The sequence below is a fragment of the Levyella massiliensis genome, assembly GCF_000308275.2.
Taxonomy (GTDB): Bacteria; Bacillota; Clostridia; order Tissierellales; family Peptoniphilaceae; genus Murdochiella; species Murdochiella massiliensis_A.
This window is the reverse complement of record NZ_HG529491.1, coordinates 236,819-350,316: the sequence shown is the minus strand read 5'-3', so window position 1 is coordinate 350,316 and position 113,498 is coordinate 236,819. Positions and strand designations below refer to the sequence as shown.

At 47.5% G+C, this 113,498-nt stretch carries 115 protein-coding genes and 4 pseudogenes (2 of these 119 running past the window's edge); 63 read left to right on the top strand and 56 right to left on the bottom strand.

Going from position 1 to position 113,498, the window contains the following annotated elements; translation table 11 throughout:
* The 9 genes from BN98_RS06550 to dnaA form a co-directional block, all read right to left on the bottom strand.
* Positions 1–529, bottom strand: partial view of a SigB/SigF/SigG family RNA polymerase sigma factor gene (locus BN98_RS06550; RefSeq protein WP_019190667.1) — the 5' portion only. Its footprint begins 278 nt before the window's first position; the window shows 529 of its 807 coding nt (coding positions 1–529); the start codon lies at positions 527–529; the stop codon falls past the left edge of the window.
* An 11-nt stretch (positions 530–540) separates the two neighbouring features.
* Complete coding sequence (locus tag BN98_RS06545) at positions 541–876, bottom strand: ATP-binding protein (protein WP_019190666.1); 336 nt, start codon at positions 874–876, stop codon at positions 541–543.
* Position 877: 1 nt separating this feature from the next.
* Positions 878–1,186, bottom strand: a complete 309-nt coding sequence (locus tag BN98_RS06540; RefSeq protein ID WP_019190665.1) for an STAS domain-containing protein — start codon at positions 1,184–1,186, stop codon at positions 878–880.
* 10 nt (positions 1,187–1,196) lie between these two features.
* Positions 1,197–3,647 (bottom strand): DNA gyrase subunit A, encoded by a 2,451-nt coding sequence (gene gyrA / locus BN98_RS06535; RefSeq protein ID WP_019190664.1) that lies wholly within the window; start codon positions 3,645–3,647, stop codon positions 1,197–1,199.
* Positions 3,648–3,699: 52 nt separating this feature from the next.
* Positions 3,700–5,631: a DNA topoisomerase (ATP-hydrolyzing) subunit B gene (gene gyrB / locus BN98_RS06530; protein ID WP_019190663.1), complete on the bottom strand. Its 1,932-nt coding sequence runs from the start codon at positions 5,629–5,631 to the stop codon at positions 3,700–3,702.
* A gap of 23 nt (positions 5,632–5,654) precedes the next feature.
* Positions 5,655–6,746: a DNA replication/repair protein RecF gene (gene recF / locus BN98_RS06525; protein WP_019190662.1), complete on the bottom strand. Its 1,092-nt coding sequence runs from the start codon at positions 6,744–6,746 to the stop codon at positions 5,655–5,657.
* Between the two features lie 10 nt (positions 6,747–6,756).
* On the bottom strand, positions 6,757–6,972 hold the full coding sequence (locus BN98_RS06520) for an RNA-binding S4 domain-containing protein (RefSeq protein ID WP_019190661.1): 216 nt from the start codon (positions 6,970–6,972) through the stop codon (positions 6,757–6,759).
* 9 nt (positions 6,973–6,981) lie between these two features.
* Complete coding sequence (dnaN, locus tag BN98_RS06515) at positions 6,982–8,091, bottom strand: DNA polymerase III subunit beta (RefSeq protein ID WP_019190660.1); 1,110 nt, start codon at positions 8,089–8,091, stop codon at positions 6,982–6,984.
* A 164-nt stretch (positions 8,092–8,255) separates the two neighbouring features.
* A complete protein-coding gene (gene dnaA, locus BN98_RS06510; protein WP_195891111.1) occupies positions 8,256–9,716 on the bottom strand; it encodes a chromosomal replication initiator protein DnaA in 1,461 nt (486 codons plus the stop codon).
* A gap of 467 nt (positions 9,717–10,183) precedes the next feature.
* Here dnaA and rpmH point away from each other — a divergent pair, with 467 nt between their 5' ends.
* The 13 genes from rpmH to pta all read left to right on the top strand — a co-directional run bounded on the left by rpmH (position 10,184) and on the right by pta (position 22,561).
* A complete protein-coding gene (gene rpmH, locus BN98_RS06505; RefSeq protein ID WP_019190658.1) occupies positions 10,184–10,318 on the top strand; it encodes a 50S ribosomal protein L34 in 135 nt (44 codons plus the stop codon).
* A 50-nt stretch (positions 10,319–10,368) separates the two neighbouring features.
* Positions 10,369–10,797: a ribonuclease P protein component gene (gene rnpA / locus BN98_RS06500; protein WP_019190657.1), complete on the top strand. Its 429-nt coding sequence runs from the start codon at positions 10,369–10,371 to the stop codon at positions 10,795–10,797.
* Positions 10,794–11,009 (top strand): membrane protein insertion efficiency factor YidD, encoded by a 216-nt coding sequence (gene yidD / locus BN98_RS06495; RefSeq protein ID WP_019190656.1) that lies wholly within the window; start codon positions 10,794–10,796, stop codon positions 11,007–11,009. Before rnpA ends, yidD begins: the two co-directional genes overlap by 4 nt.
* Before the next feature lie 115 nt (positions 11,010–11,124).
* Positions 11,125–11,859, top strand: a complete 735-nt coding sequence (locus BN98_RS06490) for a YidC/Oxa1 family membrane protein insertase (protein ID WP_019190655.1) — start codon at positions 11,125–11,127, stop codon at positions 11,857–11,859.
* Entirely contained in the window at positions 11,856–12,929 is a 1,074-nt protein-coding gene (jag, locus tag BN98_RS08015) for an RNA-binding cell elongation regulator Jag/EloR (protein ID WP_019190654.1), read from the top strand. The genes BN98_RS06490 and jag overlap by 4 nt, the downstream gene beginning before the upstream one ends.
* A 35-nt stretch (positions 12,930–12,964) precedes the next feature.
* On the top strand, positions 12,965–14,383 hold the full coding sequence (gene mnmE / locus BN98_RS06475) for a tRNA uridine-5-carboxymethylaminomethyl(34) synthesis GTPase MnmE (RefSeq protein ID WP_019190653.1): 1,419 nt from the start codon (positions 12,965–12,967) through the stop codon (positions 14,381–14,383).
* A gap of 40 nt (positions 14,384–14,423) precedes the next feature.
* Positions 14,424–16,355, top strand: a complete 1,932-nt coding sequence (gene mnmG / locus BN98_RS06470; protein ID WP_019190652.1) for a tRNA uridine-5-carboxymethylaminomethyl(34) synthesis enzyme MnmG — start codon at positions 14,424–14,426, stop codon at positions 16,353–16,355.
* The gene (gene rsmG / locus BN98_RS06465; protein WP_019190651.1) at positions 16,348–17,076 is read left to right on the top strand and encodes a 16S rRNA (guanine(527)-N(7))-methyltransferase RsmG; all 729 of its coding nucleotides are present in this window, start codon (positions 16,348–16,350) and stop codon (positions 17,074–17,076) included. The genes mnmG and rsmG overlap by 8 nt, the downstream gene beginning before the upstream one ends.
* 253 nt (positions 17,077–17,329) lie before the next feature.
* Complete coding sequence (locus tag BN98_RS06460) at positions 17,330–18,571, top strand: CinA family nicotinamide mononucleotide deamidase-related protein (RefSeq protein ID WP_019190650.1); 1,242 nt, start codon at positions 17,330–17,332, stop codon at positions 18,569–18,571.
* A gap of 7 nt (positions 18,572–18,578) precedes the next feature.
* Positions 18,579–19,373, top strand: a complete 795-nt coding sequence (locus BN98_RS06455; protein ID WP_019190649.1) for a ParA family protein — start codon at positions 18,579–18,581, stop codon at positions 19,371–19,373.
* Positions 19,374–19,375: 2 nt separating this feature from the next.
* Positions 19,376–20,296: a ParB/RepB/Spo0J family partition protein gene (locus BN98_RS06450; RefSeq protein WP_040942769.1), complete on the top strand. Its 921-nt coding sequence runs from the start codon at positions 19,376–19,378 to the stop codon at positions 20,294–20,296.
* Between the two features lie 12 nt (positions 20,297–20,308).
* Positions 20,309–21,448, top strand: a complete 1,140-nt coding sequence (locus tag BN98_RS08010; protein ID WP_019190647.1) for a DUF4446 family protein — start codon at positions 20,309–20,311, stop codon at positions 21,446–21,448.
* A gap of 135 nt (positions 21,449–21,583) precedes the next feature.
* Complete coding sequence (pta, locus tag BN98_RS06440) at positions 21,584–22,561, top strand: phosphate acetyltransferase (protein WP_019190646.1); 978 nt, start codon at positions 21,584–21,586, stop codon at positions 22,559–22,561.
* 130 nt (positions 22,562–22,691) lie between these two features.
* Here pta and BN98_RS08220 read toward each other — a convergent pair whose 3' ends face one another.
* The gene (locus BN98_RS08220) at positions 22,692–22,883 is read right to left on the bottom strand and encodes a DUF4368 domain-containing protein (protein WP_277352327.1); all 192 of its coding nucleotides are present in this window, start codon (positions 22,881–22,883) and stop codon (positions 22,692–22,694) included.
* Positions 22,884–22,996: 113 nt separating this feature from the next.
* Positions 22,997–23,398: a hypothetical protein gene (locus tag BN98_RS06435; protein ID WP_019190645.1), complete on the bottom strand. Its 402-nt coding sequence runs from the start codon at positions 23,396–23,398 to the stop codon at positions 22,997–22,999.
* Positions 23,399–23,635: 237 nt separating this feature from the next.
* Here BN98_RS06435 and BN98_RS06430 point away from each other — a divergent pair, with 237 nt between their 5' ends.
* The 8 genes and pseudogenes from BN98_RS06430 (at position 23,636) to BN98_RS06395 (ending at position 31,749) form a co-directional block, all read left to right on the top strand.
* Positions 23,636–23,848: a helix-turn-helix domain-containing protein gene (locus BN98_RS06430; RefSeq protein ID WP_019190644.1), complete on the top strand. Its 213-nt coding sequence runs from the start codon at positions 23,636–23,638 to the stop codon at positions 23,846–23,848.
* Positions 23,849–23,886: 38 nt separating this feature from the next.
* Positions 23,887–24,558, top strand: a pseudogene (locus BN98_RS06425) (type I restriction-modification system subunit M); the annotation flags it as partial.
* A gap of 263 nt (positions 24,559–24,821) precedes the next feature.
* Positions 24,822–25,460: a TetR/AcrR family transcriptional regulator gene (locus BN98_RS06420; protein WP_019190642.1), complete on the top strand. Its 639-nt coding sequence runs from the start codon at positions 24,822–24,824 to the stop codon at positions 25,458–25,460.
* A 74-nt stretch (positions 25,461–25,534) separates the two neighbouring features.
* Positions 25,535–27,280 carry an ABC transporter ATP-binding protein gene (locus tag BN98_RS06415; protein WP_019190641.1) on the top strand — a complete coding sequence of 582 codons (1,746 nt, stop codon included), beginning with the start codon at positions 25,535–25,537 and terminating at the stop codon, positions 27,278–27,280.
* Between the two features lies 1 nt (position 27,281).
* Positions 27,282–29,012, top strand: coding sequence for an ABC transporter ATP-binding protein (locus tag BN98_RS06410; protein WP_019190640.1), 1,731 nt, complete (start codon positions 27,282–27,284; stop codon positions 29,010–29,012).
* 21 nt (positions 29,013–29,033) lie between these two features.
* The gene (locus tag BN98_RS06405) at positions 29,034–29,615 is read left to right on the top strand and encodes an MptD family putative ECF transporter S component (protein ID WP_019134606.1); all 582 of its coding nucleotides are present in this window, start codon (positions 29,034–29,036) and stop codon (positions 29,613–29,615) included.
* Positions 29,615–30,313, top strand: coding sequence for an energy-coupling factor transporter transmembrane component T family protein (locus BN98_RS06400; RefSeq protein ID WP_019190639.1), 699 nt, complete (start codon positions 29,615–29,617; stop codon positions 30,311–30,313). The genes BN98_RS06405 and BN98_RS06400 overlap by 1 nt, the downstream gene beginning before the upstream one ends.
* The gene (locus tag BN98_RS06395; protein WP_040942768.1) at positions 30,301–31,749 is read left to right on the top strand and encodes an ABC transporter ATP-binding protein; all 1,449 of its coding nucleotides are present in this window, start codon (positions 30,301–30,303) and stop codon (positions 31,747–31,749) included. Before BN98_RS06400 ends, BN98_RS06395 begins: the two co-directional genes overlap by 13 nt.
* On the opposite strand, the gene BN98_RS06390 is transcribed toward BN98_RS06395, so the two are convergent.
* From BN98_RS06390 to BN98_RS06235, 32 genes are all read right to left on the bottom strand, one after another.
* Positions 31,718–33,337, bottom strand: a complete 1,620-nt coding sequence (locus BN98_RS06390; protein WP_338045869.1) for a recombinase family protein — start codon at positions 33,335–33,337, stop codon at positions 31,718–31,720. The two genes, BN98_RS06395 and BN98_RS06390, sit on opposite strands and share 32 nt — an antisense overlap.
* Complete coding sequence (locus tag BN98_RS06385; protein WP_019190637.1) at positions 33,322–35,088, bottom strand: recombinase family protein; 1,767 nt, start codon at positions 35,086–35,088, stop codon at positions 33,322–33,324. The genes BN98_RS06390 and BN98_RS06385 overlap by 16 nt, the downstream gene beginning before the upstream one ends.
* Positions 35,089–35,116: 28 nt before the next feature.
* Entirely contained in the window at positions 35,117–35,299 is a 183-nt protein-coding gene (locus BN98_RS06380; RefSeq protein ID WP_019190636.1) for an SHOCT domain-containing protein, read from the bottom strand.
* Positions 35,289–35,696, bottom strand: coding sequence for a helix-turn-helix domain-containing protein (locus BN98_RS06375; RefSeq protein WP_019190635.1), 408 nt, complete (start codon positions 35,694–35,696; stop codon positions 35,289–35,291). The genes BN98_RS06380 and BN98_RS06375 overlap by 11 nt, the downstream gene beginning before the upstream one ends.
* Before the next feature lie 199 nt (positions 35,697–35,895).
* Positions 35,896–36,816 (bottom strand): GH25 family lysozyme, encoded by a 921-nt coding sequence (locus BN98_RS06370; protein ID WP_019190634.1) that lies wholly within the window; start codon positions 36,814–36,816, stop codon positions 35,896–35,898.
* 2 nt (positions 36,817–36,818) lie between these two features.
* Complete coding sequence (locus BN98_RS06365) at positions 36,819–37,232, bottom strand: phage holin family protein (RefSeq protein WP_019133546.1); 414 nt, start codon at positions 37,230–37,232, stop codon at positions 36,819–36,821.
* Positions 37,233–37,680: 448 nt separating this feature from the next.
* Positions 37,681–38,217 (bottom strand): hypothetical protein, encoded by a 537-nt coding sequence (locus BN98_RS06355; protein ID WP_040942766.1) that lies wholly within the window; start codon positions 38,215–38,217, stop codon positions 37,681–37,683.
* A complete protein-coding gene (locus tag BN98_RS06350) occupies positions 38,189–38,425 on the bottom strand; it encodes a hypothetical protein (RefSeq protein WP_019190632.1) in 237 nt (78 codons plus the stop codon). The genes BN98_RS06355 and BN98_RS06350 overlap by 29 nt, the downstream gene beginning before the upstream one ends.
* A complete protein-coding gene (locus tag BN98_RS06345) occupies positions 38,425–38,658 on the bottom strand; it encodes a hypothetical protein (protein ID WP_019190631.1) in 234 nt (77 codons plus the stop codon). The genes BN98_RS06350 and BN98_RS06345 overlap by 1 nt, the downstream gene beginning before the upstream one ends.
* 14 nt (positions 38,659–38,672) lie before the next feature.
* Positions 38,673–40,670: a phage tail spike protein gene (locus BN98_RS06340; protein ID WP_019190630.1), complete on the bottom strand. Its 1,998-nt coding sequence runs from the start codon at positions 40,668–40,670 to the stop codon at positions 38,673–38,675.
* Positions 40,670–41,410, bottom strand: coding sequence for a hypothetical protein (locus BN98_RS06335; protein WP_019190629.1), 741 nt, complete (start codon positions 41,408–41,410; stop codon positions 40,670–40,672). Before BN98_RS06335 ends, BN98_RS06340 begins: the two co-directional genes overlap by 1 nt.
* Entirely contained in the window at positions 41,407–44,325 is a 2,919-nt protein-coding gene (locus tag BN98_RS06330; protein ID WP_019190628.1) for a phage tail tape measure protein, read from the bottom strand. The genes BN98_RS06335 and BN98_RS06330 overlap by 4 nt, the downstream gene beginning before the upstream one ends.
* Before the next feature lie 43 nt (positions 44,326–44,368).
* Positions 44,369–44,533, bottom strand: coding sequence for a hypothetical protein (locus BN98_RS08390; protein WP_019190627.1), 165 nt, complete (start codon positions 44,531–44,533; stop codon positions 44,369–44,371).
* Positions 44,534–44,547: 14 nt separating this feature from the next.
* On the bottom strand, positions 44,548–44,904 hold the full coding sequence (locus BN98_RS06325; protein WP_019190626.1) for a hypothetical protein: 357 nt from the start codon (positions 44,902–44,904) through the stop codon (positions 44,548–44,550).
* A gap of 2 nt (positions 44,905–44,906) precedes the next feature.
* Positions 44,907–45,506: a major tail protein gene (locus tag BN98_RS06320; RefSeq protein ID WP_019190625.1), complete on the bottom strand. Its 600-nt coding sequence runs from the start codon at positions 45,504–45,506 to the stop codon at positions 44,907–44,909.
* 6 nt (positions 45,507–45,512) lie between these two features.
* Positions 45,513–45,830 (bottom strand): hypothetical protein, encoded by a 318-nt coding sequence (locus tag BN98_RS06315; protein ID WP_019190624.1) that lies wholly within the window; start codon positions 45,828–45,830, stop codon positions 45,513–45,515.
* Positions 45,823–46,206: an HK97 gp10 family phage protein gene (locus BN98_RS06310; RefSeq protein ID WP_019190623.1), complete on the bottom strand. Its 384-nt coding sequence runs from the start codon at positions 46,204–46,206 to the stop codon at positions 45,823–45,825. Before BN98_RS06310 ends, BN98_RS06315 begins: the two co-directional genes overlap by 8 nt.
* Positions 46,206–46,538, bottom strand: a complete 333-nt coding sequence (locus BN98_RS06305) for a phage head closure protein (protein WP_019190622.1) — start codon at positions 46,536–46,538, stop codon at positions 46,206–46,208. Before BN98_RS06305 ends, BN98_RS06310 begins: the two co-directional genes overlap by 1 nt.
* 1 nt (position 46,539) lies before the next feature.
* The gene (locus tag BN98_RS06300; RefSeq protein WP_002563688.1) at positions 46,540–46,803 is read right to left on the bottom strand and encodes a head-tail connector protein; all 264 of its coding nucleotides are present in this window, start codon (positions 46,801–46,803) and stop codon (positions 46,540–46,542) included.
* 75 nt (positions 46,804–46,878) lie between these two features.
* On the bottom strand, positions 46,879–48,069 hold the full coding sequence (locus BN98_RS06295) for a phage major capsid protein (protein ID WP_019190621.1): 1,191 nt from the start codon (positions 48,067–48,069) through the stop codon (positions 46,879–46,881).
* A gap of 14 nt (positions 48,070–48,083) precedes the next feature.
* The gene (locus BN98_RS06290; RefSeq protein WP_019190620.1) at positions 48,084–48,911 is read right to left on the bottom strand and encodes a head maturation protease, ClpP-related; all 828 of its coding nucleotides are present in this window, start codon (positions 48,909–48,911) and stop codon (positions 48,084–48,086) included.
* Entirely contained in the window at positions 48,847–50,157 is a 1,311-nt protein-coding gene (locus BN98_RS06285; protein ID WP_019190619.1) for a phage portal protein, read from the bottom strand. The genes BN98_RS06290 and BN98_RS06285 overlap by 65 nt, the downstream gene beginning before the upstream one ends.
* A 14-nt stretch (positions 50,158–50,171) precedes the next feature.
* Positions 50,172–51,773, bottom strand: a complete 1,602-nt coding sequence (locus BN98_RS06280; protein WP_019190618.1) for a terminase large subunit — start codon at positions 51,771–51,773, stop codon at positions 50,172–50,174.
* Between the two features lie 134 nt (positions 51,774–51,907).
* Positions 51,908–52,189 (bottom strand): Nmad4 family putative nucleotide modification protein, encoded by a 282-nt coding sequence (locus BN98_RS06275; RefSeq protein ID WP_019190617.1) that lies wholly within the window; start codon positions 52,187–52,189, stop codon positions 51,908–51,910.
* 5 nt (positions 52,190–52,194) lie between these two features.
* Positions 52,195–52,560 carry a DUF7698 family protein gene (locus BN98_RS06270; RefSeq protein WP_019190616.1) on the bottom strand — a complete coding sequence of 122 codons (366 nt, stop codon included), beginning with the start codon at positions 52,558–52,560 and terminating at the stop codon, positions 52,195–52,197.
* A 132-nt stretch (positions 52,561–52,692) separates the two neighbouring features.
* The gene (locus tag BN98_RS06265) at positions 52,693–52,869 is read right to left on the bottom strand and encodes a DUF5049 domain-containing protein (protein WP_019190615.1); all 177 of its coding nucleotides are present in this window, start codon (positions 52,867–52,869) and stop codon (positions 52,693–52,695) included.
* Complete coding sequence (locus BN98_RS06260; protein WP_019190614.1) at positions 52,854–53,090, bottom strand: DUF4314 domain-containing protein; 237 nt, start codon at positions 53,088–53,090, stop codon at positions 52,854–52,856. The genes BN98_RS06265 and BN98_RS06260 overlap by 16 nt, the downstream gene beginning before the upstream one ends.
* Positions 53,087–53,731 carry a hypothetical protein gene (locus BN98_RS06255; RefSeq protein WP_019190613.1) on the bottom strand — a complete coding sequence of 215 codons (645 nt, stop codon included), beginning with the start codon at positions 53,729–53,731 and terminating at the stop codon, positions 53,087–53,089. Before BN98_RS06255 ends, BN98_RS06260 begins: the two co-directional genes overlap by 4 nt.
* Before the next feature lie 70 nt (positions 53,732–53,801).
* Entirely contained in the window at positions 53,802–55,301 is a 1,500-nt protein-coding gene (locus tag BN98_RS06250) for a DNA cytosine methyltransferase (RefSeq protein WP_019190612.1), read from the bottom strand.
* Positions 55,294–56,556, bottom strand: a complete 1,263-nt coding sequence (locus tag BN98_RS06245; protein ID WP_019190611.1) for a site-specific DNA-methyltransferase — start codon at positions 56,554–56,556, stop codon at positions 55,294–55,296. Before BN98_RS06245 ends, BN98_RS06250 begins: the two co-directional genes overlap by 8 nt.
* The gene (locus BN98_RS06240) at positions 56,557–57,339 is read right to left on the bottom strand and encodes an S-adenosylmethionine synthetase N-terminal domain-containing protein (protein ID WP_040942765.1); all 783 of its coding nucleotides are present in this window, start codon (positions 57,337–57,339) and stop codon (positions 56,557–56,559) included.
* Positions 57,340–57,348: 9 nt separating this feature from the next.
* Positions 57,349–57,924: a hypothetical protein gene (locus BN98_RS06235; RefSeq protein WP_019190608.1), complete on the bottom strand. Its 576-nt coding sequence runs from the start codon at positions 57,922–57,924 to the stop codon at positions 57,349–57,351.
* Between the two features lie 199 nt (positions 57,925–58,123).
* Between BN98_RS06235 and BN98_RS06230 the strand changes: the two genes are divergently transcribed.
* Positions 58,124–58,420, top strand: coding sequence for a type II toxin-antitoxin system RelB/DinJ family antitoxin (locus BN98_RS06230; RefSeq protein WP_019190607.1), 297 nt, complete (start codon positions 58,124–58,126; stop codon positions 58,418–58,420).
* The gene (locus BN98_RS06225; protein WP_019190606.1) at positions 58,420–58,752 is read left to right on the top strand and encodes a type II toxin-antitoxin system RelE/ParE family toxin; all 333 of its coding nucleotides are present in this window, start codon (positions 58,420–58,422) and stop codon (positions 58,750–58,752) included. The genes BN98_RS06230 and BN98_RS06225 overlap by 1 nt, the downstream gene beginning before the upstream one ends.
* Positions 58,753–58,764: 12 nt before the next feature.
* Here the strand turns inward: BN98_RS06225 and BN98_RS06220 are convergent, their stop codons facing one another.
* From BN98_RS06220 to BN98_RS06185, 8 genes and pseudogenes are all read right to left on the bottom strand, one after another.
* Positions 58,765–59,142 (bottom strand): HNH endonuclease, encoded by a 378-nt coding sequence (locus BN98_RS06220; protein WP_019190605.1) that lies wholly within the window; start codon positions 59,140–59,142, stop codon positions 58,765–58,767.
* Positions 59,143–59,279: 137 nt separating this feature from the next.
* Positions 59,280–59,714, bottom strand: a complete 435-nt coding sequence (locus BN98_RS06215; RefSeq protein WP_019190604.1) for a DUF1492 domain-containing protein — start codon at positions 59,712–59,714, stop codon at positions 59,280–59,282.
* A gap of 71 nt (positions 59,715–59,785) precedes the next feature.
* Positions 59,786–61,156 carry a DEAD/DEAH box helicase gene (locus tag BN98_RS06210; protein WP_019190603.1) on the bottom strand — a complete coding sequence of 457 codons (1,371 nt, stop codon included), beginning with the start codon at positions 61,154–61,156 and terminating at the stop codon, positions 59,786–59,788.
* Positions 61,153–61,440, bottom strand: coding sequence for a VRR-NUC domain-containing protein (locus BN98_RS06205; RefSeq protein ID WP_026420941.1), 288 nt, complete (start codon positions 61,438–61,440; stop codon positions 61,153–61,155). The genes BN98_RS06210 and BN98_RS06205 overlap by 4 nt, the downstream gene beginning before the upstream one ends.
* A 262-nt stretch (positions 61,441–61,702) precedes the next feature.
* Positions 61,703–63,907: a phage/plasmid primase, P4 family gene (locus tag BN98_RS06200; protein ID WP_019190601.1), complete on the bottom strand. Its 2,205-nt coding sequence runs from the start codon at positions 63,905–63,907 to the stop codon at positions 61,703–61,705.
* Positions 63,904–64,305: a DUF7768 domain-containing protein gene (locus BN98_RS06195; RefSeq protein ID WP_019190600.1), complete on the bottom strand. Its 402-nt coding sequence runs from the start codon at positions 64,303–64,305 to the stop codon at positions 63,904–63,906. Before BN98_RS06195 ends, BN98_RS06200 begins: the two co-directional genes overlap by 4 nt.
* Positions 64,305–64,976, bottom strand: coding sequence for a Rha family transcriptional regulator (locus tag BN98_RS06190; protein ID WP_019190599.1), 672 nt, complete (start codon positions 64,974–64,976; stop codon positions 64,305–64,307). The genes BN98_RS06195 and BN98_RS06190 overlap by 1 nt, the downstream gene beginning before the upstream one ends.
* Before the next feature lie 269 nt (positions 64,977–65,245).
* Positions 65,246–66,508, bottom strand: a pseudogene (locus BN98_RS06185) (DNA polymerase); the annotation flags it as partial.
* A 122-nt stretch (positions 66,509–66,630) separates the two neighbouring features.
* Here BN98_RS06185 and BN98_RS06180 point away from each other — a divergent pair.
* Entirely contained in the window at positions 66,631–67,896 is a 1,266-nt protein-coding gene (locus BN98_RS06180) for a hypothetical protein (protein WP_019190597.1), read from the top strand.
* An 18-nt stretch (positions 67,897–67,914) separates the two neighbouring features.
* Here BN98_RS06180 and ahpF read toward each other — a convergent pair whose 3' ends face one another.
* Both ahpF and ahpC read right to left on the bottom strand, forming a co-directional pair.
* Complete coding sequence (ahpF, locus tag BN98_RS06175) at positions 67,915–69,432, bottom strand: alkyl hydroperoxide reductase subunit F (RefSeq protein ID WP_019190596.1); 1,518 nt, start codon at positions 69,430–69,432, stop codon at positions 67,915–67,917.
* Positions 69,432–70,001: an alkyl hydroperoxide reductase subunit C gene (gene ahpC, locus BN98_RS06170; protein ID WP_019190595.1), complete on the bottom strand. Its 570-nt coding sequence runs from the start codon at positions 69,999–70,001 to the stop codon at positions 69,432–69,434. The genes ahpF and ahpC overlap by 1 nt, the downstream gene beginning before the upstream one ends.
* A gap of 273 nt (positions 70,002–70,274) precedes the next feature.
* On the opposite strand from ahpC, the gene BN98_RS06165 reads away from it, so the two are divergent.
* The 25 genes and pseudogenes from BN98_RS06165 to BN98_RS06060 all read left to right on the top strand — a co-directional run.
* Positions 70,275–71,855, top strand: coding sequence for an ABC transporter substrate-binding protein (locus BN98_RS06165; RefSeq protein ID WP_019190594.1), 1,581 nt, complete (start codon positions 70,275–70,277; stop codon positions 71,853–71,855).
* Positions 71,856–71,882: 27 nt separating this feature from the next.
* The gene (locus BN98_RS06160) at positions 71,883–72,827 is read left to right on the top strand and encodes an ABC transporter permease (RefSeq protein ID WP_242826684.1); all 945 of its coding nucleotides are present in this window, start codon (positions 71,883–71,885) and stop codon (positions 72,825–72,827) included.
* Entirely contained in the window at positions 72,806–73,633 is an 828-nt protein-coding gene (locus BN98_RS06155) for an ABC transporter permease (protein WP_019190592.1), read from the top strand. Before BN98_RS06160 ends, BN98_RS06155 begins: the two co-directional genes overlap by 22 nt.
* Positions 73,626–75,134, top strand: a complete 1,509-nt coding sequence (locus tag BN98_RS06150; RefSeq protein WP_019190591.1) for an ABC transporter ATP-binding protein — start codon at positions 73,626–73,628, stop codon at positions 75,132–75,134. Before BN98_RS06155 ends, BN98_RS06150 begins: the two co-directional genes overlap by 8 nt.
* A 14-nt stretch (positions 75,135–75,148) precedes the next feature.
* Complete coding sequence (locus tag BN98_RS06145; protein ID WP_052332326.1) at positions 75,149–76,753, top strand: ABC transporter ATP-binding protein; 1,605 nt, start codon at positions 75,149–75,151, stop codon at positions 76,751–76,753.
* 23 nt (positions 76,754–76,776) lie between these two features.
* Positions 76,777–76,935 (top strand): ABC transporter ATP-binding protein/permease, encoded by a 159-nt coding sequence (locus tag BN98_RS08330; protein WP_019190590.1) that lies wholly within the window; start codon positions 76,777–76,779, stop codon positions 76,933–76,935.
* Positions 76,913–78,658, top strand: coding sequence for an ABC transporter ATP-binding protein (locus BN98_RS06140; protein WP_019190589.1), 1,746 nt, complete (start codon positions 76,913–76,915; stop codon positions 78,656–78,658). Before BN98_RS08330 ends, BN98_RS06140 begins: the two co-directional genes overlap by 23 nt.
* Positions 78,646–78,834 carry a hypothetical protein gene (locus tag BN98_RS06135; RefSeq protein ID WP_019190588.1) on the top strand — a complete coding sequence of 63 codons (189 nt, stop codon included), beginning with the start codon at positions 78,646–78,648 and terminating at the stop codon, positions 78,832–78,834. The genes BN98_RS06140 and BN98_RS06135 overlap by 13 nt, the downstream gene beginning before the upstream one ends.
* A gap of 123 nt (positions 78,835–78,957) precedes the next feature.
* The gene (locus tag BN98_RS06130; RefSeq protein ID WP_019190587.1) at positions 78,958–80,058 is read left to right on the top strand and encodes an MBL fold metallo-hydrolase; all 1,101 of its coding nucleotides are present in this window, start codon (positions 78,958–78,960) and stop codon (positions 80,056–80,058) included.
* Between the two features lie 22 nt (positions 80,059–80,080).
* Positions 80,081–81,088 carry an HsdM family class I SAM-dependent methyltransferase gene (locus BN98_RS06125; protein ID WP_019190586.1) on the top strand — a complete coding sequence of 336 codons (1,008 nt, stop codon included), beginning with the start codon at positions 80,081–80,083 and terminating at the stop codon, positions 81,086–81,088.
* Positions 81,082–82,551, top strand: coding sequence for a restriction endonuclease subunit S domain-containing protein (locus BN98_RS06120; protein ID WP_019190585.1), 1,470 nt, complete (start codon positions 81,082–81,084; stop codon positions 82,549–82,551). Before BN98_RS06125 ends, BN98_RS06120 begins: the two co-directional genes overlap by 7 nt.
* Positions 82,552–82,585: 34 nt before the next feature.
* Entirely contained in the window at positions 82,586–83,467 is an 882-nt protein-coding gene (locus BN98_RS06115; protein ID WP_019190584.1) for an MBL fold metallo-hydrolase, read from the top strand.
* Positions 83,464–83,958: a hypothetical protein gene (locus BN98_RS06110; protein ID WP_019190583.1), complete on the top strand. Its 495-nt coding sequence runs from the start codon at positions 83,464–83,466 to the stop codon at positions 83,956–83,958. The genes BN98_RS06115 and BN98_RS06110 overlap by 4 nt, the downstream gene beginning before the upstream one ends.
* Positions 83,959–83,971: 13 nt before the next feature.
* The gene (locus BN98_RS06105) at positions 83,972–84,637 is read left to right on the top strand and encodes a class I SAM-dependent methyltransferase (protein ID WP_019190582.1); all 666 of its coding nucleotides are present in this window, start codon (positions 83,972–83,974) and stop codon (positions 84,635–84,637) included.
* Between the two features lie 2 nt (positions 84,638–84,639).
* Positions 84,640–85,383, top strand: a complete 744-nt coding sequence (locus BN98_RS06100; RefSeq protein ID WP_019190581.1) for an alpha/beta hydrolase — start codon at positions 84,640–84,642, stop codon at positions 85,381–85,383.
* A gap of 15 nt (positions 85,384–85,398) precedes the next feature.
* Positions 85,399–85,905, top strand: coding sequence for a hypothetical protein (locus BN98_RS06095; protein ID WP_019190580.1), 507 nt, complete (start codon positions 85,399–85,401; stop codon positions 85,903–85,905).
* A gap of 549 nt (positions 85,906–86,454) precedes the next feature.
* Positions 86,455–86,925 (top strand): replication initiator protein A, encoded by a 471-nt coding sequence (locus BN98_RS06090; protein WP_019190579.1) that lies wholly within the window; start codon positions 86,455–86,457, stop codon positions 86,923–86,925.
* Between the two features lie 132 nt (positions 86,926–87,057).
* The gene (locus BN98_RS08210) at positions 87,058–87,249 is read left to right on the top strand and encodes a hypothetical protein (RefSeq protein WP_084765325.1); all 192 of its coding nucleotides are present in this window, start codon (positions 87,058–87,060) and stop codon (positions 87,247–87,249) included.
* 187 nt (positions 87,250–87,436) lie between these two features.
* A complete protein-coding gene (gene kdpA / locus BN98_RS06085) occupies positions 87,437–89,251 on the top strand; it encodes a potassium-transporting ATPase subunit KdpA (RefSeq protein WP_019190577.1) in 1,815 nt (604 codons plus the stop codon).
* 15 nt (positions 89,252–89,266) lie between these two features.
* Positions 89,267–91,336, top strand: a complete 2,070-nt coding sequence (kdpB, locus tag BN98_RS06080; RefSeq protein WP_019190576.1) for a potassium-transporting ATPase subunit KdpB — start codon at positions 89,267–89,269, stop codon at positions 91,334–91,336.
* Between the two features lie 14 nt (positions 91,337–91,350).
* The gene (locus BN98_RS08320) at positions 91,351–91,494 is read left to right on the top strand and encodes a hypothetical protein (protein ID WP_019190575.1); all 144 of its coding nucleotides are present in this window, start codon (positions 91,351–91,353) and stop codon (positions 91,492–91,494) included.
* 13 nt (positions 91,495–91,507) lie between these two features.
* Positions 91,508–92,110, top strand: a complete 603-nt coding sequence (gene kdpC / locus BN98_RS06075; protein ID WP_019190574.1) for a potassium-transporting ATPase subunit KdpC — start codon at positions 91,508–91,510, stop codon at positions 92,108–92,110.
* 40 nt (positions 92,111–92,150) lie between these two features.
* A pseudogene (locus BN98_RS06070) lies at positions 92,151–94,843 on the top strand (ATP-binding protein).
* Positions 94,836–95,537, top strand: coding sequence for a response regulator (locus BN98_RS06065; RefSeq protein ID WP_019190573.1), 702 nt, complete (start codon positions 94,836–94,838; stop codon positions 95,535–95,537). Before BN98_RS06070 ends, BN98_RS06065 begins: the two are co-directional and overlap by 8 nt.
* A 56-nt stretch (positions 95,538–95,593) precedes the next feature.
* Positions 95,594–95,922, top strand: a pseudogene (locus BN98_RS06060) (type I restriction endonuclease subunit R, EcoR124 family); the annotation flags it as partial.
* A gap of 197 nt (positions 95,923–96,119) precedes the next feature.
* Here the strand turns inward: BN98_RS06060 and BN98_RS06055 are convergent.
* Entirely contained in the window at positions 96,120–97,574 is a 1,455-nt protein-coding gene (locus tag BN98_RS06055; protein WP_019190572.1) for a nicotinate phosphoribosyltransferase, read from the bottom strand.
* 205 nt (positions 97,575–97,779) lie between these two features.
* On the opposite strand from BN98_RS06055, the gene BN98_RS06050 reads away from it, so the two are divergent.
* The 10 genes from BN98_RS06050 (at position 97,780) to BN98_RS06005 (ending at position 108,026) form a co-directional block, all read left to right on the top strand.
* Complete coding sequence (locus tag BN98_RS06050) at positions 97,780–98,436, top strand: HAD family hydrolase (RefSeq protein ID WP_019190571.1); 657 nt, start codon at positions 97,780–97,782, stop codon at positions 98,434–98,436.
* 79 nt (positions 98,437–98,515) lie between these two features.
* Positions 98,516–98,950 carry a DUF1622 domain-containing protein gene (locus BN98_RS06045; protein ID WP_019190570.1) on the top strand — a complete coding sequence of 145 codons (435 nt, stop codon included), beginning with the start codon at positions 98,516–98,518 and terminating at the stop codon, positions 98,948–98,950.
* Entirely contained in the window at positions 98,937–99,245 is a 309-nt protein-coding gene (gene trxA, locus BN98_RS06040) for a thioredoxin (RefSeq protein WP_019190569.1), read from the top strand. The genes BN98_RS06045 and trxA overlap by 14 nt, the downstream gene beginning before the upstream one ends.
* Entirely contained in the window at positions 99,235–100,125 is an 891-nt protein-coding gene (locus BN98_RS06035; protein ID WP_019190568.1) for an NAD(P)/FAD-dependent oxidoreductase, read from the top strand. Before trxA ends, BN98_RS06035 begins: the two co-directional genes overlap by 11 nt.
* A gap of 177 nt (positions 100,126–100,302) precedes the next feature.
* A complete protein-coding gene (locus BN98_RS06030) occupies positions 100,303–101,172 on the top strand; it encodes a DegV family protein (RefSeq protein WP_019190567.1) in 870 nt (289 codons plus the stop codon).
* A 3-nt stretch (positions 101,173–101,175) separates the two neighbouring features.
* Positions 101,176–103,017, top strand: a complete 1,842-nt coding sequence (locus BN98_RS06025) for a lyase family protein (RefSeq protein WP_019190566.1) — start codon at positions 101,176–101,178, stop codon at positions 103,015–103,017.
* Between the two features lie 186 nt (positions 103,018–103,203).
* Positions 103,204–104,181 (top strand): ATP-binding cassette domain-containing protein, encoded by a 978-nt coding sequence (locus tag BN98_RS06020; RefSeq protein WP_019190565.1) that lies wholly within the window; start codon positions 103,204–103,206, stop codon positions 104,179–104,181.
* Positions 104,178–105,239, top strand: a complete 1,062-nt coding sequence (locus BN98_RS06015) for an extracellular solute-binding protein (protein ID WP_019190564.1) — start codon at positions 104,178–104,180, stop codon at positions 105,237–105,239. Before BN98_RS06020 ends, BN98_RS06015 begins: the two co-directional genes overlap by 4 nt.
* Before the next feature lie 11 nt (positions 105,240–105,250).
* Positions 105,251–106,912 carry an ABC transporter permease gene (locus BN98_RS06010; protein WP_019190563.1) on the top strand — a complete coding sequence of 554 codons (1,662 nt, stop codon included), beginning with the start codon at positions 105,251–105,253 and terminating at the stop codon, positions 106,910–106,912.
* Between the two features lies 1 nt (position 106,913).
* Complete coding sequence (locus BN98_RS06005; protein WP_019190562.1) at positions 106,914–108,026, top strand: MBL fold metallo-hydrolase; 1,113 nt, start codon at positions 106,914–106,916, stop codon at positions 108,024–108,026.
* Between the two features lie 28 nt (positions 108,027–108,054).
* Here the strand turns inward: BN98_RS06005 and BN98_RS06000 are convergent, their stop codons facing one another.
* Both BN98_RS06000 and BN98_RS08315 read right to left on the bottom strand, forming a co-directional pair.
* Positions 108,055–109,110, bottom strand: a complete 1,056-nt coding sequence (locus BN98_RS06000) for a glycosyltransferase family 4 protein (protein WP_019190561.1) — start codon at positions 109,108–109,110, stop codon at positions 108,055–108,057.
* A 184-nt stretch (positions 109,111–109,294) separates the two neighbouring features.
* Positions 109,295–109,753 (bottom strand): hypothetical protein, encoded by a 459-nt coding sequence (locus BN98_RS08315; RefSeq protein ID WP_154654970.1) that lies wholly within the window; start codon positions 109,751–109,753, stop codon positions 109,295–109,297.
* Between the two features lie 80 nt (positions 109,754–109,833).
* On the opposite strand from BN98_RS08315, the gene BN98_RS05995 reads away from it, so the two are divergent.
* The 4 genes from BN98_RS05995 to BN98_RS05980 all read left to right on the top strand — a co-directional run.
* On the top strand, positions 109,834–111,099 hold the full coding sequence (locus BN98_RS05995; RefSeq protein WP_019190560.1) for a Glu/Leu/Phe/Val family dehydrogenase: 1,266 nt from the start codon (positions 109,834–109,836) through the stop codon (positions 111,097–111,099).
* Positions 111,100–111,317: 218 nt separating this feature from the next.
* Positions 111,318–112,355: an SPFH domain-containing protein gene (locus BN98_RS05990; protein ID WP_019190559.1), complete on the top strand. Its 1,038-nt coding sequence runs from the start codon at positions 111,318–111,320 to the stop codon at positions 112,353–112,355.
* Complete coding sequence (locus BN98_RS08005) at positions 112,355–112,678, top strand: type II toxin-antitoxin system antitoxin (protein WP_019190558.1); 324 nt, start codon at positions 112,355–112,357, stop codon at positions 112,676–112,678. Before BN98_RS05990 ends, BN98_RS08005 begins: the two co-directional genes overlap by 1 nt.
* Before the next feature lie 167 nt (positions 112,679–112,845).
* Positions 112,846–113,498, top strand: partial view of an ATP-binding protein gene (locus tag BN98_RS05980; protein ID WP_019190557.1) — the 5' portion only. Its footprint extends 940 nt past the window's final position; the window shows 653 of its 1,593 coding nt (coding positions 1–653); it begins with the start codon at positions 112,846–112,848; its stop codon lies beyond the right edge, outside the window.

Below are 113,498 nucleotides of genomic sequence, written 5' to 3'. Positions count from 1 at the left end.
CCATGCCGGTATCCAACGTCTTATCCAGAGACTGAGGCGCATAGACCTTGGACGCCTCCATAGCCTCCAACACGTCTTCCGCACTCACCCCCAGACGCTCTGCGACCTCATCCACGGTGGGTTGTCTTTGCTGCTCCTGCGCCAACGTCAGACGCACCAAATTCACCTTTTTGGACAACTCCTGGATGCGGCGCGGTACACGGATAACCCAGCCTTTATCTCGAAAATGACGCTTCAGTTCCCCCACGATAGTTGGCGTGGCAAAACTGGAAAAAGCAAACCCCTTGGACACATCGTAGCGATCCACCGCAAAAATTAACCCCAGTGAAGCCACCTGTAGCAAGTCGTCATACTCAATGCCTCGATTGACATATTTTTTAGCCAGAATCTCAGCGATATACAGATGGTCGGTGATGATTTTTTCCCGCAGTTTCGGATCGTGCGTTTCTGCCAGGCGACGAAATTCTTCGCGCTCTTCGTCCAGCCGTTGCTTGCGCGGGTCCTTCGCTTTCGTTCGTTCTTTCGCCATCACAAATCCTCTCAGAGTACTTTAGTTAAAAGCAAACGCCCCGCTTCTACCTCCACGTCATCCAACAGCGTTTCCATAATTTGGTGATGCAAGGTATATCCCTCGTCCTTCGTTTCCTCAATGGTAGCGATGATTTCAATCACCAGACGATCTTCTTTCTCCTCAAAACGAATTAAAATTTCTTCATTCGAGGGCAGAAGATAGTTCACCGCTTCCGAAACACAAACTCGCAGATCATCAATCGCTTCGATATCAAAATGCATCTTTTGTGCAATCGAAGCGGTTACCAAACGCAGCGTCGTGACATATTCCGGGCGAGAAGGAATTTGTAATGCTACCGCCTTCATCTTATGCCTCCAAAATAAAATCTTGATCCAATTCCGTAATCATAAAGAGCTTTTTCACATTGCTCTTAGCGTGACGGATGGTGATCTGATGCCCCTGCGCTTTCACATTCTTCAAAATGGAGATCAACGCGCCGAGACCCGTGGAATCCAAATAGTTTAACGCGGACAGATCAAAAATCAAATCCGACGGCTGCTCTTCATAGGCATCCAATACCTTTGTTTTCATTTCCGACGCACTGATAATATCCAGATCCCCTTCCAGGGCAATCTGTAAAGCCTCTTCCTGCTGCATATGAATATGAAATGCCATAGGCTCTCCTTTACGCTTCTTCCGGATCCAAATCTTCCATATACTTGGCAACCGCAACGATGCGCTCGTCCTCGCTACGCACATCTTTAAGCTTCACGCCCTGCGTGGCACGGCCGAGCGTGCTGATCTTTGCCACTTCCAGACGAATCAGATCATTGTTCTGAGACATGAGCAGGACTTCATCGCCCTTTTCTACCAGCATAGCGGCAACAATGTTGCCCGTCTTCTTGGTCACTTTATAGGTCTTTAATCCCTTGCCGCCGCGCTTCTGCACGCCATAATGCTCAATCAGGGTTTTCTTGCCGAAGCCGTTTTCACTGATGACCAACATATACGGATGTTCCTTCACCACATCCATATCAATGACCGTGTCATCCACATCCAACGTAATCCCCTTAACGCCCATTGCCGAACGACCGACGCTGCGCACCTCGGAAAGACTCGTACGCACCGACATACCCTTCTTCGTCACGATGAGGATTTCATCATCCTTCTTCGCAATACGTACCGCAACCAGCTCATCGTCATCTGCTAAGGTAATCGCACGAATGCCGTTGGCACGGACATTCTTGAAATTCGATGTTTCCGTCTTCTTCAGGGTACCATTCTTTGTCATCATGACAAACTGTTTGCCCTCCGAAAGTAAGTTGTTCTTCGGGAACATCGCTTCAATGATTTCATCCGGCTCCAATTGCAGGAGGTTGACAATTGCCTGTCCGCGCGATGTGCGCCCACCCTCGGGAATGTTGTAGGCATTTAAGGTGTACAGACGACCCTGGTTTGTGAAGAAGAAGATTTCATCATGCGTCGAAACCACGTATAATTGGCTGACGTAATCGTCATCCTTTGTCGTCATACCGCGAATGCCCTTGCCACCGCGCTGTTGCACTTTGTATTGATCTGCCGGCGTGCGTTTGATGTAGCCGCGCTTGGTCAGTGAAATAACCACCGCTTCTTTTTCGATCAGATCTTCAATGTCAATCTCATCCACCGCCGGCATAATCTTCGTGCGACGCGCATCCGCATATTTCTCCTTGATTTCCAGCAATTCCTGCTCAATCACGCCCAACAATACCTTGCGGCTGTTTAAGATCTCACGGAAGTAGGCAATCTTCTTCAACAATTCGTTATATTCTTCATCCAACTTCTCGCGTTCCAAGCCGGATAAGCGTTTAAGACGCATATCCAAAATAGCTTGCGACTGCACGTCATCCAAGCCAAAGCGTTTGAGAAAAATGGCCTTGATTTCCGCATCATCATAGCTCGAACGAATGATTTTAATAATTTCATCAATGTGATCCATGGCAATGCGTAAGCCTTCAATAATGTGTGCTCTGGCTTCCGCTTTTTTCAGATCATAACGCGTTCTACGCGTGACCACCTCAATTTGATGTTCGATATAGTAGCGAATCAGCTCCTTCATCGGCAAAATCTTCGGGCGTCCGTTGACCAGCGCTAAATTGATAATGCCAAAAGTGGTCTCCATCTGCGTGTACTTGTAGAGGTTATTGAGCACCACCTTAGGAATCGCATCGCGCTTCAGATCAATCACAATGCGCAAACCCGTACGGTTTGAATCATCGCGAATATCCGAGATGCCTTCAATGCGCTTCTCTTTGACCAGCTCCGCAATCTTTAAAATGAGTTTGGCTTTATTGACCTGATACGGGATTTCCGTAATGGTGATGCGATTGCGCCCACGGATTTCATCCACACGCGCCACGGCACGCAGTTTTAAGCGGCCACGGCCGGTTTCATAGGCCTCTTCAATGCCACTCTTGCCCATGATATGTGCCCCGGTCGGAAAGTCCGGACCCGGCATAATCTTCAGAATGTCTTCCGTTGTCAAATCCGGATTTTTCATATAGGCAATGCAAGCATCAATGGCTTCGCCCAAATTGTGTGGGGCCATATTCGTCGCCATACCGACGGCAATACCTGCCGAACCGTTAACAATGAGATTCGGAAAACGCGCCGGTAACACCACCGGTTCCATTTCCTCTTCATCAAAATTCGGTTGAAAATCGACCGTGTCCTTGTTGATTTCCCGCAGCATTTCCTGCGCCAGTTTGGTCATGCGCACTTCCGTGTAACGCATGGCCGCTGCACCATCGCCATCCACCGAGCCGAAGTTTCCCTGGCCATCGGCTAACAGATAACGCGTATTAAAGGGTTGCGCCAAACGCACTACGGCATCATAAATAGCCGAATCGCCATGCGGATGGAAACGACCCATGACATCACCGACCAGACGAGCGGATTTTCGATAGGGTTTATCCGGTGTCAGTCCCAATAAGGACATGCCATACAGGATGCGGCGATGCACGGGTTTTAGTCCGTCACGTACGTCCGGCAGAGCACGCCCGACAATGACCGACATGGAATAATCCAAATAGGAGCTTCTCATCTCCTCTTCCAGGTCCGCATCCAATACTGTATGTTTTGTTAAATCTTCTGCCATGTTTGCTCCTTCTCTTTTACAGCCTTCATATTGTTCGTATCAAGCACATGGCTCAGCCGATCGTATCAATATTTGCGGCTTTGGTCGCATTTTTAACGATGAATTCCCGACGCGGCTCCACCTTATCCCCCATCAAAAGCGTAAAGGTATCATCCACGGAAGTAGACTCTTCATCAATTTTCACTTGCAGCAAAATACGATTCTCCGGATCCATGGTCGTATGCCACAGCTGGTCGTCGTTCATTTCACCCAAACCTTTGTAGCGATTCAACTTATACGAGCCTTCCGGAATGTCTTTGAGGATGCGTGCCAACTCTTTTTCATCATAGACGTAGCGCTCCTTTTTGCCTTGCACAACGCGGAACAGAGGCGGTTGTGCAATATAAATATGGCCTTCATCAATGAGAGGACGCATTTGGCGATAGAAGAACGTCAACAGTAGCGTACGAATATGCGCACCGTCAACATCCGCATCGGTCATGATGATGATCTTGCCGTAACGCAACTTGGAAATATCAAAATTCTCTCCGATGCCCGTACCGAAGGCTGTCACCATGGACTTAATCTCTTCATACGAGAAAATGTGGTGTGCACTTGCCTTTTCGACATTCAAAATCTTACCGCGCAACGGCAGAATGGCTTGCGTGCGGTTATCGCGCCCTGTTTTAGCCGAACCGCCGGCGGAATCTCCCTCAACGAGGAAAATTTCATTGACAGCAATATCTTTTTCCTGACAATCCGCCAGTTTTCCCGGCAAGGTCGTATTATCCAAAATGGAACGCGACGTACGAGAAAGATCTCTTGCCTTACGTGCCGCTTCGCGCGCACGCTGTGCGCTCATGGCCTTTTCAATAATGATTTTGCCGATCTTCGGATTTTCTTCCAGATAGGACGATAATTCCTTCGAAAGAAAGGCATCCACAATGCCACGCACTTCCGAACTGCCCAGCTTCGACTTTGTTTGCCCCTCAAATTGGGGATTAGAAACCTTCACGCTAACAATCGCTGTCAAACCTTCTCGAACATCTTCGCCCGAGAGATTGTCTTCTTTTTCTTTGATTAAATTGTAGCGACGTCCGTAGTCGTTAAGCGTCTTGGTTAAAGCGGAACGGAATCCCGTCAAATGCGTACCGCCTTCTCCCGTGACAATGTTATTGGCAAAGGAAATGATATTTTCCGCATAACCGGTCGTATACTGCATGGAAATATCCACTTCCACGCCTTCGCTCATGCCTTGAAAATGCGGTATTTCTTCAAACAGCGCATCCTTATTCCGATTCAGGTAGCCAACAAATTCACTGATACCGCCCTCATAGTGAAAGACTTGCTCTTTGGGATCCTCTTCTTCCGCATTTTCGTCAATCAATACGAAACGCACACCCGCTGTTAAAAACGCCATCTCGCGAAAGCGTCGCTCCAGCGTTTCATGTTTAAATTCCAAGGTTTCAAAAATTTCCGGATCCGGATAAAAGAGAATCTCCGTACCCGTATCGTTCGCTTTACCAACAACCGTTAACGGTGCAGTGGTTTTTCCTTTGGCAAATTCCATATGGTACACCTTGCCGTCACGCCGCACCTCGGCAACAAGTTTTTTCGACAAAGCGTTCACTACGGAAACACCGACACCATGCAAACCGCCCGAATAGCGATACGCTTCCGAATCAAATTTACCGCCGGCATGCAGAATGGTTAATACCGTCTCCAACGTCGATTTTCCGGTTTGATGATGTGTCTCCACCGGAATACCGGATCCGTTATCCCAAACACGACAACCGCCATCTTTTTGCAGCGTGATGCGAATCGTATCGCAACGTCCTGCCAACGCTTCATCCACAGAGTTATCCACGACTTCATAGACCAAATGATGTAAACCACGTTCATCCGTTGAACCGATGTACATGCCCGGTCGAACCCGTACGGCTTCCAATCCTTCCAACACACGGATGTTTTTTTCACCGTACTCCACTTTCTTATTTGTTGCCATAGCAATCCTTTCTAACGACTCTATCAATCGCTTCTCGCTTGGAGAGTGATTTTTCCAGATTCCACACGATAAAAATGCGCGTCCTTTTGTTCCTGTTGCAAAAATGTTGCTTCATTCGTCGTCACCAAACTTTGAAAGGGACGAATGAGTTCAAGAAGTATGTACGCCCGCTTATCATCCAATTCTGAAAACACATCGTCCAGGAGAAGTAAAGGGCGATGCCCATGCTTTTGTTCACGTAGCTTTAATTCCGCAAGTTTACATGCTAGTGTTAGCGTACGCGCCTGCCCCTGTGACGCAAAGAGACGCGCCGGAAGAGCATTAATCGTCAATTCCAATTCATCGCGATGCGGACCGATTTCTGTATTGCGCATTTCCAGGTCTCGCTTGCGTGTCTCTTCCAAGGCTTCTAAAACATCCTGTTCTTCCGTCGGACAGTTCGTGCGATACGCCATAGCGCATTGCTCCGTTTTTCCGCTCAGCGCATAGTGCAGCGGCACCGTTTCCCGTTGCAAGACATCCGCCAATGCTTGGCGTTTTTTTACCAGGGCAACCGCCGCCGAAGCCAACTGCTGATCATAGCTCTTTAACTGTTCCAAAAACCAGGCACCCTGTGTTTTCAGCAACTGATTTCTTTGGAATACTGTTTTTTCATAGGAACGTAACAGACTGCGATACGCGGGATCGGTTCCCAGTAAAATCGAATCCATGTATGCGCGTCTCTCGGAAGGGGCGCCCTGCACCAATTCCAAGTTTTCCGGTGCAAATAAGACCACATCAAACTGTTCTGCCAATGCGCCAGCGGATTCCAACTCCACTTGATTGATGCGCACTCTTTTGCGATCCACCATGGAAAATTTAATTTCCACTTCTTTCTCCCGCTCCGCTTCGCAAACGCGAGAACGAATATAGGCAGAACGTTCACCGAAACGAATCAATTTTCTATCGGTGGTCGTCTTAAACGACTGACCGCGCGCCGTAATATAGACGCTTTCCAATAAATTCGTCTTTCCCTGTGCATTGGGACCGTAAAAGACGTGACATCCCTCGAAAAACGGTATTTTTTCATATTCATAATTTCGAAAATTGATCAATACCAGTTCCCGAAGGCTCATGCTTCCTCCTTCACGATGGGATACCAATCGTAAATTCTTTCCCTTGCCAAGCGAAAGAATCTCCTTCACGCAATTTTTTCCCGCGCTGTGTGCATATTTCGCCATTCACCAGCACTTCGCCCTCCTGCACCCGCAGTTTTGCTTCCGCACCGGAGGAAACCAGATTGGCTAATTTTAAAGCCTGATCCAGACGAATAAAGGAAGTATGGATCATTAGATCACTCATGTTTCCTCCTTACTCTCCGGCAATGCGCACCGGCAATACCAGATAGAGATAGGTATCTTCCTCTTCCGTCGGGCGAATCACCATGGGATTTAACATCCCGTTCAAATAAAGCGTGATCTTTTCACTCTGCAAGGCACGCACGCCGTCCAAGAGATAGCGCGCATTGAAAGCAATACGGCAAGCTTCGCCTTCGATTTCCATCGCAAGAAATTCATTCACATGGCCGAGTTCCGAATTTGAAGCAATATGCAAGCCATCATCCTGGAAATCCAATTTAATCAGATGTGCCCGCTCACCCTGGGTCAGTAATGAAGCGCGTTCGATCGCATCGCGGAACGCCTGGCGATCTACCACCACTTTCGTTTGATTTTCCTCAGAGATAATTTCTTCATAGTTGATAAAGGTTTTATCAATGAAGCGCGAATACAGTTTTAAAGAACCGCTTTCGAAGAAAATATGACCCGGCACCGTACGAATGGTCGTGCGATCCTCCGGCGATAACAGACGACTTAACTCAATCATGCATCGCTTCGGAACGATCATGGATTCTTCAAACACTTCCTCTTCTGCGCTCAAGCGCACATCACGCACCGCCAAACGATAGCCATCCAAGGTTACCAGGCGAATACTGTCGGGCCGACGTTCATAAAAAATGCCCGTCAAAGCAATCTTGGATTCATCTAAAGAAGTGGCAAATTCGGTTTCTGTAACGGCACGACTTAACGCATCGTTGTCCACGGTTGTTTGGCGTTCACTGTCCACTTCCGGCACTTCCGGAAATTCCGAAGGATTTGGCACCTGTAATTCAAAATAGCTATCCGCACAGTGAATCTTCAATACACCGTCTTTTTCTTCCAGGATGGTTTCTTCCGATGGTAATTTACGGAAAATATTTCCAATCATGGTGGAAGGTACCACCATCACGCCTTCTTCCTGCACCTTGCAAAGCATCGAGGTTTGGATCGTCAATTCCAGATCGGAGGCGGTTAAGGTCAGTACATCTTCTTTGGCCTCAAAGCGGATGCACTCCAGAATTTGCATGGTTGTACGTGCAGAAATTGCTCGCTGACATTGACCGATCCGTTTGACCAGTTCCTGTGGCATCACTTGGATTTTCATTTCTCCCCCCTTAGTAGTAGTAATAAGTCAGTAGCATTAGTAGTAGAGTCTGTGGATTTCGTGGAAAAGCTCCCGTATGTCTTACTGGGTGTCCGATAGCACTTGGGATAGTTTTTGTGGATAACATTTTATTTCCCGTTTTCCTTCCACCAACTATCCACTGCTTAGGTATGGGTCAGCTGTGTTACCAGCGCGTTCACATCTTCTTTGACGGATTCGTCTTTTTCCATGCGCTCTGTGATTTTGTCCACCGCGTGCATGATGGTCGTATGGTCTCTTGAAAAGCACCGACCGATGGCCACCAGGGACTCATTGGTAAGATCGCGACACAGATACATCGCAATTTGCCGCGGCAACACAATGGCGCTTTGCCGTGATTTGGAGACCATATCATTGGCTTTCAGATTGTAATATTCCGACACACGGCGAATAATCTCTTCCAGCGTCAGGCGAGATTCTCCATATTCCTCAATTTTCAAGGCTTCTCGCGCAATCGCCATGGCTTCGTCCTTAGAGAGTTCTTCGGTACCTTCTTTGAAGTGGAAATAGGCCAACACGCGTAGCAGCGCTCCCTCCAGTTCACGAATATTCGCTGTAATGTTATTCGCGATGAACGCAATTATATATTGGGGTAATTCCATGGATTCCCCCTTCATCTTATGATTCAAAATGGCCACGCGCGTTTCAAAGTCCGGCTGCTGAATATCCACCGTCATTCCGCCTTCAAAACGAGTAACTAGGCGATCCTCCAGATTTTTTAATTCCTTGGGAGGCTTATCGGCAGATAATACGATTTGCTTTCCGGCTTCTTTTAAATCATTAAAGGTATGAAACACCTCTTCCATGGTTGCTTTTTTACCGGCAATAAATTGAATATCGTCGATGAGCAAGACATCAATGGAGCGGTATTTATGGCGAAAATTCTCTTTTTCCGCATTCGTGCCGTTTTCAATGACAGCAATCATCTCGTTCATAAAATTTTCGCTGGTAATGTAAAGTACTTTTTTTTGCGGATCCGTAGCCAGTATCTCATGGGCAATGGCCTGCATCAGGTGGGTTTTCCCCAGTCCCGACAAGCCATAGATAAACAGCGGATTATAAACACGTCCCGGCGCACGAATGACCGCCACCGCTGTCGCATAAGCAAAATCATTGCTGGCACCGCGCACAAAGCTATCCATCGTGTATTTCGGATTTAATGTGTTATAGCCGTTATAGCGATGCTGTTGCTCCAGAAAATCCTTCTTTTCCTTGATTTTTTCGGTCAAGCTCTGATCCTTTTCAAAGGGCAACGTTTGTTGCGGCGCATCCGTCGGTTGTTCGGATACTTCGATTTCCGCTTTTTGTGCGTCTTTGATGCGCATTTCATAATCCGCCATGCTCGGATTGATCAGTTCAATATGCATGGGGGTTTCACAGATATAAGACAGGCATTTTTCAATATCCTGCTTGTATTTTTTCTCCACCATCGACTGAATGAATGCGCTGGTACTGTCCAGAAGCATCCCCTCGTCGAGGAAGGCAATCGGAATAAGTGGCTGGACCCAGTTTTTCAACTGAATTCGGTTCAGCTGAATGTCCAGCATATCAATCACTTCATTCCAAACCATTGTTAAATCGCTCATGATTTCCCCAATCACCATCCACAATTTTTTCCACCGCTTCTGGTCCCCCGTATGCTTCTTTATGGGGCATAAATCTGCCTTTTGCGATGGGATACGAAAAGTTATCCACTTATTCACAGGAGATATCCCCACTCTGGTTATCCACAAGGAAAACTGGCGGGCAAACGAAAAGTCATCGCAAATCCGCACTTTTTTGCTTTATTTATCCACAACTTGTTCACATTTGTGGATAAAGGTGTCGAAAGCGCACAAAATCCCCCAAGAACAGATAGTTTTATTATAGCATAGAATGCCTTTTTTCGGGGGGAGCCTTACCACTGTCCACAGGAAGAAGATGGTTTGTATTTGTGGATTTTCAGCGCTTTCGTTGGATACCATCTTGACACTTTTTCTTCCCCTCAATATAATTACAACGATACTCTTGCAATGCGAGCGACGCATGAATAGAGACCGGAAAGGAGGACGAGATGAAAAGAACTTATCAGCCGAACAAACACAAAAGAAAAAAAGACCACGGATTCCGTACGAGAATGGCGACCAAGACCGGACGTCGCGTTTTGAAAGCAAGACGCTTAAAAGGTCGTAAGAGATTATCCGCGTAGGTCCGGAACAGGGCCTACTTTTTTTGGGTGCGAAACAGGAAGGAAGCGGCATGGATCGTTCGCTGCGACTACGCAAAAATGAGGAGTTTAAACGCGTCTATCGTCGGGGATTACCCGCGTATAACCGTGATTTTAAGCTTGTCGGATTCCATAACGGCATGAACCATAATCGCTATGGATTTTCTATGTCTAAAAAATTCGGCAAGGCCAATGAGCGTAATCGTATGAAGCGGCGCCTGCGTGAAATTGTACGCGCCCATCAGGAGATCTTTCCCCTTGGCTTTGATTATGTTTTTTTGCCGCGGCCAACGGCAAAAAAATTAGACTATCAACAGCTTGAACATTCCCTGATCCATTGTCTCGGACAATGGAAAAAACGCATGGAAAATAAAAAGCAATCGCATTCAAATCGCCCGGCGTCAACATCGCATACGACACCGGTTTCAGCACGTCATCCTTCGCAGGAGAACGCAGAATGAACCGCTTAACACAGTGGCTGATTCGCGGCTATCAACAGTTAATTTCTCCTTTACTGGGACAGGGAAAATGTCGCTATCATCCCACGTGTTCTCAATATGCCTTGCAAGCTTTTGGTCAGTATCGTTTTTCCACTGCGCTTTTATTAACCCTTTGGCGAATTCTCCGATGTAATCCGTTTTCAGCCGGCGGCGAGGATCCTCTGCTCCCTTAATGACAGACCGAGCAAGGCGCCGTCGTGTTTTAGGATAGTATTATAAATCCATAAAACGTAAAAAAACGAATGCAAACTCGATGAATTCCGAAACAGAAAAAGAGGTACGTTTGCCATGTTACAACCAATTAGCGATCTTTTTGGCTGGATGATGGGATATGTTTATAATTCCTTGGCAAAAATCATGGCGGAACCCGCCCAAGTCTCATTTTTTGCCATGACCATTCTCGTCATGGCTTTGATCAGTAAGCTCATCATGATTCCTCTGATGGCAAAATCCACGCAATCCTCGCAGAAGATGCAGGAATTGGGTCCGAAAGTGGAAGCTTTGAAGAAAAAATACGGTTACGATGAGCGTATTCTGCAGGAAAAAACACAGGAACTCTATAAGTCGGAAGGCATTTCAGCCATGGGCTGCTCAAGCTGTTTACCGATGGTTTTACAGCTTGTGTTGATCTTTGCTCTTTTTGCCGTGTTGAAAGATCCGGCCAAGTATATGACCACAACGGGAAGCAGCTTTCACAGCATTGCCAAGAATTTCTTTTGGATTCCGGATCTGTTGAAAAGAGACCCGTTGAGTTGGTTTGGTTTGCCGCTGATTTATCTGATCACCCAAGTCGGTATCATGTTCTTCGGTCCTATGCGTCAACAGCAAACGGGACCCAATAAGAATATGAGCCTCATGTTTCAGTTCATGCCCGTTATTTTCTACTTCATGTCCATTAGCTGGGCATCGGGACTTCTGCTGTACTGGGCATCCGGCAACGTTCTGGAATTGATCTATCGCGGAATTTCCGCCTTGTTCTTCCGTTCCAAAAAGCACACTGCTGTAGAGGGAGGCAAAAAATGAGATCGGTCGTCAAAACCGGAAAAACTGTCAATGATGCCGTGCAAGCTGCCTTACAGGAGCTTGGCGCGAGCTTGGATGACGTAACAATTGAAATTATGGAAGAGCCGAAATCCGGCTTTTTAGGCGTGTTCGGTTCAAAGGAAGCCATCGTGCGTGTTTCTCGCAACGAATCCTCTTTTGAGGACTTACTGCATGAGGATCAACCGCATCATGAGGAAGTTAGTGACGTTACTGCTTCAGCAACACCGATTTCCCCTGTCAGTGCAGAATCACCGATTCGAGAAGAAGCGGCAGAACCGGTAAAAGAGGAAGCAATTTCGCCGGCGCAGCCTACGACGGAATCGGAACCTTTGGAATCTGTTGCACAAGCTAAGCAGACATCGGAAACTTCTGAGGCATCGCATAGCCTGTTGGATTTGATTCATCAGGAAGTCGAGCGCGAACAGGACACACAAACCGTGACTGTCTCTGTTGAGAAGACAGAGAAGATTGTTGAAGAAGCGGCCGTCGCATCCGCAGAGGTTGAGGAAGCGGATGTGGCGACGGATGCATTTGAAGATGCCGAAGAATCGGAAGAGACGGCAGGCGTCGAAGCTCGTGTATTCACGGAGATCGAATTACTGCATTTCGCCGAGGATTGGCTGGCCGAACTTTTGGACAAGATGCACATTACCGCCGATCTTGAGGCTTCTCTAGAAGATGAAAATCTGCACATGGAATTGGTCAACATCACCGATACCGATATGGGCATCGTCATCGGTCGTCGTGCGGAAACGCTCAATGCCATTCAGTATTTATTGGGCGTTACGCTCAATCGCGCCAGCAAAAAACATTACCGTGTTTACTTGGATGTGGGTGGCTATCGCAAACGTCGCGCCCAAAACATCACACGACTGGCCGAACGCAATGCGGAAAAGGTACAGCGCAGTAAACGTTCGATGAAGCTGGAACCGATGAACGCCTATGAACGGCGTATTGTTCACACTGCTTTGCAGGAGATGGAACACATTGATACGGTTTCCGAGGGCCGTGAGCCGCACCGTAAAGTCGTCATTCTGTATAAAGACTAGAAAGGGGGCACTCCGACGGAGTGCCTTTTTTACTTATGAAAGAACCATTACGCACACCAACAGGGACCCTGCGCGACGATACCATCGTTGCCATTTCTACCTCTCTTGGCGAAGCCGGCATCGGTATTGTTCGCTTGAGCGGACCGGATGCTTTTGCTATCACGGATCGTCTTTTTCATCCGATCGACGGCAAAGCCTTTACACCGGCTTTCAATCGCCGTCTGCGTTACGGATGGATACTGGATGGCGATGAGCGCGTGGATGAAGTTTTGGTTTCCTATATGCGTGGTCCCCATACCTATACGGCAGAGGATGTGACGGAAATCAATGCGCATGGCGGCGCCATGTGTGTACAGCGTATCCTTGCCTGTGCGTTGGAGGCCGGCGCCCGACTTGCCGAGCGAGGAGAATTTACACGTCGCGCTTTTTTGAATGGCCGTATCGATCTGCCGCAAGCCGAAGCCGTGATGGATCTGATTGATGCGAAGACGGAAGCTGCCCAAAAACAAGCCGTTCAGCAGCTTTCCGGCGCCCTATCCGCTCAAATCAACGACTTAAAGACCGCCATGCTGCATCTGTTGAGTCATGTGGAATATGCCATCAATTTTATGGAAGATGCCGAAGAGGATCTGCCTGTGGCACCCATGATCGAAGAGAACAAAGCCATTCTCAAGCATGTGGATGCGTTGCTCAAGGATGCTCATAGCGGCCGCTTAATTCGGGAAGGCGTAGCCACCGTCATTATCGGCCGTCCCAATGTAGGTAAATCATCGCTGCTCAATGCCCTGTTACGACGAGAACGCGCTATTGTTACCGACATTCCGGGAACAACGCGTGATGCCATTGAGGAAAGCTATCAACTGGGCGGCATCCCCTTGCGTCTCATCGATACGGCAGGGATTCGCGATACGGAAGATGTCGTAGAATCCATCGGCGTCCATATCAGTCGTCAGCAGCTGGCAGAAGCAGATCTGGTATTGGCCTTGTTGGATGGTGCGCGAGACTTTACTGATGAAGATGAAAATTTACTGGAAGAAATGGGCGAAAAGCCGGCCATCATCCTGTTAAACAAAGAAGATCTTCCCGTTTCGGAAAGCATGCGTGAAGCGCGTCAACGTTGGGAAAATAAGAAGCCGACCATCCCATGGATTTCGATTTCGGCCAAGGAGCAAACCGGACTGGAGGCATTGAAGGACGCTATGTTAAATTGCATTTTTCATGGCGCCATGCCGGATCACACGGCATTGCTCTCCAATGTACGCCATATTGATCGCTTGAAAAAAGCACAGCACGCATTGAAAGATGCTTTACAAGCCTTCGAGCAAGGCGTGATGCTGGATGCCTTGGAAGTGGATTTGCGCGGTGCCTATGGCGAATTGGCGGAGCTTACCGGTGAAAAGGTCGAAGAAAATGTATTGGATAAAATTTTTCAAGACTTTTGCGTCGGTAAATAGCCATAGGTTTCGGATCGCTTTCGTATAGATAAGGAAAAGCATGGAAAAAAGACAATACAAAAGAACAAGCGTAGACGTTGTTGTCATCGGTGCCGGTCATGCCGGCTGTGAGGCGGCGTTGGCTAGTGCGCGTCTCGGCATGGAAACGGTTATTCTGACCATGAGTCTGGATTCTGTCGGCGATATGCCCTGCAATCCCAACGTGGGCGGCACGGGCAAAGGCCACCTGGTGCGCGAGATTGATGCATTGGGCGGCGAAATGGCCACCGTGATTGACGAGACCTTTTTGCAGTCCCGTATGCTCAATCTTTCGAAAGGACCCGCCATCCATTCCCTGCGTGCGCAGGCGGATAAACGCCGTTACCACGAGACGATGAAGAAACGACTGGAAACACAGGACCATTTGCGCCTAATTGAGGGTGAAGTCACGGAACTGATCATGGAAGAACATAAGGTGCGCGGTGTGTTGACGCTGCAAGGCGCCTTTTATGAGGCGCGTGCCGTCATCATTTGTACCGGCACGTTCTTAAACGGCACGATTCTCATGGGCGAAGTCAGTTACTCGTCCGGCCCTCATGGCTTGCGCCCCTCTCTGTACTTCAGCCGATCGCTAGAAGAAGCGGGAATTCCTTTGAAACGCTTTAAGACCGGGACACCGGCCCGTGTGAATCGCCGCTCGATTGATTACTCCCATTTGATTTTGCAGGAAGGCGATCCGGAGATTGTCCCCTTTTCCTTCCTAAATGCCGATAAAAGCTATGATGCGTCAAAACAGATGCCATGCTATTTGACGTACACGACAGCCGAGACCAAGCGCATTATCGACGAGAACCTCTTGCGCAGTCCGATGTACTCGGGTGAGCGCCACGGGGTGGGACCGCGTTACTGCCCTTCCCTAGAGGATAAAATGGTGCGCTTTGCCGATCATCCACAGCATCAGATTTTTCTGGAGCCCGAAGGTGCCACAACAGAAGAAGTTTATGTGCAAGGCGCCAGTACCACCTTGCCGGAAGAAGTCCAGTTGGAATTCTATCGCACGATTCAGGGCCTTGAGAATGTGGAAATCATGCGCACCGCCTATGGCATTGAGTACGACTGTATTGATGCGCGTGCTTTAAAAAATTCGTTGGAAGCCCGTTCTTGTGAAGGCTTGTTTTTTGCCGGACAGGTGAACGGCTCCTCGGGATATGAAGAAGCCGCCGCGCAGGGCCTGATGGCGGGCATTAATGCCGCACGCTTGCTTTCGAATCAAGAGCCGGTGGTGCTGGACCGCAGCCAGGCCTATATCGGCGTTTTGATTGATGATCTCGTGACCAAGGGAACCAATGAACCCTACCGGATGATGACATCGCGCTGTGAATATCGCTTAAGTCTGCGCCAGAATAACGCCGATCAACGGCTTACCCCCGTCGGCTATGCCATCGGTCTTGCCTCCAAGGCACGCTATGATCGTATGCAGGAAAAATGGGCGTGCATTGAAAAGGAAGTGGAGCGATTAACAACCGTCTCGGTGACGCCGACAAAAGCCGTCAATGCCACCTTAGCCATGTGGGATTCGGCGCCCTTAAAAACAGGCAGCAACCTGGCCGAACTCTTACGTCGCCCCGAGTGCAGCTATGATGCGCTGGCTGTCTTAGATCCCGATCGTCCCGCGCTTCGCAAAGAAATTCGCATGGAAGTGGAGACGGAAATCAAGTACGAAGGCTATATTAAAAAGCAAAATGCGCAAATTCAGCAATTTAAAAAGCTGGAAAGTCGCACTCTCCCGACCATGGACTACACGACAATTGACGGGCTTAAGAAAGAAGCCATCGAAAAGCTCAATGCCGTGCAACCGGAATCCGTCGGACAAGCCTCCCGCATCAGCGGCGTCTCCCCTGCCGACATGAATGTATTGTTGATCCACTTGGAGATTGAAAGAAGACGTCATGCAGAAAAAGGGCACCAAGGCGAGGAGAAAGACCATGTCTAAATCGCAAAAGACGCTTAAAGAGCGCGCAGCGGCCTGTGGCATTACCTTAACTCCCGGTCAACTCAAGAAGTTTGAACGCTATCGCGCCTTATTATTGGAATGGAATCAGAAGATGGATTTGACTGCTGTCACGGATGCTGCCGGCATCGATAATCGCCATTTTCTGGATTCACTGAGTCTTTTACGGCTCTTTCCGGAAGGCTTAAATGGAAGGATCTGTGATATCGGCACGGGTGCAGGCTTTCCCTCCATTCCCTTAAAGATTATGCAACCGAATTTAGCCATGACGCTGGTCGACAGCCTTCAAAAACGCATTACTTTTTTAGAGACCGTGGTGGACGATTTATCGTTGACCGACATGACGCTGCTTCACGAACGCGCTGAGGATTTTCTGAAGCCGAATCGGGATCCTCTCGCACGTGGGCAATTTGATTTTGTCGTTGCGCGCGCCGTGGCTCCCCTGCCGACGCTACTTGAGTATACTTTACCGGCACTACGCATTGGTGGGAAATTATTAGCAATGAAAGGACCACAAGCCGAGGAAGAATTGAAAACCGCACAAAACGCTTTGACTCAACTGGGAGGATTCGTTGATACCATTGATTCTTTCCGATGGACGGAAGAGCAATGGGAACGTGTCAATATCTGCATTGTGAAGGTTGCTGAAACACCGGCACGCTATCCTCGTAGCGGCGGGAAAGCCAAGAAACGACCGCTTTAAGAATACTTTATGCTTTAACGAAGCCGGAACCGCCGGCTTCTTTTTTGTTTCACATGAAACAATTCATGTTTTGCAAGCCTTTATATGTTTCATATGAAACAATTCAAGATGTGGATCCTTTTGGGTGTTTCATATGAAACATTTTGTCTCATTTTATTCCATTCGTAACGTAAAAATTTATTTTTGCATCTCCTTTGCTATAATTATGGTATTGGCAGGTAATGTTTCATGTGAAACAAAAGGAAGAGGAATTATGATCGTTGAATGTATCTCTGTCGGCACGGAAATATTGCTGGGCGATATTCTCAACACAAATGTGCAATATTTATCACGTCTTTGCGCTACCTTGGGCTTTGATGTCTTTCATACTTCGGTTGTCGGCGATAATGACGCTCGCTTGAAGGCAGAATTAGCGCTGGCCACTTCTCGGGCGGATCTTGTCATTTTGACAGGTGGATTGGGTTCAACCAATGACGATATTACAAAGCGCGTCGTCATCGATTTTTTAGGACAAGGGACGGAAGTCAGCGCCTATAATAAGGAAACGATTGATGGTTGGTTTGATACAGAAAAAGCGCGTCACGATAATGAAATCGTCTATACGTTCCCAAAGGGTGCTAAAGTATTAGAAAACCACGTTGGCACAGCATCCGGCGCATGGGTGCCGTTTTCCATTGATGGCAAAGAGGGACATATCGTCATTCTTCCGGGGCCGCCAAAGGAAATGATTCCGATGGTTGAGAATGCGTTGATGCCGATCCTATTGGAAAAAACAGAAGGCATCACTAAGTCCTTGGAAGTGCGCATTGGCGTACTTGGCGAATATCAGGTAAATGATATATTAAAGGAAGAAATTGCTAACGGGACAAATCCGACAATTGCACCTTATGTGAAAGACGACGGCGCCATGATACGTATCACCGCAAAGGCAGCGTATGAGCGGACGGCAGATCGCATGATTTTGGATGCGATGCAGGTAGTCGATGCGAAATTGCATCCTTATATTGTCGCCATGGGACACGAATCGCGCTCGGAGGTGCTGGTGCGCCTGTTAGCCGATCACAACGAAAAGGTCTCTACGGCAGAGAGCATTACCGGAGGACTGGTAGCTTCAACAATTATCGATGCGGCTGGTGCATCCGCGGTATTGGAGCAGAGCTTTGTCGTTTATAGCGATCGTGCGAAGCATAAGGTGTTAACCGTTTCGAAGGATCGTATTCGTGAACATACGGCGGTCAGTGAAGCGGTTTGTCGCAGCATGTTGAAGGGCCTCTACAATCGTACGGGGTCGGAACTGTGTCTGGCCACCACAGGCTATGCGGGACCGACGGGTGAGGATGTCGGTCATGTATTTATCGGTGTGATGTATGATGGCGAGCGCATGGTCTATGAACACCATTTGCACGGATCACGTAACGCCATTCGCAATCGTGCCAAGAATCTGGCCATCGATTATGCGATCATGACCTTGAAGCGGCAACACGATATGAAATGAGGATACGATGAGCAGGATCATTAGCATCTATAATCAAAAGGGCGGTGTCGGAAAGACGACAACCGTGGTAAATCTGGCGGCTGCGCTTGCTTTTACCGGCTTTTTCAAAAAGAAGGTTCTCGTCATTGATCTGGATCCGCAGGGCAATACGACGTCGGGCCTCGGACTGGATAAAAATGCAGTAGAAAAGGATATATATACTGTTTTGAATGGCGAGGCGACGTTGTCGGAGGTATGGCAGACGGTTCGTAAGAAAACCTTACAACTGGTGCCTTCGACACCGGATCTGACCGGTTTTGAGATTGAAGCAACCACGCGAAAGGATCCGCAGCACTGCCTGTCAAAAGCGTTAAAGGATGTGCAGGAAGACTTTGACTATATTCTCATTGACTGTCCGCCGTCGCTTGGGATGCTCAGCATGAATGCCTTGGTGGCATCGGATGCAGTTCTGATTCCGATTCAAACGGAATTTTATGCATTGGAAGGTGTCAGTCAGCTGGTGAATACGCTGTCGTTGGTGCGGGAAAAGCTGAATCCGTCGCTCGAAGTGGAGGGCATTCTCCTTACCATGTACGATGCACGCACTAATCTTGCGCAGGATGTACGCAGTGAAGTAAATCGCTATTTTGAGGGAAAGGTATTTGAAACGGAAATTCCGCGCAATGTGCGTTTGGCGGAGGCGCCGTCGTTTGGGGAGAGTGCGGTGACCTATGATAAATATTCCAAGGGCGCACAGGCCTACATCAAATTGGCAAAAGAATTGAAGAAGAAGCATGCGAATACGCAGGAAGAAAAGGAGTGACCATGGCGCGTAAACGAGGACTGGGAAGAGGCCTGGGGGCGCTGATTTCGCAGGATATACCCGCTGAAGAGACAGCTGTTTCCGCTGAAAAACAAGAGCAGCCGCCGAAAAAGGCCGTGTCAAAGAAAAAAACAACGACTGCTGAAACCGTACTTCGCTCTATACAGAAATTACCGATAAGCATGGTGGAGCCGAACCCGGATCAGCCGCGTAAAACCTTCGATCCGGAGGCGCTGGAGGATCTGACGGAGTCGGTACGTCGCTATGGGATACTGCAGCCCATCGTGGTGGAAAAATATACCGTGCCGGGCCATGCACCGTATCGCATCATTGCGGGGGAGCGTCGGTATCGTGCCGCAAAGAAGGCGGGACTAAGCGAAGTTCCGGTGGTGTTGCGGGAGGAGCATCTGGAGGAACAGGCGCTGCTTTCGGTGGTGGAGAATGTCCAAAGACAGGATTTAACGCCCGTGGAAGAAGCCGTGGCGTATCAGAACATTATGGAACAGCGCAAGATGACGCAGCAGGAATTAGCGGATGCGTTGGGAAAATCACGCCCCTATGTGGCCAATGCGATTCGTCTGTTAAAGCTGGACGAAGAAACCTTGGAAGCGTTGAAAGATGGCCGTCTTACCTCATCGCAGGGCAGAACGCTCCTGGCCGAGAAGGATCTTAAGAAGCGTGCGGCGTATCGCAAGTTATTGGTGGAGGGACGTTCCAGCGTACAGGATGTGGAGCATCGCCGTCGCCAACCGAAACGACCGAATGTGTTTACAGAGGATCTGGAGCGGCGTTTGTCGGAGACGTTGGGCACAAAAGTTTCTGTGATTTCGCGGCGCCGCGGTTGGAGTGTGCAGGTATCCTGTTATAATGAAGAAGATTTAAATCGTCTGTTGGAACGGTTGCTGTTGCCGGAACAACGTTGAAAGGAACCAATCATGCCCAATATCATTTTCATACTATTGATGTTTCTTACGCTGCTAGTCGTGTTGGGTTGCTTCTACATGACGAGCAGCACCAATAAGAAGCTCAATCGACTGCGTCGTCGCTACGATTTATTGTTGCGGGGGCAGACGGACATCAATATTGAAGAATATTTGCTCGGCCTTTCCGGAGAGTTGGAAAAGTTTAAGGCGGAGCGTAGTAAAACGGAACAAAAACTGTATCATGTGGAACAATGGATGGCACGGACCGATACGGATCAGAGCGCGTATGTGAATGAGCGTTTTTCAACCGTGTCAAAGGGAATTACGGATGAAATGCGCCAGACCACAGCCAACGTGATGCAGAGCTTGAATCGCCTGGATGGGGAAGTTAAGGAGCGTCTGAATGCCGCGGAAAAGGGGAGTGCGGAGACGGTGAAGCGTGAAACGGCGGCGCTGCGCGGTCAACTGAATGAGTTTTCGCAGTCCATTGTGCGTCAGGTGCGTAAGAACGAAGAGGATGCGTTCGTGCGTTTTGACAGCTTGGAAAAAGACGTGGCGCAGCAAAAGGAACAGACAAACGCCCGCCTGACGCAGCTTGAGGGCGATACCGCCCAGCGTTTTAAGCAGGTGGAAGAAGGCTGGAATGAGCGCTTGGGCGGTCTGCAGACGATGACGCAGAATCGCTTCCAAACCATGGAGCAACGCGCACAGGAAGCGCAACGGGCGCAGCAACAGGAGATGCACGAGACGCTGGAGGCGATGGACAAGTCTTCGCAACAGCGTGCGGATGGCCTGGAGAAGGATCTGCGCGGCAAAATGGATCATCTGGAAAAGGAGACGGATTCCCGCATCACTTTGTTCCGCGAGGAGACCGGCGATCAGATGAAACGGGAATCGTCGCGCATTCGCGAACAGCTTTCGATGGCGATCCAGAAAATTTATTTATATCGCTACAATGCCTTTGATGATGTGGCGGGGGACACCAGTTTTACCGCGGTTCTTTTGGATGAATATCGCAACGGCTTGATTTTGACCACGCTGTACTCTCGCCGTGGAACGACGACCTTTGCGAAAGAAGTACGCACCGGTGAGCCGGTGCAGAAACTATCGCCGGAAGAGGAAGTGGCGTTGCAGGAAGCGATGAAACGCTGATTTTGCCGTTGCGGCAGAAAAGCGACTGGAACGGACAGGCGTCCAAAAAAAATCTTTGTTGCCTTAACGGATTCGGGTAAAAGTAAAGCAACGGGTAAGACCGACAAACGGTCGAGAACAGAAAAAGGAGAGTTTATGAGTATTGTTCAGGAAGCGGCGGAAGCCATAAAGGGTAAAAATTTGCGCATTGTGTATCCGGAAGGTACGGATGCGCGTATTCTGCGTGCGGCAGTGCGTCATGCCAAAGACGGCATTCTCCATCCCATTGTGTTGGGACCGAAAGACGAGGTAGAAGCACTGGCAGAAAAAGAGGGTCTTTCTCTGGAAGGATTAGATTTCATTGATTACGAACATTACGAGGATTACGATGCCATGTTGCAGGCGCTGTTGGAGCGCCGCAAGGGCAAGATTGATGAAACAAAAGCGCATAAGATGCTGAAAGATCGCAACTATTTCGGAACAATGCTCGTTTATATGGGTAAAGCGGACGGTATGGTTTCTGGTGCAGATGGCCCGACCGGTGACACGATTCGTCCGGGTCTGCAGATCATTAAGACAAAGCCGGATGCGAAACTGGTAAGCGGCTGCTTCATCATGATTTCTCCGGATGAAAAAGAACGTCTGCTCTTTGCGGATTCGGCGGTCAACATTTCTCCGTCGGAAGAAGAGTTAGCGGATATTGCCTATCAGACGGCAGAAACCGCTAAAGTGTTTCATATTGAACCGAATGTTGCCATGCTTTCCTTCTCGACCTATGGTTCGGCAAGCTCGCCGGAGCAGGAGAAGGTAGCCAAGGCTACCGAGATTGCCAAGAAGAACTATCCGAATCTGAACGTGGACGGCGAAATGCAGTTGGATGCCGCTTGGGATGAGACGGTAGCCAAGAAGAAAGCGCCGGGTTCCAACGTTGCCGGTAAAGCGCGCGTGTTTATTTTCCCGGATCTGCAAGCCGGAAACATTGGTTATAAGATTGCACAGCGCTTGGGCAACTACACCGCTTTGGGACCGTTGCTGCAAGGTATGGCCAAGCCCGTTAACGACCTTTCTCGTGGTTGCTCCGAGCAGGATGCTTACGAGATCGGCATTATTACGGCATATCAGGCACTGAACTAGAGCGAATGGTTGGCATCCTCCGTAGAGGAGGGGAATCCCTTAGGAATTTAATTTCTAAAAAAGTATCGGCGTAATCGATAGTAATATCGGCTACGCCGATTTTACTTATGGCGTGGAATATCGGCTGCACTCATACATTCCACTGTATCCAGAGGGTTTGTTTCTCGGTTCTTATAGCGGGTACCTTTTCAGATTTTTCAACATAAATCTTATCTACAAAGGTTCGAATAATTTCTGCATTAAGTTCTTGTATGTCTGTGTATTGTCGTACTAATTTCAAGAAAGAATCTACGTTAAGACATTTTTCTTGTGCTTTAGAAATAAAGGTTTCAAGGGATTCAATCTTGCTTTTGCTTGCTCAAGTTCCCTATGAGAGGACTTTACCTTTTGGGTTAGTTCTGTCTCGCAATCTCCGCTCATGATTTCGTCAACGAACTAGCTAAAACGTTTACTTCTTGGCTTTAGGTCATAAAACGCAGGTGATACTTTGGTAATAAGATCTGTTGCTAAGTGCTTGCGTAATACACCGTGCTTAATGTAATAAGCCTTTTTATCGTATGTACCATTAAACAGTAACAAGATATGAAAGCCATGCTTACTTGGGCTGTATTCGATATAAGCGTGCTTGAAATGGGAAATGATCTCTTTCGCCTGGTCTTTCACTTTCATGACAGCATCGAGCGAGCTAAAATCACTTAAGCTGTCTATGGCTGCTTTCTTTCCCGTTATAGGGTTATAAGGCGGCTTAGTGAGCCTGCCGTTTTCTTGGTGCTCGTACTTCCATGAACAAAAGATATGCTTGTTCTTTAGTGCTTTTGGCAGTTTTTCTAGATCCATATTTGATCCTCCTTTTCTAGAAGGCTTATTCCTTCTAAATCACAGGCAAAAGAAAAAGACGATTGTTTAACCTGTCTTAAAAGTTTTTTTGCCTTCTACTTGTTAGCCATGGCGGAGGGTGTAATCTGGCGGTTTTAGAAAAAATCTCCTGCGACTATATAAAATAGCTGCAGGAAATAGGAAAAACATGAATTTATGCCATATCATTGAAATGGATAGGTAAGGAGATGAAATAAGATGACCTGTTCGGAAGAAATAAAGAAAATTCGTCAAAAATGCTTTCTGTCACAGGAGGCTCTTGGAAGAGAACTTGGTGTGTCTTTTTCCTCTATCAACCGTTGGGAAAGTGGAAAGACCAAGCCTAATATGTCAGCTATGAAAAAAATTAAAGAATTCTGCGAGACGCAGGGTATTGATTTCAGTGCGTTGGAAGCAGAATGGGTTAAATAACTGAAAGGATGAATAATATAATGGCCCTAGATACTTAAAAAGAACAGGAACGTGATGAACTTCACCGTGCTATATGGGCAATTGCTGATGAACTTCGTGGTGCAGTAGATGGTTGGGACTTTAAGAACTATGTGCTTGGCACTATGTTCTATAGATATATTTCTGAAAACATTACTAACTATATTAACGCAGGTGAAATTGAAGCCGGCAATACTGAATTCGATTACGCACAGATGTCTGACGATGATGCGGAAGAAGCAAGACAGAGTCTTGTTGAAGAAAAAGGCTTCTTTATTCTTCCGTCAGAACTTTTCTGTAATGTAAGAGCAAAAGCTAAAGATGATGAGAACCTTAATGAAACACTTGAGAAGGTATTCCGTCATATTGAAGAGTCAGCAAAAGGCAGTGAGTCGGAATCTGATTTTGCAGGTCTTTTTGATGACTTTGATGTAAACAGTAATAAGCTTGGCTCTACAGTAGCAAAGAGAAACGAAAAGCTCTGCAAGCTTCTTGATGGTGTGGCTGATATGAATCTTGGTGATGTTAAGAACCACGATATTGATGCATTTGGTGATGCTTATGAATACCTCATGACAATGTATGCATCAAATGCAGGTAAATCAGGTGGTGAGTTCTTTACTCCTGCTGATGTATCAGAACTCCTTACAAGACTTGGTACAGTTGGTAAAACTGAAATTAATAAGGTTTATGAGAACAAAACGCCATATTTGATACATTTTAACGGCACAGCCGCTTAGGGTACGAAACTCATACGCAGGGGTACGAAAAATAGGTATGGGGGGCACGAAAACAATTCGATAGGAAAAATAGCATCCCGATCATATAAAATCAGGCCTTCTTCTGGTCATAATTATTGACGTAAAAATATTTCTCTTGACAGATAGCAACAGCTGGGTGTAATATTTAGATAACTTAGTTATCTAAGCAAGAACTATTTTTGATGGGAGGATCTATGACTACAGGTAATTTTGAAGAAACTCATGCCAACATACTAAAAAGTGGTCTAGATGCCTTCTTGGAGGAAGGCTATGAAAAAGCAAATTTGAGAAGAATTTGTAAATCAGCTGGCGTGACAACAGGAGCTTTCTATAAGCATTTTACAGATAAGGAAGATTTGTTTGCAAAGTTGGTAGAGCCTTTAGCAGATAAGATCAATGAAATTTATAACTACTACGAAAAAGAAAGTTTTTCCACCTACGGCACGGAGTTTCCCATTCCCAAAGAAAAAATCTTAAAAGTTCTTGAACTCAAACAAGAAGGGACGCTTAAAAGTGTTGAGTTTTTCTATGCACATAAAGATATCTTTGAGCTTCTTATTTTTAAATCCTATGGCACAAAGTATGAGCATTTCTTAGATAAACTCATCGAAATTGAGGATCGTAATGACTGGTCGATTTTAGAGATGATCCATGGGAAAGAAAACGCGGATTCCATTATGACCAAGCAAAGTGTCCATATCATCAATCATGCATTTTTCAACGCCATCTCTGAACTCGTTGTACACGCATCCGATAAAGAACAGCTTCTCAGTATGGCAAAGACGATGTCTAATTTTTTCAATGCGGGTTGGGAAAAGTACCGCAGCCCGTAGCTCTATATTTTTTTATCCAAGAGATGACTTAGTTATCTAATTTGCTTTATATGTGATCGTGAGGAGGTAAAAACATGAAAAAACAAAGTCCCATAAAGCGTCTGTGGGAACTGGCTGCCAGTCAGCACGCCGGACTAAAACTCTCTGTGAGTCTTGCGGTACTTGGAGTTTTAGGTGGTATCGTTCCCTACGTGGTTGCGGGACAGGTTCTGACAAACTTATTTAATGGTGTGACAGACTTCAGTGCTTATATGAAAGCCTGCGTTGTCGGGCTTTTAGGCTATGCCGTGAAATCCGTTCTATATTCACTGTCGCTTTCCGTTTCCCATAAAGCCACTTTTGAACTTTTACAGGAACTGCGCGAAAAAATGCTGCACAAGCTTCCAAAACTCTCGCTGGGGAAAGTAACAGCGACACCCAGCGGTGAATGGAAGCAGCTCATTGTAGATCAGGTGGAAAGTTTGGAGCGTCCGGTTGCTCATCTTATTCCGGAAATGACGGCAAATATGGTGGGGCCGCTCTGTATTTTGATTTATCTCATTGTACTGGACTGGCGCATGGCACTGTTATCTTTGGTATCCATTCCGATCGGAATGTTTTTTATGAGTATCATTATGAAAAGCTACGGCAAGCAATATGCCGGCTCGGTCCAGGTTGGCGCTCAGATGAATGCCGCTATTGCGGAATATGCCGGAGGCATTGAAGTTATTAAAGCTTTCAATCAAGGAGAGAGCAGCTATCACAAGTTTTCCGAGAAAATTCTCGCAAATGCCCAATACTACTACGACTGGATGAAAAGCGTTCAGTTCTTAATGTCGCTGTCTAAATCGATACTTCCTACAACGCTGCTTGCTGTTTTGCCGGCAGGATATCTTTTTTATCAAAGTGGAAGTTTGGACGGAGGCACATTTTTGACGACGGTGATCCTCTCTTTCTCCCTTTCGGGCCTTTTGATGGCTGCCATGAATTTTGTGGACAGTTTGGCTCGGGTGGGAACGGTTGTCGGTCAGATTGATGCGCTCTTAGCTGCCGAAGAGCAGCAGCATGAAAAACACCCGATATCGTTCAACAAACACGACATTGTTCTTGATCATGTTTCTTTTTCCTATGAATCCGGTGAAGATGCCAAAGAAATTATTCATGATGTTTCTTTAAGCATAAAAGACGGGAGCTTTAATGCATTTGTAGGTCCATCCGGCGGCGGCAAATCGACCTTAGCAAAACTGATAGCCGGCTATTGGGATGTGGAAAAAGGAAGCATCGCTATCGGTGGCATCAATGCGAAAAAGGTTCCCTTAGAACAACTCTATAACAGCGTTTCCTTTGTATCTCAGGATAATTTTCTCTTTAACGAAAGCATTCGCAACAACATTCGCATGGGTTGCTTGAGTGCTACGGATGAAGACGTGGAGCACATTGCGAAGCTCTCGGGCTGTCATGACTTTATTGAGAATCTGGAAAACGGTTATGACACGATTGCAGGAGAAGGAGGCACTCATCTTTCCGGAGGTGAGCGTCAGCGGATTTCTATTGCGCGCGCCATGCTTAAAAACGCCCCGATTGTCATTTTCGACGAAGCAACAGCATACATTGATCCCGAGAATGAAGTGCTGATGCAGCAAGCACTGGGACAACTTGTTGCGGGGAAGACCGTTATCGCAATCGCTCATAGACTTTCCACCATCACGGGAGCCGATCAAATCTTCGTCATAGAAGAAGGAAAAATCGAAAATCATGGCACACATCAAGAGCTGCTTGAAAAGTCAAAGCTCTATCAAAGTATGTGGCTTGCTCATGTAGGCGCGAAAGGAGGCAAATAACATGTTGAACGCACTGAAAAAAATAGGACATTTTGCCGGAGAGGAACAGGGTAATATTAGAAAGTCCATCGCCGTTTCCTTTCTTTTTGCCATTTTCTATATGTTTCAAATTGGTGCTGTTTACTTTGTCATCTTAGGGATGCTGGGAAAAGATATCGGCATAAACCCTGCTCTTTTGGCACTCCTTTTTCTCCTTATCAGCATCTTCGGACGTGCTCTTACCAACTACTTTGCTCAGCTCGAGCAAACGCATGCCGGCTACTTCATGGTGGCTCGGCAGAGACTTGCGGTCGCAAACAAAATGAAGACCGTGCCTATGGGCTATTTTGATGAAGCAAACACCGGCAATATTGTAGGAACGCTTACTACGGTTCTCGGTGATGTAGAAAACACAGCTCCGGTTGTGCTGATCAATATCATGGGAGGCTTTCTCAATGCTTTTGTGTTTACTTTAATAACCTTGATCTGGGATTGGCGTATCGGTCTCATCGTTATTGTCGGTACACTGATTTATTTGTGGGTTACCTCGGCGATGGAGAAAAAGACGGCACACCTTGCACCGAAACGCCAAGAAGCGCAAGCAGAACTGGTGGAAGCCGTCCTTGAACAGATTAAGGGAATGTCCATTATTAAATCCTTTAATCTGACAGGGAAAGGTGATAAAAAGGTTCATGCGGCAATTCGTCGTAACAAGAAGACCAACCTTGCTATTGAAAAAATGTTTACGCCTTACAATATGGCCCAGGATTTTGTGCTAAAGCTCTTTAGCATTTTGATTATCGTTGCAGCTATTTACCTTTACGTGCAAGGAACTATGCTTCCGGAAAATGCTCTGATGTCCGTTATCATTTCCTTTATGATTTTTGCCCAGATTGATTCCGCCGGTTCATCTATGGCTGTTTTGCGTGTGGTATCCAGTTCTATTGATCAGGTAGAAAACCTAAAACAGATGCCGGTTATGGATATTCATGGTGAAGACATCCGTCCGAAAAAAGCCTCCATAAAGGTAGCAAATATTGACTTTTCGTATGGAAGCAAAGAAATTTTGCATGATGTAAGCTTTACCGTTCCGGAAAAAACAACCACGGCCATCGTAGGCCCTTCTGGATCCGGGAAAACAACGGTTTGTAATTTAATTGCCCGTTTCTGGGATGTCAATGCAGGAAGCATCAAAATTGGAGGACATGATATTCGGGACTATACGTTGACCTCTTTGATGGATCAGATCTCTATGGTGTTCCAAAGCGTCTATTTGTTCCAAGACACCATTGAAAACAATATCAAATTTGGAAACATGAATGCCACGCATGAAGAAGTCGTTCAAGCTGCTCAAAAAGCAGCTTGCCATGATTTTATCATGAGTCTGCCGGAAGGCTATAAAACGGTAATCGGAGAAGGCGGTGCATCTCTTTCCGGCGGTGAAAAACAGCGTATCTCTATTGCAAGAGCCATCCTCAAAGATGCGCCCATCATCATATTCGATGAAGCAACAGCCAATGTCGATCCGGAAAACGAAGATAAGCTTCAGCAGGCTATGAACAGCTTAATGAAAGATAAAACCATCATTATGATTGCTCATCGCTTGAAAACAGTTGAAAACGCCGATCAAATTTTAGTGATTGATGAAGGCAAAGTAGTGGCGAGTGGCACACATAACGAACTTGCCGCCAAAGACGGTATTTATTCCAGGTTCCTTCAGGCTCGGAAAACGGCTGAGTCTTGGAAGATATAAAAAGCATTTAAGGAGGATTTTATGAAACTTAAAAATGTGGTACAAATTGCAGTGCTTGGAGTCATTGGCTTTGTTCTGGCTATGGGCATCGGTATGCTGACGGGACTTTTAGGCGTGGTTTCACTTTATGTATCCGCAGGATTTGGCGCTTTCTTTGTCGCGCCGGTCTATGTCATCATGGCACGCAAGGTGCAAAAGCGAGGTGCATCGTTTCTCTTTTGGCTGATTATCGGTCTCTTATACATTGCAATGGGCTATTGGATTGCAACACCGATTTGTGTTGTTGCCGGTATCATAGCTGAACTGATTGTAGGTGATTACAGCAATAAAAACCGTATTGCCATGGCTTTCAGCGCATCAATGTTTATTTACGCCATGCATCCGATTCTATTTGTTGTGTTGTTGGGTGCCGAAAACATTGCACGCTTTGTCAGCAGCATGAGTTTAGAGCAAGCGCAAATGATGGTGGCCAGCTATACCGGAAATGTAATAGTGATTTGCGTTTTGGTAAACATTGTTTTGGAGCTTATCGCCGGCCGTTTCGGGCTTTTCATCAATAACAAGTTTTTTGAAAAGAATAGTAAACAAAGCAGGCTTAGCTGATGATAAAGGAATCAGCTCTAAAGAAAAAGAAGGAAGGACAGCTGCATCCGTTTACGCTCTTCGCGCTTACGATTCTGGTGTCCTTCCAGGTCTTTTTTGGCAATCAAACGGTCTATTGGGCAGTGCTTATTCTGACGTTGTTGATTGCTTTAAATGCCTCGACAGGTCTCTTCCTTAGACAGATTATTGTCTTTTCTGTTTCCTATGGCATGATGTATCTTTTGGCCTTCGCTGATTTGGGATATGTCACAGGCATTTTTATAGGACTTTTTGCACTCATTGCCCGCTTCATACCGATCTTTAATATTGGCATTGTGTTGATTCTTACCAGCCCATCAAAAATCTTAGCCTGTTTTCGCAAGCTTCATATGCCCAACACCGTTAGTGTAGCCATGATTGCAGCTTTGCGTTTTATGGATGAAATTGGCCTGCGCTTGCATGAGATTCGAAACGGTATGAAAATCCGCGGCTTTCATGCTTCCCTTTTGCATCCCGTCCGCACTTTTGAGCTGTACTTTGTTCCTTTGGTATATAAGTGTCTGCATGTCAGCGAAACGCTTGTCTCTTCAATTATTGCCAAAGGTATCGAGTATGAAGGAGAAAAAACCAGTTATTATGATATGCGCTTTAAATTCGCAGATGGCATCAGCCTGTTTGCCGGTGTGGCGCTTTTGGGAGTTGCACTATGGACATCATGAAAGTCAATATTGAGCGCTTTACCTATCAAGGAGAAGAAAAGTCATCTTTGCATGCTATTCATTTTGCGATTGCACCGGGAAAACTGGTCGTACTCACCGGTAATTCCGGCTGCGGAAAAACAACGCTTACCAGAGTGATGAACGGACTCATACCGGATCAGTATGAAGGCACACTGGATGGCAAAGTCACATTATTGGATCAAAATCTGCATGATTTTAAGACGGGTACCTTGGCTAAGGTCATCGGCAACGTATTTCAAAATCCATCCGATCAATTCTTTACCCGCAAGGCAGAAGATGAGGTCGCCCTTGTCGGAGAGAACCTCGGCATGCCGCAGGCGGAACTGAGAAAACGGGTGAAAAAAGCTTTTGAGTACATGAGCATTGCTCACTTAATGGATAAAAATTTGAATGAACTTTCCGGTGGAGAAAAACAGCGGGTAGCTATTGCCTCTACCTTAGTTTATGACACAAAGATTATTTTCTTTGATGAGCCTTCAGCTTCCCTTGATCAAGAAGGTATCCGAGATTTGCAAGGCATCCTGAAATTGCTCAAAGCGTCGGGTAGAACCATCATCATCGCCGAACACCGACTATATTTTTTGGAGGATCTCTACGATAAGCTCTATGTCATGAAAGACGGAACTTTTATCAAAGAATTTGATGCGGGCGAACTGAAATCATCCGATTGTAAAGACTTGGGACTTCGAGCGATAGATTTTTCCGCACTTGTTCCGCACAACACGACAAAGACAGGTGAGCGTGTTTTTTCTGCGAAGGATGTTCATGTCTCTGTAGGCAAAAAAGAACTCATCTCGAATTTATCCTTTGACTTACATTCCGATGAAATCATGGGGATTGTCGGCACAAATGGTATCGGAAAAAGCAGTTTAGGTCGTGTTCTCTGCGGACTTGCCGGCAAGAAGCAAGATATTTCATGGGGAAAAACTCAGCGAGAACGACTGAAAAATGCCTACTACATGATGCAGGATGTAGACTACCAGCTGTTTTTTGATACCGTAGAAAACGAGGCGCTCGCGAACGGCAAAAAAATAAGCGATGCTTATTTGGCAGAGGTCTCTTGGATCATTAAGCATATTGATCTTTGGAATAAACGCAGCGAGCATCCGCAAAACTTATCCGGCGGGCAAAAGCAAAGGCTGGCTCTCGCCAATGCTTTTTTGAGTGAAAAGCAAATTCTTATTTTGGATGAGCCGACCAGCGGTTTGGATTACATGCACATGGATAAAATCGCCGAGCTTATCTTTGAACTTGCCAAAGGTCGCCCGACACTTATTATTACGCATGACATTGAACTATTACTGAAAGTCTGCCGGACGGTCCTTCTGATCAAACAAGATGGATATGAGAAACTTGATTTACAGACGGCAGAATATCATAAGCTCATTTCTTATTTTGATCAGATGATGAAATAACGGCGGCTAAGAGCAAATCTCGCTGCCGTTTCTGAAGGTTATGCGGATATCTTCTTTGCTGAATACCGTGATGTGATCTACAAGAGCACAGAAGCTCTGTTCGTCGAATGTTTGCAGAAGCCTGTCTTGTTTTTGTAGCTGCTTCAGGCAGAACTTGATATCGACTTTGGTCGCCTGCATCTTTTTGAGCTTTCCTTCGACCTTCGCTAAGGCCGCCTTTTTTTCTATTGTAGAAGCGTTCCAGATCTTCGTACTTTGCTTGGTACTCGCTCTGGTCTTGCGGGATGGCAGCATTTTGGCGGATAAGGTCTTCGATCATCTTGGCACAGACATCCATCTCGCTTTCCAGCTTGGCTTTTTCGCCTTCCAAGGTGTGAGTATCATAAACGCCTCCGACAATCTCTTGAAAGCTATTAAGAATCTCATCTTTATTCTCTATGAGCTTGTTGGTCGCAGAAAGGACGGCGGCTTTTAGCTCCTCATCGGTAAGATGCACGCCGTTTTTGCAGGGGGAGTTTTTCTTGCAGTGCCTGTTGCATTGCCAGATAACCTGCTTGTATTTGTCGTTGGAATGCCAGACTTTTGAACCGAGCCTTGTTCCGCATTCACCACAGTAGACCTTGCCGGAGAAAAGTCTCACGGCACTGTGTCTTCCTTTTTCGTTTTTGCGCCGTTCCATCTCGCGTTGTACGAGTTCCCACACCTCCGGTTCAATGATGGCTTCGTGGTTTCCGGACACGTAGTACTGCGGAATTTCGCCTTCGTTTATCTTGTGCTCTTTGGTAAGAAAGTTCGTGGTAAAGGACTTTTGCAGGAGCGCATCGCCTTTGTATTTTTCGTTGGTAAGGATGGATTTGATGTTGCTTGGGTTCCAGCGAGGATTTCCTGCAGGTGACGGGATACCGTCTTCGGTCAGAGCCTTTGCAATGAGGTGGTAGGTTTTTCCCTGCAGGTACATCGCATAGATGCGTTTGACGATTTTTGCCTGTTTGGGATTGACGACGAGGTTTCCGTCTTTTCCGCGGTCATAGCCTAAGAAACGTTTGAAGGGCACGGTCACTTTGCCGTCAGCAAAGCGCTTTCTTTGTCCCCAGGTGCAGTTTTCGGATATTGAGCGAGATTCTTCTTGAGCAAGGCTGCTCATGATGGTAATCAAAAGCTCGCCTTTGGAGTCAAAGGTCCATATATTCTCTTTTTCAAAGAAGCACTCGGTGCCGTGCTCTTTAAGCTTTCGGATGGTGGTTAAGCTGTCCACGGTATTTCTGGCAAAACGCGAGACCGATTTGGTGACGATAAGGTCTATTTTTCCGTCAAGGGCGTCTTTGACCATGCGTTTGAAGCCTTCTCGCTTTTTGGTATTGGTACCGGTGATCCCTTCGTCGGTGTAGACACCCGCAAATTGCCAGTCATTTCTGGCTTTAATGTAATTTGTGTAGTAGTCTACCTGTGCCTCGTAGCTGGTAAACTGCTCATCGGAGTCCGTTGAGACGCGGGCATAGGCTGCCACGCGGCGTTTGCGTGAAGTGGTGAGCGGTGTTTTGGAGAAGGGTTTGATGCTGGCGGGTATCGTGGTTACTTGTTTGGCCATAGCTTCTCCTTTCGTATCGGTTTGTGCCGCTCTGACGCGTAGCATTCTTTGATGGATGCTTTAAATTTCGCATGCTGTTCCTCTGTCCACTTGTGTCCTTCGTGCGTAGGTTGGATCAGCTTGCGAGCAATTTCCTTTCCATCATAAAAATGAAAGATAAGGTCTTCTCGGCTAAGGACGCTGATATGGTCGATCTTCGAAAGAAAAATAGCGTCATCGAATGCATCAAGACCTAAGACCTCTACGGTAAGTGAGCGCAAAAGGTCGTCTCTGAATCCTCTGGTGTCACAGCCGTTATGTTCGGCACATCGCCAGTATCTGCGTTTTCCGCTGGGAGATGTTGAACAGTTTTGTGTTTGTGCGCGAAAATTGCATTCGCAATGTTCGCATCGGATTTTAGTTGAAAAGCAGGTGACGTCCGAGCGTTTCATGGCATGAGTGCGCCTATATTCTGAGGCGCGTTTGCGCGCCGCATCATCCCACGATTCTTTTTTGGCGTTATTTTCCCAAGTTTCGGTGACGCTGTGTCCGTCTTTGAAATGGAAAATGAGAACCCCTTGTTTGGGTACCGTGATTTTATCGATTTGCTCGTTAAAAACAGCATCATCAAAATCCTCAAGACCGAGCACTTTGGCACAGCAAGTTTTAAGGATTCGATCCGGGATGGCTTTTGCCGAGCATGTACTGTACTTTTTCTTGCTGGAACCGCATACCCAGCTGATGACTTTATTCCCAAGATTGGAGTGCTTGGCACGGTTGTTTCGGACGTTTCGCATATAGCTTTTCCCGCACAGCTCACATTTGATTTTTCCGGTAAAGCAGTAGATGTTCAGGCTCTTGTTTGCCCGAGGTCCCAGAGCACGTCTTCTTGCCATCTCTTCTTGCACATAGTCGAAAGTTTCCTTGTCGATAATCGCTTCATGGGTGTTTGCGATGAAATACTGAGGAAGCTCACCGCGGTTTTTCTTGCGCTTCTTGGTAATGGGATCTTCGACAAACTCTTTTTGACAGAGCAAATTTCCCGTATAAGTGACATTGGTCAGAACAACCTTAATATTGGAGTCCGTCCAGCGGTTGCCCTTTCTGGTTGTAATGCCTTCCTCTGCAAATTCACGCTCGGTTTCAAGGCGTGATTTTCCATCAAGGAAGTTTTGAAAGATGCGCCGCACGATCTTTGCTTCTTCGGGAACAACAATCAGGGTGTCATCTTTCCAGCGGTAGCCATAGACGATATTTCGCATATTCGGGTTTCCTTCGGACATGCGTTTTCGGATGGCCCATTTAACGTTGTTGGAGATGCTGATGGTCTCTTCCTGTGCGAAAGAGGCAAGGAGCGTGAGCATCAGCTCACCGTCATCTGAAAGTGAGTTGATTTTTTCCTTTTCAAATCGGACCTCGATGTTGAGGTCTTTTAACTGTCTTACGACTTTTAGGAGGTCGACCGTGTTACGCGCGAATCGGGAGATGGATTTCGTTAAGATGAGGTCTATTTTTCCGGCCTTGCAGTCTTTCATCATGCGCATAAACTCGGGACGTTTTTCCACTGATGTGCCGCTGATGCCTTCATCGGCATAGACTCCGGCATAGTCCCACTCGGGGTTCTTTTGTATCAAATCAGAATAAAAACTGATCTGTGCCGCCAGTGAGTGGTGCAGCCTTTGCGTTTCCATAGAGACACGGGCATAGGCGGCGACTTTTTTGCGGTTTGGCAGCGGTGATTTCTTTGCTTCGATTTTTATGATTTCAGCCATAGAATCGTCTCCTTTCCGTGTCTATACATCACTCTAAAGAGCTGAAATAGCAAGTAAATAAGGCACCTAAGCCGGGGTGGTATCGCTTTAGGAGTGCGTGGTCGAGACGAATGAATTCCTCTTTATCGATGATGTTTTGCTTGAGCCAAGAAAAGAGGATGGAGCGGGATACTTCATAGGCAAGCTCGGATGCGAAGGCTTCAGTCTTCATGAGAGCCTCCGAATCGGTCTTGGATATAGCAAGCATGACTGCAATACTTTCTGTGCGCATTGCCATAGGAAGTGAAAGTTTTTCCGCAGCATGGGCAGGTGAATATATAGATTGCCTTTTTATTCAGCTCTTCCGGATGCTCTTTCCACCAGCTCATCCGGCAGTGCTCTGAGCAGAATTTTTGCTCTTTCCCTTTTTCCTTGACGGGCAGTGGCTTTCCGCAATACTTGCAGTAGCGTAGTGCTGTTAAAGCTTTTGAGGAACCTGTTCTCAGGCCTTCTTTTTGGCAAAAGGAAGCCACGGTGCTTTTCGATAGATTTAAGATGGCAGCAATTACGGCATAACTTGCACCGTTTCGTCTCATGTTGTAAATGCTTTGTTTTTCATCATTTGTCATATCATCCCTCCAGACAGAGGGCAGGTCTTGTTGTCCCTCTAACACTCCCTGAAGAGACGAAGGCGTTATGGACGAATCTTTTTCTGCCTTCCACTGTTCCACTGGAGGTTTTTGAAGAAGTTGAGCGGACAAAATAAAAAAGCCCGCAAGGGAGTGAAGATCTCTCCTCACGCCTTGCGGGCATATCAATGCATTCAGCTTAGAGCAGTTCGTTTACTCGTTTTTGTACAGCTTCGTAATCGTAGCCTGCTTTCGTCAGGCGGTTTACACGGTCCTTACCGTTTCCCCAGTCGCCGCGGATGACCTCTCGGGCAAGTGTGTCGATGGACTTTTTCGGCTTTATGCCTAAAAGCTCATTTACGCGTGCCTGCACCGCGTCGTAGTCGTAGCCTGTTTGGGTAAGACGATTTACTCTGTCCTCACCGTTTCCCCAAGCACCGGAGATGACTTCATGGGCCAGCGTATCGACAGACTTTCTTGCGGGGGCGGAGCTTGTGCCTTTGCCATAGCCGTTAAAGCCGCCTTTCCTGATGATGGAGGGATAATCCACATAGGCAAGATCCATATCGCATCTGCCTGCGATGCCCGGCACCGAGCCGCTCGAGGAATACTGCCAAAGACCGTACTGTCCCTGATAGGTGCAGCGACTGTTCCACTGCGCTACCCAGAAGGCGTAGCGGTTTCTCACATCAGCGGAAACGTTGTTCACTGCTGCTGAGAGCGATGTGTAGAATCCGGCAAAATAGCCGCCAGCTTCCATCTCATTGCAAAAGGCTCGAATGAGCGAGTCGCAAAAAGCCCGTCCGCGGGCAAGCTGTGACTTTTCTTCCAAATCAAAGTAGATGGGATAGTCAAACTGCTTGCCGGAGAGCACCTGTTTGCAGACACGTGCTTCTTCGCGTGCCTCTGCGGCGCTTCCCGCATAGGAGTACCAATAGGCTCCTACGTGAAGACCTGCCGCTTTGGCGCGGGCGTAGTTCGTCTCAAACCACTTGTCTTTTTGAGAAAGTGCCGAGCCGTAGCCTGCACGAATAATGACGAAGTTAATCCCGCTTTGTTTTACACGCTTAAAATCAATCGATCCCTGCCAGGTTGATACATCAATTCCTTTTATAGTCATAGTTATTTTTCCTCCTTTTCTGCGCGGTCATGAAGCTGTGCCAAGACCGCCTTGAGTTTGTCCGGGACAGGAAGTCCCAGATGAGTCGCGTTTTCCACAAGCGACAGCCCTTCGTTTGAGAGATAGAAGGAGATGACGGCCGTGCGAAGAATCGCGCCCTGTGTGATGACGTTAGTGTCGATGATGTTGGCAACGGCGACCAGAATGAAGATCACGACCTTTTTGGCGATGCCTTTAAAGCCGACTTCGCTTGAGAGGTTTTTATCGGAGACGGCGCACATAATGCCTGTCACGTAATCGCAGATGACAAAGGCGATCAGCGCATAGAGAAGTCCGTCAAAGCCTCCTAAGTAATAGCCGAGCCAGCCTCCGATGCCGACAAAAATAAGTTGAATGGTTGTCCAGAATTCTTTCATAATAGATTCCTCCTTTGATTTTGAACATAAAAAAAACCGTCAGTACGGCTTTATGCGAACAAATAGTGGATAGGTGCTTATTCTTGAGTTTCTGTGGCGAGATAGATTATACTTCCTGTTAGTGTATATGTTCCGTTTGGGTCCGGCTTAGGTGGCCTATCTGAAACCGGGGTGTCCTGGGTATTCAGATTCTCAAACTCCTTAAGAACAGGTGCATTGGTTGCAGTGGCAGATGATTGGTTAGGATTTATCATCAGGCAAAGAGCGCCTGTTTCAAGCATGATAAGAGGACGACTATATTCCTCCTCCATGATAAATGCTGTTCCAACGATTGCAGAAGCAGGCTTAATTGGTGAAACACATAAAGTCAACAGTGGTCCGAAGGAATTATCTGTAAGGGAGCGAATAGAAGCCGTGAAATAAAGGGTAGCGAAAGGTCCCTCAACGATCAGATAACTTTCTTTTCGAATGCTACAGCTGGATTGCTACTTGTCAGAGGAAAAATTTTTCGCTCTTTTCCTTTTCTTAGTACTGCGATCGCATCGCCCGTTGTTTTGGCATCCGCCGCATAGCCTTCTTTGGAAAGCGTTGCATCAAGTGTGAGAACAGATTTAGGAACAGCGTCAATAGCTTCTTGCACTCGATTTTGCATTTCGCTGATCTTCTGGTCAACTGTGTTCAGTTTTTCATTCATACGGCTTTTCAACTCATTGGTAGAGTTTTCGCGCTTTTTTTCATCTTCATTTCGTGAACTTTCTGCATTTTGCCGTAATGCCTCGGCATTCGTTCTTACTGTTTCAGCATTTTTGCGGGATGTTTCAGCGGATGCTCTTTCTTTTTCCGCCTGAACACGGTTAGCTTCGCCAGATGTCGTGGTTTCAACCTGCTGATTGATGGCGGCAATCGAGTCGTGGATGGCTCCGCGCACGTCTTTGCCGTAGACGGCCGATAAAATTTTACTGAGATAGGTTTTCACGTTGGCCATGTTCTTTTTCCTCCTTTCCACCTGTTGTGCTGATCTGCTCGCTCATAAGGGCTATGCGCTGACCTTTTTCTTCTGAGAGCAAGGCTTCTATGATGAGGTCAAGTAAAAAACCGGGAAGCTCATACTTTCCGGCAGTTTGGTTGAGTGCGTATCTCAGTTCGTTTCTCGCTTTTTCAAGGCGCAGGATGAGGGGCATCTCTTTTTCCATCACATACCACCTCCAAAGAGCTTCACGAAGAAGTCGATGATCTTTCTGAAATTGCGGGCAGCCGCAATGAGCTCAGAGGCATCCTTATCTGAGATTTCTTCGTGCTTGTCGGTGCCTAAGATGATCTCGACAGCTTTCTTCCATTCTTCGTCTTTGATCTGAAAAATCGTCTCGGACGGTTTTTCGGCTTCCTGTTCGTTGGGTTTTCCGTTGATGAGTTCATGTTCTTCCATTTGACTGTTCCTCCTTAGAATCTTCCGTCGATAAGAATTCCGTTTTTGAATGTCATGTAGCAGTTGTTCGACCAGTTCGCGGCTGTGCCGTCCGAGCTCATCGAGTTGATCTTCACGAAGTTTGCGGTGCCGGAGATGCCGCCGCCTTCAAAGTTCACGTTTTTTAAAGTGTAGTTGTGCATGTCGATGTCGCAGCCGGCGTTTAAGGCTCCTCCGGTAAATCCGCTGAACGAGGATCTGGCATAAGTCCATACCATGTTGTAGTTTCCACCTGAGGCAGGCTGTGCGGCCCAGGTCATGTAGTCTCCGGTGTTTTCGAGGTCGAAGTTCAGCCCTGCAATGGAGTTTGATTGCGCAAAGCTGTTTCCGCCAATCAGTCCCATCTCCTTGTCGTTGTAATAGATGGAAAGGTGTCCATAGCCCACACGAACTTTGGTGTCTCCGGAGCTTGCCGTGATGGAGCCGTCGATGCTTGCGCCTTTTGCCGTCATGTAACCGTAGGTCGTGAGCTTGAAGTTTGGGGAGTCGATCGATAGCTTCTTTGCTGTGAGTGCTCCTGAGCTCATGTTCCAGCTGTTGTTTCCTTGTTTGTCTTTTAAGGTTCCCGCCCGAATGAGGTCAGCGTTTAAGGTGCCGGTCGTGATGAAGTCGGCGACGATGGCGCCGTTCATGGTGATCGCCGTGCCGTAGGTGCCGTTGTAGCCCGTCTTGGAGTAGCCGAGCCCGTTTAAGTTCCAGCGCCAGACCTTCTTTGCCGTCGCCTTGTCCGCTGTGTCCATGATGAGAATCTCGTTTTTGCGGGTCACGACGTGTCCGGTCGTAGCTGCTGTGATAAGAGCGGTGGCGTTATCCTTGGCAAGGCGAAGCGTGTCGGACTGTGTGGGAAGCCGCTCAATGCGCTCGACCAGTTCTTTTTTCTCGCTGATGCTTCGCTCAGAAAGACCTGCCTTCACTTCGGTTCCAAGTACCACCGTAGAGGATTCAGGGTGATCCAAAGCGATCGTAAGCTCCGTCAGCGGAAAGAACCTGTCCATGCCATGAGGCGGCGAGATGACACGAATACGATCTCCGATCTTCATCGCTTCCATATCGGCATGCACAAGATGCAGATCGACAGCGGTGAGTGTCAGGGTGACATCGGCAAACTGGCTGTCCTTAAGATATTTTTCCGCCTTCTTCTTTAAGTTGGCAGGTACAGAGACATTTTCGAAGCTCACGGTTTTGGTGACGATACCGAAGTTTTGAATGGCGGAAGGCGACTCCACATAAGTCTTGCCACCGTTGACGCTCTTGATGGTGGTATATTCCTCAAGCGCGGCAATGCTTGATGTCTCAAGCCTTTTGCCAAGCGGAATCACACGGGTAGCGATGTCTTCTGCCAAAAGCGTGTCGGTGTAGTCAAGGAGGTTTTCTCCGAACTCAATCACCTGTGTGTTGGTGTTATCGGATTCTGCAAGATAGTCCAGATAGCGAATCTCTCCCACATGGCGCACACGAAGAAAGCCGCCCAAGCGTTTGACGAGTTTGTCGGTGATGGCATCCAAGGTGGTCTCCCAGTTGGTGTAGCGGTAAAGCGAGTCGTTGGGGTCGGTAACGGTGACCTGCCCGACCGTGAAGCGCTTATTGTGCGCGCCGTCTTTTGCCATCTGATTGTTGTGCTTGGCAATAAGCGTCTCAAGAAAAGCGCGGGGCGAGACATCATGAAATTCGGAAGGCTCCTGCACGGAGTCCAAAAGAAAGGCCAGTTCTCCTTCGCAGGTGATGCTCTTGGTGCCGTAAAAGTCCCGCTCAACCGATAAAATGCGGCCGTAAAAGAGTGCCACACCGTCACGCTCCACACGGACGGTGGAATCCAGCGCTTTGAGCTTTTCGTAGAGCGGATTGATCTTCGGTACGCGGGCAGAAAATGTGCCGGATTTTCCAAGCGCCAGCTCCAGCACCGGATCAATAAGAACAGCCTCATCATCGCCCGGTATATAGAGCACGTGCTCATCTAAAAACACTTGGTACATTAAAGGCTTCCTCCTCTCACAGATACGGTGACGGTGTAAGTTCCAAAAAAGCGCAGCGTGTCGCCGGATTCAGGAATGACAAGGTCGGCGAAACGATTTGTGCCGGCATGAAGCATCCACGACGTTCTCAGCTTGATGGAGTAGACGTAGTTTTTCCTGCCTTCGGTTTCTTGGTAGTTTCTGACATGAAACGTCGGCACCATCGGAACGTGCGATCCGGGAACAAGAAGGTCGGTATAAGAGCTTACGCTCACATCCCGATAGTCTCGGATGATGCCGCTTTCAAAGTTAAACGAGTCCCAAAGCCAATCCTCATCGCTTGCGGCAAGCTCCCATTTATACGGATCGCAGGCAATCTCCAGCTCAATTTGTCCCAAAGCGCGGGTGCGCTCAAAGTTTTTTACTTCGGCTCGGCCTTCAAAGTAGTATTCCGGCTCGGAGTCCAAGATGACCTTGACATGCTTTCCATGTATTTCGTCGAGGAAGGCTCGGAGCCTTCCTGCCCAGCTTTCGATCTTTCCGATGCCGCCAAGCGTAAAGGAGAGCGTGCGTCCTTCGTATTCGCATCGTCCCGTCAGAGCCTCTGTGAGATCGAGGCGCTTGGATGATCCGGGAATCTCAACGATGAGTGTTTTAGGCTTTGGCATACCGACCACGTCGGTGTTGGATACGACAAGCCCGTAATTCTTCCACGTGTGTTTGCCGTTTAGAGTGGCTCCAAAGCCTATGTTTTGGTTCATTTCATCCTCCTTCCTACGTAAGCGGCGCGTCTTCCCAAGGCTCCATCCAGTTTTGGTGTGAGTGCTCCGACCAGCGCACCGGAGTCCAGTACGATGTCTTTTTCCGAATTTCCGGCGATGATGGCGAGGTACTTTTCCATGAGTGTTGTGTCCCGGGCGGCAAGCATGCCTTCGAGCTTGTCGTAGAAAGACTTGAGCGGCAAAATCGCCTCCGATCCCGCTTCGCCTCCCGCCATAAGGGCACTTCCGTTCATGCCGAAAAGGGTCGGTCTCGTCATGATGCCGCCTTCCTTGTACCAGTCAATGGAAAGGTGCGGCACTCTGGGCGGCACGATGGAAAAGCCGCCGGAGATCGAAAAATGCGGCAGCTTGATATGCGGAAGCTCGATGTGAAGGCCGGAGAAGAAGCCTTTGATCTTATCGATAATGCCTTTGATGGTGTTTTTAGCCGCTTCGATCGGTGCGGTGATAGCGGACTTGATGCCGTTCCATACGGAGGTGGCCGTGCTCTTGATTCCGTTAAAGATGTTTGTCACGGTAGACTTCACGCCGTTAAACACATTTAAGACGGTTGACTTAATCCCACCTACCACACCGGAAATCATGTTTTTGATGCCGTTCCAGATACTGGATGCCGTGGTGCTGATGGCCGTGAAAACCGAGGAGACCGTGTTGGACACAGCACTTACGGCTCCCGTGACAACAGACTTGATTCCTTCCCAGATGCCGGTGAAAAAGGAGACGATCCCGTTCCAGGTGTTCTCAAAGAAGGTCTTGATCGCCGTCCAAACCTCGCTCCAGTTCGTGCCAAACCAGGAGAGCACGGTGTTCGTCACGCCTTTGATGACTTCCCAGACAGACGTGAAAATTCCGGAGATGGCCGTCCAGATGCCGGAGAAGACTTCCTTGATGCCGTTCCACAGCTGACTCCAGTTGCCGCTAAAAAGCCCTGCGAAAATATCAAAGATGCCCGTCAGGATGTCGAGGGCTCCTTGTAAAATCGCGGCAATTGCTGAAAAGGCGTTCTCAAATACCGGCGCCAAAAGCTCGGTGAAACCGTTCCAAATGGCAGATACCAGCTCGCCGAAGGACTGAAAGTCAAAACCTAAGGCGTTGATGCGTTCGGTGATGCCGGATGCGAAGTTTGAAAAAGCCTCCTTGATGCTGTCCCACGTGCCGATAATGGAATCCCTGAAACCTTCTGAGGTGTTCCACAGATGCACAAAAGCGGCAACCAGTGTGCCGATGATGGCAACGACCGCCACCACGGGAGCGGAGATGCCGCCGATGGCAGCTCCTATTTTGCTCATGAGACCGGACATGCCGCCCATGTTGACCATGAAGCCGGTGACCGCTTTCCCTACGCTTGAAAAGGTCGTGATAAGCGATCCGATCGATGAGGTCAGCTTGCCGATCACAATCAGTGCAGGCCCCAAGGCGGCGATAAAAAGTCCGATTTTGATGATGGTGTTACGCGTTCCTTCGTCCATGCCGTTTAACTTGTCAACGAAGTTTTGAAGCCAGGTGACGAGTTTTCGGATCGTAGGCATTAAGGCATCACTGATGGAGATGGCAAGTTCCTGCAGCTGACTTTTTAAGATGGTGAGCTGTCCGGGAAGGTTGTCCTGCATGGTTTCTGCCATCTTTTCTGCCGAGCCATCACAGTTGTCGATGGCGGAAGACAGCTTTTCGATATCGGCAGGGGCCGCGTTCATGAGGGCGAGAAAGCCGCTCATGGCGTGCTTTCCGACTAATGACTCTGCCGCCTGTGCCTTTTCGGACTCGGAAAGTCCCGAGAAGGCCTCCCGGCAGTCACCTAAGATGTCGGAAAGAGAGCGCATGGAACCATCCGCATTGGTCGTGGCCACTGTGACCTCACCGATGGATTTTCCTGAAATGGTGAAGTCCTTGCTGAGGTTGGTCATGACGGTACGAAGGGCGGTGCCTGCCTGTGTGGATTTAATCCCGGAGTTTGCCATAAGGCCGATGGCCTCTGCGGTATCTTCAGCGCTAAAGCCCAAGGCGCCTGCAATCGGGGCGCAGTACTTAAAGGTTTCACCCATCATGGAGACGTTGGTGTTCGCATTGGACGACGCCGCGGCGAGGATATCGGCAAAGTGTCCGGAGTCTTTCGCGGAAAGCCCAAAGGCGGTTAAGGCATCGGTCACGATATCGGAAGTGAGGGCTAAATCTTCTCCGGATGCGGCGGCAAGGTTCATGATGCCGTCAATACCGGAGATCATGTCTTTCGATTTCCAGCCGGCCATCGCCATGTAGTTCATGGCGTTAGCCGCGTCGGTGGCGGAGAACTTCGTCTTTTCGCCCATCTCACGTGCTTTATCGCGCAGGGCCTGAAAGTCCTCTCCGGTAGCTCCGGATATTGCAGAGACCTTCGACATCGCTTCATCAAAGTCACCTGCGGTCTTGACCGCCAGTGCGCCAAGTCCTCCCACGGCAAGAGAAACCGGCATGATCTTTTGCCCCGCGCCCGTGATAGCGTCACCCGCTTTGGTGAAAGCGGCTCCTGCCGCATCCATCTTGGAAAAGACTGCGTTGGTGTTGATTGCTTCCTGCTGCAGGCCTTTAAGCTTTTGTTCGGTTTCGACAATCTCACGCTGCAGTGCGTCATATTTGTTCTGGCCGAGGTCTCCCGATTCCAGCTGTGCCTTGGCTTGTTCCTGGGCTGTCTTTAAGGTATCAAGCTTTTCTTTGGTTGCTGTGATGGCGTTTTTCAGCATTTTTTGCTTTTGCGCCAAAAGCTCCGTGTTTTTCGGATCGAGTTTTAAGAGGCGGTTGACATCTCTTAAGGAGGACTGCGTTGTGCGGATGGTGGAGTTCACTTGTTTTAAGGCTTTATCCAGTCCCGTGGTATCTCCGCCGATTTCCACGGTGATGCCTTTGATGCGTGAGGCCATGCGTCCTCCTTTCTTGAACAATAAAAAAACACCTCATCGGGTGCTAAAAGCGGTCAAAATCTTCTTGTGTGGCAAGCCGCCTGTAACTTGCACTGTCGTTTGCTTTTTCCGTCCACATATCGAGAAGCAGCCCGATGGAAATGAGATCCATGTCCACAATGGGAATGCCGATCTGACAGGCACGAAGCATAAGAAGTGGCGTTGTCATGGGCCGCTCGCTTCTTATTTGCCTTTTTTTGGTGAGACCTCCGTCTTTAAGTTCTCACCCCAAAGGGAGAGGATTTCAGGAAGTACCTGATAGATGGAAAACATCTCAAAGCCGTCCAGCCACTCTTCAATGGAAGCGGGCACGCTTTTGTCTGCGTGCAGCGCCATGATGTAGGCGACGTTTTCAAAAATCTCTAAGTCTTCAACGGGAAAGCCGCCGTCCTCATCTTTCTTGCCCTGATAGCTTTTCTCGAGCTTCGCTAAGTCCTTGAAGATATCTCGTCCGAACTTGGCTCGGTAAAGGCGCGGGATAGCAGCAGACGAGCGAAACTTTACGGGTACACCCGAAACGTCAATGGTCTTTTCAATCATGGTTATTTTCCTCCTGCTGGTGTGCCTGCCTGCGGCACGTAGACCGCCTTATACCAGTTCGCATAGGTTGCAGCATCAGTGCTATCTCCGGTCTTGGCTTTGACAAGGCCGTCCGATCTTGGATCTGCGGTAAGAGACAGGGTTTCCGTTCCCGGCTCAATGGTGTCTTCTTTGGTTTCCGACTCGATGGAAGGACGAGAGGCCGTGCAGTTATATAAGGCATGGCGGATCGCTTTGATGTCGCCGTCAAACTCAAAAAGCAAAGCGAACTTCACAGACTCTGCTGTGTTGGAGTTTTCCACGAGCACCCCTTTGGCATCGAGGGTCTCCTGCAAAATCTCGGTGCGAAACCACTCAGGGATGAGAGCAATCTCGAGATCCCCGGAGTAGCCGTTGTTGGTGACGGTTCTAAAGTAGACAATGCCGTCGGCATAAAAGGGAGAAGATTCGCCTTCCGCGTCTAGCGACAGCGAAACCGCGCCAGGGATGGGTTTTGGTGTTTCGTACGTAAAGGTGGATACGCCGTTCGAGACGGTTTCTGCCATCTTGGCGGCATAGACGTTTTTAATGTTGTATTTGACTTTGTTGTTTTTATTTTCCATGTTTCATCATCCTTTCAGCTCAAATGAATAGGAAACTTCGTAGAGGTCTTCTGCGTTGATATAGACTTCGGCCTTGTCGAAAAACTGATCGTGGCGGATAAGAAGGTCTTCGATTCTTTTTTCGAGCGCACGGTCTTTTTTGTCGGTGTAAAGCTCCAGATAAAAGCGGTTCACGGGAAAATACACCTGACCGTCTGCCGCAAAGTTATGCGACTCCGGCGTTACATAGCAGATAAAGGGCGGATCAGGTGCCTGACCTTCTTCGAAGTGGTCGTAGGCAAAGGGAAGTCCGACCTCTGTCAACATTTCTATGATTTCATCCATCTTTGATCATCCTTTCGATCTCTTTCATAAGCTGCTCCTCACCGATTGTCTCGGCGGGAGCGATATGAGGAATTGCCCTCGTCCTGCCGCCGTTCCGTTTGGCGTGGCCGTGTTCCAAGAGGTGTGCCAGCTGGTAGCGGTTACGAGAGTAGACCGTCACCTGCAGGGCATGGGAGGACTCGGAAGTTTTCTTTTGCGTCCAGCTTTTTTGATAGTCGCCGTGCTTTTTTGGCGCATGCGCCTTGATTTCTTTTTTGGTGGTCGTTGCCGCTTTGGTGACGGCTTGCTTCATGCCTTCCGTTGTCGTTTTGGCATAGGCGTTGAGTTCTTCCATCACGGCATCAGCAAGGCCGGAGATTTTGACTTTTCGGCTCATCAGGTTCTCTCCTTTACGCAGAAAAACTTGATCGCCCGCTTCCTGAAAGATAGGTGGTCAATTTTTTCGATGTCGTAGGCGCAGCCCTGAAAGACGATGCGAAAGTCTGTCGTGTTCATCGCTGCCGTTTCCGTACACCACCTGACCGTCACCGCCATGTCCGCCTTATCCACTTCAGAAGCTGCGATAAAGACTTCGCGACCGCCTTCTCCTGAGATGGTGGCGGCACAGGTGTAGTCGTCTTTCCACGTTTCGATTTGGTTTCCGATGGCATCACTTTCCACGGTTCTTTTTTGGAAGGTGACGGTGACATTGAGAAGAGCGATATCCATATCAGAAGCTCACCTGCCTTTCTCCGAAAAGAAGAGCGCGAAGCGTCAAGGTGAGCGCATGGTGATCGGCTTCTTCTCGGTGTTCGTAGAGATAGGCCACCGTAAAAAGCACGGCAATGCGCCCGTTTTCAAAAGAAGAGAGATCTTCGGTTCGTGCCACGTTTTTGACCAGCTCGGTGGCAGAGGGTATGAGCGACTCGATGAGTGCGTCATCGTCGTCAAAATCCACGCGGAGATAGTTTTTCACGTCTTCAAGGCTCAGCATGCTTCCTCCTTTCCTGCAAGGAAAAGGCGACTCCCTCGTATAAAGAGAGCCGCCTTATGGCTAAGACGTTTATTTTTACGCACCTGCTTTGAGAATCTGCACGGCCTCGGGCAAGATCAGTTTTCCGTCCACACGTTCTTTGGCAACGTAGCCCACCATGCCGTTTCCGGCAAAAAGCTCTCGAAGTTCCTGAAAGCTTCTGGTTCCGCGGTCTCCGATGTTGTAATAGGAAAAATCGCCGAAAGCTACGCCTGCTTTTCCTGTCTCCAAAACAGGGCAGAAGGCAGAGGTCTTAACCGGATAGCCGCAAAGACGGTCCGGTTCTCCTGCCTGATAGCTCGGCTGCCAGATGTAGGCCTGATTGTTATCCTTGAGCTTTCGAAGGGCGGCAAGCGTTGCGTCATTTAAGATAAACGCGGCGTTTTTGCGGTATGGGCGCTTCAAAGAGTAGATGAGCGTCAGGATATCGTCAGTTTTAAGCGCAGTACCCGTGAGTGTGACGGAAACCTCTCCCCCGCCGGTTGCGGCAAAGATGCCAAGCGGCTTGTTTTTGCCGTCGCCGTTTAAGAAGGCATCTTCTTCCGCGTTACCGAGTGCTTTGCCGAACTGGTCGATGATGTAGCTTTCCAAATTGAAAGCATTGTCGTAGAGCAGTTCTTCGGTAACCTTGATCGCTACATGAAGCTTATGGGCATCGAGCACCACCTGATCAAAGGTCGCCTCGCCGAAACTTAAGGCCTGACCTTCCTCGATCCATGCCGCGGCAGGCTTGGTAGCCGCGATATTGATCTTGTGTTCGCCAGACGTGGTGATGGTCGTGGCGAGGCTTCGGAAGATATTTTCTTCGGTCAGCTTGTCAATGAGGCGGCTGTCCCATTCTTCAGGTACCAGATAGCCGCCGTTTTCGTCTTTGCCTTCTTCCAAGATGTTCGAGACGCGCTTAAAGCCGCTTCGCAGGGCAACGAGCATATCCTTGGCATAGGAAGAGGAGGCACGTCCGTGCTTTTCTTCCGTCTCTGTGGAAAGCACGGACGGTTTTGCCGTAAGCGGCGTACCGAGCGGCTTGCTCATCTTGTCTTCGATGTCCTTTTGACGGCACATGCGCTCAATTTCTGTGCTATAGGCTGCGATCTCGGCTTCCATCTTGTCGTAAGCCGCTCCGTCTTCAGCGCTAAGCAGTCCGTCTTTGTCTCGATGGAATTCCAGAAAAGCCTTTGCAGCCTCCCAGGTCTTGGCACGTTTGTTCAAAAGTTCAGTAATCGTCATGGTAGGTTTCCTCCTTAAATAAAGTGTTTGATAAGATCAAGGCGTGTTTCCAAGTCCTTGACTTTATAGCGGTGGGTAATCGGTTCTGCCGTTTGGGCAGGCGTTTTTGCCTCACAGGCCGTCGCATAGTCACAGAGCTTTTTGTTGATGGCGGCTGCGACCTTGCGGCGTGAAAAGAGCATCGGTGTCTCCGTGAGACTTTCAGATTCTTTTCCGTTTAGCACGGCACTCTCACCATTTGTAGGATCTTCGTTCTCGCCTTGAGGATAGAGATCCTGCCTTGATGTGATGCGGTCGGCAAAGTGCAGCTCTACTGCCTTTTCTGCGTTCATCCAGGTCTCTTCATCCATGAGTGAAGCGAGCTTTGCATGAGAAAGACCGCTTTTTTGCTTGTAGGCACCGATGATGGATTCTTTGACCTCGGATAACATCCCGATGGCACGCTGCATATCCTGTGTATCTCCGATGGCCACGGTGGATGGGTTATGGATCATGAGCATGGAAACAGGACTCATGAGAATCTCATCTCCCGCCATCGCAATGACTGATGCGGCGGATGCCGCAAGACCGTCAATCTTGACCGTCACCTTGCCTTGATAGTTCAAAAGCAGGTTATAGATCTGAGCGGCCGCAAAGCAGTCGCCTCCCGGTGAGTTGATCCAGACGGTGATGTTGCCTGTGCCGTCATCAAGTTCGGATTTAAAAAGAGCCGGTGTGACTTCATCGTCAAACCAGCTCTCCTCGGCAATCACGCCGTCCAGGTATAAAGTTCGTGTTTCATTTTCGTTTGGATCGGGACTTTTGTTTTTCGTCCATCTCCAAAATTTCTTCTGTCGGTTCATCGGTATCCTCCTTGTTTTTCGTATAAGCCGATCCCGCATCGGCAAGCTTCACGACATTGCCGTTTAAGACATGCAAATCGCCGCCATCTTCTTTTGAGAGCAGATCCATATCTTCTAAGCGCCTCACATCGTTGACCGAGAAGATGCCGTTTTGTATGCCGGTGGCATAACCTCGCATGCGGCTCTCATAATCGCCTCGCAAAATCCCGTCCACGTTAAAGCGAATGAGATAGTCTTTCTTTTGTTCGGGCAAAAGAAGCGAACGCTGCATGGACTCCTCAAAGCGCACGAGCCACGGACGCAGGGTGTAGGTCATAAACTCCAAAGATTGGTGCTCGATATTGGAAAAGGTCGCATGTTCGAGATCTCCGATCATATGGGGCGGCACGCGGAAGATGCGGGCAATCTCATCGATTTGAAACTTACGCGTCTCAAGAAACTGCGCGGCTTCTGGTGAGATGGAAATCGGCGTATAGGTCATGCCTTCTTCCAAAATGGCGACCTTGTTGGAGTTCTGCGATCCGCCAAAGCCCTGCTCCCAAGACTGTCGGATCTTTTCCGGGTCTTTCACCACGCCTGGCATCGACAAAATACCGGAGGGGTTGGCACCGTTTTTAAAGAATGCCGCACCGTATTCTTCGGTGGCCATTGCCATGCCGAGAGCGTTTTTCGCCATCGCAATCGGGCTGTAGCCGACAAGACCGTCAAAGCCCAAGCCCGGGATATGGAGTACCTCAGAAGGAGAAAGCCTTACCCGTCCGTTTTTAAGCGTTGGAGCATCGCTTTTACTGACCTGATATTCGTAGTAAAGAGTGCCATTTTCATCCCGGTCAACCGTCATTTTGTTGGCCATGAGCGGGTATAGGGCGACAACTTCACCTTTGCCGTTTCGGATAATCTGTGCGTAGGCGTTGCCCCACAAGAGCAGATGGCACATGAGGGTTTCTCGGAAGACAAATGAGGTCATCTCCGGATTCGGCTCATCGTGCAGCAAAAAGTAAAGGGAGATGTCCGTCGCTTTCTCTTTGCCGGCATTTCCTTTGAGGCGAAAGAGATGAAGCGGAAGACCGGCGACCGCCTCAGCTAAAACTCTTACACAGGCATAGACGGCAGTAATCTGCATGGCAGAGCGCTCCGTCACCGCTTTTCCCGATGTGGTGTGCCCGAAGTAAAAGCGAAAGGCAGAGCCGGCGGTTTGATCTTTCGGCTTATCTCTTGAATGAAAAAGTGATTGTAAAAATCCCATAGGCAAAATCTCCTTTACAAAAATAAAATGCCGCGGCTGTCATAGACTGACTCGCTCGTGTCGCATCCCATGCGGATCGCTCGGTCGAGTGCCATTACAAGCGCAACGGCACCGTCGACTTTCTCGGTGGATTTGGCTTTGTCGATTTTGATATTTCCAGCAGGATCGGTTCGGATGAAGATGTTATCCATCATCCAGCGAAGGACGGGTTGTCCGCCGTGTGCGAGGCGCTTGGAAAGCACGAGGTTCATCAGTTCTTTGGTGGGAGGCGACATCGAAGCAAAGCCCTGACCGAAAGGAACGACCGTAAAGCCGATGTTCTCTAAGTTCTGCACCATCTGAACGGCTCCCCAGCGGTCAAAGGCAATCTCTCGAATGTTGAAGCGCTCGCCTAAATGCTCGATGAATTTTTCGATAAATCCGTAGTGGATGACATTTCCTTCCGTAGTCTGCATCGCACCTTCTTTGATCCAGATGTCATAGGGCACATGGTCACGGCGCACTCTTAATTCCGCATTTTCTTCGGGAATCCAAAAGTACGGAAGGATAGTGTATTTCTCGTCTTCATCACGAGGCGGAAAGACCAGCACAAAGGCGGTGATGTCGGTGGTGGATGAGAGGTCAAGGCCTCCGTAGCAGATTCTGCCTTCGAGTGCCTTTTCATCCACATCAAAGGCACAGGCGTCCCATTTGTCCATCGGCATCCAGCGGATTGATTGCTTTACCCACTGGTTCAGGCGAAGCTGACGAAACAGGTTCTCCTCGGCAGGGTTTTCTTTAGCCTGCAGGAAGGCGGCTTTCACCTTATCCAGTCCCACCGTGATGCCAAGGGAGGGATTGGCTTTCTTCCAAACCTCAATATCTGACCAGTCATCGCTTTCTTTAGCACCGTAGATTACGGGATAAAAGGTTGGGTCATGCTTTTTGCCGCGCAGGATATCCAGTGCTTTTTGATGCTGCTCATAGCAGATGGAATGGGTATCGGTTCCTGCGGTAGTAATCAGAAAGTAGAGCGGCTGCATGCGGGCATCGCCCGAGCCTTTGGTCATGACATCAAAAAGCCTTCTGTCCGGAGCGGCGTGAAGCTCGTCGTAGACCACGCCGTGAATGTTTAAGCCGTGCTTGGTATAGGCCTCAGAGGAGAGTACCTGATAGAAGCTGTTGGTCGGCTTATAGATGAGCCGCTTTTGTGAGGCTAAAATCTTCACGCGCTTGGCAAGAGCCGGCGACATCTTCACCATGTCTTCTGCCACGTTAAAAACAATCGATGCCTGCTGACGGTCGGAGGCGCATCCGTAGACTTCGGCTCGCTGTTCACCGTCCCCGCAGCATAAAAGAAGTGCTACAGCTGCAGCAAGCTCGGATTTTCCCATCTTTTTGGGGATTTCGATGTAAGCGGTGTTGAACTGGCGGTAGCCGTTTTCCTTCACGATGCCGAAGAGATCCCTTATGATGCGTTCCTGCCAGTCGATTAGCTCAAATGGCTTTCCCGCCCAGGTCCCTTTGGTGTGCGAGAGGCACTCGATAAAGGAGACGGCATAGTCGGCTTTTCTCCTGTCATAGTGAGAAGTCTCTGCCATGAACTTGGTCGGCTTATAGTTTTTCAGTTTTCGCATTGGCACGGGCGCCGCCTCCTTTCAGGGCAAAATAAAGGACCGCCAGCCGACGTGTTCGGCATGCGATCCGGTATCAGTACGAGAGAAAGAGCCATTCGGCTCAGTCTCCCGGAATATTCATTCTCAGGGTTTTCTTATTCTGCGTGGCTCATCGCCCATGCTATGGCGTGGCCATCATCTTCGAACTCGACCTCGCTTACCGAGTGAAGTCCGATGGTTCCTTCGCAGCTGGTGTCGTCTGTCAGGAACTCGTAGGTTGCTCCGAAGTAGCAGGGCTTATTCACTCCGTTGTAGTAGTAGCCTGCCATCAGGATTTTGTCTCCGAACCGCAGCGTCTTGCTCCAGCGGCATTCCAGATCCTCCGGTGTGGTCGGGTTCGGAAGTCTTAAGGTTCTCATTGCTTCATTGATTGTCATTCTCTTTACGCCTCCTTTACCGTCATCTTGAAGGCCGGGATGAGCGTGTGCTCGTCGCTGCCGAAGTGGGTGTAGCGTTCCTTGATCTTTACGATCCCGTCCAGCGTGCAGCCGAGCTCCTTGAACTTGGCGATGGTGAGGATCAGGCTTGAGAAGGTGGAGCTTATCGTAAATTCCTTCACTCCCAGCTTCCTGCAGTCTGCGAGGATTGTCTCGATGTCGTCGTCCCAAATGACCTCGGCGAAGTTCGGCAGGTCGTTTCCGGCTTCCTTGCTGTAAAGGTAGGCCTGCCCCAGCGTCCACTGGCATCCGATCTCTTCCCAGCGCATTCCGGGCTTTGCGTTTTCTATGGCTTCGATTGTGTACTTCATGGTGGTTCCTCCTTGTGGTTGTTTTTCCTTTTGGTATGTACATATATCACTCTAAGCGCCTGTAATAGCAAGTTATTTCTCGAAATATATGTGACAATCCTGCGGGAAGTTTTGAGGCCTAAATTGTGTACTTTACGCCTCGCCGGTCAGGATGAATTTCGCGTATTCTGACCGGTGATCCTCAAGGTATAAAACCAGCTCGTAGAAGTCCCGCTCAAAGGCAAGCCGCTGCACAGTATTGACATCAAACATGTTCGTAAGACCGCTGTCCCTTATGGCAAGGATCTGTTCTTTTACTTTTTCGTCCATTTCTGAATTCTCCTGATTTTATCAATCCCGAAGATGACGTTTAGACCGGAGCCGTTATCCCAATCCACGAGGATGGAGCCGGTATCATCGACTCCTGTGACGGTGCCGCGTGTTCCTGCAGGCGGTGCCTGTACGTCGTCCATGTGAAGAAGCTCCACACGGCAGCCTTTAGGAAAAGTAATCCGCAGCAGTTCCAGCGTTTCTTTCGTTGGCATTTTCATTTTTCTGCCTCCTTCTGGTACTTGAAAGCGGAGGAGCCTTGAAGATGGCTGAGCAGGATTTTCCTTGCTTCCTTGTAGGAATCACCGATCATCCCAAGGCGCAGAAGAAAACAGCGAAAGTAGTATTTTTCGTTTTCGACTGCGTGGTCTTTGCCAGTGATGCGCTTGGATTCCTTTGCCGCCTTGCCCAAAAGGGAGATGAAGGCGGTATAGGCGGAAAGCTCTGCAGAACTTGGCATCTCGGAAAACCACGGGAAGCTGATCTTTTCCTCGTCCACCTCAAAGGCGACGCTTTCTGTACCAAGTGCATGCTTGATGATGCTTTCTTTTGACGTAAGAATCTCGGAGAGCCTTTCGAGGTTCTCATCGGTGAATTTGTTTCTTGGAAGCGAGATCGTCACCGCCATGTTTTCCTGTTCCTCCGGCACAAAGCCGTGTTCCGATAAAGTCAGCAGGATGCTGTTTTCCTGCTCTGCGTCTTTGACGCTGAGCACGCCATGATTGTCCAGTGTGATGTGCTCGCCAATGTGGTAGCAGAAGGTCGGCGCTTTGGTGCAGGTGGCTTTCTCTTTTGTGAAGTCTTCCAAGGCTTTCACCAGCGGCCGCCTTGCCGAGCCTGTTAAATTGAAGTGGTAATCCATGTCTTTATCCTCCTTTGCAGGTGTTTTCTTGGTATGTCTATACATCACTCTTACCGGGAGGAATAGCAAGTTATTTTTGCAGGTAAATACCACTATTCTTTTTGATTGCGGCAAGTACGAAGATGGCGCACGGAAGCGCGATGCCATTTCCCCAGAGCTTGTAGGCGGCACTGTCCGAGTAGGGATTTTTAAGCCACTTTTTGATCTGCTTGTCGCTTTTTCTCTGGATGGACATTATATCGGTGTAGCGGTCAAAAATCTCACGCCAGAAGGTAAACTGAGCCTTGCTCGGATTTTCTTCTGCAAGACCATCGCACCAGCCGTCCGGAAAGCCCTGAAGCCGGGCACACTCGGTCGGAGTGAGCCTCCTTACGATATAGCCGCTCTCGTTTTCGGTGGCAACGGCACCCGGACCTTTGGCAACCATTGTCGGCTGGCATTCTTTTTCCACGGCAAAGTCGTAGGCGGCGTTTTGCCCCTGATTAAAGGAAGCCCGGTCAAGCCCATAGGAAAGAACCGCCATGCCGCCTTGATTGCAGACGGGATCGGAGCCTCTCGTATCCAGTGTGCGGGAGGTCTCGGTTATCTGGCTGTTGTCTTTGATGTCCGAAAACATCGCCTTGTTCTTCTTGGAGCAAAGCGAATAGGCGCACGGCAGATCAACCACAAGTGGCTGATTGTTTCCGCCCGTGCCGAAACGGGAGACGATGGTCTGCGCCGTATCATTGGGGCCTGTGTATCTTGCGTCCTGTCCGTGGTTTTCAAAGATCAGCGGAGGATGGTTTGACTGTGCACGCAGGGTTCCCGTGACATCTTCTGAGATGTCCATGCGCGATCCTCCCTGATCGTTTAGAACAAGCTTGCCTGTTTCATAAGCGCCTCTCTTAGGATTTCCGGCAGGTCTTTTCCTTTCGTCTTGGCACGCCTCAAGATCCCCAAGCACGCTCTCGGACTCAAATAATATTTTTCCGGCACTTGTGTCTCCAAAATCTGCGACAAGAAAGATTCTCTTGCGTCTTTGGGGGACTCCGAAGTGCTGAGCATCAAGTACCCGCCAGCTGAGAGAAAAATGATCTGCCACGATCTCTCCGGCGGCATGCCACTTTTGAGGTCGAGGCGCATCAAGCGTATATCCTTTGACGGAGAGGAAGGCTTCAAGGACTTTTTCGAAGTCCGCTCCTTTGTGGGAGGAGAAAGCGCCCGGGACATTTTCCCAGAGCGCGTATTTTGGGTAGTTCCCATTGGTTTTCCACCTCATTTCTTTGATGATTCGTATCGCCTCATAGAAAAGCGACGAACGGGAACCTTCAATCCCGCTTCGTTTTCCGGCGATGGATAAGTCCTGACAGGGACTGCCGAAGGTGATGATGTCAACAGGCGGCAAATTTGCTCCGTCAAGGTTTCGCACATCTCCCATGTGAGCCACGAAAGGCAGTCGTTTGGATGTCACCCGTATGGCAAAAGGCTCGACTTCCGATGCCCAGAGCGGTTTCATCCCGACGGTAAGTCCGGCAAGTTCAAAACCTCCCGATCCGGAAAAGAGGGAGCCGAGCGTTAAGACGTTACTCATCAGTTGCCTCCCGTTCTTTCAGAAGGTCGGCATAAGGGGTGTCTTTGCCGTCTCTGTGACAGATGATGCCGTCCGTTGTTCCTTTCAGCTCGGCATAACGAGCACAGGCCACATCGACGTATTTCGGTTCCAGCTCAATCCCATAGCAGATGCGGCCAAGCTCCTCGCAGGCGATGAGCGTCGATGCGCTGCCTAAAAAGCCGTCCAAAACAAGAGCGTTGGTTTGTGTGGACTGCTTGATGAGGTGCGCGATCAGCGGCACCGGCTTGGAAGAGGGATGCCCGAATCCTTCGGTTTTGGAGTTTTTCACCGAGTCAAAATCAAAGCAGGCTTTCTGCTTCTGGTCACCGTACCATTTGTGTTTTCCGTCTTTTCGCCAGCCGTACAGGATCGGCTCAAAATTAAACTTCCAATCGGTACGCATGAGAGGGGCCCGCTCTTTTCGCCAGATAAGGCCGGCTCCGAGCTTAAAGCCCGCATCATCAAAAGCATCGTAAAAAATACGAGATTTAGATGTGGCATAAAACTCATAGATCGAGGCGTCTTTTGCCATTGCTTCTTTGAAACAGGTAAAAGCCTTCATGAGGAAGTCGTAAGCTTCTTTATCGGTGAGATCATCGTTTTTGATCTTTCCGGACGCGGATTCGAGGTTCACAAAATACGGTGCGTCCGTGCAGACGAGATTCACCTTGGTATCGCCGAGCAGTGCCTTGTATGTCTTGGGATCGGTTGAGTCTCCGCAGATGACGGTGTGCCTCCCGATCGTCCAGATGTCGCCGTGTTTGGTGATGGCGGGCTTTTGAAGCTCTGCGTCTACATCAAAGTCATCTTCGGTGATTTCATCTTCGGAAATATCCATCAAAGCGGAGAGTTCCTCGTCATCAAAACCTAAAAGGGAGAGGTTAAAGGCTTCACCGGATAGGTCAGATAATTCTACCGAGAGCATTTCCTCATCCCAGCCGGCATTTAAGGCTAAGCGGTTGTCTGCCAAGATGTAGGCACGCTTTTGCGCATCGGTTAAGTTTTCGGCAAAGACACACGGGACGGTTTTGTAGCCTTCCTCACGGGCTGCCGCGATACGTCCGTGTCCGACTAAGATGTTGAACTTGTTGTCAATCACAGCCGGTGAGATAAATCCGAACTCTCGAAGCGAGGCGCGAAGCTGTGCGATCTGCTCCGGTGAGTGTGTTCTGGCATTTCTCGCATAGGGAATGAGCTTATCGATTGGAACTTGAGCAAATTTTGTCGTATCCATCTAAATCAGCCCCCATTCCGCAAATTTCTCAAAGCCTCCGACTGCGCGAATGTAGTCTCGGGCAATTTCTACCAGCTCGGCATACGGCTTGCCGTCAACAAACGCGTCTCCGATGGCGCAGGAAAGATGAATCGGTTTTCCGCTTTTCTGTGCCAGAAGATGGGCGTAAATATTAAGCGTCACATCGGCTTTGGAGAGATCTTTTCCGTGAAGACCACCGCCGGTGACGGAAGATCCCATATCGGATCCGAGTTTTCGGTTGGTCGCTCCGGTATCCACGTCCGTGCCGCCCGTCCAGTCGCCTAAAGGATTGACGATGGCGTTTGGATAGGCCGCTTGGAGCTTTTTCGTTTCAACATGAGACTGGCAGATGACAAGTTTTTCTCCGTCTAAGATGTATTTGCCGTCTGTCGGATATGCGGCATAGATACTTTTGGCAATTTCTGAGAGTTTATTTTCTTCTTCTGTGATGGGAAGTCCTAAGAAGATGCCGTTATCTCCGCAGCGCAGCTTCCAGCATTGGTTTTTGACCAAATGTATGTCTTGTGGGACGAGCTTAATATCTACAGCTACATTTCCGGCAAGACGACGCACAGTTTTTTCAAGGTCTGCCTTTGAGATCAGCGTGCTTGTTTCCGCAATGATATGGCAGATGCCGTGACCGATCAGGACTTCGACGGCAATCTTGGGGTTTGTCTCGCTTGCATAAGCAAGGTCAACAATGGCTCCCGCGATGCGGTCTGCAACTTTATCGGGATGTGCAGGATTTACTTTTTCAAACATTTCTTCACCTCATTTCTTTTCTCGGAGCAGACGCTCCATCAGGTCATCCTGAGGATCGCCGTCGAAGGCTTCCGTGCAGTTTTGCTTGATGATGTCGTAGATTTCATACCAGAGAAGGTTTGCCTGCTTCTGAAAGTTGAGCGAGAGCTGCACGAACGGACTGGCAATGGCAGCACCGGTCGTTGGATGTTTGCCTAAGAGTCCGTATTTGCTGATAGCAAGCTCGCACTGGATAAAGCGGGCAAAGGCTGTCGAGTAACTTTCAAGAAGACGGCGGTTAATGAGCTTTTCGCAGCCGCGTGCCTGAAGCCACTCCCACGTCTCTTTATAGATTAGGTCAGCGCCTAAAGGCTCCCCGTCCCTTTGTTGAGCAGAAAGGTAGGAAGATGGCTCAGGCATATCCGCTCCTTCAAGTTCCACACCGTCTGTCATGTCTTCGCCGTAGAGTTCTGCGATCGGATATTCCGCACGCGGGAACTCAATGTGTGTCGCTTTTTGTCCTTTGCTGATTTTGTCGGCAAGTGCATCCGGCTTATGACCCGCTTTGATGCGTCTTCCGCCTCGGTTGGTTCCATCTTTTGCCACGAGGTATTCCTCCTTTCGGTTCGTAAAAATCATCTTTGGGTTTAATAGGGCGTTTGAATTAAAAGTTCTTTACACGACCCTGCCGCACCGTTCCCGGCCGGAAGGCTCACAGAGATTTGACCCGCCCCCACGGTCATTTTTGTATTGCAATCTGCAAAACAATGTAGTACAATCTTTTTAAAGAAGGAGGTGCAGAGCCATGAAAGACGCAACGGTAAGTGCACGTGTTGAATGCGATGTGAAAAATGAAGCAGAAGCGATCCTGCAACAGCTCGGCATTCCCACATCGGTGGTTATCAATTCTTTATATCGGCAGATTATTTACAGGCACGGCGTTCCGTTTTCCTTAACGCTTCCATCCGCGCCGAAGGCGGCAGATGAATTAAGCAAAGCAGAACTTAATGCCAAGCTTGAACACAGCTATGCCCAGTCTATCCGTGGCGAAGGAAGACCGTACGATGAAGTTTTTGATGATCTCGAAGGAGGTATCAGATAGTGGATGCCTATCAGGTCATCATTACGCCTGACGCAGAACATGATCTTACGGAACTTCGAGATTACATTTCCTACGTACTGCTTGTTCCCGACACGGCAAGAAGCTATCTGCAAACGCTCAGAGAAGCGATCGGAAAGCTTTCCTACCAAGCAGGAATCTTCGCACCCATTCCGGATGAGCCGTGGCATTCACGAGGTATTCGGAAAACAAGTGCTAAGAACTTTTACATCTATTACCGCATCGAGGAGAATGCGAAGCGTGTCTACGTTCTTAACGTCATCTATGCCAGAAGAGATCAACTCAATATGATCAAGCGAATGAAAACAGAATAACGAGTTGGAAAGTCACTCCTTCCGGGGTGGCTTTTTGTTATGCCAGCGATCTCCCATAAGTGCCGTGATTCTCGAATGGCACTCATGACAAAGCGCTTCAAGGTTGTCTTCCTTGTGCGTTCCGCCCCAAGAGAGTGGAGTGCGGTGATGCACCTCTGTTGCTTTGGTGTAACGTCCTTCTTTCAGGCATTCCTCACATAAAGGATGCGCCGCAATGTAGCGGTCCCGGATTCTTTTCCAAGCATGACCGTATTTTCTCTTGGTGTTTTTGTCGCGGTTATATTTTTCGTAGTCACGGTTATATTTCTTTTCGTGTTCTTCGCAGAACCGGCCGTCCGTGAGATTCGGACAGCCGGGATAAGAACACGGCTTTTTTGGTTTTCTTGGCAATCCGCACCTCCTTTTTGGCATGAAAAAAGCTCCTCGGGGATTTCTCCCTTTGGAGCTTTCGTTTTATATTTTTCCTGACTATATATTACCACGTCAGGGCATGTGGCATGTTGTTGCAAAGTGTTGTAAAACGTGCATTATTCCAGCTCAATCGGACATTTGGGCATCTTAAAGTGCTGCAGGGCACGTCCATGCCATCTCCAGACTGTTGTGCGGTCAGCATGCAGTGTTTCGCCGATTGCTTCCCATGTCATACCATCCATGTAGCGGTACTGAAGCACGAGTCTCTCGTCGATATTTTTCACCGTTGCAATCGCATCTTTGATCTGTTCTTTAAGGTCATAAAGTATCGACAGCTCATCAGCAATGCGTTCTTCGATCTCCCACGCTTTTTCCAGCACGCGGATAAATGGTGCATCGATAGAACGAGTGGTTTGAATGGGATCCTCCCGGTAGCGAAGTCCTGAGACGCTTTCGGACATCTCCCGCAGATTTTTGACTTCCTCAATGGTTGCATTAATTCTCTGGTCAAGGCGGTAGGCTTGGCGCAGATATTCTTTTGGTGTCAGCATTTTTATTCCTCCGTGAAAACAAGTGATGGTTTCCCTCGGATTGACGGAGGTTGACTCTGATTGTCTTAGATTTACTTGGATTGTCCTAAGGTTGCCTTGACCGCATCAATTAAGGCTGCCTGCGTTTTGTCTTTGTTTTTCAGTACCGTGAGGATATGTTCATCAATGGTGTTCTTACATACGATATGAGAAATCACTACGGTGGCAGATGTTTGCCCTTGCCGCCAGAGCCTTGCGTTGGTTTGACTGTATTGTTCCAAGCTCCAAGGAAGCGAAAACCATACAAGCGTTGAGCCGCCGGCTTGAAGGTTAAGCCCGTGTCCTGCTGATGCGGGGTGAATCAGCCCGACAGCGACCTTGCCTTCATTCCATGCTTGGATGGAGTCTGCCTTATCGAGCTTTCGGTAGTTCACCTTGAGCTTCTTGAGCCTATCTTCGATACGCGTTAGGTCGTGCTTGAAGTTATAGGCGACAAGAAGTGGCTTGCCGTTTGCCGCTTCAACCATGTCTTCCAAAACGTCGAGCTTATGATCATGGAGATGAACGACTTTCCCATCATCGGCATAGATCGCACCGTTTGCCATCTGAGTAAGCTTTCCGGTGAGAACGGCGGCATTGGAGGCCGTGATTTCATCTTCTTTGACTGACAGCACCAGTTCCTTTTTCAGCTTCTCATAGTCAGCGTATTCACAGTCGGTCATTTCGACTTCGTGCGTGACGCTGATAAGCTCGGGCATCTTCAGGAAGTCTTTTGCCTTCATGGAAATGGTGATATCTGATATTGCTCGATAGATGGCCGCCTCTGCTTCCGGCTTTGGCTTGTAGGAAAAGATGACCTGCCCGTTTCGAGCGTCCGGGACAAAGTAACGCTCCCGGTAGTGAGAGATGAAGCGTCCGAGCCGTTTTCCCATATCGAGGAGCTTGAACTCCGCCCAAAGATCCATGAGCCCGTTTGCCGCAGGCGTACCTGTAAGTCCCACGATGCGTTTTATCTTGGGACGAACTTTCATGAGAGCCTTGAAGCGTTTGGCCTTATGATTCTTGAAAGAAGAGAGTTCATCGACCACAACCGTGTCAAAGGAAAAAGGAAGTCCTGATTCTTCAATGAGCCAGGAGAGGTTCTCCCGGTTGATGATGGTGATGTCTGCGCCCTGAAGGAGCGCGGCTTTTCTCTCTGTTGGCGTTCCGACGGCGACCGCATAAGTCAGCATGGAGAGGTGATCCCATTTCTTGATCTCGGATGGCCACGTTTCTCTTGCGACTCGAAGTGGGGCTACGATTAAAATGCGGTGAGCTTCAAAGCGATCAAAGAGAAGGTCAAGTATGGCACTAAGGCTGATGACCGTCTTGCCTAAGCCCATATCCAAGAGGACTGCAGAAACATCGTGCTCTTCGATATAGCGGGTGGCGTATTTCTGGTAGTCGTGGGCTATGAACTTCATGTGGCATCACCTCCAATCTTTGTGAGTATTTCTTCGATCTGCTCTTGGTCGCCCAAGACGAAAACCAGAAAGCCTAAATCCCTTAGTTGTCTGTGCCGTACCAGCTGGAGCGGTCTTGGCTTTTTGCCGGGAGCTTTTACCTCGACAAAACCGATATGGCCGTTAGGTAAAAGCACGAGCCGATCCGGCATGCCGTCAAAGCCGGGACAAACAAGTTTTAAACACAATCCACCTTTGGATTTAGCGGCTTTGACAAGTTTTTGTTCGATTGATTTTTCATTCATCACTTTCTCCGTTTCGTTAAACACGTAAGCCGTCAGGCGATAAATCTGATATTTCAAGGCAAGGAGCAATTTTTCCTGCTGCTTCATCAGGGATGGGTATGGAGGGCGATGGAGGCCACGTAACATATCTATATTTTTCAAAATCATCACTACATATAGATGAGTTGATTTTTATTTATGCGATAGATATAAATGGCTTCCATTGCCTTCCATAAAACCACGAAACTTATTGATATAACTGGGTTTTCTCGTGTTTTTGAATTTAGAATCGTCCTCCATTAAGAACACCGTTTTGTTTCAGGTGAAGCCCTATCCATATGTTGCCTTCAGCGGTTTTTTGCCAAGTAAAACCTTGTGCTATCAGAACTCGCTTAAAATCAGCAGAGCTTCTTTTGTATTCACCGATCTCATCACAGTGCTCACGGTACTTCTCATAAAGCTCACCCGCTTTTTGGGTAGCTGTTTTTTCTTCCTCACAGCAATCACTTAAGAAATGGCTGATCCAGTCGTTTTCTTCACGGTAAGCATTCATGGCATCTTTGACGCATTTTGGTGGGACAAGTTTGTAGTCGGCATCAATGTATTTCTTTGCTCCCGCAATCATCCACGAGAGGATTGCCCCGCCGCATTGCTCGGACAGCACCTTGGCATAGTTCTTAATTTCTCCCTTGGCACCCCTGAAATTTGCCTTTAGAGGAATAACGATCAGGCGGTCCCAGGTGCCTTTGTCGATGGTCCCAACTTTGGGCAGATGGTTGGTATAAAGCACCGTCGTATGTGTCGGGATAAAGTTAAAAGGTGCTTCAAATTTTTTCTCAGCATGGATGGGATCTGTGCTGGAGAGATTTTTCAAAGAGCCTGAGTCGAGCCTTTTCCCTTCGGGTAGCTCGGCTGCGAGAATAAGCCTCTTGTTGTGTGTCTCGGCAAGCTCCGCACCTTTGTTCTTGGTCGGCTTTACGGTTAACAGCTCGGCGGAGATGGTACCGGCGTAGTCTCCTAAAACATAGAACTTGGCGTTATTGAAGGTGGATTTACCGTTTCCGCCCTCACCGTACTGGATCACAAGATTCTCATTTAAGACTTCTCCGATGCACTCTACACCGGATTCCAGCTGCAGATAATCTTCGAGAGCCTTGTCTTTGCAGGTGAAGTCACGAAGGAACCGGAGCCATTCGTCCATACCTTTGTCATTTGGTGACACAGCACAAATTTTGGTGCAGTAGTCCTTCGGATCATGCGTCCGCAGTTTTCCTGTGCGAAGATCCACTGTCCCGTCCGGTGTATTTAAGAGAAAACCGTCTTGATCAAGCCTTTTCACATCGACTTGCACCATCGGTTTCAGTTCGGTGATGGTTGCCTTGATGTTGGAGGATTTCCTGCGGCTTAAGACAAACTTGTAGAAGGCTTCCGCTTTTTCCTGTGCCTCTTCGCTTTCCGCTTCGTTCACCATTTTCCACGCAAGGCAGAGCTGCTTATGGGTAAATCCCTGCAGCGCTTTCTGCACTAAGAGGTCATCGTCTTTCCAGACCTTTCCCGTGAAATAATAGAGACCGAGACCTTTGACATAGATGACCTTGTCAGTAGCCGCTTCGAGAAAGGCTTTTGCCTGTCCGACATCAGTAAAGTCAGACGGGATGAGACTTTCTTCGAATTCCATGCTGTTGTATTCGGCAGGCGAGATATAGTTTTTATCCGCTTTGATGGTGCTGTTGTAAAAACCGACTGCGCTGTTCCAGATGCTGGCGAGCTCTTCTTCGGAAAGGGGCGGTGTGCATTTTTTTGCTTCCTCAAGATAGGCTTCATGCGCTTTATTGTCATCGGTGCCATATTTCTTGAGCACCAGCCCGGCAAAATGGGACATGGTAGTGTTTCGCGCGCCTTCTGTGATCTTGGCATTGGCACGGCTCATAAATTCATCAATGTCAAAAGCACCATCGAAATATTCAACCTGTGGATTCTCAACACCGAAGAAGAAACGTGCTGCATCGAGAGCACCATCATCGAAGGCGGGAAACCTTGCCCGCACTTTTTTCTTAAGGCGGTTATATAGCTTCGCATCGCTTATGGAAGTTTTCAGAGGAAAGTAGATGTGAAACTTGGGACGCGCGGCTTTTCCGTCCTTTTCCTTCATGTTATTTCGGGAATAAACCACAAAAAAGCGCACGTCAGGATATGCTGTTTGAACGTCTTTCGGAGTCTTCCACTCAGCAGGCGGAATATCTGAAGCTAATGGATCGGATGAAACATTGTCGCAGTCCAGCGGCAGGCAGTCGGATTCTTGAAACGTTTTATTGCTCCGGTAACCTTTGATAAACTTCTTGCGCTGGTTATAGCCGTCCTTGTAAATCGCACAGACATGATCAAAGGCAGCGACCTTTTTCAGGTCGTCTGCCGTATTGATCTCTGCAGTAAAGGGATAGCTGGTATTTGTTTTCTTGCCGCGAACATTCGAATAGCTGATTCTCATTCTTCAACCTCCTTCAAGTCCTCGGTGAAACAGCGAACGTTTCGCCTGTGGTATTTGGCATATCCGATCTCTTTGGTCATGCCGAGAGAGGGTTTTCCAAATGCCCAAAGCTCGGTGCATTTGTCGATCAGGATTTGTCCGAAGAAAAGAGCCAGCTCACGTTCGCTTTTCTCATCCATAAACTGCGGATACATGAGATGAGGCACGATCGGGATAAAGCCCTGATCAACGGCAAAGCGGGCATAGCGCTTGGCGGCTTCGGTGTTTTTCTCAACATCTCCAGTATAAGGAGAGGCGATATAGACAAGGGGCATATAGGGATAGCGATGCGTCTTAAAGATTGCTTCATAGGCGGTAGGATCCGCGTAGCCTTCTGCGTTTTGATATAGGTTTTCCATCAGCGCACCTCCTTGATTTGTAGTTTCATGGCATACCATTCGAGGTAGCGTTTTCGTTGCTGAAAATCAGGGACGGCAACAAGCAGTCCGACATCGACTTTTTGCAAAATGTTGAGCATGGAGATTTCATCTTGCGAAAGATACGGACGTATGGATGTTCCTTTATCGATGCCGTGTACTTCTCGGTAATGCTTGGCATCCATGCCAAGCACGATGCGGTTAAGCATATTGCATTCGTTCGAGTAGTGATATGGTTTCGGGTTGTCATGGAGAAGCCGGATGTTTTCCGTCAGCAGTGGGAACTCCTGTCTTGCCGATACCAGCGTTTTGATGAAGGTTTCCATTTCGTTGAAACGCTTGATATAGAGTTCTTTGAACCGCATTGCCTTTTTGCCGGTGTATCCCATTGCCAACATGGTGAAACCATCACGAGTTAAGTAGTAACAGGGCAGTTTTCGTCCGGTATTGTCCTTATAACTACTGAGCTCAAAATTGAGCTTAACAAATTGTTCACTCAATCCAGATTTGGATTCAGTGAGTTTTTGAATGTCGCGCAGGATATGGAAGTGTTCTTTCTCGAAAAATTGCGCAATTGCTCTTGAATCGACACGAGCTGTGTCATGGTTGTCTGCGAATACTCCGTATTCGTCTTTTGGAATTAGTTCTTGCATTAAAAACCTCCGTTTCTACAGATGGAGGGAGCACCATTGCTGCCCTCATCACTTCCTGAAGAAACGGAGATGGTTTGGACGAACTTTTTAGAGAAAATAAAAAACATGCCACTGCTCAGATTGCTAAAACCGCAAAAGGGGGTAGCGAAAAGTGACACCCTTGAAAACTCAATAACAAAGTGTTATTGAGCAGCATCGCTCTCATAGAGTGAACGAAACGTTCACCCCCTTAAAACAATCTCGACTACCGTTTTGGTAGCTGAGACTTTTTAATCTTTCTTGTAAAACTCGCACTCATAGCCGTCGGCTTTGAGCGGCAAGCCTTCAGCCCACGGCGGCGTGCGGCTCATCTGTTCACAGACTGCATCAAGGGACATACGAGGATCGGCTTCAATCACGACCTCATCATGGATATGCATAACAATCGAACAGTTATGAAGTGTCTGCATGGCATAAGCCAAGATGTCACGAGCGGTTGCCTGCACGATGTTTTCCACGAACTTTGGACCGTAGGAGTCAATGCGATCCCATTTCTTTCCTGTGATGACACCCTCATAGGTGACGCAGGGAGATCCGAAGCGGTTCTCACCGAGCTTTGGTTTTACGTAAGCTAAGGCTCTTCCGGAGGGCAGCATGATGAAGAGCATGCCGGAACGGCAGCGAAAGGTGAGACCGTGTGTCTTGGTGACTTTCTTATGGCGGACAGCTTCAAGGACGGCACGATCCACGTCCCACCAGAATTTCACGATTTTCGGATTCGCTGTGCGCCAAGCATCAACGATGGGCTTTAATTCTTCTTCGGAAAGTCCCATGTCGAGAGCGCCCATCGCTTTCAGTGCGCCGACTGAGCCGCCATAGCCACAGGCCAGTGTTGCTATTTTCCCTTTTTGTCTGAGATGAGAATTTACGCCATGTTTCTCGACGGGAACACCGAACATTTCTGAAGCGGACTGACAGTAGATATCACCACCTTCAGAAAAAAGTGCCATCCGCCATGTTTCTCTCGCCAGCCAGGCGAGGACTCTGGCTTCAATGGCGGAGTAGTCTGCGACAAGAAAGATGCGTCCTTTCTTTGGGATAAAAGCGGTGCGGATAAGTTCCGATAAGACTTGTGGGATGGAATCAAAGAGTAGGTCTAAGGATGCAAGGTCATTTTCTTTGACCAGCTTTCTTGCCAGCTTAAGATCCTCCATCTTGTTTCTCGGGAGATTTTGAACTTGAATGAGCCGTCCTGAGAAACGTCCGGTGCGATTGGCTCCATAGAATTGCAAGAGTCCTCTGGCACGGCCGTCACGACAGACACAATCTCTCATCGCTTCGTATTTTTTAACGCTGGACTTGGCGAGCTCCTGCCTGGTTTCAAGAACCTCTTTGACATCACCGGAAGCGGTTTTTAGGAGTTCTTTTACTGCCTTTTTATCAAGAGATTCTGTTGCAATCCCCTTTGATAAAAGCCACTCTTTTAGCTGCAGGACAGAATTAGGGTTTTCAAGCCCGGTGATTCTTCTCAGTTTTGCCATGCTTTCTTCACGCACGGCTTCATTATGAGGCTGTTTTCTCCGAGTTTATCCGGGTAATGTGCTCCAGTGTTAAAAAGGGCAAAGGTGAAATGATAGACGTTCCTGCTCTTATTAAAAGAATAGAGGGATAAGGAATGGCGGATAATAATAAAACTAAATATTCGGGTCTGGTTATACAATATAACGAGGGCAAAGATTTTTTAATGGACCTTAACAAATCCACTCCTGATTTTGAAATTACAAAATTTCGATACGTAACACCTGTTGCCTATCCGATCGCTTTTATCGAGATAGAAGCGCTGGAGAGGACTTTGGAGGATTTTCCTGTTGTTGAAAAGACGGTTTTAAGGCTTATTAGTTACCACTTTTTGGAACCGTCAATTATTGCAAAGGTTATGGGCCTAACCGAATCATACATTAGAAAGATAATAAAACTCCTATTAGCATACGGACAAATAGATAGAAACGGAATAACTGCAAGCGGACTGCAATCTTTGCAACAAAATGCATCTATAAAGATAAACACTGTTAAACAAAAGATACAGGTTGACGGCTTAACAGCAAATCCGATAGATATACGGAATTTTATTAGTGATCAGATATTAAACAAGCCTCAGGAATCCGGATTTTTTGTAGCTCATATAGAACCTGTCATGGGCATAGAAAAAGCACTACTGAAAAAACTCATTATCAATAATTACGCAAATTACGTTAATGTCGGTGAGATGTCTTTACATACAAACGTAGAACGCATCAATTATGCCAAGTTTGCGGGCATTAAATATGCAAAGGCATACTATCTGGAAAATTCTCAAGGAGAGTCAATAATAATATGTAAAGCATACGATTCAACTGCAAAGAATATAAAAGACCGGTTTATATGGAAGCCGCTTTATATAGGAAATGCCAATATCGCAAAAACATACACAAAAACAAAGAAATTTGACTTGGGCTACCATAATGCCAAAGAGAGTGTTTTAAATTTGAAAAAAACTCTTAGCTCAAAAAGAAATAAAACAGATAAAGAAATTAAGGAAATGTTGGATCAGCTTTATCCATTTAATTGGGCAGGTACGGAACTAAAAAGAGATAAGAAAACAACACTTTGGGTCACCAAAAAATCATTTTCAACATATGATAGGTTTGTACTTAAAATGTTGGAATCAATAGCTGAGAAACAGAGAGATATCATCTTATTTGAAGAATTGTACGGTGAATATATTATTGTTAAAACTAAAGATGAAGAACTGTTAAAAATTGCGGATTATTATAAAGAAAAGGCTGATGAAATAGGCAGAACTTTTATAATGAATTCAATGGAAAAATTGTCGGATTCCCATAAAGGTGATTTGTTCAGCTTATTGGAAAGGCTTATTAAAAACAATAAAGAGGGGGAATAGCCCCCTCTTTTTTGCTTACTATTGTCTCATCAGGTACTGGTAGCTGCCAAGAGCTGCCGTAGCACCGCTTCCCTGGGCTATAACAATCTGCTTAAAGGGGCTGTCGGTGCAGTCACCTGCTGCAAAAATGCCCTCAACATTTGTAGCCCCGAGTCGGTCAACAATTATTTCTCCGCGTGGATTTTTTTCAACTCCCTCCAACCATTCAGTTACAGGGACAAGACCGACCTGGATAAAGCAGCCGTCAGTGGCTTCCACATGTTCTTCTCCGCTGATGCGGTCAACATAGCGGATCTTCTCAAGTTTAGACCCGCCTTCCAAGGCCTTGGTTTCAGCGTTGGTAACAACCCGGACATTTGTAAGGGTCTTTAGCTTGTCTTGCAAAACGCTGTCGGCCTTGAGCTCGGGAAGGAACTCCAGGACCAGGACTTCTTTTGCCAGACCGGCCAGGTCAATGGCAGACTCTATTCCCGAGTTTCCTCCGCCTATAACGGTAACCTTTTTATCCTTAAAGAGGGGACCATCACAGTGGGTGCAGTAGGCCACTCCCTTGTTACGGAACTCTATTTCACCGGGGATTCCGATAAGGCGCCATTTGGCCCCCGTAGCAATGACCAGGGTCTTTGCGGAAACCCGGCCGCTGTCAGTGTTCACCCTTACAAGGTCATCCTTCTCTATACCTAAAACTTCAATTTCATCCATAAGGTCAACATTATATTTAAGGACCTGGTCCCTTACAGAATCCATGTATTTTGGGCCTTCTGTATGGGGGATACCCGTGATATTTTCAATCGCCAGGGTTTCCTGGACCTGGCCGCCGAAGGTCTTGGCAATCAGGCCGACCTTAATACCCTTCCTGGCTCCGTAGATAGCAGCCGTCGCACCTGCAGGCCCGCCGCCTATAACCAGGAGGTCATAAATGGGCTTATCCTTAAGCTGCGGCCTATCTTTATGTCCGGTAACCTTGTCAAGGATAGCATTCAGGCTGATTTTTCCGTTATTGAAAGGCTCCCCGTTTAGGAAGCAGGCAGGTACAGCCATTATGCCGAGTTCATCCACATAGGACTGGAACATGGACCCGTCAATCATCCTGTGGCTAATCTTAGGATTCAGTACAGCCATAATGTTTAAGGCCTGGACAACCTCAGGGCAGTTATGGCAGCTCAAGCTGACCAGGGTTTCAAAGGCAAGATCCTTGTCAATAGATTTGATGCGCCTAATCTGTGCGTCATCTATCTTTGGGGCCCTCCCGCCAACCTGCAAAATGGCAAGGACAAAGGACTCAAATTCGTGACCCAAGGGGATACCTGCAAAAACAATGCCCGACCTGTCGCCTGAAGATAGGGAAAAGCTTGGAGTGAATTCAAGCTCTTTCTTCTCAATACTCAGCTTGTCTGAAAGGCCTACGATTTCCTCAACAAAGGCCTCTATTTGCTTTGAATTGTCAGACTCGTCGAGGCTAAGGGTAAAGACAACATCATCTTCGACCAGCTTCAAATACTCTTTAAGTTGGGCCTTTAAATTTTCATCCAACATTAGATTTTACCAACCAAATCCAAGCTCGGGGTCAGGGTTTTACCTGATTCTTTCCACTTTGCAGGGCAGACCTGACCGGGATTTTCACGGACAAACTGGGCAGCGCGGATCTTATCATATACCTGGCTTGCATCACGGCCTATTCCGTCGGCATTGACCTCAACAGTCTGTATAACCCCGTCCGGATCGATGATAAAGGTGGCACGCTGGGCAAGCCCGGCCTCTTCATCAAGGACATAAAAATCTGTAGCTATCGTCTTGTGGGGATCGGCAAGCATGGTGAATTCAAGTTTGCTTATGGCTTCTGAATGGTCATGCCAAGCCTTGTGGACAAAGTGTGTGTCGCAGGACATGGAGTAGACTTCTACACCGAGGGACTGCAATTTAGCATACTGCTCCTGCATGTCTTCCAGCTCGGTGGGGCAAACGAAGGTAAAGTCGGCAGGATAGAACATAAGAACATTCCACTTGCCTTCAAAATCCTTGTTGGAAATGGTGACAAACTCTTCTTTTTTCGGGTTATAGCCCATTGTTGTGAACTCAGGCATCTTTTTTCCTACTTGTGACATATACATCCTCCTTATTTTTCTTTAGATTTGCTTAAGAAATAACTTAAAGCAAGTTATCATACACTAACAATCTAATTATACCCTCTTAGGAAATATCTAACTAATTTTTAAATATTTTTTAAAATCATGGTCTCAAGACCGGCGATCAAGCGCCTTCCGGGCATACTTTGAACATCCATTATCCTTATTGACATGGCATAATTGCAAAGCTATAGTAACAATAGTTAGCCTAGGCTAATAACATACATAAATATTTTAGAATGGAGTTGAAATATGAAAAAAAGACCCGTTTTTTTAGTCCTGCTCTTGTGCTTAAGCATTTTAATCACAGGGTGTGGTGCCGGGGAGAATGCCGGCACGGAATCATCGCAAGTATCTTCCGGCGAAGCAGTTGAAAAGCAGAATGTGGTTCTTAGAATTGGAGCCCTGGATGATTTCAAGGTCAGCGGCAGCGGCAGAACCCTGGTTTTCGATCCTTTAACAAGGCTGGATAAGGACATGAATCCCGTGCCCTACCTTGTATCTTGGGAGTCCGATCCCGACCAAAAGGAGTACAAGCTCACTGTGAAGGAGGGCGTAAAATTCCATGACGGCAAAAACCTGGAGGCAGACTCAATATTATGGGATATCCAGAAGCTTGGGGCCATATACTATTGCGGATATGCAAATTATCTGGATGAGGTCAAACAGGATGACACATATAGCCTGACGGTTAAATTCAAGCAGAGCTATCCACGCTTCCCGGCTGAATTGTCAACTATTCTGGCCATGCCTGTGGACAATATGTCGGAGGATTTTGCACTTAAGTCTTTTAATGGTACAGGTCCCTTCTGTGTTGAAGAGTATGTAGCAGACCAGACAAGCAAACTCAAGAGAAACGAAAATTATTGGAACAAGGATAAGTTACCCCAGGTAACAAATATAGAATGGATTCCGATCGCTGACGGAGCCTCAAGGACCCTAGCCCTGAAGAACGGTCAGGTTGATGTTGTAGGCCTTACAGACGGATACAATACATTTGCTTTCAACCTTTTGAACGACCTCGAAAAAGACCAATCAGTCAGCATGATTGTTGAGCCTTCCGACCACTTCACTAGTGCCAATTGCCTGGGTCTGAACTGGCAGAAAGGTGTTCTTAAAGATATAAATTTAAGAGCTGCCATTTGCTACGGAATCAACAGGGGACCCTTGGTAAAGAATATCTTGTTCGACATTCCCAAGGTTGTCGACCACTATATAGGGGATGCTTATTGGGATGCACCTTCACACTATGTTGAAGGTATAGGATATGACCCGGAAAAATCCAAAGAGTTTCTTGAAAAAGGCGGTTATAAGTCGGTTGACGGCAAGATCACCAAAGACGGGAAAGTCGTAAAACTCAATCTTGTTATTAGTGACAGCCATGCGTATAAGGACGTAGGCCAGTATATAAAATCCGAGCTTGAGAAGATGGGATTTGAATGTGACCTTTCAGTTCTGGAATTTAACCAGGCATTTGAGAAGCAGAAGAAGTTGGAATATGATGCCACAATCTCCTGGCCATGGTATGAGCCGGTTGCGGATGCCCTGCCATCAATGGGTTTGACCAAGGAATATAATTCCATGGGTCTGGGCGGCATGGTCAGCGACAAGATGCAGGAGTATGCTGATGAGTTCTATGCTGCTAAAAACCGGGAGGAAGCCAAGCCGGCACTTAAAAAGATATGGCAGCTACAGTACGACAGCTATCTTGCCGCACCCCTCTATGCAACAACAAGGATAACGGTTCATAACAAGAAGTTTGACGGTTATATATTCGATCCCTGCTACTTCCAGCTGGACCTTTCAGAGTTGCATTTAGCAGAAAACAAGTAATAATTACCAAGGGGTGAAAGAATGAGAATGTCAATTATTATTCGTAAAATACTGGGCTTTGTACCAATGATATTTCTTATATCTTTACTCTGTTTTACCATGGTTTATTTTTCGCCAGGGGACGCATCAAAACGTCTCCTGGAGACAAAATCAGGCAGGGACCAGTTTTCAGCGAAGGATATTGCGAATTTTTCAGACCGTGTAGGCATCAAGACAAATATTATTGGGGCCTATAAGAACTGGACCACCAAATTAATAAAGGGAGATATGGGATACAGCATCCTATATTCAGAACCTGTTTATGATGTGGTTTGTAGGCATGCTGCAAATACTATCAGTCTGGTGTCAATAGCTTTTATATGCTATATAACAACAGGTGTTTTTCTGGGATTTTCCTCGGGTTTGAGTCCCGAGGGTACCATAGACAGGATCAGCCGTTTATGGGCCACAATCAGCCTGTCGCTGCCACAATTTTGGATTGCCGGCCTTGTGATTTACACAGTCAGCAAATTTATACCGGCCCTACCGGTCCTATATTTTAGCGGGCCCATTTCATTTATCTTGCCCGGAGTTTTGATGGGCCTGCTTTTTGCCAGCAATTTGGCCGTCCTTCTACGCGACCGCGTTATAAGGATCGGACAGGAGGAATTCATATCCTGTGCTCAAGCCATGGGGATTTCAAGAGCAAACATACTTTGGAAGCACATCCTACCAAATGCCCTGCCCACAATTGTTTCGGTCAGCGCCATAGACCTCTCTTTTATGCTAATGGGCAGCCTGCTTATAGAAAAAATATTTTCAATACCGGGTCTGGGCCAGCTTTTTTTAAAAGCTGTATATATAAAAGACTATTCTCTAATGGCGGCATGCACCCTATTTTTCTGTTTGGCCGTATGTATTTGTAATCTTGTAGCAGAGATTATTTATCCCATTATAGACAGGAGGCTCTTATGGCCCAAAAAGAAGGCATAAAGAAAAAAATAAGGATCTCAATAGCCTTACTTCTTGGGCTTTTAATAATTTTTGCAATTTATGCATACATTTTAGGCCCGGACCCCAATGCCATGTGGCCGGAAGGCCAGCTTAAGGCGCCTTCCCTTAAACATGTATTTGGGACCGACCTCTTTGGCCGGGATGTTTTTATGAGAACTGTCAGGGGCTTTATGAATGCCTTTTTGCTGGCGATTTTTTCTTGGTCCCTGGCCTTTGGCTTGGGGATTCCGATGGGGATATTTTTTGCCTATGTCGGCGGCAGGGCCGACCGAATCTTCTACCATGTCTGCAACTTTATTTTCAGCTTTCCAACTCTGATATTGGCCATATATCTAGCTTCCATAAGCAAGGCCCAGATCCTCATTCTAATTTTTCTGACATCATTTGCCATGACCTTCAGCCATGCAAAAATTGTTCGAGCCCTTGTCAAAGGATTGATGGAGGAGAATTACATAGTCCAACTTAAGTTGATGGGGGCGGGATTTTGGCATATTAGCCGCTATCACCTGGTCAGGGAATCCGTCCTTAATTTGCTGCCCATAATGCCGCTTATGCTGGGGCATATAATCCTATCAATTTCAGGCTTCTCGTTTTTAGGCTATGGGATCCAGGCTCCCGAATCTGAAATAGGCCTACTTTTGGCGGAGAATTTCAAGTACATAAGTATAGCTCCCTGGGCCTGCCTTTTGCCCGGTCTCTTTCAATTCTTAATAATCTGGTGGATAAGCAGCCTGGGGGACTTGGTAAGAAATTATTATTCAAGGGGAGGGCTTTTATATGACTGAATCTATGACGAATATTTCTCCCTTTGATAAGCCCATTCTTTCCGTAGAAGATTTGGGGGTTAGGACAAGTAGCACAGATGGGGAAAAGGTGATTTTAAAAGATATATCATTTTCCATAAACAGGGGTCAGGTCCTGGCCATAACCGGGGAAACAGGTAGCGGAAAAACCATGATTGCCAAGGCCATAATGGGCATGTTGCCCCGGGGTTTGGTAACTGAGGGAAAAATTATGCTGGGCAGTCTAAGCCTGCTGGAATTAGAAGCGAAAGAAATGCAGAAGATTCGCGGAAGGAAGATGGGAATGGCCTTTCAGAATCCGGAAACAGCCTTAAATCCACTTCTGAAAAACAGGAAATTGCTGGACTTAACAATGGGCAGGGGGGAAGAGGGGCAGATTGAGAGGCTCAGTCTCTTTGGCCTTAAAGATAAGAGGATCCTGGACAGCTTCCCCTTTGAATTGAGCGGGGGAATGGCCCAAAGATTTATGACAGCCTTGTCACTTGGGCAGGGCGTAGATCTTGTAATTTTCGATGAGCCGACAAGGGGGCTTGATCCCGAAAGCAGGAATCTTTTAATTGACATGATTAAGATCTTGTCAAAGGACAGGGGGATTGGTGTCCTTGTCCTAACCCATGACATGGTTTTCATAGAAAGAATCTGCGAGAATTGCTTGGTTATTCAAGACGGTAAGATTGTGGAATCCGGGCCTGCAACAGATATCCTCATGAATCCAAAATCTTCATATATGAAGAAAATCAAGGAGTCGGATCCGAGATCAAATCAAATTTTACCGAAAATGCGACCGAAAAGGCATGGACAAAAACCCCTGATGGAGATAAAAAAACTCAGCTGTTCTTATAATATGAGTATTTTTAAAAAGGATAGGCATAAGGTTTTAAATGATTTGAATTTAGAAATTTTTAAGGGTGAGGTCCTTGGTATCATGGGCGGATCCGGATGTGGGAAAACAACATTGGCAGCCTGCATACTGGGACTTATAAACTACAGCGGGGAAATCCTCTATGAGGGAGAACCTATAAGAGGGAGGAGAGGGCCCTCACTGGGACTAATATCTCAATCGGCAACAAGCTCTTTCGATCCGGCCCTAGCTATAGGGTCCAGCTTAAGGGAGGTTTTTTTAGTCCACCCGGAATACAAGGAAGAAGATCCGGAAGCCCAGATCAGAGAAGTATTGGAACTTGTTGAGATGTCGCAGTTATATGGGAGGCTGGATTCATATCCGTCCGAATTTTCCGGAGGTCAGCTCCAGCGTTTTGCCATTGCCAGAACGCTCCTATCCCGGGCACAGATACTTATTTTGGACGAAATAACCTCAATGTTGGACCTGATAAACCAGGCAGCAATTATCCGACTCCTTTACCATTTAAGAGAGGAGAAGGACTTGACCTATTTATTTATAAGCCATGACCTTCCATTAGCAAAGCAGTTCTGTGACCGGATGATGCGGATGCAAGACGGAAGATTAGAAGAAATGATTTAGAAGAGGTTTTTAGGATGCTAATACATAAAAGATTAAGGGAATTAATTAAGGGGGTGGAAATCTTTATCTTGGGCAAAAGCCTACTTTCAGTATGCATAAGCCTGACATATATATTCCAAGCCCTCCTATTCGGTCAGATTATACAGATGGTCTACATGTCATCTAGCCTTGATGAGATGAAGTGGAAGGCCTTACAGATTATCTTCCTTATATTTATACGGCTGGTCCTGATTATCCTGACCAACATGTATGCCAAGTGGATAATAGGCCAAGTTAAAAACCGCCTCCGTAAGCGCTGCTTTAAAAAACTTATGAGGCTTGGACCCGCCTACCTCCTTGATGAAAGGAGCGGGGAAGTCCAGTCCCAGGCCATGGCCGGGATAGACTACTTAGAAGGCTATATAAGTTTATATATCCCACAGATATTGACGGTTATCCTATTGGTGGGGGCTATTTCCATATACATTTTCAGGGTTAATTATCTAATAGGGGGGATAGCCTTGGCCGGCTCAATCAGTGCCATATACATGCCATATTTCTTTTTATACAAAATCACCAATTTCAGTGAGGAACACTGGACCGCCTATACAGACTTGAGTGCGGAATTTGTCGAGAGCGTTCAAGGCATGATGACTTTAAAGGCCTTTAATGCCTCAAAGAGGGTGGGCAACAAGTTAAAGGGGAAAATGTATAAGCTCTTTGAAAAAACTATGCAAAGCCTGAAAATCAGCCTTATTGAGACCGGCTTGGCCGATTTTTGCATAGCCATTGGGAAAAATCTAAGCTTAGCCCTGGCGGCCTATTTGGCAGCCAAGGGGACCATAAGCTTGGGACAGATGGCAAGCCTGTTCTTCCTTTTAGCAGAGCTTTTTAGGCCCCAGCAGGAGTTAAGCATGTATTTCCACCAGGGCTTTATGGGGATTACATCCTGTGATGGCCTCTTTGAAATTCTTGATCGGAAAGAGCCCCTTAAAGACCCGGCAAAATCGGAAGGGCAAGCCTCTTTATCTTTTAAAGCTGAGAGGTTCGATATAGATTTTGAGAATGTGAATTTTTCATATCCGGGATCAAAAACAAGACTTTTTGAAAATTTAGATTTTCATATAAAGGAAGGGGAAAGAATAGCTTTTGCCGGTGAGTCGGGAAGCGGCAAGACTACCATAGCCAGGCTCTTATTGCGCTTTTACGATACTGAAGGGGGTGCCATAAAAATAGGCGGACAGGACATAAGGGAAATCCCCCTTACGGATCTTAGGAATATTTTTTCAGTTGTCTCGCAGGAGACCTATCTCTTCCATGGGACCATTATGGAAAATCTCCTTTTAGCCAATCCTCATGCCACAGAAGCGGACATGGTGAGGGCGGCAAAAACGGCCAGAATCCATGACTTTATTGCCGGTCTGCCCCTGGGTTACCGGAGCCCGGTCGGAGAGAAGGGAGTTAATTTTTCAGGCGGCCAATGCCAGAGAATCGCCATAGCCAGGGCCATATTGAAGGATGCACCTGTAATAATCTTTGATGAGGCAAGCTCAAGTGTTGACGTGGAGAATGAGAAGGAAATAAATGAAAACTTAAGGGAAAGACAAGCATTACCATTGCCCACCGCCTATCAACAATAGAGGAAGCGGATTGGATCTATGTTATGCAGGACGGAATTATCCGGGAAGAGGGCAGGCATAAAGACCTTATAGCAAGGGACAGCTACTACAGGCGGCTTTTTGAGGCCCAGGAATATGCTGAAAAGAACAAGCTTTACGGAGACGGGGACGGAGACGGAGATGAAGAGAAAAGATACTTTTAAAGAAAAATACAAAAACCTTTTAAGACTTTCGGCCTATGCTTGGAAGTTTAAGGGGACCTTTTTTACAACAATTTTTTGTGGGGTTGCCAAGCAGGTATTTATGCTTATGACCTTGCTCCTTGGGGCTCTTTTGGTCGGGAAGGCTTTTGTGGGAAGTCAGCCTGCCGCCATACTGAAGTATTTTCCCCACCTCATCTGCCTATGTGTGGCTCAGGGTCTTTTTACATATTTACACATGTTGGTCACCCATATTTTGGCCTATAAGATCTTGGAAAATATTAGGAGAGATCTTTATGATTCTGTTGAGGGGGCCTGTCCTTTGAACGGCTTGGAATTTCAAAGTGGGGATTTAAGCACCATAATTATGGAGGATGCTGAGGCTCTGGAGATCTTTTTCGCCCATGTTATGGGGGACTATATTATTGCCTTTATAAGTACCCTGGTCTTCTTTTTGATTTTTGCAAAATTTTCCATCCTATATGCTTCAATCAGCCTTTTCTGCGCCCTCCTGATTGCCCTTGTGCCTTACATCTTCTCAAAGACCAAGGGGAAAATAGCCAATAGTCTTAGGAAGAGGCGGGGGGACAACAATGCCATGGCCCTTGATATAATCCAGGGACTGAGGGAAATACTGATCTTTAATAGGGAGAAAAAGTATATTAGGCGCCTTGAAAAGGATACTTTATCCCTAAACCGGCTTGAAATCAAGGACGGATTTTATACCGGCCTGCAAAACATACTCATAAACCTCCTGGTTTCGGGCTTTGCCATCTCCTTTATTATCATGGCCCACAAACTATATCTGGGAGGAAATTTGGGTAGGGAATATATTTCCGTATTCATAGTGATGGTTTTAAATATATTTATCCCGGTCTTGGGAGTGTCATCAACAGCTTTCTCGCTCAATTCAGTCCTGGCCTCAGCAGACAGGATCTGCAGGATCTTAGACCAAAAGTCACCGCTTGGAGAGACCCGGAAAAGTTCAGCAAGCCTTGATTACAAGGCCGTCTTTTCAATACACGATCTTTCCTTTTCATATAAAAAGGGTAAGCCTGTCCTGGATGGGATAAGTTTTGACATAAATGAGGGAGAGGATATCGCAATAGTCGGGCCTTCAGGAGCAGGAAAGAGCACATTAATTAATCTTCTTCTACGTTTTTATGACCCTGATAAGGGGGATATCTATTATAGGGGGAAGAACCTAAGAAGCATGGAAGGGGAAGAAATCAGGGGTCAAGTAGCCTTGGTAGCCCAGGATTGCAGGCTTTTTAGTTGGCCACTTATTGATAATCTCCGTCTGGGAAGGCCTGATGCGAGCGAGGAAGAGGTGAAAAAGGCGGCTGAATCCGCCTTGGCGGCCGATTTTATTGAAAAGCTCCCAAAAGGTTATTACAGTGAGACAGCTGAAGGTGGATTCAGCTTTTCAGGCGGTGAGAGGCAGCGCCTGGGTATATGCCGGGCCTTGGTAAAAAATAGCAAGGTTCTTATTATGGATGAGGCCGTGTCAAATCTTGATTCTGAAAATGAGCAAAAACTCCACAGGGCCTTGAAGGAAATCAAGAAGGGGAGAACTTTTATTACGGTAGCCCATAGGCTGTCCACAATCCTGGAAGCTGACAGGGTTATCGAGCTTTCCAAGGGCAAGATAGTTTTTGACGGGTCCGGGGTAGATTGGAGCTCGATCAGGGAAGGAGTATGTGGTAAGGATTTATGTCAAAATTAGCATCTAAAATCCAAGAAAAGGTCATGTCTTTTCTGTTTCGTGGTAAAGAAATATTTAAGCCTTTAAATACAGGATATATTGATGAGAGAGTAAGCTGTATTAGAGAATATGCTGCTAATATTTATTTACAGGAGATACGATTTGGTTTGGGGCGGACGGGGGCTACGCATTTTTGAACATTCTTGCAGAAGATAAAAAATTACAGAAGAGAATGCAAAGAATGTTTTACTGGAAAAGTGTTAAGCAGATATGCTTATGGAAAACAAACCACTAATCTAAAAATTTTCAGGAGAGATGCTATGAAACTTTTATATTTTTTTGATGACAAAATAAAACCTATTAGCATGCGTGGAAAATTTTACTGCAAGCCGGAAGATACCGGTATTTTGTGCGATGGAATAAGTGCTATTAGAGAGTATGACGTCAATTTGTGGTTATATACGAAAAATGGTAGAACTATTGCTTTTGATAGTGGACACATAAATTACGCCAATATAGATAATGAATTTAAGAAAATAAAAATAAATCCTGATAATGTTGAGCATATATTTTTAACTCATTTAGATGTTGATCACGCCGGCGGAATTGATATAACAGGCAAAAATATTTTTCCAAATGCTCATGTCTACATGGGTGCTGATGAAGAGAAATATATGACAAGAGAAATTCGCAGAAAGGGAATATTCCATAACTGTGTGAAAATCGCTGATGGATGGACTTCTATTAAAGATATTTCAATTTTTGAGATTGACGGAATAAAGGTGGAAGCCATTCCTGTTCCCGGTCATACGGTAGGCCATACTGTCTATATAGTCGATAATAAGATTTTAATTTCCGGAGATTGCCTTGCCATAAATGAAAATGGCGGTTATGCATTTTTTGATTTTTTCACTCAAGATCAAAAGAAGAATAAAGAATCTTTAGTTAAACTAAGAGATAGATTAAAAGATTATAACTTAGAATATGTTTGTACCGGACATAGCGGAATACATCCTTATTCGGAAAAGATTTTTAAACACAACGATAAGAGTGCAACCTTCGGTAAGAGAAATCCCTTTCATAAGGATGGGGAATACAATCCTTTTGATAAGAGTACAAAACCTGACTACAAAAACTGGGTTCCTAAAAGATTGTTGGAGGCTAAGATTGGTGAAAGTCTAGTATGTCTTGTTTTATTCATCTTATTTGGTACAAGTGACCTCATTCTTCAAGGAAGGCAAAGGATCATCTGGGGACTTATCCTAGGGATAGGATGCCTTATACTCCTATTAATTACTGCCTGGGTTACCATCTTATATAGGACCTTTGATTACAAGGGTAAAAGGAAGCTTGCTAAAGTCATAATAGAGGGGACTGCTGACTATGTAAAGATTCCCGGATGGTGGCGTGGGCTTAGATAGCTCGTGCGGCACAGGTGGTTTTTTGGTTACGGCGATGACACACGTTATGGCAGAGCTGGAGAGGGAGTTTGCAAAATCAATCGGAAAAGAAAAAGCTGAGTGGGATAGTGACTCTCTTCGCTTGTTCCAAGAGCGCATCTCTGAAATGGCCCAGCATGACTACTTTGGCTTCGATATCAACCCGGATCTTGTTAAAGCCACCAAGATGAACATGGTCATGAATAACGATGGCAGCGGCAATATTCTGCAGAGCAATTCGCTGCTTCCGCCGCACGAATGGTCGGATGATTTCAGGACGCGTCTCAGCGACGCTTTAAATATCAAAAAATCGGATTTGCGCAATTACTCAACCATCGGATACTTTGACGTGATTGTGACGAATCCACCTTTTGGCAGCAAGATCCCCATTAAGGATAAAGCCATTCTGGAGCAGTTTGAGCTGGCTCATATCTGGCAGCAGGATAAGAAAAATAACATTTGGACGATGACCGAACGCCTGCAATCGTCTGTTCCTCCGGAGATATTATTCATCGAGCGCTGCACACAGTTCTTAAAGTCGGGCGGTCGCATGGGTATCGTGCTGCCGGATTCTATCCTCGGCTCTCCCGGACTTGGATATATCCGAGAATGGCTAATCCAAAATCATCGCATCATTGCCAGCATTGATTTGCATGCGGATACCTTCCAACCGCGAAACGGAACGCAGACCTCTGTTCTTTTCTTACAAAAGAAGACAGCGCAACAAAAGGACACGGAAGAAAAATCCGGACAGATGGCAGACTATAACATCTTTATGGCCATGGTTGAAAAAATCGGTCACGACAAGCGTGGCAATCCTCTCTTTAAGCGGGATTTTGAAGGAAACGAGATCCTTGCTCCAGGTGCAGATACCGTTATTCGTTTAGATGAAACCAGTGATGGAACAAAAACCGTCTCAGAAGAGCGTCGCCATAAGGTGATCGATGACCAGACGACCAGCGTCCCAGCCCTTTTTGCACAGTGGAAAGTACAGGAGGGCTTGTCATGGTAAACGGAAATCTGGCGAGACAAGAACATATAGAGCTTCCTGAAATTCCGCTGGTTAAAGATGATCCTCTCAAGTGGTGCTCTGTTTCATTGAAGGATATTTTTGCTCGAGGAAAACGCCTTGATGCTAGTTCTTTTGATGTGGAAGCAAAGCAAGCCCGATCGTTACTGAAAGAAGGAAAATATCCGCTTGTTTCTCTTTCTGGAACAGACGGTTTAATAAAGGATGCTTTTTATCCAGGGCGGTTCAAAAGAATTTATTGTGATAACAATCATGGCGTACCGTTTTATCTCCCCTCACAAATGACAGAGATTTATCCGCGAGCAGAAAAACATATCTCAAAATTAACGAATTGCGATATTGATGAACTAAAACTAAAGCTTAAGACCTTGCTCCTTACAAGAAGTGGAACAATCGGTACGATTGCCTATGTCTCGCAAACAACAGAAGGAATGGTTTTTTCTGATGACGTTATTCGTATCACCTTTAAGCAAGAATATGATTTGGGATATGTCTATGCTTTTTTGAAATCCAAAATCGGCAATTTGTTGCTAAAAACAAATGGCTATGGTTCCGTGATCACACATCTGGAACCGGAACATTTATCAAATATGCGTATTCCAAACGCACCGGCCATCCTCAAGCAGCGTATCAATGACCTTGTGGTACGTTCCTATGCCTTGCGAGATGAAAGTAATGAACTCATCGATGAAGCGACAAGACTTCTGATTGAAGCCTTGAAATTGCCGCCTCTGGAGGAATTGAAAACAAGTACAGCACCTGTTGAAACTTTCAGTGTCAAAATCAGCCGAAGCGACCGACGTTTCGACGCCTCTTATCACGTGCCGATCGTCAACAAAATCATCGAACAGCTTCAATCACAGGCGGCGGAAGTAACAACGATTGGAGATCCCAGAATCAGCAAGGAGGTCATTCTCCCCGGACGTTTTAAGCGTGTGTACGTGGAAGAAGGGCATGGCAGAGTATTGATAGGTGGTAAACAGATTAATGAGTTGGATCCAGCTACGAAAAAATATATATCTGTTGCAAAATATTCCAAAAAAATATTAGAGAGTCTTGAAATACACACCAATACTACACTTATTACGCGTAGTGGAACTATAGGTAAAGTAGCTATAGCTCCAAGACACTGGGAACATTGGATACCGAGTGATCATATTATTCGAGTTGTCCCAGCATCAAAAAAGATTGCCGGATACCTCTATATTTTCCTTGCTTCAGATTACGGACATGAACTGATTACTCGCTACACCTATGGCTCTGTCGTAGATGAGATCGACGATAACCATGTGAGAAACATCTGTGTGCCTTTTCTTAAAGACGCCGCGGTGCAGGCGAACATCAACGAGCTGGCGCTTGCGGCGAATCAGAAACGCTATGAAGCCTACAAGCTGGAGCAAGAGGCGCTGCAGATTATGAATGATGATGTTATCCATGCTCGCTGATTGTTGATTGGAGATAAACAAAGGAACAATCGTTATGTCTAAGAAAGCTACAGAATTTCAATTAAAAATCATGTCAAGAGGCTACCGTGGCAAAGGCATCTTCAAGCCGATCAACACGGGCCGGATTGATGAGCATGTGCGCTGCGTGCGGGAGTATGCCGCCAATATCTTCTTTTACACAAAAGGCAATGAGACCATCATGCTTGATGCCGGCTACAACTATCCGCGCTTGAAAGAGAAGATGAAATGGCTGGATCTGGACCCGGCCAAGATCAAAGATATTCTTATCACCCATCAGGATACCGATCATGTCGGTGCGGTGGAAGAGGACAGCGACGGTCTTTTCAGACATGCCCATCTCTACATCGGAGAAATTGAAAATCGTTATTTGACGGGTGAGGTGCGCCGCAAGGTGATCTTTGGCCTCTACAAGCTGCCGCAGGTCATGATTAAAAACGAAAAAACGCTGCTGAAAGACGGCGAAGTCTTTCAGATCGGCGACATCCGCATAGAGGCTTTCTTAGTGCCGGGGCACACTTGGGGACATCTGGTCTATCTGATTGATAATGCCTATCTCTTTTTGGGCGATACCATCTGGCTTGGCTACGACGGCGGCTATAGCTTTATCAATGCCTTGGCGGAAAACAACAAGCTCGCCATTCGCTCTCTTGCCGCTTTGAAGGCAAAACTTGAAGAACGAAACGTGCGTCCGATGTTCATTACCGGACATACCGGTTACAGCCGCGACTTCGACTTTGTCTTTCGTCATACCGATAAAGCGTGTAATGCTTTTTGCAAACAAAAGCCCGTTAATCCTGCGGCGCCCTATGACAGCTACGACGAAAGCGATGACACCGAAGAGGATGCGCAGGGTGGTTTTTTGCCGGAAGCTGCACAGTATGGAGGTAAACAATGATTCTGACGCTTTTCCTATCCTCGATTATGATGGCAGGGCTTTTCTTACTTTTATTGGCGGGCGTAGGTTTTATCCAGGACAAGAAGTTTTTTACATCAGCACCCAAAGCCGTTTATGAAGCCGTCGAGGAAAAACCAGAACGTTTTCGCGGACAGCATATCCTCGGCTGGAGCTTAGCCCTGCTGGCAATGCTTTGTATGGCGGGAGCTGTTATTGTCGGTGCAGTAGACGGTATCAAGAATGGCTTTACCTTCCTGCAGTTTTATATACGCTTTGCCGTGATGATGCTTTTGCTGAAAGTCTTTGATATTTTCTTCTTTGATTGGTTTTTGCTTTGTAGGTCTACGTTCTTTCCGCATTTTTATCCGGAAGTCAAAGCCTTGTTGGGCCCGCAGCTTTTTGGCTACAACAAAAAAGATCACCTCATCCATGTCATCGCTATACTTGTGGGCTCTGCTGTCTTGGCGGGCTTATGTGTGTGGGTTCAATAAGGGAACTTAAATCATGAAACAAAAAGAAAATCGGGATAATAAAAGCTTCTGGGATCGCATTGCCAAGCTCTATACGCGAATACAGGAAAAAGGAAACAAACAACTCTATGAGACATTAATCAAGAAAATCGAAGCACATTTGTCGGATGAGCAATCTGTGCTGGAGCTGGGATGTGGCACTGGACAGCTTAGCCTTCCGCTTGCGCCAAAGGCAAAAACATGGCTTGCTACAGATTTCTCAGAACGCATGATTGCAGAGGCAAAGAAAAGAGAAAAGTCTTCAAATCTTTGCTTTTGCGTGGAAGATGCGACAGCACTTTCCTTTGACAGCAATCGCTTTGATGTTGTGCTTATAGCTAATACGCTGCACATTATGCCAAAGCCAAAAAAGGCCTTAGAAGAAATTCATCGCATTCTTAAAACAGATGGCTTACTTATCGCACCCACCTTTGTCGCTGAAGAAAAGATCCATCGACTCAAGCTGTGGCTGATGAAAAGAATCGGATTTCATGTTTTTCACAGCTGGAAACTTGCAGAATTTAAAGCATTTATCTGCCAAAACGATTTTGAACTCCTGCAATGCGAACTTCTACCGGCCAGTCCTTGGCCAGAGTGTTTTTTAGTGGCCAGAAAAATCAATGGCACCATGGGCAAAGGGAGCGATTTCAAGGAGGTGTGATCATGGTGATTCATGACATCTATCAGAACAAGCGAGAAGTTATCCTCCTCATCCATCCGATGAATTTTTCCGGCAAAATGATGATGGATAGCATGGCAAAAGAGCTGGGATGTGAGTATCTCTATATTGTGCCCGACCTTTCCGGACATGGAGAGGCAAAAGACGATCCTTATGTAAGTACAGCTGAGGAAGCAGCCACGCTTGCCCATTACTTAAAAGAGCATGATCTCTGCACCATAAAACTTGCCTTTGGCGCTTCATTGGGCGGCGGCGTTCTTTTTGAACTGCTCCAAGATCAAAGCCTACACTTTCAAAAACTGTTCTTTGAAGGGACCAGCTTTTGTGAACAAGCCGGACTTCTATCAAAAATGCTGGAGCATGTGTTTCTGAGCAAACAAAAGAAGGCGCGGCAAGATCCAAAACCGCTGATTGATAAGGTCGCCAAACGCTATGGGATCTATGCGAACATGCTGTTTGATACGCTTGTTACGATGGACAAGCAGAGTATCAAAAATATTGTTTATGATTGCGGACATATCCGCTTGCCACATTTATCGGAGGATACGCAGCAAGATACCATCTTTTCTTATGGGGATAAGAATCTGAATGTCGGACATGCAAGAAGAAGCATCAAGAAACATTATCCCAAGGAAATATTAAAAATCTGGCAAGGCTATGGACACTGCGAAGAAATGACACAAAACACAGTGGCCTATATGGCTTTTGTAAAAGGATGTGTGGATTAAGGAGAATATGGGTTTATGGATATCCTTCGAGCAATACTGGATGGGGTAGCTATCGCTGCTATTTTTAATGGGGCTGTCGCAAGCTTGGCACTGATCAATCCAAGATGGTTTTTGGACTCTTATCCAAAAGCCATTCAAAAGGCAGCTCCTTTACCCATGACAAAGCAAGAGAAAAAGATAAATCTCATATTCACTATCGGCCTCGTTGGGATATGTTTTGTTTATTCGGTTGCGAGCCTTATGCATTCCCCAATTATTGGTTTTTGGAACTTGTTTTGGATGAGCTATATTCAGTGGAGCATCTTAAATGCAGGAGATTTTTTGCTGTTAGATTGTCTGTTATTTCAAGGAAAATATAAGAGCAAAATTGTTATTCCCGGCACAGAGGGCCACAAGGACTATGAATTTAAGAATTGGATGAAGCACTTGGCTCTTGCGGAGCATTTTTTGTTCGTGCCATTTTTATTGATACCAATCGCAGCTGTCGTTCAGGCGTTCGTTGTTGAATTCTTGGCAAGTTGATGAGCAATCTGAACATTTTAACGATTCCCGATACTTTTTAACGATTACTGACACTTTTTAACGATTGCTCTCCGAGGGGTACGAAAATCGGAAACAGGTATGATGGAAAGAGATATATAAAAGCAAAAACTCATACAAAAACTGCCACGAAAAGCATCAAAGGAAGCTCCGCAGAAAGGCGAAAATCCCTGTAAATCAAGGGATTTCGAGGTTAAACACATGACTTACGCACCAGCGTTAAATTGTATCAAATACAGTGTCGGAATAGACCCCGCCTGTGGGTTTCGTGTCATAATAGTGATAGAGGAAAATAGTTATGTAAATACAAGGAGTTCAAGACTTCTACCAAAGTTTAAAACTCAAAAAATAAATAGTTGGTGTGCTGCTTAGAGTATCCATTTTAACAATGGGTATTGTAAATAGCATACCAATAAAACTAAGGATTCTTTAAAGAGTCTTATTTTGCGATGAAAATTTAATATGTAAATCTCAGACGATAGAAAATCAAAAATTCTGTCGTCTTTTTTATTTCACAGAAAGGAGGTAAGGATGAATTTTGATTATTTTTATAATAGGCAATCTGAGATGTATAACTTCATTAGGTTACCTATGGTATTAATGGAAGATAAGATTTTCGAGAGCATTTCTATCGAAGCTAAAGGTTTGTATTCATATATGCTTAATCGAATGGGTCTTTCATATAAAAATGGATGGATAGATGAAGACGGAAAGGTTTTTATTTACTACACAATTGAAAGTATAAAAGAGCAATTTAATTGTGCAAGTGAAAAAGCAAATAAATTAATAGCTGAACTTGATATTAAATCAGGGATAGGACTGATTGAAAAGAAAAGACAAGGACAGGGAAAGCCTAACAGAATTTATGTTAAAGACTTTATGAGCATATTTAATAATAATGAGCTGATTAAAAACTTAATGGAGCTTAATACCAGACATAGAAAATGTCTAGAATATCAAACTCCATTTGATTTATTTATGCACGAACTTAGTTTGGTTTAGGTGTCGCAATATTATTTGCAATTCATCTTATAAAAACTTATACAATCTTAATTTCGATTGCAGGACACTTTTTCCCTCTTAATACTTTTAGTGGCATTATGACTTTGCAAGAAAGAAATGAGGTGAACAATTATGAGCATTATAAATGCAGCGAGAAGATTTGAACAGAGATTTGACGCAAAAGCGAAACGCTTTATTTGGCATCATCCGCTATTTGGCTTCATCTCCATCTTTGTTGGAATGCCATTACTGGTTTTGGCGTGTGTCTGTATCAGTACAATCGTTATCGCCTTTCCGATGACATATATTTTAGGTTGGTTATAATCTTTATTTTATCTTTATATCCACAAAAGATGACTAATGCCACTTTTAGATGAAAGGCTTTATGATACTTGAAGTATCAAAAAAGGAGGATGAATCTTATGCAAATACTAATTGCACTCATAGGTGTATGTGCGGCAGCAATGCTGCTGTGGTATGTCTATATTTTAATGAAGGGAGATGAGCAGGCATGAGCACCATAATTCAGTATGTTTTATACCTTGCCATTCTGATTGTTTTGGCAATTCCGTTGGGCGCATACATAAGCAAAGTTATGAATGGCGAGAAAACTTTTTTGTCCAAAATTCTGACACCGTGTGAAAACCTTGTTTACAGGATTATGCGTGTAGATAAAGCAGAACAGATGACATGGAAAAAATATGCGGTAAGCGTATTGCTTTTTTCCGGTGTTGGACTTGTTTTTCTGTTCCTGCTCCAACTTTTACAGGGCGTTCTTCCCGGAAACCCGCAACATCTTTCCGGTGTGAAATGGGATTTGGCATTTAATACTTCTGCAAGTTTCATTACCAATACAAACTGGCAGGCATATTCCGGTGAATCTACATTGAGTTATCTCACTCAGGCTTTAGGTCTGACTGTTCAGAACTTTGTTTCCGCAGCCACAGGTATCGCCGTTCTGTTTGCTTTGATCCGTGGCTTTATCAAGGTGAAATCCACCGGGTTAGGGAGCTTTTGGGTGGACTTGACCCGCATTGTGGTTCACATCCTGCTCCCACTGAATCTGGTCATTTCTCTGTTGCTGGTAGGCGGTGGTGTAATCCAGAATCTGAAAATTTCAGAAACCGTATCTCTTGTAGAACCGATTGCTGTCAGTGCAAAAGGTGAAATCCTTAAGGATGCAGTAATTGACTTAGACACCAAAACCGTCACTGTAGATGGCAAAATCTTTTCGGATGCACAGATCGTCACCGAGCAGTTCGTACCAATGGGTCCTGCAGCCAGTCAGGTCGCAATCAAGCAGACCGGCACCAACGGCGGCGGCTACATGGGCGTCAACTCTGCACATCCTTTGGAAAACCCCAATGCCTTTACCAATCTGATTGAAATGATTTCCCTTCTTCTAATTCCGGCGGCCCTGTGCTTCACATTCGGCTTTGCGGTAAAGAACAAGAAGCAAGGTATCGCAATCTTTATGGCAATGTTCCTCTGTCTGGTTGTTGCCTTGGGTTGCATCGCTGTCAGTGAGCAGGTCGGTACATCTCAGCTTGCACAAAATGGTACAGTCAATACCTCTATGATAGAACAGGCTGGCGGCAATATGGAAGGCAAGGAGACCCGCTTCGGCATTGCGGCATCCTCTACCTGGGCAGCCTTCACCACAGCAGCCTCCAACGGCTCTGTAAACTCCATGCATGACAGCTACACGCCTCTTGGCGGTATGGTGACTATGCTGCTGATGCAGCTTGGTGAGGTTATTTTCGGCGGCGTGGGATGCGGCCTTTACGGTATGCTTGCCTTTGCCATTCTGGCGGTGTTTATTGCTGGTCTGATGGTAGGCCGTACTCCGGAATTCCTTGGCAAGAAAATTGAGCCTTATGAGATGAAATGGTCGGTACTGGTTTGCCTTGCAACGCCCATTGCAATTCTGGTCGGCAGTGGCCTTGCCGCTGTAGTACCCTCTGTCATGGATAGCCTGAATAACAGCGGCGCCCACGGTTTCTCTGAAATGCTGTACGCCTACTCATCCTGTGGTGGCAATAACGGCTCTGCTTTTGCCGGTTTCAATGCGAATACCGTATTTCTAAATGTAAGCCTGGGACTGGTGATGCTCTTTGCCCGGTTCCTGCCCATCATCGGCACACTTGCAATCGCAGGTAGCCTGGCCGGGAAAAAGAAAATCGCCACGACTGCGGGTACCTTGTCTACCACAAATGGAATGTTTGTTTTCCTGCTGATTGTTGTGGTATTTCTGATCGGTGCACTGAGCTTCTTCCCGGCACTTGCCCTTGGTCCACTTGCTGAGTTCTTTGGCAGCATTGCGTAAAGGAGATTTACAGATATGAGTACAAAACAGAAAAGTGCTTTTGCCAACCGGAAAATGCTAGGCAGGGCAGTTAAAGATTCTTTTGTAAAATTAAGTCCGAAAACACAGGCAAAAAACCCGGTCATGTTTCTGGTTTTTGTGTCTGCGATTTTGACCAGCATCCTTTGGCTGGTGTCCCTGTTTGGGTTAAAAGACGCTCCAAGCGGATATACACTGGCGATTGCCGTTATCCTTTGGTTTACCGTGCTATTTGCCAACTTTGCCGAGGCCATTGCAGAAGGCCGAGGCAAAGCACAGGCAGAGTCTCTACGGGCATCCCGTAAGGATGTGGACGCATATAAAATTCCCTCTGTATCGCAGAAGGACAGTGTGACCGTGGTTCTATCCGCCCTGCTGAAAAAGGGGGAACTGGTGATTGTCAAAGCAGGAGAGCAGATTCCGGCAGACGGCGAAGTCGTGGAAGGTGCGGCATCTGTGGATGAAAGCGCTATCACTGGCGAATCCGCTCCTGTAATTCGTGAGGCAGGCGGCGACCGCAGTGCCGTCACCGGCGGCACCACTGTACTGTCGGACTGGATTGTTGTCAGAGTGACCAATGAAGCTGGAGAAAGCTTTCTGGACAAGATGATTGCGATGGTAGAAGGTGCTGCCCGGAAAAAGACGCCTAACGAAATTGCTTTGCAGATTTTTCTGGTAGCCTTGTCCATCATCTTCATTTTGGTGACAGTCTCCCTCTATACGTACTCCATTTTTTCTGCAAAGCTGGCGGGAATTGAGAATCCCACCTCTGTAACAACTCTGGTAGCGCTGTTGGTGTGCCTTGCGCCTACTACCATTGGTGCCTTGCTTTCCGCCATTGGTATTGCCGGTATGTCCCGACTGAACCAGGCAAATGTTCTGGCCATGAGTGGACGTGCCATTGAAGCCGCCGGTGATGTAGACATTCTGATGCTTGATAAAACCGGAACAATCACTCTGGGCAATCGACAGGCATCAGAGTTCATTCCGGTAGATGGTGTAGATATTCGGGAATTGGCGGACGCGGCTCAGCTTTCTTCTCTGGCCGATGAAACCCCTGAGGGCAGAAGCGTTGTTGTGCTGGCAAAGAAAGAGTTTGGAATTCGTGGCAGAAGCCTTCAGGACAAGAATATGCACTTTATCCCATTTACTGCCGTAACCCGTATGAGCGGCGTCGACTTTGACGGCAACGAAATCCGAAAAGGCGCAGCAGACGCCATGCAAAGTTATGTAACCCATGCGGGCGGTATGCATTCTCCGGACTGTGATCGAGTTGTCAAGTCTATTGCGTCCAAGGGCGGCACACCTCTGGTTGTAGCTAAGAACCACAAGATTCTCGGCGTCATCTATCTGAAGGATATTATTAAGCAGGGCGTGAAGGAGAAATTTGCAGATCTACGAAAAATGGGCATCAAGACCATTATGATCACCGGCGACAATCCAATTACTGCTGCGGCCATTGCTGCCGAGGCCGGTGTGGATGACTTCCTTGCGGAAGCAACACCGGAAGGAAAACTGGCAATGATTCGCGATTTTCAGGCAAAGGGTCATTTGGTTGCCATGACAGGCGACGGCACCAACGACGCCCCGGCTTTGGCACAAGCAGACGTTGCAGTTGCCATGAACAGCGGCACACAGGCAGCAAAAGAAGCAGGCAACATGGTGGATTTAGATTCTTCGCCCACAAAGCTTATCGACATTGTGCGCATCGGCAAACAGCTTTTGATGACACGAGGCAGTCTGACTACATTCTCTATTGCCAACGATGTGGCAAAATACTTTGCCATTATTCCAGCGCTGTTTATGGGACTTTATCCAGGCCTGTCTGCTTTGAATATTATGGGGCTGCATTCCCCGCAAAGTGCTGTTCTCTCTGCGATTATTTATAATGCACTCATCATTATTGCGCTCATTCCATTGGCACTGAAAGGTGTGAAATACCGTGAAGTTTCCGCCGGAAAGCTGCTGTCACGGAACCTGCTGATTTATGGTCTGGGCGGTCTGGCAGCTCCCTTTGTCTTTGTGAAGCTGATTGATGTTCTGCTTGTGCTTACGGCTCTGGTATAAGGAGGATGTAAAATATGAATGCGATAACAAAGAAAACAATCTCGTATTTTGAAGTAATTCTTGGAATGACCTTAGCTGTCCTATGTGTGATTACGCTGCGTTTCACCATATGGGAACCGGAATTACTTCAGAAAATTTTTCTCACCATCTTCGGTTAAGGGGGTATATATTATGAAATTAATGAAAAGTGTACTACCAAAGGCAGGTATGATTTTTTTAATCTTTACGCTGCTGTGCGGCGTAGTCTATACGGGTGTTGTCACAGGAATTGCTCAGCTAATTTTTCCGGACAATGCCAACGGAAGTATCATTGAAGTAAACGGGAAAAAATATGGCTGTGAATTACTTGGGCAGCAATATACAGATGAGGCCCATATGTGGGGGCGCATCATAAATATTGATGTTTCAACCTATACGGATAAAAACGGAAAGGCACTGATGTACGCCGCTCCCTCCAACATCTCTCCGGCAAGTCAGGAATATGCACAGCTTGTGGCAGAGCGTGTAGAAAAGCTCCGCAATGCAAACCCTGAAATGGACGAAACAGCTGTTCCAGTGGATCTTGTCACCTGTTCCGGCAGTGGGCTTGATCCCCATATTTCCCCGGCAGCAGCGGAGTATCAGGTAACCCGCATTGCAAAAGCAAATGATATGACCGAAGATGAAGTGCGTGAGATTATCCAAAACTGCACCGACGGACGATTCTTTGGTATCTTTGGTGAAGAGACTGTCAATGTGCTGAAAGTCAATCTGATGTTGGACGGTATTCTGTAAAAGAATCGTCTTTACTTGAGTGACAGATAGAAGGGTTAAAATGGAACTACCAAAACAAGATCCGGATCAGCTCCTTCGTGCGATCCGTAACGATATAACCACTAATGAAAGTGGAAAACTCAAAATCTTTTTTGGTTATGCAGCAGGTGTCGGAAAGACCTATACCATGCTTCAGGCGGCTCACCAAGCTAAGGAGCGCGGCATTGATGTGGTTGCTGGATACATAGAACCCCATGCCCGACCTCAGACAGCGGCACTTTTGGACGGCTTGGAGCAGCTCCCGGTGAAGCAAGTTGCCTATGAGGGAATGATGCTTCGTGAATTTGATATTGACGCCGCATTAAAGAGGAAACCTCAGCTCATCCTGGTGGATGAGTATGCCCACACCAATGCAGAAGGCAGCCGCCATACAAAGCGGTATCAGGATGTCCAGGAACTGCTAAGCGCCGGCATTGACGTGTATACAACTGTGAATGTCCAGCATATTGAAAGTCTCAACGATACTGTGGCATCAATCACCGGAATATTGGTACGGGAGCGCATTCCGGATTCTACTTTCGATCAGGCAGACCAGGTGGAACTAGTGGATATTGAGCCTGCGGAGTTGCTGGAACGACTGGCAAGTGGAAATGTGTACCAGAAAGATCAGGCACAGCGGGCTACTGTTAATTTCTTCACACTTGAAAACCTGACTGCATTGCGTGAGATTGCCCTCCGTCGGTGTGCTGACCGGGTAAATCTGCTGACGGAAAGCGCCAGAGTACAGAGCCGAGGCGATTACCATACAGACGAGCGCATTCTGGCTTGTCTTTCCTCGTCGCCATCCAACGCAAAAATCATTCGGACTGCTGCCAGAATGGCAAGAGCCTTCCGAGGAACATTTACCGCCCTTTATGTGGAAACACCTAACACAGCAACGATGAACGACGAGGATAAAAAACGGTTGCAGTACAATAAACGGCTGGCACAACAACTTGGTGCTACGATTGAGACAACTTATGGCGATGACGTGCCTTATCAAATTGCGGAATTTGCCCGTCTTTCCGGCACTTCTAAAATCGTAATTGGACGAAGTACCATTCTACGAAAAAAGATTTTCAGCAAACCCACCTTGACGGAGCGTCTGATTTTCAGTGCACCGAATTTAGATATTCATGTGATCCCAGACGCTAGCATAGGTTCCGGTTATCAGAAAAAAAGAAAAGGGCACAGGTAGAAACAATATCCCTGCGGGATGTTCTGAAAAGTATACTCGTATTGCTAGCAGCTACATTGATTGGTTGTGGTTTTGACGCCCTTGGATTCACGGAAAGCAATATTGTCGCGGTCTACATATTGGGTGTACTTGTGACCGCCGTTATCACAACCAACCGCCTGTGCGGGATTCTGACTTCGGTTGTCAGCGTGTTGGCCTTTAATTTTTTCTTTACTACTCCGAGACTGACATTTCATTTTAACGATCCGAACTATTTTGTTACCTTTGCCATTATGTTTATGGTAACGCTGCTTTCAGGTTCTCTTGCTAGCCGGCTGAAGGAAAATGCAAAGCAATCTGCCCATACAGCTTACCGCACAAAGATTCTCTTTGAAACCAGTCAGCTTTTGCAAAAAGAACAGGAGGATAAAGCGGTAATCACCGTTACGGCAGGGCAACTCATGAAGCTGTTGAAAAAAGATATCGTCGTCTACCTGTCTGATGGTAAAGGACTTGCCACCCCAAACGTTTTTCGTACTGTTAATAGTTCTCAAGAGAGTTTAATTTCTGAGAATGAGAAAGCAGTCGCCGATTGGGTCTTCCGAAATAACAAACACGCAGGAGCAACGACCGATACATTATCCAGTGCAAAGTGTCTATACCTTGCGATTCGGGTTAACCAGCATGTATATGGGGTAGCTGGTATTGCTGAGAACGGTACTCCGCTGGACTCTTTTGAAAACAGTGTGCTTCTTTCCATTCTTGGCGAGTGTGCATTGGCACTGGAAAACATCAAAAATACCAAGGACAAGGAGGAATCGGCTGTCCTGGCACAAAATGAACAACTTCGTGCCAACCTGCTGAGGGCAATCTCCCATGATCTTCGGACACCTTTGACAGCAATTTCCGGCAGTGCAGACAATTTGCTTGCAAATTATAAAAAGATGGACGATGCACTGCGGGAGCAGACCTTTACTGATATTTATGACGATTCCATGTGGCTAATCAATCTGGTTGAAAATTTGTTGGCAGTCACACGGATTGAGGGCAGACCGGTCAATCTAACTCGGAGTATCGAACTTATGGATGAGGTTGTTTCTGAAGCACTGAAGCACATCAACAGGAAGAGTAAAGAACACACCATTCGCGTGACCAGCGGTAAAGACTTTATCCTTGCCCGCATTGATGCGAAGTTGATCGTTCAGGTGATTATCAATTTGGTTGACAACGCCATCAAATATACCCCTGTCGGTTCAGTAATTGAAATAGACACCGATCAAAAAGGGCAATTGGTCACGGTTTCCGTTTCTGACAACGGCCCTGGGATTCCTGATGAGCAAAAACCCCGTATTTTTGATATGTTTTACAGTGGTACCAATAAAGTGGTCGACAGCTGCAGAAGCCTTGGATTGGGGCTGTCCCTTTGTAAGTCCATTGTGACCGCCCACGGCGGAACGATTTCCGTATCAGACCGTCAGCCAAATGGCACTGTTTTTAAATTTACATTACCTGCAGGGGAGGTAGAACTTAATGAATAAACCTTTGATATTAGTGGTTGAGGATGACCCGTCTGTACGAAATCTCATTACGACCACTTTAAAAACAAATGATTATCGTTATGTGGTAGCACCTAATGGCTCAGCAGCAATTATGGAGGCCACTTCGCACAATCCTGAAATCATCTTACTGGATTTGGGCTTGCCGGATATGGATGGCGTTCAAGTCATTCAAACGGTTCGCTCTTGGTCCAATGTTCCGATTATTGTAATAAGCGCTCGAAGCGAGGATAACGATAAAATCAAGGCGCTGGATGCAGGAGCGGACGATTATTTGACAAAGCCCTTTTCGGTAGAAGAATTGCTGGCACGACTTCGAGTGACGCAGCGAAGACTCTCTCTGATGACGGCAGAGATGTTCACCGCCAGTTCTGTATTTATTGATGGTAAGTTGAAAGTGGATTATGCCGCAGGATGCGCTTATCTGGATAAAAACGAACTTCACCTGACACCCATTGAATATAAGCTGTTGTGCTTGCTGTCAAAGAATGTTGGCAAGGTACTGACCCATACCTTTATCACGCAGAATATCTGGGGCCGCAGTTGGGATAACGATGTAGCTTCGCTGCGGGTATTTATGGCGACATTACGAAAAAAACTTGAGCCAACAGAGGAGTCTCCACAATATATCCAAACACATATTGGTGTGGGCTACCGTATGATGAAAGTAGAATAATGCTATGAGGACGGCCAGTGTTCTCTATGAAAAATAGATGATTGAGTTTCGAACTTCAGATTATCAAAGAAGAAAAGCTGAAAGAACCTGAAACAAGAAAATTCCTTGAGAATGCATTCCGTGACGGTGAAATTAAAACCACAGGTACAGATATTGATAAGCTTATGCCTCCTGTATCTCGTTTCGGTGGCAGAAACAGAGCCGTTAAGAAACAAGGTGTCATCGACAAACTGAAATCATTCTTTGAGAAGTTCTTCGGGGTTGGAGGTCCATTCACTACTGAAAAGCCAAAGTTTTTAATTACGCCGATGCGATGGCTCAACAGTCTGTTTTTATGGTTGCAGAAGATTCCGCAACTCATTGGACAAAGAAAGATGGTGAGTAAATGGATAAGTCTTCTGAAGCAGTCTTAAATAAGCTCACATACCCTTTCAGTACTCGAGCATAAGAAAACGACCATACAGGAGCACTCTTGCTCTTGTATGGTCGTTATTTCTGTTATCCCCGCTTAAAGGCTTTCAGCCGGTTTTCTTTTAATCCCTTACTGAAAACTCCTTTAAGCCGCCTCTTTTTTCTTTACCATTACGGACGAATGCGCTGCTGCGTGCGTGCCAAGAGATCGTGTTTCATATCCCAAACGGCTAAGGACAAATCCACTTTATATTCGTGTGGATTATCGAAGCGCTTGTATTCATCCCAGAGCGTATCTAATTCTTTGGCGCAGTAGTCACGACGGGCATTCAGGGACGGCAGATCATAGACGCATTTGCCGCCGTCAAAGATACGTACTTTCATTTCACGCGCGGTGTAGTCTTCCAGGCGCATGCGCTTCCAAGTGTATACGGGATGGAAGATCTCATAGGGCTTGCTGTCGTCGACTTTTTCGTTCTTCATGGTAATCACATCGGCAATGGCCTTGCCCGTGTCTTTTTCATAGAGACGATAGAAGGTTTTAAAGCCCGGCGTAGTGATTTTTTCGACATTTTCGGAGATCTTAATGCGCGGTTCAAAGACGCCGTCATTCTCTAGGCCGACAAGCTTATAGACACCGCCGAAAACGGGCGAGGACTTGGAGGTAATGAGGTTTTCGCCTACGCCGAAGCTATCAATCTTAGCGCCTTGCGCCAGAATGTCTTCAATACGATATTCATCCAGAGAATTGGAAGCAACGATTTTGGCATCTTTATGGCCGGCTTCATCCAGCATGACGCGAGCTTTTTTACTCAGATAGGCAATATCGCCGGAGTCAAGGCGAATGCCGCCGGCAATGCCCTTGGGCTTTAACACGTCGTCGAAAACGCGAATGGCGTTGGGCACGCCGCTAGAAAGCGTATCGTAGGTATCCACTAAGAGCGTAGCGTTCGTAGGATAAATTTCCGCATAGGTTTTGAATGCTTCGTATTCCGTCGGGAAGAGTTGCACCCACGAGTGCGCCATGGTGCCCAGCGCGGGCACACCAAAGCGCTGATCGGATAGGGTATCGGCCGTGCCGACACAACCGCCAATGTAGGCTGCGCGTGCGCCCAATGTTGCGGCATCCGGACCCTGCGCGCGGCGAGAACCGAATTCCATGACCGGACGACCCTGTGCCGCTCGCACGATACGGCTGGCTTTAGTGGCAATCAGAGACTGATGATTCACCAGTAACAGGAGCATCGTTTCGATCAAGCTGGTCTGGGCCATCGGTCCGCGCACCGTAATCAGCGGCTCGCCGGGGAAGACCACGCTGCCATCGGGTACGCACCAGACATCGCAGGTAAAGTGCAGATCCTTCAGATAGGCCAGGAAGGCATCGCTATAAATCTTCTTGCTTCGGAAAAAGGCAATATCGTCATCCGAAAAGTGGAAGTCTTTCAGATAATCAATGATGGATTCCAAGCCCGAGAAGATCGCAAAGCCGGCATCATCGGGGTTTTTGCGATAGTAGAGGTCGAAATAACCGATGGTATCGTGTATGCCTCGTTCAAAATAGCCGTTTGCCATGGTCATCTCGTAATAATCGAAGAGCATGGCCAGATTTTCATCTGATCGTTTCATTCCAATCCTTCTTTCTGCAGGTGCATAGGAAACGTTTTTATTCTCATTAGTGATACATTTTATCACATTTTTGCATAGGATACCTTTTGCCGATGTGGGGCTTCTCGGCGCTTGGCCCTTTATTATAAAATAAGACAATCGATGAAGATAACGAAATGAGACAGGCTATAAAATTGGCTCATCGATGCAAGAGAAAGGAGAAAAGGTGAAAACAGTCATCCTTTTTGATTTAGACGGAACCTTATTGTATACCTTGCCGTCCATTACAGCAGCGCTGAATCGTACGCTGGAGCGCTATGGGCTTTCGGCGATATCCCTAGAGCGCGTGCGCGAATTGGTAGGAAACAGCTCACGTTACCTAGTCGAGCATACGCTGGATGAAACGGGCGGCGCCGCGTGGTCGGCGGAAAAGCGTACAGAATTTTTGGATGCCTATAACGGCGATTATCTCTCCCATCCGATTGAGGGCACGCATCCCTATGAAGGCATTGCAGATTTATTGCAGGCCTTAAAGGCTGCCGGCAAAACGCTCTGGGTATATTCCAATAAGCCGGATGCCATTGCGAAAGAGGTGGTTAAGCACTTTTTTGGCGATACGCTGGATGTGGTGCGTGGCTTTCGTGAGGATACACCGCGCAAGCCGGATCCGACCGGTGTGTTTTGTATGATGGAAGAGGCCGGCGTTAAAAAAGAGGACATGTACTACGTCGGAGATAGTGAAGTGGACTGGAAACTGGGAAAAGCGGCGGGGCTTGAGACCATTATGGTGAGCTACGGCTTCCGTACGCGAGAAGAGCTGTTGCGGACGACGGACGCGGATCCGGTGGCCAGTGTGGAGGCATTGCATCAGATGCTGCTTTAACCGGCAGCATGGAAAGGCAGGTAAGCCGTCGCCCTTACGTGGCGGCGCAGCCCTTTAGAACCCCTGGAAAGGAGCCGTTATGGCATGGTTTCATAGCTTACTTTCGTACTCGATCTTTGTGGTGGATCTCGTTGGCTATCTTGTGATCATCACGTCCGTACTGTACAGCCTCTATGAATTTGCGGTCGTGGATCGGTTTAATATGCACTTGTTCTACCACAATACCACGTTAATGCATGGTATAGCGATTGCGCTGGAGCTGTTAATGGCGGCGGAAGTATTGAAGACGATGCTTGCCATTCATCTTAGCGATGTGCTTTTGTTGTCGGTTCTGATCGTTTTAAGGGTATTCCTAGGGTACACGGTTCGTAAGAATCATGTGGATGAGGAATATGTGGACAAGCTGAAGCAGCGTCATCATATACGAAAAGAAATACTCGATCATCAGAAACGACTGCGAGAGGAGCAGAATCGGAGTCGAACCACAGAGGAGGAACGATATGAAGAAGATTGATACGCAAGAATTTAAGACTCTCGTATTGGAGGGAAAAGGGGCATGCCTGGTCGATTTTTCGGCGACCTGGTGCGGTCCGTGCCAGATGCTGGCACCGGTGCTGGAAGAAATCAGCGCGGAGGGGCACACGGTTTATTCGGTAGACGTGGATGAAGAGTCGCCATTGGCTATGCAGTACATGGTGTCCAGCGTACCGACGATGCTTTTCTTTAAAGACGGCGAAAAAAAGGAGCAATTGATCGGCTTGACACCGAAACAGACCATCTTAGATAAGCTCGCCTATTATGAAAACTGAAACAACAGGTATTTATGATGTAGCCGTTGTCGGTGCCGGTCCAGCCGGTTTGGCGGCGGCGCTTAATGCGGCCGTGCGTCGAAAAGCAGTCGTCCTTTTCGGCGCTTCACGCAGTGAACGTCTGTTGCGGACGGACTCTGTCGAAAATTATTTGGGCTTGCCGGGTGAGTCGGGCGCTTCTTTGTTAGATAAATTCGCAGCGCATGTGGAGCAATTTTCCAATATCGAGCGTCGTCGGGAAAATGTACAGATCATTTATAACATGGGAGATGCCATCGGGCTTCTTTTAGCGGGCAATGCCATCGTGAAAGCGCATAGCGTGGTTTTGGCCACGGGTGTAAGCTTTGGCAAGCCGTTACCGGGAGAGGAACAGTATCTCGGCAAGGGCGTCGGCTATTGTGCGACCTGTGATGCCGCTTTGTATAAAAATCGCCCGGTCATTGTCGTCGGTTATAACGAGGAATCGGCCGAAGAAGCCAATTTCATTGCGGAAACGGCTTCGTCCACGGTTTTTGTCAATTGCACGGGACGCAGTCTGCCGCTTTCGGAAAAGGTGCGTGAAGTGCAACAAAAGCCATTAGAGATTATCGGTTGCGACCATGCCGAAGGCCTGCGTCTTGAAGATGAGGTGATTTCGGCCGATGGCATTTTTCTGTTGCGCGATGCTCGTGCGGCAGACACGCTGGTGCCGGGTATTGCCTTAGAAGGTCGTCATGTGGCCGTGGATGCCGGCATGGCTACGAATCTTCCCGGGATCTTTGCCGCCGGAGATCTGGTGGGACTGCCCTATCAAATCAACATAGCCTGCGGACGCGGCCAGTTGGCCGGGTTATCCGCGGCACGCTATGCGACGGCCCAGACGGCAAAAAAGAGGGCTTAACCCTCTATCGCAGCTGTGTTTTTTGCTCAAAATCATGTTATAACCCGCAAGAGACGCGACAAAGCGCGCACGGTTCATCTTGACAGGAAGAATCTGCCTTACTATAGTTTATTTTGTGAACCATTTGCGTTGGAGACGATACCAGAACACGTTCATCTCTTGAGGAAAGGAACCGATATGGCAATCCGAATTATTGTTGATTCCGCCAGTGACTATACAAAAGAAGAAGCCGAACAAGCAGGATTTTTATTTGCGCCCATGGGCATCTCGTTTGGAGAAAAAGCCTATTGGGACGGGGTCAATCTGACCAAAGAAGAGTTCTACCATGAATTGGTGGATGAAGGAGGCTACCCGGTGACCAGCCAGCCTTCGCCGAAACTGCTGATGGATCTTTTTCAGTCTGTTGTGGATGCGGGCGACAGCGCCATTATGATTACCATGGCCAGTGCACTTTCCGGAACCTTCCAAACCGCAGCCATGATTGCGGAGGACTACGCCGGTAAAATTGCTGTGATCAATTCCGGTACGGTTTCCATCGGCGAACGCATGATCATCCGCGAGGCCGTAAAGATTGTCGAAACAGCGGCATCGCTGGAAGAAGCAGCGGATGCGATTCGTGAACGAGTACGGCATCTCTATCTGTTTGGGTATTTGGACCAATTGGAATACCTGAAACGCGGGGGACGTATTTCCCCGGCGATGAACTTTTTGGCCAATTTGTTTTCGGTGAAACCCATTATCCATGTCTGCCATGACGGCTTGGATCTGTGCAAAAAAGCGCGTGGAAAACAAAAAGCATGGAAAGAGCTGGCCACTCTGGTGGAGGAAATGCCGGGTTTGGAAAAGGATCACCTTATGTACGGTTATACCGGTACCAGCGATGCCTACGTTTATGAATTTATGAAACAAAATACGACGTTGCCGGCTTCACCGGCGGATCGGATTCAAATCGGCTCGACCATCGGGACACATGCCGGTCCGGGGTGTCTTGCGATTGCCTTTTTTGCGGATCCGACAGATATGATGTCGGAAGATAAACAGGGTTAAGGCATGGCAAGCCTGGAAGAAGCCATGATTCATGCGTGGCTGGAGATCAATATGGTGGTGCGTGAAAATCGCCTGATGGATAGCTTGACCCTGAATGAAATTGCCGTGTGCCATTATATGCATTGCTCGGAACAAAAGGGCCAACCCTTTGTGACGGCCACAGAATTATCTAAGCGTATGCAGCTGTTTAAGTCCCAGATCAATGCGCTGATTTCCAAGATGGAAAAACGGGGCATGATCGAAAGGCGTCGTAACCGCAGCGATCAGCGTGTGCAGGAGTTGGTGTTGACCTCCAAGGGCGAAGAACTCTATCGCAAGGAACACGCGCAAGTTTTACAGATCGTGAAGCGTATCATTCCCCGTTTGGGAGAGGAACGCGCCCAACGCCTGGTCGAAGATTTGTTGCAAGCTGGCGATGTGTCGCGCCGTGTTTTAGCGGAGAAAGAAGGGGAAAGCATGCAGGAAGTGTTTGTTCCGACAGAAAAGATGCGCATGGAGAAGGATGCGCTCGGCGAAGTGCCTGTTCCGGAGACGGCGTATTGGGGCGCGCAAACGGAGCGCAGCCGACACCATTTTCCCACCGATGGCGGTACCATGCCGCTTGAAGTGATTCACGCCCTGGCGCGCATTAAAAAGGCAGCCGCTGGTGTCAATGTGAAACTGGGGGTGTTGGACGAAGAGCGAGCACAGAAAATTGACGAAGTGTGCGAAGAGATTTTAGAGGGCAAACTGGACACGCATTTTCCGCTCTCCATCTGGCAAACCGGCAGCGGTACGCAGAGTAATATGAATGTGAATGAGGTCATTGCGCATCGCGGCAACGCATTAGCCGGCAAAAAACTGTTACATCCGAACGATCATGTGAATCGTTCGCAAAGCTCGAACGATGTGTTTCCGAGCGCCATGCACATTGCGGCGCGCGAACTCACGGAAACGCGCCTCTTACCCGCCCTGCACGAATTGGTGCAGGCGTTTCGTGATAAAGAAGAGCACATGCGTTCCATCATTAAAACCGGACGCACACACCTGCAGGATGCCACGCCCCTAACCGCAGCGCAGGAGATTTCTGCCTGGCGCGTGGCCCTTGAAGAGGATGCCAAGGCCATTAAAGCGGCCTCCGACGCCTTGGGGGCGCTTCCCATCGGCGGAACAGCCGTGGGCACCGGCCTTAATGCGCCGAAAAACTATGACACGATGATGTGCGAAGCGCTTTCGGCACAAACAGGACTGTCCTTTAAGCCGTTGGACAATAAATTCTACGGTCTGTCCATGAAATCGCCCCTGCATCGCCTCCACGGCAGCTTCAAATCCTTGGCAGCAGATCTTAACAAAATCGCCAATGATATTCGCTTCCTTTCCTGCGGCCCGCGTTGCGGCATTGGCGAATACCGCATTCCTGCCAATGAACCGGGCAGTTCCATTATGCCGGGGAAGGTGAACCCCACACAGGTGGAATCCATCACCATGATTGCGTTACAGGTCATGGGTAACGATGTGGCGGTAGGTATGGCTGCCGCTTCCGGCCAGATGCAGCTTAACACCTACATGCCCTTAATCATTCACAACGTACTGGATTCGGCGCGCCTCTTGGCCAGCGGCATGATCTGCTTCCGCCAGTTCCTGGTGGAAGGATTGGAAGCCGATGAAACCGTCATGAAACGCCTGTTGAATAACTCTTTAATGCTCGTTACGGCGTTATCGCCGCACATTGGCTACGATGCAGCCTCGAAGATTGCGCACACTGCGCACGAAGAAGGTATTACCTTGAAAGAAGCGGCGCTAAAGAGCGGTCTGGTGAAAGAAGAGGAGTACGATACGCTGGTCGATCCGGCAAAGATGGTATAAGAGGTCAGAGCCATTGGACCGGAACGCCGCGTGCGGATCCAAAAAACAACAAAGGGTCGCGTTTCAATGCTTAAGCGTTGAAACGCGCCTTCTTATTTTTACATAAATTTTTCATTACACGCCTCCCTCCTTAACATTCCCCCGGTACACTCTTTTTTATAAGTGACAAAACGAGAGGGGTTGTCCATGGAAATTCAACTGAAAAAGATATCCAAGCGCTTTGCAGGAAAAACCGTGATTTTTCCCTTGGACTTAACCATTACCGATGGCAGTTTCACAACGCTTCTCGGCCCTTCCGGCTGTGGAAAGACGACCTTACTCCGCATGATTGCAGGCCTTGAAACGCCGGACGAAGGGGAGATTTTTCTGGATGATGTCTGCGTCTTTTCGAAGGCGAAGGGCATTTATGTGCCGCCGGAAAAACGAGGTCTTGCCTTTGTGTTTCAGGATTTTGCGCTGTGGCCGCATATGAGCGTCTTTGAAAACGTAGCTTTCGGTCTGCGTGCCCGACAGGAGACGGTGCATTTAGCGGAGCGCGTGCGCGAGGCATTAGCCACCGTACACTTGGAGGACATGGAGAAGCGCTATCCGCACCAGCTTTCTGGTGGGCAGCAGCAACGCGTGGCATTTGCGCGAGCGATAGCTATTCACCCGGGTTGCATTCTTTTTGATGAACCGCTTTCGGCGTTGGACGCCCTACTGCGTGAGGAAATGCGACACGAGCTCAAAGAACTGACGGCATCGCTACAAATCACATCGATCTTTGTGACGCATGACCAGACAGAAGCCATGAGCATGAGCGATCAAATTGCGGTGATGCATGATGGCCACGTGGAACAGGTTGCAGCGCCCGAAGAGATATATCATCGCCCTGCCACGCGCTTTACCGCCCACTTTGTCGGCAAATCGAACTGGATTACGCCGGATGCGCTGTTTCGGCCGGAATCCGCCGTAGAAACAGAAAGTCCGGGCGCCCAACGCTATGACTTAAAAGTCGAAACGGCGCAGTATCTGGGCGATGCCTATGAATTGATGGCCCCGTATGGGGAAGCCTTATGGACCATTCGCAGCCGCCGGAAAAAAGCGTCCGGTGATGCGTTGACGATATACGTTCATCCGGAACAAATCATTGCATTTTCAAACGAGAGAGGAGAAACACGATGAAGAAGATGGCAGGCCTTTTATTGGCTATTTGTCTGTGCTTGGGGCTTTCCGCTTGCGGGCAGTCGCAGGACGCGCCTAAAGAGAGCACAGCGGAGAGTACGTCGCAGGTGACGGAGAGTAAAGAAGAGAGCAACGCGAAAGACGGTGAGAAATTATCCGGCAAAGTGACGGTGTACATGCCGAGTCCAGCGAAACTTGCCGATAAATTGGCAGCTGCCTTTACGGAGGAGACGGGCGTGAAAGTGGAGCAGTTTCAGGGCACGACCGGTGAGATCCTGGCGCGTCTGGAAGCAGAAAACAAAAATCCGGTGGCGGATGTGGTTATTCTGGCCTCTTGGTCGGATGGCTTACGCATGAAAAATGACAATAAGCTGGATACTTTTAAGCCTGCGAAGGCGGATAAAATCAATGAAGGTTTCTTGGATGCGGAGAATACGCTCTTCGGCTACAGCGCCTCAGCGGTGGGTGTGATTTATAACACAAAACTGGTGCCGGAACTCAATGCGGACTGGAAAGAACTGGCCGATGCCAAGTATAAAGATAACATTGCTATTCCGGATCCCGAAAAATCGGGCGCTTGCAAGGACTTTTTAGCCGGCTTTGTGACGGGCATACCGGAAGGCGAGGCCATCATGAAGAGCTGGGCAGACAACGGTTTGATGGTACCGGGTGCCAATAAAGCGGCGCTGGAAGCCATCACGACAGGCGAAAAGGGGATCCTTGTTGCCGGTGTGGATTACAATGCCTATTCCTCCATAGCGAAAGGCGAACCCCTGCAGATTTACTATCCGAAGTCGGGCACCGTCGTCAATCCGCGTCCGGCAATGATTTTGAAGACAGCGCCGAACAAAGCTAATGCGCAGGCCTTTATTGACTTCCTGTTCAGCGATAAAGCGCAAAAGATGATTGCTGATGCGTATCTGATTCCGGGTCGCAGCGATGTGAAAAACGACAAGCGCACGAATCTCTCCGAGATTCCGCAGATCAAAACGGATTGGAAAAAGATGATGGATACGGCGTCGGATACTGCCGCGAAGTTAAACAGCCTTTGTAAATAAGGGAGAGTGCGATGAGAACGCAAGCGCTAAAAAAGAAGCTGCCGCTAACGATGTTGTTGCTGCTTCTGAGCGGCTTGATTCTCTGCCCTCTGCTGGCGGTTTTTGCCCAGGCGGTCATCCGAGATGGCCGCCTGGATTTTTATCAGGCATGGGCGAGTATCAGCAATGCAAAAAACGTGCAAACCATCGTCAATTCGTTGCTGCTTGGCGTAAGCGTGGTTCTGTGCGCTTCGCTCATTGCGCTTCCGACGGCCTTCCTGCTGGCGCGTACGAAGCTGGGGCAGAAGCGATGGCTGGATATAGTCTTCATGATCCCTTTTATGACGCCGCCCTATATTGCCTCCATGGGCTGGATTCTCTTTATGCAAAAGAAGGGATTGTTTCAGCAGCTTTTTCCGGCAACGGGCGATTGGTCGGAGCATTTTTTCTGTTTCGGGGGATTGGTGTTGGTCATGAGTCTGCATGTATTTCCCTTCCTCATGACGATGATGAAAAATGCCATGCTCAATATTCCGGCCAGTTTGGAAGAAAGCGGTGCGGTCTTTGGCGCCGACTTCGGTATGCGGCTACGAAAAATTTTTGCGCCTCTGCTTACGGGAAACTACGCCATCGGGGCACTACTGGTATTCGTAAAGACATTGTCGGAATATGGCACGCCGTATACGTTGGGACGTCGCATCGGCTTCTATGTGTTCACGACGGATATTCATCGCTACTCGACGACGGCACCCATTGACTTCGGCCGTTCTGCCAGTCTCTCTGCCATTCTCATCGGTATTTGTATGGTCATGTGGCTGTTGCAAAATTTCGTGACTGAGAAAAGCAGTTATGGCTTGTTGAGCGGTAAGGGCAGTCGCACAACAGAACTAGCCCTGTCTTGGCCGGGAAAAATTCTATCCGGCGTTTGGATCGGCTTAGTGATCCTGTTTGCCATCGGCGTGCCGTATTTCTCAATTATTTCTACGTCTCTTATTAAATTGCGTGGCTTTGGCCTGGCGGCAGGAAATTTTGTGTTGGATCACTATGCGGAGTTGTTTCAGAGTCCGAGGGCGCTCTCCGCTATTTGGAATAGCCTGATCTTAGCGGTTTCCGCGGCGAGTATCTGTTCGCTTCTGGGAACCATTGTCGTGTTGTTTGCGCAACGGGCAAAAGGCGTATGGAAAAAATTGCTGGAAGGAATCAGCCTGCTGCCGGAAATGCTGCCGAGTATTGTGTTGATCATCGGTATCATGCTGTTTTGGAACGCCATTTATAAAATACTTCCCCTGTACAATACATTGGGCATCATGATTCTGGCGTATGTGGTGTTGTATTTGCCTTATACCGTGCAGTATGTGACTTCCGCTTTTACGCAAATCAATCCGCATTTGCTTGAGGCCGGACGCAGTTTTGGCGCCTCGCCACACTATGTGTTTCGTCATATCACGCTGCCTTTGATTTCTCGTGGCATTATTGCCGGAGGGATGATGATTTTTATCATCGCCTTTCGTGAATTGGTGACGGCTAGCCTGATTGCACCGCCAAACACCCTCGTGGTTTCCACCTACATCAATCGGGAGTTTGAACAGGGCAGTGTCTCTTCCGGTATGGCGATGGCCGTTCTCTGTGTATTGATCACCTGTGCGGCATTGCTCCTTTTCAATCATTTTACCGACGACAGAAAGGACGCATAAGATGTTGCTGAAGGTAGCCGGTGGTGTGGGGGAACACGGTCGCAATTGCTTTTATGTGGAGAGCAAAACCCTACATTTTTTGGTGGATTGTGGTTTGATGGCGGAAAATCCGGCTGATCCCAATCCGCATTTGTCATACACACAGATCCGTCGTCTGGACGCGGTGTTTCTGACGCATTCGCACAGCGACCACAGTCGAGCACTACCCTGGCTACGAGAATCCGGTTTCACGGGTCCTGTTATTGCCACGGCAGAATGTTTCCGTCAGCTTTCTTTTCCGGTGGGAGAGAGTATTCCGCTGGAGAGCCTTTCCCAAGGCAGAAATGCGACTTACAAAGGGCTCTCTATTTTTTGGGGACGCACGGGCCACTGCCCCGGTGGCGTTTGGTTTCGTTTCACGGATGGCAACGCAGCGATATTGTTTTCGGGAGACTATACGGAAAACGCGCAGCTTTATGCCTGCGATCCGATTCGTAACCAGGTCGCACAATGGGCGGTGTTGGATTGTGCCTATGGAAAAAATAACGTACGCTATGAAGAAGCCTGTCAGGCTATAAAAAAACGAGCGAAAGAAATTTTAGACGAGAGGGGACTGCTGGCTCTGCCGGTGCCGCGTTACGGGCGAGGGCTCGAGCTCTTAAAACTGCTGGAAGCACTGGGGGAGGCGTATCCTTTTTATGGCGATTCCACCTTTGTTGAAAATTTTTATCGTCTCCGCCATGAAACATTTTGGTTTGATAAAGCAGTTTTCCACAGCGCAGCGTATGAGGCCGACAGGGAAAAAGATAGTTCGATTTTTGCGCATACCCCTAAGGCCTATACTGGTGAAGCGCGTGGCATTGTTTTTATCAGCGATGCTCAGTTGCAAAAAGGAAAAGCACAGCAACTCGTCAGCACTTTGTTAGAACGTGACTGCCGCGTGATGGCGACAGGAACTATCGAAAAAAATTCCTTTGCCGCTACATTGCAGGAAGAGGGAAAACTCGAGCAACTTTTTTATCCGGTACATCTGCACATGGCTCAATTTCGGACGCTATGTGCACAAAATCATTTTCAGAAAGCAATCCCTTACCATACGAAAGATTTTTCAAAACAAGACATATGGCAGGCATAATAAGTTGTCCCCTTGCGCTTGTGTCGGATTATTTGCTTTTTTTCATCAGCAACGGTTTGCGCTTGCCTTCATGAGCTTCATAGACATGGTGATAATACGCAATCCATTTCTGCGCGATGGAATCGGCAGAGTAATCGTCGGCAATTTTTTTGGAATACGTCAATGCTTTGTCATAAAAGGCGGGGTCTTGTCTTAAATGTAGCAAGAGGTCGGCAAAGCCTGCGTTGTCCGAAGCACGTAGGTAGTCCGTAAAGTAGATGACGCGGTAAAGATCCAGATCGCGCAAAACGATGGGCAAGCCGCTGTTGACGGCTTCAATGACGGCCATCGGGAACAGCTCCGCATAGGAAGGCATGAAGAGGACGTCCATCGCGTTGTAGAGAGCGTTCATTTCCTCACGGGGAACGATATCCAAAAAATGTACATTCGCGGGCGGATTGGCCATTTGCTCTTTCAAATCCTTATAGCCATCGGTAAATGCGCCGAATGAGAAGCCACCGGCCCAATAGAACTGGAGCTGTGGACAACGCTTGGCCACGTCCAGAAAATCCATGACGCCTTTGCGCGTCTGGACTTGTCCCACCGATATCACATTGAAGGCTTCCGGATCGATTCCATAGCGATCATAAATCAGAGGATGTTCGCCGCGCGCGGGACGAAACACAGAGGCATCTACCACATTGGGCAGATAGGTGATATGTTCGCGCGGTAATTGATAGGCCTCCAGGGCATCAATGAAATAGGGATTGACGACAACCAGTTCGTCAGCGCTCTTGTACATTTTCATGACATAACTGCTAAAGAGCTTGTCAAAGGGCGGCGTGAGCTGAATGCTTCCCTCCAGAGTATCCGGCAGAAAATGAACATGCATGACGACAGGGACTTTGGCGGCCAGCATTTGTGCATAACTGAGCGGATGCACTGTGTGGACATGGCAAATGTCCGCATTCTTAGCGGTATTGGCTTGTATTCTTAATTCTCCCTTTGCATGGGTTTCTAAAAGGTGGATTAATTCATTAGTAGCGGAACCGACACCCTGCCCGGCAACGTTATTGCCTGGCGTAATCATGTTGATCGTAAGCATGTTTTTCCTTTCTGTCCGGACGACTCGGATAGTTCGAGAGACAGCACTGTGCGCTGAAGTCGTCGCATACACTGTGCTTTAATGATTCTAGGATACGGATAGAACATGTTCAAATCATGTAGAAGGTGTTGCTTGACGGAAGGAGAGGCGTGCTTACGCTGAAAGCGATAGCCGCATGGCATGGTTAAGTTTGACGATATTTTGACAAACGAAGCATATTATGCAGGCGGACTGGAAAGAGATTACCAAATTCAATGACTTTGCTTTCGATATAGAATGTGGGTAAGGTCTCGGATGAGGGTAGCATTTCCTCTTGGCAGGCTTGACAAGAAAGCGTTTTTCCTTCATTCTGAAGAGGGACGTCTTTTTTGACCTGTCTTCTCCGAATATAAGCATTTGTAGATGAAGCAGCAGCAGGAATGTCGATTTGGATCAGATTTCTTCTTTTCCCGATGCCGTTTTTATTGTTGCGCCATCTTCTCCCAACGCTTCCGGTTTGAGAATAACTTCCTACGGATAGCGAGGTCACCACTGCTGATGCGGCAGAACCGATGTGCGAAGTTGTTCGTACACTGTTTTGCGGGAATCGGCTCATGGGGAGAAAATCGTATTCATGGCAGCCGGTGACGTTGCCGCGTTTCAAAAAGTCGCCGAACGTAAGGGATGTGTTCGGTCGACAGGTCAACGTTCAAAACTGAATGTTGAATCTTTGGGAGGGAAAAAATGACAGATACTTTAAACCCACTGGTAGCTGCACAGGAAAAAGTAAAAGCCGCATGTGACAAGTTGGGCGCTGATCCGGCAGTGTATGAGCTGTTGAAAGAGCCCCAGCGTACGATCGAGATCAACATCCCCGTTAAAATGGATGATGGTTCTCTGAAAGTTTTCAAGGGTTGGCGCGCAGCGCACAACTCGGCAGTCGGCCCCTGCAAGGGCGGCGTACGTTTCCATCCGAACGTCAACGCTGACGAAGTGAAAGCTTTGTCTCTGTGGATGACCTTCAAGGGCGGCGCTCTGGGCCTTCCGTACGGCGGCGGCAAGGGCGGCATCTGCGTAGATCCGGCTGAGCTCTCCAAGAAAGAGCTGGAACAACTCTGCCGCGGCTATGTTCGTGGTCTGTACAAATACCTCGGCGAGCGCATTGATATTCCGGCACCGGATGTCAATACGAACGGCCAGATCATGAGCTGGTTCATGGATGAATACATCAAACTGAACGGCGAAAAGATGGATCTCGGCACCTTCACCGGTAAGCCGGTTGAATTTGCCGGTTCTTTGGGACGTAACGCGGCTACGGGCTTTGGTGTTTCCATCGTGGTTCGTGAAGCAGCTAAGCGCTTCGGCTTGGACATCAAAACGGCTAAGATTGCTGTACAGGGCTTCGGCAATGTCGGTAACTTCACGGTAAAGAGCATCAACCGTCAGGGCGGAAAAGTTTGCGCTTTGGCTGAATGGGATCGTAAAGAAGGCAACTATGCTCTCTACAACGAGAACGGCCTCGACTACGACAAGATGTGGGCTTATAAACAAGAGCATGGCACGCTGATCGGCTTCCCGGATGCAAAACAGATCTCGGAAGAGGAATTCTGGACGGGCTCCTATGACATCCTGATTCCGGCAGCTTTGGAGAACGTCATTACGGGCGATTTGGCCAAGAAATTGAACGTCAAACTGGTTTGCGAAGCCGCTAACGGCCCGACCACTCCGGAAGGCGACAAAGTTTTGGCAGAGAAGAATATCGCGCTGACGCCGGATATCCTGACCAACAGCGGCGGCGTTCTGGTTTCCTACTATGAGTGGGTACAGAACCAGTACGGCTACTACTGGACAGAGGAAGATGTAGAGCAGAAGCAGGAAGCGGATATGATGAAAGCTATCGAAGGTGTCTTCGGCATCTGCGACGAATACAACGTCACTCCGCGTGAAGCTGTCTACATGTACGCAATTCAGTCCATCGATAAAGCGATGAAACTGCGTGGCTGGTATTAATCCCTCTCTTACCACGATTGCGTAAGCAAAGAATAAAAAGCAAACCACCCCTCGATGCTCGTCGAGGGGTGGTTTTTTTTACGTTACGAAAAACGCGAATTCGTAACACATATATTACTTAAAATTCACAAAGTCCTCTTCCATAAGTAGCAATATGATATTATAATGATATCACCAAAACAAAACTTCAAAATGGGCATCAAGAAAGGAAGGGCAGCATGACACAATCCGACAAAGAAAAGAAACCGACAACCCCGCTCCAGGAACATCACATTGAACCGCGTATCCTACACAACAAAATCAACGGGTTTATGGTCGTGTTCAGTGTCATCGTATTTGTGGCGTCAATTATTCTCTTTATTTTCGGCTGCATTGAAATGGATCAAGGGCATCCGACAGGCTTACCGTTTGTCATAGCGGGCCCCATTCTTCTCATCGTAGCCATTTTACTGATGGCGGGCATTAAGAGCATAAAACCGAATGAAGCCGCTGTCTTTACGCTTTTTGGCGATTACTATGGAACGATTACCGAGCCGGGTCTGTATCTGGTCAATCCCTTTGCTTCCTCGGTCACGGATCCGACGCGCAAGACCGTGCATCTGAAAGGCAACAAGAAGGATGCAGAAGATGCGAATATGGATATTTCCTTATCGTCCGGCCGACTGTCGTTGAAGGTGAAAACCCTGAACAACGAACGCCAAAAGGTCAACGATTTATTGGGCAACCCGATTCTCCTGGAAACGGTGGTGTTCTGGCGTATTGTCGATCCGACAAAAACCGTTTTTAATGTGGACAACTATTACGACTTCCTTTCCACGCAGTGTGACTCCGTCGTGCGCAATATCGCTCGCCTCTATCCCTATGACAATCTGGAATTTGATGATGTGGAGGATACGGAGAAAACCCTCATGGGTTCGTCCCAGGTCATTGCCGGTGAGATGCAGCGCGCCTTGCAGGAAAAAATGGATGTTGCCGGCATTGCCATTGAAGATGTGCGTATTTCCCACCTGGCCTATGCCGAAGAAATCGCGGCAGCCATGTTGCAGCGCCAGCAAGCCGCTGCCGTGGTCTCTGCGCGCAGTAAAATTGTTGATGGCGCTGTGGGCATGGTAGAAATGGCCTTAGCGCAGTTGGACGAAAAGCACCTGGTGGCGTTGGATGAGGAACGCAAAGCACAAATGGTATCGAACCTTCTGGTAGTGCTCTGTGCGTCGAAGGAAGTTGCGCCGGTTGTGAATAGTGGATCGATCTACTGATGCGCGTGCAAGAAGGGAAAACGAAAGATTCCGGCGTATCGCGTGCGTCAACGCCGCTTAATGGGGCGGATATCGCGGCGCGTGAAGCGCGTCTGGAGGATCGCCTGGCCGAATTGGAGAAACGAGAGCAGGCGATTCAAGAACGAGAAGAGGCGCTAAGAGCAGCGGAACAGGAGAAGAAACAGGTGCTTCTTCGCATTCCGATGTCTCTATGGAATGCACTGGCCCGTTGGGCCGATCGCGATTTGCGCTCCATCAATGGTCAAATCGAGTACCTGTTGACCCGTGCGGTACGCGAGAAGGAGAAGAAGGAAGAGAAGTAAAGGGGAAAGCGTCGACAGCGTCGGGCAGCACTACGTGAAATAAAGAAGGCGGTCTGAGGGCCGCCTTCTTTTATTGATTAGGCCATCGGGTGGACGAGACATTATTTCCGATTTCCTTTAAGATAGACATGATCATTGCGATTGGATTGGAAATAAGGAGAGAACGATTGAAACTGCGAACAAAAATTATGCTGCTGGTGGCTTCCGTGGTGGCGGTATTATTGCTGCTGAACCAGTTTCCGGTTTCCATGAGCTTACAGCGGAGCGTGGAGCGGGTGAGCGCATCCGTGCTGAAGGATTTTACCCGACAGTTTGCGGAATCAAGTGAGCTTATAGCACTCATGTCCGGCGAAGACAGGCAAGAGAAGCAGGCCAAGCTACAAGAGCAAGCAAGGCGCTTAGAGAATTCTTCGTACTGCTCCGGCGTTGTCATCACCGATGAGAATCGGACTATTTTATATCAAACGTTTGACAAGGGTATTACGGCGGAGGTAGTAGAGACGGCAAAGCACCATGCGCCGGGAAAAGATGAAGTGCTTTTCCCAAAGAATCAGGATCCCACCGCGCCATTGTATGCGTTTCATGCCATTCGAGATAGAGACGGAAGCCTTCTGGGGCAAGTGATTGCAGTATCAGCTGAAGGGAAGGGACCGCAAGAGTTACAGGAAAGTGTGGCAAAAACACAGCGCGATTTAAATGCCATGACCATGTTGGTTATGCTAATCGCTCTAGTGGTGGTATGGAATTTAACCGATCATATTAAAGGCAGCATGTTCAATTTGGAACCGGAAGAAATTGCGCAAATGCTGGTGGAACGCAA

What these genes read in the sequence shown, in the direction of transcription:
- BN98_RS06545 (WP_019190666.1), bottom strand. Translation starts at nt 876, where the DNA reads ATGAAGGCGGTAGCATTACAAATTCCTTCTCGCCCGGAATATGTCACG.
- BN98_RS06540 (WP_019190665.1), bottom strand. Translation starts at nt 1,186, where the DNA reads ATGGCATTTCATATTCATATGCAGCAGGAAGAGGCTTTACAGATTGCC.
- gyrA (WP_019190664.1), bottom strand. Translation starts at nt 3,647, where the DNA reads ATGGCAGAAGATTTAACAAAACATACAGTATTGGATGCGGACCTGGAA.
- gyrB (WP_019190663.1), bottom strand. Translation starts at nt 5,631, where the DNA reads ATGGCAACAAATAAGAAAGTGGAGTACGGTGAAAAAAACATCCGTGTG.
- recF (WP_019190662.1), bottom strand. Translation starts at nt 6,746, where the DNA reads ATGAGCCTTCGGGAACTGGTATTGATCAATTTTCGAAATTATGAATAT.
- BN98_RS06520 (WP_019190661.1), bottom strand. Translation starts at nt 6,972, where the DNA reads ATGAGTGATCTAATGATCCATACTTCCTTTATTCGTCTGGATCAGGCT.
- dnaN (WP_019190660.1), bottom strand. Translation starts at nt 8,091, where the DNA reads ATGAAAATCCAAGTGATGCCACAGGAACTGGTCAAACGGATCGGTCAA.
- dnaA (WP_195891111.1), bottom strand. Translation starts at nt 9,716, where the DNA reads ATGAGCGATTTAACAATGGTTTGGAATGAAGTGATTGATATGCTGGAC.
- rpmH (WP_019190658.1), top strand. Translation starts at nt 10,184, where the DNA reads ATGAAAAGAACTTATCAGCCGAACAAACACAAAAGAAAAAAAGACCAC.
- rnpA (WP_019190657.1), top strand. Translation starts at nt 10,369, where the DNA reads ATGGATCGTTCGCTGCGACTACGCAAAAATGAGGAGTTTAAACGCGTC.
- yidD (WP_019190656.1), top strand. Translation starts at nt 10,794, where the DNA reads ATGAACCGCTTAACACAGTGGCTGATTCGCGGCTATCAACAGTTAATT.
- BN98_RS06490 (WP_019190655.1), top strand. Translation starts at nt 11,125, where the DNA reads ATGTTACAACCAATTAGCGATCTTTTTGGCTGGATGATGGGATATGTT.
- jag (WP_019190654.1), top strand. Translation starts at nt 11,856, where the DNA reads ATGAGATCGGTCGTCAAAACCGGAAAAACTGTCAATGATGCCGTGCAA.
- mnmE (WP_019190653.1), top strand. Translation starts at nt 12,965, where the DNA reads ATGAAAGAACCATTACGCACACCAACAGGGACCCTGCGCGACGATACC.
- mnmG (WP_019190652.1), top strand. Translation starts at nt 14,424, where the DNA reads ATGGAAAAAAGACAATACAAAAGAACAAGCGTAGACGTTGTTGTCATC.
- rsmG (WP_019190651.1), top strand. Translation starts at nt 16,348, where the DNA reads ATGTCTAAATCGCAAAAGACGCTTAAAGAGCGCGCAGCGGCCTGTGGC.
- BN98_RS06460 (WP_019190650.1), top strand. Translation starts at nt 17,330, where the DNA reads ATGATCGTTGAATGTATCTCTGTCGGCACGGAAATATTGCTGGGCGAT.
- BN98_RS06455 (WP_019190649.1), top strand. Translation starts at nt 18,579, where the DNA reads ATGAGCAGGATCATTAGCATCTATAATCAAAAGGGCGGTGTCGGAAAG.
- BN98_RS06450 (WP_040942769.1), top strand. Translation starts at nt 19,376, where the DNA reads ATGGCGCGTAAACGAGGACTGGGAAGAGGCCTGGGGGCGCTGATTTCG.
- BN98_RS08010 (WP_019190647.1), top strand. Translation starts at nt 20,309, where the DNA reads ATGCCCAATATCATTTTCATACTATTGATGTTTCTTACGCTGCTAGTC.
- pta (WP_019190646.1), top strand. Translation starts at nt 21,584, where the DNA reads ATGAGTATTGTTCAGGAAGCGGCGGAAGCCATAAAGGGTAAAAATTTG.
- BN98_RS06435 (WP_019190645.1), bottom strand. Translation starts at nt 23,398, where the DNA reads ATGGATCTAGAAAAACTGCCAAAAGCACTAAAGAACAAGCATATCTTT.
- BN98_RS06430 (WP_019190644.1), top strand. Translation starts at nt 23,636, where the DNA reads ATGACCTGTTCGGAAGAAATAAAGAAAATTCGTCAAAAATGCTTTCTG.
- BN98_RS06420 (WP_019190642.1), top strand. Translation starts at nt 24,822, where the DNA reads ATGACTACAGGTAATTTTGAAGAAACTCATGCCAACATACTAAAAAGT.
- BN98_RS06415 (WP_019190641.1), top strand. Translation starts at nt 25,535, where the DNA reads ATGAAAAAACAAAGTCCCATAAAGCGTCTGTGGGAACTGGCTGCCAGT.
- BN98_RS06410 (WP_019190640.1), top strand. Translation starts at nt 27,282, where the DNA reads ATGTTGAACGCACTGAAAAAAATAGGACATTTTGCCGGAGAGGAACAG.
- BN98_RS06405 (WP_019134606.1), top strand. Translation starts at nt 29,034, where the DNA reads ATGAAACTTAAAAATGTGGTACAAATTGCAGTGCTTGGAGTCATTGGC.
- BN98_RS06400 (WP_019190639.1), top strand. Translation starts at nt 29,615, where the DNA reads ATGATAAAGGAATCAGCTCTAAAGAAAAAGAAGGAAGGACAGCTGCAT.
- BN98_RS06395 (WP_040942768.1), top strand. Translation starts at nt 30,301, where the DNA reads ATGGACATCATGAAAGTCAATATTGAGCGCTTTACCTATCAAGGAGAA.
- BN98_RS06390 (WP_338045869.1), bottom strand. Translation starts at nt 33,337, where the DNA reads ATGGCCAAACAAGTAACCACGATACCCGCCAGCATCAAACCCTTCTCC.
- BN98_RS06385 (WP_019190637.1), bottom strand. Translation starts at nt 35,088, where the DNA reads ATGGCTGAAATCATAAAAATCGAAGCAAAGAAATCACCGCTGCCAAAC.
- BN98_RS06380 (WP_019190636.1), bottom strand. Translation starts at nt 35,299, where the DNA reads ATGAAGACTGAAGCCTTCGCATCCGAGCTTGCCTATGAAGTATCCCGC.
- BN98_RS06375 (WP_019190635.1), bottom strand. Translation starts at nt 35,696, where the DNA reads ATGACAAATGATGAAAAACAAAGCATTTACAACATGAGACGAAACGGT.
- BN98_RS06370 (WP_019190634.1), bottom strand. Translation starts at nt 36,816, where the DNA reads ATGACTATAAAAGGAATTGATGTATCAACCTGGCAGGGATCGATTGAT.
- BN98_RS06365 (WP_019133546.1), bottom strand. Translation starts at nt 37,232, where the DNA reads ATGAAAGAATTCTGGACAACCATTCAACTTATTTTTGTCGGCATCGGA.
- BN98_RS06355 (WP_040942766.1), bottom strand. Translation starts at nt 38,217, where the DNA reads ATGGCCAACGTGAAAACCTATCTCAGTAAAATTTTATCGGCCGTCTAC.
- BN98_RS06350 (WP_019190632.1), bottom strand. Translation starts at nt 38,425, where the DNA reads ATGGAAAAAGAGATGCCCCTCATCCTGCGCCTTGAAAAAGCGAGAAAC.
- BN98_RS06345 (WP_019190631.1), bottom strand. Translation starts at nt 38,658, where the DNA reads ATGGAAGAACATGAACTCATCAACGGAAAACCCAACGAACAGGAAGCC.
- BN98_RS06340 (WP_019190630.1), bottom strand. Translation starts at nt 40,670, where the DNA reads ATGTACCAAGTGTTTTTAGATGAGCACGTGCTCTATATACCGGGCGAT.
- BN98_RS06335 (WP_019190629.1), bottom strand. Translation starts at nt 41,410, where the DNA reads ATGAACCAAAACATAGGCTTTGGAGCCACTCTAAACGGCAAACACACG.
- BN98_RS06330 (WP_019190628.1), bottom strand. Translation starts at nt 44,325, where the DNA reads ATGGCCTCACGCATCAAAGGCATCACCGTGGAAATCGGCGGAGATACC.
- BN98_RS08390 (WP_019190627.1), bottom strand. Translation starts at nt 44,533, where the DNA reads ATGACAACGCCACTTCTTATGCTTCGTGCCTGTCAGATCGGCATTCCC.
- BN98_RS06325 (WP_019190626.1), bottom strand. Translation starts at nt 44,904, where the DNA reads ATGATTGAAAAGACCATTGACGTTTCGGGTGTACCCGTAAAGTTTCGC.
- BN98_RS06320 (WP_019190625.1), bottom strand. Translation starts at nt 45,506, where the DNA reads ATGGAAAATAAAAACAACAAAGTCAAATACAACATTAAAAACGTCTAT.
- BN98_RS06315 (WP_019190624.1), bottom strand. Translation starts at nt 45,830, where the DNA reads ATGGATGAAATCATAGAAATGTTGACAGAGGTCGGACTTCCCTTTGCC.
- BN98_RS06310 (WP_019190623.1), bottom strand. Translation starts at nt 46,206, where the DNA reads ATGAGCCGAAAAGTCAAAATCTCCGGCCTTGCTGATGCCGTGATGGAA.
- BN98_RS06305 (WP_019190622.1), bottom strand. Translation starts at nt 46,538, where the DNA reads ATGGATATCGCTCTTCTCAATGTCACCGTCACCTTCCAAAAAAGAACC.
- BN98_RS06300 (WP_002563688.1), bottom strand. Translation starts at nt 46,803, where the DNA reads ATGCTGAGCCTTGAAGACGTGAAAAACTATCTCCGCGTGGATTTTGAC.
- BN98_RS06295 (WP_019190621.1), bottom strand. Translation starts at nt 48,069, where the DNA reads ATGACGATTACTGAACTTTTGAACAAACGTGCCAAGACCTGGGAGGCT.
- BN98_RS06290 (WP_019190620.1), bottom strand. Translation starts at nt 48,911, where the DNA reads ATGAACCGACAGAAGAAATTTTGGAGATGGACGAAAAACAAAAGTCCC.
- BN98_RS06285 (WP_019190619.1), bottom strand. Translation starts at nt 50,157, where the DNA reads ATGGGATTTTTACAATCACTTTTTCATTCAAGAGATAAGCCGAAAGAT.
- BN98_RS06280 (WP_019190618.1), bottom strand. Translation starts at nt 51,773, where the DNA reads ATGCGAAAACTGAAAAACTATAAGCCGACCAAGTTCATGGCAGAGACT.
- BN98_RS06275 (WP_019190617.1), bottom strand. Translation starts at nt 52,189, where the DNA reads ATGACAATCAATGAAGCAATGAGAACCTTAAGACTTCCGAACCCGACC.
- BN98_RS06270 (WP_019190616.1), bottom strand. Translation starts at nt 52,560, where the DNA reads ATGAAGTACACAATCGAAGCCATAGAAAACGCAAAGCCCGGAATGCGC.
- BN98_RS06265 (WP_019190615.1), bottom strand. Translation starts at nt 52,869, where the DNA reads ATGGACGAAAAAGTAAAAGAACAGATCCTTGCCATAAGGGACAGCGGT.
- BN98_RS06260 (WP_019190614.1), bottom strand. Translation starts at nt 53,090, where the DNA reads ATGAAAATGCCAACGAAAGAAACGCTGGAACTGCTGCGGATTACTTTT.
- BN98_RS06255 (WP_019190613.1), bottom strand. Translation starts at nt 53,731, where the DNA reads ATGGATTACCACTTCAATTTAACAGGCTCGGCAAGGCGGCCGCTGGTG.
- BN98_RS06250 (WP_019190612.1), bottom strand. Translation starts at nt 55,301, where the DNA reads ATGAGTAACGTCTTAACGCTCGGCTCCCTCTTTTCCGGATCGGGAGGT.
- BN98_RS06245 (WP_019190611.1), bottom strand. Translation starts at nt 56,556, where the DNA reads ATGGATACGACAAAATTTGCTCAAGTTCCAATCGATAAGCTCATTCCC.
- BN98_RS06240 (WP_040942765.1), bottom strand. Translation starts at nt 57,339, where the DNA reads ATGTTTGAAAAAGTAAATCCTGCACATCCCGATAAAGTTGCAGACCGC.
- BN98_RS06230 (WP_019190607.1), top strand. Translation starts at nt 58,124, where the DNA reads ATGAAAGACGCAACGGTAAGTGCACGTGTTGAATGCGATGTGAAAAAT.
- BN98_RS06215 (WP_019190604.1), bottom strand. Translation starts at nt 59,714, where the DNA reads ATGCTGACACCAAAAGAATATCTGCGCCAAGCCTACCGCCTTGACCAG.
- BN98_RS06210 (WP_019190603.1), bottom strand. Translation starts at nt 61,156, where the DNA reads ATGAAGTTCATAGCCCACGACTACCAGAAATACGCCACCCGCTATATC.
- BN98_RS06205 (WP_026420941.1), bottom strand. Translation starts at nt 61,440, where the DNA reads ATGAATGAAAAATCAATCGAACAAAAACTTGTCAAAGCCGCTAAATCC.
- BN98_RS06200 (WP_019190601.1), bottom strand. Translation starts at nt 63,907, where the DNA reads ATGAGAATCAGCTATTCGAATGTTCGCGGCAAGAAAACAAATACCAGC.
- BN98_RS06195 (WP_019190600.1), bottom strand. Translation starts at nt 64,305, where the DNA reads ATGGAAAACCTATATCAAAACGCAGAAGGCTACGCGGATCCTACCGCC.
- BN98_RS06190 (WP_019190599.1), bottom strand. Translation starts at nt 64,976, where the DNA reads ATGCAAGAACTAATTCCAAAAGACGAATACGGAGTATTCGCAGACAAC.
- BN98_RS06180 (WP_019190597.1), top strand. Translation starts at nt 66,631, where the DNA reads ATGGCGGATAATAATAAAACTAAATATTCGGGTCTGGTTATACAATAT.
- ahpF (WP_019190596.1), bottom strand. Translation starts at nt 69,432, where the DNA reads ATGTTGGATGAAAATTTAAAGGCCCAACTTAAAGAGTATTTGAAGCTG.
- ahpC (WP_019190595.1), bottom strand. Translation starts at nt 70,001, where the DNA reads ATGTCACAAGTAGGAAAAAAGATGCCTGAGTTCACAACAATGGGCTAT.
- BN98_RS06165 (WP_019190594.1), top strand. Translation starts at nt 70,275, where the DNA reads ATGAAAAAAAGACCCGTTTTTTTAGTCCTGCTCTTGTGCTTAAGCATT.
- BN98_RS06160 (WP_242826684.1), top strand. Translation starts at nt 71,883, where the DNA reads ATGTCAATTATTATTCGTAAAATACTGGGCTTTGTACCAATGATATTT.
- BN98_RS06155 (WP_019190592.1), top strand. Translation starts at nt 72,806, where the DNA reads ATGGCCCAAAAAGAAGGCATAAAGAAAAAAATAAGGATCTCAATAGCC.
- BN98_RS06150 (WP_019190591.1), top strand. Translation starts at nt 73,626, where the DNA reads ATGACTGAATCTATGACGAATATTTCTCCCTTTGATAAGCCCATTCTT.
- BN98_RS06145 (WP_052332326.1), top strand. Translation starts at nt 75,149, where the DNA reads ATGCTAATACATAAAAGATTAAGGGAATTAATTAAGGGGGTGGAAATC.
- BN98_RS08330 (WP_019190590.1), top strand. Translation starts at nt 76,777, where the DNA reads ATGCAGGACGGAATTATCCGGGAAGAGGGCAGGCATAAAGACCTTATA.
- BN98_RS06140 (WP_019190589.1), top strand. Translation starts at nt 76,913, where the DNA reads ATGAAGAGAAAAGATACTTTTAAAGAAAAATACAAAAACCTTTTAAGA.
- BN98_RS06135 (WP_019190588.1), top strand. Translation starts at nt 78,646, where the DNA reads ATGTCAAAATTAGCATCTAAAATCCAAGAAAAGGTCATGTCTTTTCTG.
- BN98_RS06130 (WP_019190587.1), top strand. Translation starts at nt 78,958, where the DNA reads ATGAAACTTTTATATTTTTTTGATGACAAAATAAAACCTATTAGCATG.
- BN98_RS06120 (WP_019190585.1), top strand. Translation starts at nt 81,082, where the DNA reads ATGGTAAACGGAAATCTGGCGAGACAAGAACATATAGAGCTTCCTGAA.
- BN98_RS06115 (WP_019190584.1), top strand. Translation starts at nt 82,586, where the DNA reads ATGTCTAAGAAAGCTACAGAATTTCAATTAAAAATCATGTCAAGAGGC.
- BN98_RS06110 (WP_019190583.1), top strand. Translation starts at nt 83,464, where the DNA reads ATGATTCTGACGCTTTTCCTATCCTCGATTATGATGGCAGGGCTTTTC.
- BN98_RS06105 (WP_019190582.1), top strand. Translation starts at nt 83,972, where the DNA reads ATGAAACAAAAAGAAAATCGGGATAATAAAAGCTTCTGGGATCGCATT.
- BN98_RS06100 (WP_019190581.1), top strand. Translation starts at nt 84,640, where the DNA reads ATGGTGATTCATGACATCTATCAGAACAAGCGAGAAGTTATCCTCCTC.
- BN98_RS06095 (WP_019190580.1), top strand. Translation starts at nt 85,399, where the DNA reads ATGGATATCCTTCGAGCAATACTGGATGGGGTAGCTATCGCTGCTATT.
- BN98_RS06090 (WP_019190579.1), top strand. Translation starts at nt 86,455, where the DNA reads ATGAATTTTGATTATTTTTATAATAGGCAATCTGAGATGTATAACTTC.
- BN98_RS08210 (WP_084765325.1), top strand. Translation starts at nt 87,058, where the DNA reads ATGAGCATTATAAATGCAGCGAGAAGATTTGAACAGAGATTTGACGCA.
- kdpA (WP_019190577.1), top strand. Translation starts at nt 87,437, where the DNA reads ATGAGCACCATAATTCAGTATGTTTTATACCTTGCCATTCTGATTGTT.
- kdpB (WP_019190576.1), top strand. Translation starts at nt 89,267, where the DNA reads ATGAGTACAAAACAGAAAAGTGCTTTTGCCAACCGGAAAATGCTAGGC.
- BN98_RS08320 (WP_019190575.1), top strand. Translation starts at nt 91,351, where the DNA reads ATGAATGCGATAACAAAGAAAACAATCTCGTATTTTGAAGTAATTCTT.
- kdpC (WP_019190574.1), top strand. Translation starts at nt 91,508, where the DNA reads ATGAAATTAATGAAAAGTGTACTACCAAAGGCAGGTATGATTTTTTTA.
- BN98_RS06065 (WP_019190573.1), top strand. Translation starts at nt 94,836, where the DNA reads ATGAATAAACCTTTGATATTAGTGGTTGAGGATGACCCGTCTGTACGA.
- BN98_RS06055 (WP_019190572.1), bottom strand. Translation starts at nt 97,574, where the DNA reads ATGAAACGATCAGATGAAAATCTGGCCATGCTCTTCGATTATTACGAG.
- BN98_RS06045 (WP_019190570.1), top strand. Translation starts at nt 98,516, where the DNA reads ATGGCATGGTTTCATAGCTTACTTTCGTACTCGATCTTTGTGGTGGAT.
- trxA (WP_019190569.1), top strand. Translation starts at nt 98,937, where the DNA reads ATGAAGAAGATTGATACGCAAGAATTTAAGACTCTCGTATTGGAGGGA.
- BN98_RS06035 (WP_019190568.1), top strand. Translation starts at nt 99,235, where the DNA reads ATGAAAACTGAAACAACAGGTATTTATGATGTAGCCGTTGTCGGTGCC.
- BN98_RS06030 (WP_019190567.1), top strand. Translation starts at nt 100,303, where the DNA reads ATGGCAATCCGAATTATTGTTGATTCCGCCAGTGACTATACAAAAGAA.
- BN98_RS06025 (WP_019190566.1), top strand. Translation starts at nt 101,176, where the DNA reads ATGGCAAGCCTGGAAGAAGCCATGATTCATGCGTGGCTGGAGATCAAT.
- BN98_RS06020 (WP_019190565.1), top strand. Translation starts at nt 103,204, where the DNA reads ATGGAAATTCAACTGAAAAAGATATCCAAGCGCTTTGCAGGAAAAACC.
- BN98_RS06015 (WP_019190564.1), top strand. Translation starts at nt 104,178, where the DNA reads ATGAAGAAGATGGCAGGCCTTTTATTGGCTATTTGTCTGTGCTTGGGG.
- BN98_RS06010 (WP_019190563.1), top strand. Translation starts at nt 105,251, where the DNA reads ATGAGAACGCAAGCGCTAAAAAAGAAGCTGCCGCTAACGATGTTGTTG.
- BN98_RS06005 (WP_019190562.1), top strand. Translation starts at nt 106,914, where the DNA reads ATGTTGCTGAAGGTAGCCGGTGGTGTGGGGGAACACGGTCGCAATTGC.
- BN98_RS06000 (WP_019190561.1), bottom strand. Translation starts at nt 109,110, where the DNA reads ATGCTTACGATCAACATGATTACGCCAGGCAATAACGTTGCCGGGCAG.
- BN98_RS05995 (WP_019190560.1), top strand. Translation starts at nt 109,834, where the DNA reads ATGACAGATACTTTAAACCCACTGGTAGCTGCACAGGAAAAAGTAAAA.
- BN98_RS05990 (WP_019190559.1), top strand. Translation starts at nt 111,318, where the DNA reads ATGACACAATCCGACAAAGAAAAGAAACCGACAACCCCGCTCCAGGAA.
- BN98_RS08005 (WP_019190558.1), top strand. Translation starts at nt 112,355, where the DNA reads ATGCGCGTGCAAGAAGGGAAAACGAAAGATTCCGGCGTATCGCGTGCG.